This window comes from Marinomonas ushuaiensis DSM 15871, assembly GCF_000521805.1.
Classification (GTDB): Bacteria; Pseudomonadota; Gammaproteobacteria; order Pseudomonadales; family Marinomonadaceae; genus Marinomonas; species Marinomonas ushuaiensis.
Map to the genome: position 1 here is coordinate 1 of NZ_JAMB01000006.1, position 115,343 is coordinate 115,343.

Genomic DNA, 115,343 nt, shown 5'->3' on the forward strand with positions numbered 1-115,343 from the left:
TTCAGCGATTGCATTAACTCTTATTGAACGACCGCTTCTTTTATCACGTCAAATTTCAGTTCGTCACTTTTTTCATCTAAAGACACTTTTACATGCCCACCATCATGCAGGTCACCAAACAGTATTTGGTCTGCTAACGGCTTTTTAAGATGCTCCTGAATTACTCGAGCCATTGGACGAGCGCCCATCTGACGGTCATAACCTTTGTTAGCCAACCAACCTCTTGCGGTATCAGACACTTCCAGCATGACGCCTTTAGGGTCTAATTGAACCTGCAATTCGACCAAGAACTTATCCACCACATTGAAAATAATTTTCTCATCAAGTTGCTGGAATTGAATCACAGCATCAAGACGGTTTCTAAATTCTGGCGTAAAGGTACGATTAATCGCTTCCATACCGTCTGTTGAATTATCCTGACTTGAGAAACCAATTGAACGACGCGCTAAGTCTTCTGCGCCGGCATTTGATGTCATGACTAAAATCACATTACGGAAGTCCGCTTTGCGACCGTTGTTATCGGTCAAAGTACCGTGATCCATCACTTGCAATAACAAGTTAAAGACTTCTGGATGGGCTTTTTCGATTTCATCAAGTAAAACCACACTATGAGGGTTCTTAGTAACCGCCTCTGTTAGCAAGCCACCTTGATCAAAACCCACATAACCTGGTGGCGCACCAATTAAGCGAGAAACGGCATGGCGCTCCATGTATTCAGACATATCAAAGCGAATAAGCTCTAACCCTAACTGCTTGGCCAGCTGTTTCGTAATTTCGGTTTTACCAACACCGGTTGGTCCAGCCATTAGGAAAGAGCCAATCGGTTTTTGCTCGGCTTTCAATCCAGCACGAGACAATTTAATCGCCGCTGACAAAGAATCAATAGCATTATCTTGTCCAAACACCACCATTTTCAGGTTGCGCTCTAGATTAGACAGTACTTTTCTATCATCTGAATTCACCGCTCTTACAGGCACTCTAGCGATCTTAGAGACAATGTCTTCAATATCAGACACGGTAATTACTGATTTGCGTTTACCTTCAGGCTGAAGCCGCTGAAACGCACCCGCTTCATCGATCACATCAATTGCTTTATCTGGCATATGGCGGTCTGTCACATAACGCTGCGCAAGTTCTGCAGCCGCTAACAAAGCCGGTTCTTCATATTTGATTTGATGATGCTCTTCAAACGCCCCTATGATGCCTTTCAAGATTTGATAAGTGTCATCAACGCTCGGTTCGTTCACATCAATTTTTTGGAAACGACGAGCCAAGGCATGATCTTTTTCAAAGACACCACGAAATTCTTGGAATGTTGTTGATCCGATACAACGCAATCCACCAGAACTTAATACTGGCTTCAATAGGTTAGAAGCATCCATCACGCCGCCTGATGCCGCACCCGCACCGATAATGGTATGAATTTCATCGATAAACAAAATAGCATTCGGCAGCTTTTTCAATTCGCCAAGCAATTGCTTAAGGCGTTTTTCAAAGTCACCACGGTATTTCGTGCCCGCCAATAAAGCACCAAGATCCAACGAGTAAACGACGCCATCGGCGATAACATCAGGCACTTGTCCATCAACGATGCGCTTAGCCAAACCTTCAGCGATGGCCGTTTTACCCACGCCAGACTCACCAACCAATAATGGATTGTTTTTACGACGACGAGAGAGCGTTTGTATTACTCGCTCCACTTCGTATTCACGACCAATCAATTTGTCGATTTTTCCAGCTTTGGCTTCTTCGTTAAGATTCGTTGCAAACTTTTGCAAAGGCGCGGTTGTTGTGTCTTCCGCCTCTTCGTCTTGATCCATCTCTTGAGACGAATCACCTGTTTTAGAAATGCCATGAGCAACGAAATTAACAACATCAATACGAGCAACACCATGACGTTTCAAAAGATAAACAGTCTGGCTTTCTTGTTCGCTAAAAATGGCCACAAGCACGTTGGCGCCAGTTACTTCGCGTTTTCCAGAAGATTGCACATGAAACACAGCTCGCTGTAATACACGCTGAAAACCTAACGTTGGCTGCACTTCTCGCTCTTCATCATCTTCAGGAAGCAAAGGGGTTGTACTATCAACAAACTCTTCCAGCTCCTTACTTAAGACATCTAAACTCACACCACAGGCAGTTAAGACATTTGATGCAGCATCATTTTCGATAAGCGCCAACAACAAGTGCTCTACTGTCATGAATTCATGGCGTTTATCACGTGCCGCTTTGAACGCGGCATTTAGGGTTTGCTCTAGTTCTTTATCTAACATTGCTATGCCCTCACTCTGAATCAGTCAACCTTTTGTAGGTCGCACATTAAGGGGTGCTCATTTTGTTCTACGAACTGTTGTACCATTGCTACTTTCGTTTCCGCAATATCAAAAGGATAAATACCACAAACTCCTTTACCTTTTTGATGCACTTCCAACATAACTTGGTTAGCCTTTTCTCCATCCATTGAGAAAAAACGCTGAAGAATAAATACGACAAAATCCATTGGCGTATAGTCATCATTAAACAATACTACTTGATACATAGAAGGCGGTTGTAACTCGGTTTCTTGTGGCGCAATCGCGATACTAGAATGCCCTTGTTGCTCGTCTTCTGATACTAATCTAATTTTCTGATCTACAATCATCCCATGCCTCTGAGGCTTCACTTTTCACGTAATTTGCCCAATTCAGCACATTACCACTATTAGATACGTTCAACTCTGCGTTCTAGATTACCACTTGGATTTTACAAATAGCAAAACGCCTTCTACGCTTTTATTGAGGCGATTAAGTGTGTAATCAAGATTATAGGTAAGATTCTAACATTGATTCGTAACAAAAATTTCGCACCTATGCTTATCACCGCTTATTTTTAGCCTCGTAGAAAAACAATAACGAAACGTTTTAGAGCGATTTAGAGTAAATAAGGAGTAACTCATGCATCTCGGATTAGTTAAGTGGTTCAATAATGCCAAAGGTTATGGATTTATAGTGTCGGAGGATTTTGAGGAAGATTTGTTTATTCATTATTCTGCGATTAATGTCGAAGGCTACAAAACGCTCAAGGCAGGACAGACGGTGACTTTTAGTACTGAGCCTGGAGATAGAGGCATGCATGCGATTGATATTAACCCAATTTCGTCTGAACAAGAGGAAGTACAGGAAATCACCGATGAAGAAACTCTACCCACATCAAATTAATCCGCTCAACAAGCATACGACGTAAGCACAGCAACATCGTAATCCAAGAATGAATTTGTTACCTTACTCCTCATAATGAGGGGTAAGGTTTATATGACTAAACAAATACTTTCTGTCACACCTTCACTCAGCAATCTAATCACACACTATAACGACACAATGAGCACATGCCTTCTAATTTAATTTTGTTCAACAAACCCTTTCGAGTACTTAGTCAATTTTCTCAAGAAGGCGAAAAATCCACACTGGCTGATTTCATTCATGTTCCTGAATTTTACCCTGCTGGCCGATTAGATTTTGATTCAGAAGGTTTATTGCTGTTAACCAACCAAGGTGCTCTACAACACATCATCGCTTCTCCTGATTTCAAGATGCCAAAGACTTACTGGGTTCAAGTGGAAGGCAACATATCTGAAGAAGCTTTAGATCAACTCAGGCAAGGTGTCGAACTGAAAGACGGTTTAACCAAACCGGCTCAGGCAGAACGCATAGAAGAACCGAATATTTGGGCGAGAACACCACCAGTCAGACACAGAGAAAACATTCCCACAAGCTGGATATCACTGCAAATTCGTGAAGGCAAAAATCGCCAAGTACGCCGAATGACGGCCGCTGTTGGTTTTCCTACACTTAGATTAATACGTTACGCCATTGGCCCATACTCACTAGACAACACCCAACTTGGACATTGGAGTTACACCGAACCAACCGATGAGCTATCAAAAGAGGTAATGAATTTTGAAGCGCAAAGAAAGAGAAAAACTGCCTCATCTAACCGTCGCCGCTCTGGTGAAAACAGACAACTCGGATTCCAAAGAAACAAAATACCTGATGGTGAAGGAGTGGCAGAACGACCAACTCGTACTAAACCAACCCGCCGGACACATAGAAAATAATGAAAGTGCTATTGATGCCGTCATTAGAGAAACCCTAGAAGAATCTGGCTGGCTCGTTAAACCAGTCGGCTTACTTGGCATGTACTCCTTTACCCCTTTCAAAGGTGCAGACACCTACCATCGACTTTGTTTTTTATGTGAACCGATAAAACAGGCCACTCTTGAACTTGACCCTGATATAGAATCCAGTCACTGGCTGACCTATGATGAAATTCTTGCACTACCTCATCGAAGCCCATTAATTAGGGCCTGCATTGAAGATTCACTTCGCAACCCCATTATACCTTTATGCTTTATATCTGATCACTTTCTCTCTATCGATAGTTCGCCCTATCGGTAAAAAGAAAGTGATACAATATTGGCGATTGAAAATATCTGATAAATGTATTTGAGGCCTCGCCTCTTCGTTTTAACAATCTATTTAAAAACTGCCTTATGAGTACCCATTGGTCATGAAAGAAAGCACTGCTGCAAATAGCACAAAAAAAGTCATCGTAGGAATGTCAGGTGGCGTTGATTCCTCTGTATCGGCCCTTATTCTGATGCAGCAGGGCTATCAGGTCGAAGGCTTGTTCATGAAGAACTGGGACGAAGACGACGGCACCGAATACTGCACAGCCAAAGATGACCTTGCGGATGCTCAAGCCGTATCTGACAAGCTAGGCATCACACTTCATACGGCTAACTTTGCCGCTGAATATTGGGATAATGTATTCGAACATTTTTTAGAAGAATACAAAGCGGGTCGAACACCGAATCCAGACATCCTTTGCAATAAAGAAATCAAATTCAAAGCCTTTTTAGAATACGCTTTGGCCCTTGGTGCTGATTATATTGCTACAGGTCATTACGTACGCCGAGGCGAAAAAGACGGTGAACCTCTTTTATTAAAAGGCCTTGATGGCAATAAAGATCAAAGTTACTTCCTTTATGCAGTAGGTAAAGACGAAATAGCCAAAACACTATTCCCTGTGGGCGAACTGGAAAAACCAGAAGTACGTCGTTTAGCCGAAGAATTTGGTCTCGTCACGCACAACAAAAAAGACAGCACAGGCATTTGTTTCATTGGCGAACGCCGCTTCAAAGACTTTTTAGAACAATACTTGCCAGCCCAACCAGGTAATATTGAAACACTTGAAGGCGATATTATCGCACGCCACCATGGCTTGATGTATCACACCATAGGCCAACGCCAAGGTTTAGGCATTGGCGGTTTGGCTAAGTATTCAGATGACCCATGGTACGTAGTTGAAAAAGACTTAACGCGCAACGTGCTGGTAGTAACACAAGGCGGTCAGCATGAATCTTTATTCAAGACTCATTTAATTGCGGATAATTTTGACTGGGTTGCTCGTCAAACGCCAAACTTGCCTATGACCTGCACTGCAAAATGTCGCTATCGCCAGCCGGATCAAGAGTGCACTGTGTATCTGAATGAAAAAGGCCAAATTGAAGTGTCTTTTGTTGAACCTCAACGAGCCATTACACCTGGGCAATCTGTTGTTTTTTATGTTGGTGAACACTGCCTTGGTGGCGGTATCATCAATGAAGCGTTTAATAAGTAGAGAGTTTATAACGTGAGTAGTAGAGAAAAAGAACAATCTATCGCGCTATCTGCTGTGTTTCAAGCGGCAGAATTGGTCGCTATTTTAGCCAAAACAGGAAAAGTCGATAACACAGCGTTACAGCCTATGATTGACAGTGTTTTACTCATCAACGCCTCTTCTACTGAAGATATTTATGGCGGACAATGGGATTATCAAAGCAACTTATCTCTTGGCCGAAATGTCGCTAAAAAAGCATTAGGAAAAGAGCGTAGCAGCGTTAATCCAGATACATTGCGCTACGCACTTAGTTTAGTCCATCTTGAAAACAAACTGGCTAAAACACCACAAATGCTTTCGACTATTGGTCAGAAAATCTCCCAAATTGAACAAAAGAAAGCGCATTACGATAGCGTACTGCACGAGAACATCATCGCCTCTATTTCGGGCATGTATCAGGACACGTTAAGCACTTTGCCTTTTCGTATTCAAGTGCAAGGCGATAGCCGCTTCTTGCAGCAGCCGTATATTGCCAATCAGGTTAGAGCCATTCTAATGTCAGGCATCCGGGCAGCCATGTTATGGCGACAACTCGGCGGCAAACGCTGGCATTTGATTTTTAAAAGAAAGGCATTATTAAGCGCCTTAGAATCTCGTAGTTAGTTTTGTGTTTCTTTCTAAAAGCCCTTTGGGGCTTTTTTATTCTTAAAAATAAGTAAGAAAATACGAACCGTAAACACAACAATAACTGAAATCAATTTTGAGTATATCTTGGAGCCGATATCTCTACCTTGGTTTTTTAGGTAGTATATCGACCAAAATTTGAACCTGCGCAAATTATGCGCAACCAGTTAAAACCTAGGGAATGGCGGCTAAAAGTCATCTTCGATTCAATGGGCAACACAGCCTGAAATGTTAGGGGAATTACATGTCGAAACAAACCATCTATTATACGTTGACCGATGAAGCACCAGCACTGGCTACTTCATCTTTGCTTCCTATCTTTGGCGCTTTTGCAAAAGAAGCAGATATCGAACTAAAACTTACCGATATTTCTTTAGCAAGTCGTATCCTTGCAGGCTTTTCTGATCTTCTTCCTGCTGATAAACAAGTAGAAGATGGCCTTCAATTCTTAGGCGACCTAACCGCTTCGCCAGAAGCAAACATTGTAAAATTGCCTAATATCAGTGCTTCATTGCCACAGCTTAATGCTGTGATTAAAGAACTTAATGCACAAGGCTACGGACTACCTGACTACCCAGAAAACGCACAAACTGATGAAGAAAAAGACATTTTAGCTCGCTACTCTAAAGTGTTGGGCAGCGCAGTAAACCCTGTTTTACGTCAAGGTAACTCTGACCGTCGCGCGCCAGCTGCAGTAAAAGGCTTCGCTCGCAAGAATCCACATTCAATGGGCAAATGGAAAAAGACCTCTGTTTCTCACGCTGACTACATGCGCGATGGCGATTTCTATTCTTCTGAGCAATCTACAACTATGGATTCTGCTCAAACCGTTAACATCGAATTTGTTAAAAAAGACGGTTCTGTTGAATTGAAAAAGTCTCTTCCTCTTTTAGAAGGCGAAATTTTAGACAGCATGAACATCAGCTGCGCTAAACTTCGTGCATTCTTCGAAGCGACGCTACAAGAAGCGAAAGAAGACAACATCATGTGGTCTGTGCACTTAAAAGCAACCATGATGAAAGTCTCTCATCCAATCGTATTTGGTCACGCGGTAACGGTTTTCTACAAAGACGTATTCGAAAAATACGGTGAATTGTTTAAAGAAATCGGCGTTAACCCAAACAATGGTTTAGGCAGCGTATACGATAAAATCAAAACGCTTCCAGAAACAAAACAGACAGAAATTAAGCAAGCTATTGAAGATGTTTATAACTCTCGCCCAGAATTGGCAATGGTTGATTCAGACAAAGGCATTACCAATCTACACGTACCAAGTGACGTCATCGTTGATGCTTCTATGCCGGCGATGATTCGAGGTTCTGGTAAAATGTGGGGCCGTGATGGTAAAGCACATGATGCTAAAGCAGTTATCCCTGATAGCACTTACGCACGCATTTACCAAGAAACAATTAACTTCTGTAAAACCAATGGCGCATTTGACCCAGTCACAATGGGTACGGTTCCAAACGTTGGTTTGATGGCGCAAAAAGCCGAAGAATACGGCTCTCATGACAAAACCTTTGAAATCACTGAAGCCGGCACTATGCGTATAGTGGACGCTCAAGGTAACGTTTTAATGCAGCACGCTGTAGAGAAAGGTGATATCTGGCGCGCATGCCAAACAAAAGACGCTCCTATTCGCGACTGGGTAAAACTAGGCGTTACTCGTGCTCGTCAATCTGACACACCTGCTGTGTTCTGGTTAGAAGAAGAACGCGCACACGACAACGAACTTCGCAAAAAAGTTGAGCTTTACCTAAAAGATCATGATACTAACGGTCTAGATATTCGCCTTATGACTTACAACGAAGCGATCCGTTTCTCTATGGAACGCATCATTCGTGGCCAAGACACCATTTCAGTAACAGGTAACATTCTTCGAGATTATCTAACGGATTTATTCCCAATCTTGGAATTAGGTACATCTGCGAAAATGCTGTCTATCGTTCCAATGCTGAACGGCGGCGGAATGTACGAAACGGGCGCTGGTGGTTCTGCTCCTAAGCATGTTCAACAGCTAATGGAAGAAAACCACCTTCGTTGGGATTCTCTTGGTGAGTTCTTGGCGGTGGCCGTATCTTTCGAAGAGTTAGGCATTAAGCATAACAACGAGAAAGCAAAAATTCTTGCTAAGTGTCTAGATAAAGCAACAGGTAAATTGCTAGACACAAACAAATCTCCTTCTCGTAAGGCTGGTGAATTGGATAACCGTGGTAGCCATTTCTACCTAGCACTTTATTGGTCTCAAGAGTTGGCAGCGCAAAGTGAAAACGCAGAATTAGCGGCTAAGTTCACGCCATTGTCGAAAGTACTGGCGGCGAAAGAAGACACAATCATTGCTGAGCTTGCTGCAGTACAAGGCAAACCTGCTGGTCTATCTGGTTACTATAATGTTGACCTTGATGCGGTAGAAAAAGTCATGCGCCCAAGCGCGACGTTCAACCAAGCATTGGCAACACTATAAGCTGAGATATGTTCTCAATATAAATATGTTTGAGTAACACCAAGCCCAGATGCCGTTTAGATATCTATATTTAAGCGACATCTGGGCTTTTTTATGGTGATACTCTCATCTACTCCCTGTATTACCTTCCCTCTTTTGCCTATAATAGCGACTCCCTGAAAACCATGTTCGAGGCGTTATCTCAATGGAATTAACTAGCTTAAATGCAATTTCCCCTATCGACGGTCGTTACGGATCGAAAACAAACGTATTGCGTCGCTCAGTAAGCGAGTACGGTTTGCTACGTATGCGAGTCATAGTTGAAGTTCGCTGGCTACAGGCTCTTGCCAGTCACCCACAAATTATTGAAGTTCCTGCTCTTAGTGCTCAAGCCAGCACTTTCTTAGACCAACTAGCAGACAACTTCAGTGAAGCCGATGCTCAAGCCATTAAAGACATTGAGAAAACCACAAACCACGATGTCAAGGCAGTTGAATACTTCATTAAAAATAAAATGGCAGACAATGCGGAATTAGCCGCTGTTTCTGAGTTTGTTCATTTTGCTTGTACATCGGAAGACATTAACAACTTGTCCCACGCATTGATGCTTCGCGAAGCACTGGAAGAAGGCATTACTCCAGAGCTAAACAATATCATTACAGCGATTCAAGATTTAGCCATCGAACACGCCGAGCAACCAATGTTGTCTCGTACTCATGGTCAAACAGCCTCGCCTTCGACGGTTGGTAAAGAAATGGCGAACGTAGCTGCACGCCTTAGCCGTCAGCTTAAACAAATCCAAAGCGTTGAGTTTTTAGGCAAAATAAACGGCGCTGTTGGTAACTACAATGCTCACCTTTCTGCTTACCCAGATGTTGATTGGCAAGCTCACGCAGAATCATTTGTGACGTCTTTGGGTTTAACTTGGAACCCTTACACGACTCAAATCGAGCCACACGATTACATCGCTGAATTGTTCGACGCTATTTGTCGTTTCAATACAATATTGCTTGATTTTGACCGTGATGTTTGGGGCTACATTTCTATGGGCTTTTTCAAACAAAAAACCATTGCTGGCGAAATTGGCTCATCAACTATGCCACACAAAGTAAACCCAATTGACTTCGAAAACTCTGAAGGTAACTTGGGCATTGCCAATGCCATCATGGGTCACTTAAGTGCGAAACTACCAATTTCTCGCTGGCAGCGAGACTTAACAGATTCAACTGTATTACGTAACCTAGGCGTTGGTTTAGCTCACAGCTTAATTGCTTACCAATCAACCCTGAAAGGCATCAGCAAATTGGAAATCAATGCACCTCGCCTAGATGCTGACTTGGACGCTGCATGGGAAGTGCTGGCTGAACCAATTCAAACAGTAATGCGTCGTTACGGCATTGAGTCTCCATACGAGAAACTAAAAGAGTTAACTCGTGGTCGCACGATTGACCAAGCAACAATTGAAGCCTTTGTTGAGACATTAGAAATGCCTGAACAAGCAAAAGCAGAACTAAAAGCATTAACACCAGGTACTTATATTGGTAATGCCGTTGCTCAAGCGAAAGCTATCCGCAACTAAACTTTGCTTTACATAACGATGTAAAAAGCAAAAAAAAGAGCCGATTTATCGGCTCTTTTTTGTCTTTGTATTCCAACTGACTCTTTTTTATTTTTCACGAGAAACCTATGACAGACCTAAATACGCCGTTAACCATTCTTGGTGGAATGACAGCACACACTTTTTTGAATGAATATTGGCAAAAAAAGCCACTCCTTATTCGTGCTGGCCTGTCAGATTTTGAAGTGCCATTGGAAGCCGATGAACTTGCTGGTATGGCAATGGAAGAAGAAGTCGAGTCACGTATTGTGATCGAAAATGGCAAGACGCCATGGGAGACACAGCAAGGACCTTTTGATGAAAACACCTTTGCTTCATTGCCAGAAAAAGAATGGACTCTTCTCGTTCAAGCAGTCGATCATTGGGTTCCTGAAGTTCAAGCCCTAAAAGAACAATTCCAGTTTTTGCCAAGCTCGCGCTTAGACGACGTGATGATCAGCTACGCGACAGAAGGCGGCAGTGTTGGCCCACACTATGATCAATACGATGTCTTCTTAATTCAAGTAGCAGGTAAACGCCGTTGGCAAGTATTAGCACCGGGTGAATATCAAGACTCAGGTATTGCTGATATCGCTCTGCATATCCTAGATAACTTTCCTGTTAATCCTGAAATGGACTGGGAATTAGACGCTGGTGATATTTTATATTTACCACCAAACTTTGCTCATAATGGCCGTTCTTTAGATGATGATTGCATGACCTACTCAGTCGGCTTTCGTGCGCCAAGCATACAAGATGCTCTTACAGGTATTCGAGATAAATTGTGTGAAACGCCGGATGCTAAACATCGCTTTGCTGCACCAGAAACAGGCAACCGAGAACACAGCGCCCAGATCCATAAAGATGACATTGCGCATCTACAGGCGGAGTTAGCTCGATTAATAAGCCAACCCGATGTATTAGCCAACTGGTTAGGCGAAACCATGAGTGACAGCAAATACCCAGAATATTTAACGCCTCTTAACACTAAAGACCTAGACTTAGCGTTTCAAAATGCCACTCAAGGGCAAACCTTTATTCGTCCTGGTGATGCGCGAATTTGCTACTATCAAGACGACAACACGAGCAGCATGACGGTTTTCTGTAATGGCGACAGTATCAACCTTGATGCTGAATTGGTTTCATTTGTACAAGCAATTACTGATCAAGTTGAATTTGATTTCTCTGGTTTAGATTTCAGTCAAAATGCTGACTTAGAACCTCTTGTGCGATTCTTCATTCGTCAACAAGGTCTAATCGAACTGGTTGCACCAGAAGAATAGGATAAAGAAAGTGAAAGTATTAACGTCAGATTGGAACAGCAGCAAAGACCAACTCGTTTTTGTGCGCAAACAAGTCTTTATTATCGAGCAAGGTATCGACCCAAAAGACGAATGGGATGAACACGACGAAAATGCGGTTCACTTTGTGACTTTTGGCACCACTGCCGTTCCAACTGGCACCTGTCGATTAACAGAAGAAGGCCAATTGGGTCGTTTATCGGTACTGCCAGCTTATCGCCATCAAGGTTATGGGGAAATGCTATTAACGAGAGCCGTCAAAGTGGCCAGAGAAATGGGCATCCAAAAAGTCTTCTTACACGCACAAGTAGACGTTCAACAGTTTTATGAAAAGCAAAATTTCCATTCAGATGGCAAAATATTTCTAGAAGCTGGAAAAATGCATGTCCGAATGGAAAGAGACATCTAATTTTTCGCTATATTTGAACTCAACAGTTTATCGTAGACATAAAAAAACGAGCCTTTCATTAGAAGAAGCTCGTTTTTTTTCGTTCTAAATTGCTAATTAAACAACAGCAATTAGTTCAACATCGAACTGTAAAACAGAGAAAGGTTGAATCATTGCACCAGCGCCTTGTGCGCCGTAAGCCAATTCAGCAGGAATCGTTAGACGGTATTTCGCGCCCTCTTTCATCAACTGAAGACCTTCAGTCCAACCAGCAATAACGCCAGTTAGTGGGAATTCAATTGGCTCGCCACGGGCGATTGAGCTATCAAATACTTGACCGTCAAGTAAACGACCTTCGTAATGAACACGAACTGTTGATTCACGGCTAGGAGTTGCACCAGTACCTTCTTCAAGTACTTCGAACTGCAAACCACTCTCTGTTGTTTGAACACCAGATTTTGCTTTATTTTCAGCAAGGAAGGCTTCGCCCGCTTTCACTGTTTCTTCAGATCCTGCACGTGATTTTTCTTCCATTTTTTGCTGAAGTTCTGCAAAAGCGGCTTCCAATTCTTCACCTGGAACGCGCATTTCAGCTTGATTTAAAGAATCTTCAATCGCAGCAAAAAGATGCGTTAGAGATAATTCTCCAAGATCACTACCACGTAGTTGATCACCAATTTGACGGCCAATACCGTATGCGATTTTTGCTTCATTCGAATCGAACGACAGTTCTGACATGGTTACACTCTCTTATTCATTACACATAAAATTGAACGCATATCATAACATAGGCAAATCTCGCGGGCTTGTTTTTCAAAGTCACCATCAATGAAAATCGACCATTAAAACTTTATCTATTAAAGCGATAGATTTATTAAATGATATCAATTATCATTTACTTTATTGTGTTAAATCGTTGATAAGGGAGTGAATCATGAAAACTGAAAGCTTTATTCCGTCCACGGAAAAAAACAAAAGCAGCAAAAAAGCGACAGATTATTGGTCGATGCTTTTTGTTAGTTTGATTTTTCTATCATCGATAAGCTGTTTTTTATTCGCTAACCATACTGATAGAGCACAAGCTAATACGTTGTCAGATACCACAGGTAAAATAAGCATGATGAAGATTGATATAGATCACAGCAGTAAAAGTTGAAAGAGTTAAGCTTATAGGTATACATCAAAAGAGGATCTTGTCATGTTACCTAAAATCAAAACTATTATTTATGCATGTGATTTAGAAAACCAGACGCAATCAGCAGTAGAGCTTGTTTTGAATCTTGCGAATCTTCACCAAGCCAAAGTTATTTTCTTGCACGTAATCGAGCCTATCAACTCTCAGACAGCTAATATGATTAGCGGCTATGTTGCTGAAGAAGTTATGGCAACCATGCGCGAAAATGGCAAAAAAGAAATGAAAATACGCATGGAAACAATGTTAGCTGACTTAATGGAAAAACATGCTGACGAACTTGCCAATTTAGCAACGAAGCCTGAAATACTCATCGAAAGTGGCATTCCAACGGACTCTATTCATCACGTCGCAAAAGAAAAAGAGGCTGATTTGATTGTTATGAACAGTCGTACTCACAGCCTTTTAGGACAGATGATGCTTGGCTCTACTGCCAACAGGGTAATTCACTCTAGCGACACTCCTGTATTGGTTGTACCAATCAAGTAACCAGTCAAAAGCCTCGAATAAAATAAAAAGAGACCTAGCCAGATCTCTTTCTCTTGGATACACTTACTGTATATATAAACAGTAAGTGTATCTATGATTCTTTATATTGCAGAGAAACCAAGTCTTGCTCGCGCTATCGCAGCCGCCCTTCCAACACCTCAAAAAAAGGAAGATGGCTGTATCTGGTTACCCAATGGCGATTGTATTAGTTGGTGTATCGGTCATCTATTAGAGCAAGCAGAACCTCACCAATACGATCCTCTTTATAAATCGTGGAATTTAGATCATCTACCGATTATTCCAACAGACTGGCAATGGCAAGAAAAAGCCAACACAAAAAAGCAACTTGGTGTTTTAAAAAAACTCATTAAAAAAGCCTCTCATCTTGTAAATGCCGGCGACCCGGACCGTGAAGGCCAGTTACTAGTCGATGAAGTTATTCATTTCACAAAAGTATCGAAAGAAAAGCTTCAAAATACTCAACGCCTACTGATTAATGATTTAACGCCTGCCGCTGTCAAAAAAGCATTAAACCATTTACGACCGAACAGTGAGTTCGCAGCGCTTTCTCGCTCTGCTTTAGCAAGAGCCAGAGCAGACTGGCTGTTTGGACTCAATCTCACCCGGGCTTACACCATTAGAGGCCGCGAAGCTGGCTATCAGGGAGTTTTGTCTATTGGCCGAGTACAAACTCCAGTGCTAGGGCTTGTCGCTGCGAGAGACAAAGAGCGGGAGCATTTTATCCCTAAAGATTACTTTCAGGTGTGGGCTCAATTAGAAACAAATCAAAATATAAGGTTTCAGGCAAAATGGTTACCGAGTGACGCCTGCAAACCCTATATGGACGAAGAGAATCGTGTATTAAACCGAGCATTAGCTGTCAATGTCGCGACTCGTATAGCGAATCAAACAGCCAATGTAATTGAAGCCAGTTACAAGCAAAAAAAACAGGCTCCACCTTTGCCTTATAACCTGTCCAGCCTACAGATCGATGCAGCAAAAATATTTTCACTGACAGCACAGCAGGTTCTAGATACCTGTCAGAGTTTGTACGAACGCCATCAAATGATCACCTACCCAAGATCCGATTGTCGCTATTTACCAAGTCTTCAACATAAAGACGCAAAAAGTATTTTGAATGCTTTAAGTAAGGCAACAACTGATCTCGAACAAGGTGCTAACAACGCTAATCCAGCAATACGCAGCAAAGCATGGAACGATAAACAAGTTACGGCACATCATGCGATCATCCCTACCAGCCAAGCCCACAAAGCCGCCGCTCTTGGAAAAATGGAATCTCAGATATTTGGACTTATCGCTCGACAATATTTGATGCAGTTCTACCCTGATTACGATTTTTTGGCCTCTTATATCAAACTTGATATTGCAGGCGGACAATTTGAATCCAGGGGAAATACGCCTATGTCACTAGGCTGGCGAGCACTACTCCCACAAAAATCAAGGCAAGACAATAAAGGAGAACAAAACAACGAGGAACAAAATGAATTACCTAAACTCCAAAAAGGCGATTCACTTTGGTGCCATGAAGGCATTATTCATGACAAGGTAACGACACCGCCAGCAGCCTTTACGGACGCCAGTTTACTGGCTGCAATGACAGGGATTAGCCGTTTTGTCACAGACAAAAACATTAAAGCCATTTTGAAAGACACTGATGGCTTAGGAACGGACGCAACAAGAGCCAGTATAATTGAACTGTTATTTATGCGAGGTTTTCTAATCAGAAAGGGGAAACAGATACACGCCAGCGAAACAGGACGTGCTTTTGCAGATTGCTTACCTAGTCAATTGGTAACCCCAGATATGACAGCTCAGTGGGAATCGACACTCAATGCAATCAGTATTGGGGAAACGAGTTATCAAAGTTTTATGACTCATTTAGAAAGTAATTTAATAGAACTGCTAGATGCCTCGAAGAGCTTGTCTTCAACCTCATTAAAACATTTGCCTGCGCCCGCTAAAAAAGCGTTTTCAAAACGCACAACAGGCAAAAGAAAATCAACATCTAAACCTTCAACGTCAACAACCAAAACAAGAGTAAAACGACCAACGGCGAAAAGTTAGCCATAGTTTGTATTTAGGAATAACTAACCTATTGCTAACCAAGCCCCGACACCAATCATTAAAGAACCAGCGATACGGTTCATAATACGAACATTACCACTGTGCATAAGTATCGATTTAAGTGTCCGACCGCCTGTTGCGTAAATCAGTAAGCAGGTAAATTCGAGGGTTAAAATGATGGCTATTAATACCACTAATTGATTTGCCAGTGGCTGACTTGCATCTAAGAAAGGAGGCAGTAAAGCAACAAAAAATGCCCAGCCTTTAGGATTAGCGATTGCTGTAATAAAACCTTGAGAGATTAAATCGACTCGTGAAGCAGGTTTTCCATCAGGCTCCATTTTAATCGCCATCTTACCTTTAGACAGCCACATCTGAACACCGATGTAAGCTAAATAAGCACCACCAAGATATTTCAAAACAAGAAAAACACTAGGATAATTCAACAGCAAAGCCGCAACACCAATGGCAGACAAGGTTGCTACAGTCGCAACGCCAGCCAATTCCCCTAACATCATCCAAAGCGCACGCTTAACACCAATCGTCATGCCCAGCGTCATGGCTAATGTCATACACATACCAGGCGTAATAGAAACAAAGAAAAAAGTAGGAATAAACGCAGAAAGCAAGGCAACGTTCACAGAAAATCCTTATTCATAATAATGAAAAAAAGTAGGCACTAAACGTCTCATGACCTTGCATAAGTATCAAGAAAAAACATAAGTGAAATAGAAAAAGACTTGAATAGAAAGCGAATTAAAAGCGTTTTTTCTCTTTGAATGAAGAGTCTTCAATAAAGTTACTCCACTCATTTTCTAACTCTTCACTGGAAGATTTTACTTCCACCGACTTAACTTTATCTTCCTCTTCTTTTTTCAAGGCAAGATCGTCTTCGATATCTTGGATTACGTCTTTGTATTTAAGAATAGTAGACTTAGCTTCAACCGTGTCCTTAATGGGACTCAATTGAGATAATGCTTCTTTATACATTTCTACTGCCGTTTCCATTTGACCGCTTAAAAATGCTTTACGAGCAAGATAAGCATGATAATCAGCATTTACTTTGTAAAAAAAGAAATCAATCATTTTATTGTAGCGATGAGCAAGATCGGAATTGATACTATTATCTTTTGTAGAAGCAATAAGAAATGATTGAAAAGACTCAAACATGCGCTTCACTTCCACGATTAAGATTTCGTCATTTATAGGTTTAAATCGGCGTTTTTGCTTGTTCGTTTGAAACGCCAACATCTCTTCAGCCAAATTAGTACGACGACGAGTTAAAGTAGCATCTGGTTGAAGTTGTAACAATTCATCATAAATAGCGATCATTCGAGAAAACAACCATAAACGCATATCTTTTGGTTGATACTGAGGTGGCATTTCATCAAGGTATCGATTCACTTGACGTAATCGATTATTGAGCATGGCAATTTTACGCAATTTGGCCAATCGCGCTTGCTCTTTCAGCTGTAGAAAAATCGCAAAGCCGATAAAGCCGCCAATAATAAGCAAAAGTACAATAATTGAAACAGCGGTCATATGATGCGTAATTTACCTTGGTATAATTTATAGTCGAATATCACTGTAACTCTTAAAAACGATATTATGATACTTACTAATTTTCATTGAATTCCAATTTGATCTAGTAATAAGTAAATTTAGCTGATCATGTTAGCTCTTTTTTCAATTCATTCACAGAAATCCCGTATTTAGAGTTTGGTTTCTGTTTCATATAATTAAACTCTAGAAATCAAAAAAGACCAGATTTACTGGTCTTTTAAAATTTTCTCTATCGCTATATTAGGTTTAACGAGAAACAGAAAAACCAAGTAGCATGTAGAAAATTATTGCAGAAAGTAAGGCTGAAGCTGGTACTGTTATTATCCATGCTGCGGCGATACGTAATAATGCAGATCTCTTAACAAGCTCTTTTTTCGTCGCTTTCTTCAGCCCTTTACGTTCAGCAGAAGAAATTGGCGAAGAAGCTTGCGCTGCTTTTAATTCTTTCAAAATAGCACGTTTTTCTTCTACATCAGCAGACTTAAAGCGTTTCACAAATTCTTGAGTTTGTTGACCATTGTACCCAGCTGATTCGGAGTGAGATGCAATGGATTTTAATTTCTTCTCATAAGACTGTTTTAAATATTCACGTAAGAAACCCACACCGAAGATTCCGCCCACCGCAATGTGAGTTGAACTCACAGGTAAACCAAGCTGAGAAGCAATAATAACAGTAATTGCTGCCGCCATGGCGACACAAAATGCTCTGGTTTTATCTAACTCAGTAATTTCTGACCCGACGGTTTTGATTAATTTTGGCCCATATAAGGCAAGACCCACTGCGATACCAACACCACCAATCATCATAACCCAAATAGGAATAGCCGCTTTACCAGACACAGCACCAGTCATGAGCGCATCATTAATTGCAGCTAAAGGTCCAATCGCATTCGCAACATCGTTTGCGCCATGAGCAAAACTCAATAAAGCCGCAGACACGATAAGAGGAATAGTAAACAAGCTATTCACTGCATCTTTATCATTTTTCAAAGTAGATGCTGCTTTATCAACCATAGGGCGAACAATAAAATACACCGTTAAAGCAATAGCAAAAGCAAACATTCCAGCTGTAATGAAATCCAGCTCCCAAATCTTCTTCAACCCCTTAAGAATAAGGTAAGTTGAAAACGCCCAAACCATTAAGCCAACAAGAAGAGGAACGGCCTTTTTAGCCGCTTCAATCATGTCATTTTTGTATGTAATAGAACGCTTAATGTACATTAAAAATAAAGCCGCAATCACACCACCTAAAACAGGTGAAATAACCCAACTGGCGACAATAGCAATCAGTTTATCCCAATTAGCAATATCCCAACCACCGGCCGCAATACCAGCACCTAATACACCACCAACAATAGAATGTGTTGTCGATACTGGCGCACCAAGGTAAGTGGCTAAATTAAGCCAAATCGCACCAGCTAACAAAGCGGCCATCATCACCCAAATAAAAGTTGATGCGTCACCAATGGCATTAGGATTAATTATGCCATTTTTAATAGTTCCGACAACCGTACCACCAGCGATCAAAGCACCAGCTGCTTCAAATATAGCAGCAATAAGAATGGCGCCAGTCATTGATAAAGCTTTCGAGCCAACCGCTGGGCCAACATTATTAGCTACATCATTAGCACCGATATTGATGGCCATATAAGCACCAATGGCTGCGGCAATCGCTAGGATAGATAAATTAGAAACGCCCATACCATTGTATGTAGCATAAAAGCCTGCGGCTAAAACGAACGCTAAAGCAATAAGCACACGAATAAACTCATGACCATCTAATAAAGTAGGTTGTTCTTTCGGGGTATTTGTAAGATCCATAAGGGCTCTTCTTTCAATAAATTAATCTATGCCAAACCATTGTTTATAAATAATGTTATGAAACAACGATCTACCTAACTCTTGTATTCCAAATCAATTTGGCTTCAATTCGTCCCGTCATATTTTTGTAAAATATAAATTTGGCGCCATTCTACACTGGGTCTATCTAGATAAAAACCCCTAAACTTTTTGAGTAGCGGTCCAAAAATATAGACAAAAAAAGTGCCTTAGAAAGGCACTGATTGCAAATATACTACAGAAATATGACTGTTTTGTTACAGGTAAAAATAACGAGTAATTTATCTCACATTTTTTCAAACCATAGGAACATTTTTCAGCATTCAATAACATTAACCGCTAGCCCACCACGGGAGGTTTCTTTGTATTTATCATTCATGTCTTTTCCTGTATCTCGCATAGTACGAATCACTTTATCCAAAGAAACATAATGGCTACCATCACCTCGAAGAGCCATAGACGCTGAATTAATCGCTTTCATTGCCCCCATTGCATTGCGCTCAATACAAGGAACCTGCACTAAGCCACCAATAGGATCACAGGTTAAACCTAAGTTATGTTCCATACCAATTTCGGCTGCATTCTCTATTTGTTCTGGAGTACCACCTGTAGCGGCCGCTAATCCTGCAGCGGCCATAGCGCAAGCTGAACCGACTTCGCCTTGGCAACCGACTTCCGCGCCTGAAATAGAGGCATTTTCTTTAAAGAGAAAGCCAATGGCTGCTGCCGTAAGAAAGAATTCGATAATACCTTCTTCGCTAGAACGAGGGCAAAAATCCCAATAATAATGGAGAACAGCTGGAATAATACCGGCAGCCCCATTCGTTGGGGCTGTCACAACTTTGCCGCCTGCTGCATTTTCTTCATTCACAGCCAGTGCATAAAGGTTTACCCAATCCATAGCACCTAAAGAAGGCGTGATCATGTCCATTCGAGTTTTACTGACTAGGTCTTTATGTAGACTGGAAGCTCGGCGCTTTACTTTTAACCCACCAGGTAAAATGCCTTCATTCTTGATGCCTTGTTGAACACATAATTTCATCACTGACCAAATAGAAAGAACCCCTTGTTTGATCTCTTCTTCCGTTCTCCAAGTCTTCTCGTTTTCCATAACAATTTGAGCAATGCTTTTGTTTTCTTGTCGGCAAAGCTTAATGAGAGTCTCGGCATTATGAAAAACGTGAGGGAGTTCCGTTGTGTCTTCAACCAGAACGACTTTGCCTTGTTCATCTTCTTCAACAATAAAACCACCACCAACGGAATAAAATGTGGCACTGTGAATTTCTTTATCGTTCTCATCAAAAGCGACTAGCACCATACCATTAGCATGAAAATCAAGACGATCAACTCGATGGTAAATAAGGTCTGTGGCGACATCTATCTTAACTAAATGTTGAGACAACAAACTCAGTTGTGAGGTTCTTTCTATCTTTTCAATGCGCTTATTTATTAGGCTAGGATCAATAAATTCTGGTAACTCACCTTCCAGTCCCATCAAAACGGCAGTACCTGTTCCGTGCCCTTTCCCTGTGGCACCTAGAGAACCGTATAAATCTATTTTCAGTCGATTCACACTAGAGAACAAATTCCGTTCCTGCAATTGATGAGCGAACTGGTTTGCAGCAACCATTGGGCCAACCGTATGAGAACTAGAAGGACCAATTCCAACTTTGAAAAGATCGAATAAACTGATTGCCATACAAAACCCTCTGTCACTTAGTTTAGTTCAATGCAACATTTAAAAAATACATTACATAAAATCATACCTTGAAAAGTATCACTTACGACACAAAGTTTCCAATAGGAAACATAATTTCAGTATTTATTCAAAGAAAAAGCCAAGAGGTAAACACCTCTTGGCTTTAAGCCGCCAAATCATCTAGGACGGAAATACACTATGGAATGGTACCAATTTTAGGTTTTTACGCTAAATTAAAAGAACCCCATTGGATTGATATTATAACTAACTAGCATATTCTTAGTTTGTTGATAATGCTCTAACGCCATTTTATGGGTTTCACGACCGATACCTGACTTCTTATAACCACCAAAGGCGGCATGCGCTGGATAATGGTGATAGCAATTCATCCATACTCGACCTGCTTCTAAGTTTCTTCCCATACGATAGGCAAGATTTGTATCACGAGTCCAAACACCGGCACCTAGACCAAATTCACTGTCATTGGCAATGGCTAACGCTTCAGCTTCGTCTTTAAACGTTGTCACACTGACTACTGGACCAAAGATTTCTTCTTGAAAAATACGCATCGTATTTGACCCTTTAAACAAGGTCGGTTGTACATAATAGCCCTTATTAAAACCATCAATAGGTGCAATACCACCACCAATCAGAAGTTCTGCTCCCTCTTCTTTACCAATATCAATATATTTCAATATTTTATCAAACTGCTCTTTAGAGGCCTGCGCCCCCACTTGAGTCTCTGTATCTAGAGGGTTACCTCGTTTGATGATTTTCGTACGTTCGATCACTAACGCCATAAATTCATCGTAGATGTCTTCTTGAATTAGAACGCGTGAAGGACAGGTACAAACTTCGCCTTGGTTAAAGAAAGCCAACACAAGCCCTTCAACACATTTACTGATAAACGATTCTTCCTGCTTCATGATGTCGGCAAAATAGATGTTTGGGGATTTCCCTCCTAACTCAACAGAAGACGGAATGATATTTTCTGCTGCGCATTTTAAAATGCCAGCGCCTACTGGCGTAGAACCCGTAAAAGCGATTTTGGCAATACGTTTGCTTGATGCCAAAGCTTGACCCGCTTCTTTACCGAAGCCATTAACAATATTTAATACGCCCGGTGGCAGTAGGTCTTGAATGACTTTAACCAATTCAAGAATAGAGACAGGTGTTTGCTCAGCCGGTTTAAGAACCACACAGTTGCCTGCAGCCAGTGCTGGAGCAAGTTTCCACGCGGCCATTAGGATCGGAAAGTTCCAAGGAATAATCTGACCAACAACCCCAAGCGGCTCATGGAAATGGTACGCCACTGTGTGCTCATCAATTTCAGCCGCGCTGCCTTCTTGCGAACGTAAACAACCTGCAAAATAACGGAAGTGATCAGCCGCTAAAGGAATGTCAGCGTTTAATGTTTCACGTATGGCTTTACCATTGTCCCAAGTCTCAGCCACAGCAATTGCTTCTAAATGCTGCTCAATTCGATCGGCTATTTTTAATAGGATACCCGAACGATTCGCTACTGATGTTTTCCCCCAAGCGACACGAGCCGCGTGAGCTGCATCTAGTGCAAGGTTAATATCTTCTTCTGTAGAACGAGGAATTCGGCAAAATACTTCCCCATCTACTGGGCTAACTTTATCAAAATATTGGCCTTTAACAGGTGCTACCCATTCACCGCCAATAAAGTTTCCATACTCGGTTTGAAATGTAATAAGGCTACCAGTAGTACCAGGTTTGGCATAAATCATAGTAATTTTCTCCACTTTTTATTTTTTTTATAAGTTCAATTCAACAAAGGATTTATCTGAACCTTCACTCTAGAAACAATTCGCAAAGAAAACTTGTCTCTCAGTCCATGATACTTGTCTACTGATCCATTTCTCTTTGTGTTTTAGTATTGACCAAAAGACAGGCAAGAGTGATGATGGAAAGAGTGAAAATGATCCACGCCAACTATAAATATAAAAGAGGTGTGTTAATGAACCGTTCTTTCTCTACAGAAAAAACTCGACTTGAGCAGAAACGCTCACCCGTTCAGCTGGTCGAAAATCGTGTGTGTTTTGCAGGGCCGCATTCCGAACTGAGTATCTACGATACTTATGAACAAGCCCAACAAGTCAGCTTAAAAGCCGACTCTTTGCTTTATTGCGGTATGGTGACCGGCGCAAAAGTCATGCACACACAACACAATGGTCATGTCCCCTTTCTTCCCCACGAGTCTTTTATATTGGCGCCAGAAGAAGAGGTCTTTATTGATTTCCCAGAAGCCAGACTCGAACAGCCAACGACGTGTCTCACCATCGCAATTTCAAAAGAAAGAGTCGCACAGATCTGTGATCGCATGAATGACATCATGTTCAAATCTATGCCTTACGATACTGTCATTGACCCAAACCAACATTTACACACAATCCATACTCAAGCCACCCAGCAAGTACTTGATCGCTTAACCAGCGACTTTGTTCAAAATGACCCAGATCGAGATCTGTTAGTGGATTTTGGTGTCAGTGAATTGGTAACTCGCATATTGAGACATCATGGCAGAGACGCGTTATTACGATTTACTCAAAACTCACCTGATGCAAACGGGCTTACTTGTGTCATTTATTGGATTGAACAGAACCTTGCTGAGCCGCTAGATATCAATCTATTGGCAAAAATGGCTTGCATGAGTCGTAGCCGATTTTATGAAAGTTTTAAACGCCAACTGGCTTGCACCCCATTGGAGTACCAGCATCAACGTAGGATGAATCGAGCCCATCAGCGCTTACAAGAAAAGTGTTCTGTGACAGAAGTGAGTTATGAATTAGGTTATCAGAGCTTGAGTCACTTCAGTCGACGCTTCCACCAGCATTTTGGTGTTTCTCCACGTCAAGTCACTCAAACCCATAAGATTAATTAGTCATTATTTATTACATTAACAGGACGTTAAAATGTATAACCTAGCTTAGATTTACAATAACTAAAAATAGCCAATATAAGCAGTAATCCAGACATCAAAGCAAGGAAGGGAACTAACTGCCCTATTTGGTAAAAAGAGGCCAAAACAACAGGGCCTAACGCCGCACCCAAGCCCTGCATCGATGCATTCATGCTTGCTAAGCGGCTTTGCTGATCGTCTTTTACTAATAAGGTTTGCGCTGTCACGATACCTGGAAACAAGAAGCCCACGCCTGTACCAAACAACGCCATGGCGAATAAAACACCGGCATAAGAGTCTAAGAACATAAACGCCAACTGCGCTGATACGCCAATGCTCGTGCCTGCAACCACCAGTGTAATTACACCTAATTGAAACCTCGGCACTAAAATCATTTGCACTAAAATACTAAAGCAAGACATGGTCATCATGGCATACCCTACCTGTTTCGTCGTTTCGGACACATCCAAATGAAATCTGTCCTGGATCAAAAATGCCATGATCTGCTGAACACCCGTAATAGACAGTATGACCAGAGTCGACATACCCAAGAAAGGCATAACTGGCTCTTTAAACCAATTAGTGGCTGGTGGTTTCTCAAATTGACGAACATGTTTTTTATCCTTGACAAAAAACATGACTAATACGGCAGCACAACCTGCAAGAAAAGCGATAATGTAAAACGGTGCCGTTAACCCTAATCCACTCAATAGTGATGCACATGCAGGACCTAAAATCATACCAATACTAAAAGAGGCGCCAATTTTAGCAATCGTTGCACTACGGTGCTTAATATCTGTATGAGCAATCAGAAAAGTTTGAACTGAAGGTAAAATGCCGGCGATTCCAAGAGCAAATACCACACGCAAAACAAACACTAGATAGTAAGTCTGTTCTGCTGACAAATCACGTTCTAAGGCACCCTGTAATACAAACCCTGTCATGCCAATAGTGACCGCATAACAGCTCATACCGATAATCACAGAGCGGACGCGACCAATTCGATTGATAATGCCTCCCCAAAAGAAAGCAGCAACAACAAACGTCGCAGCACCTGCAGTAATCAAGGTACTAATACGCACATCAGCCAAACCAATTTCACGACCAATGGGCGGTAAAGAGGTAAAAATAAAAGACTGCCCGATGCCTACTGCTGCCAAGCAGAAGAGCAATAATCCACGAGAAAGGCGTTCAGGAAAAGAAATAAAGTTGTCAGGAGTAGTCAATGTAAGTCCTTGATAGAGGCGAGCTAAAAAATCAGGCGCTGTGCTTTATCGTGCTGATTTTAATAAGTCGTTAAAATAACATATTTTACGCCTCACCTCTGGCGCTAATTTCGCTTGAAAGCGGTTATGAAAGATAGGCAGAAAACGTTATATCTTTTCAAAATCCCTCTCAAAAAATTAAACCGTTCGTTTTGAAATAAGGTGAAAGAGCCAAAATAAGCCTAATGCATAAATTAGAAAAGTGACGCTCAACCAATGCAAACCAAAATACTCCCCCACTAACCCACTGATCACAGGTAACGTCATTCCGCCCATTACTGCGGCACTGACTTGAAAACCAATGGCATGAGTAGAGTAAGATTTTCCAACGCGAATAACCGTCTGAGAAATCATGCAAGGAAAAATAGGTGCGGCACAAAACCCCACTAACGCCAAACCAAGATAGCTCGTATAAGTCGTAATATTTATATTAAAAAGTACCACACCGAACACGACACCGATCAAACAAAGGCGCAATAACACATCAACCAAAAAACGCTCGACTAGAAAACCAAAAACAGCCCTCCCAAATGCCAAAGATCCCCAATAAATAGCAACCCAAGTTCCTGCGCTTGCTAATGAAATACCTCGGGATTCAGTCATCACGGTAAAAGCCCACTGCCCGATACCAAACTCAACGCCTGTGTATAAAAAGAAGAAAGCAATTTGATATTGGATAAGAGGATGTTTTAACGCCTGAATCTGTGTAATTTTTTGAGGTAAATCTATAGAGAGATTTGACGTCTCATCTGTTGTATTTTCTACCTTCTGAGTAAGGTGCTTATCACTTTCCCACAGGTTACGACTAAAAATAAAGACCACTGTGATTGTGAATAAAATAACAGCAAGAACCGCGTAACCTAGACGCCAATTCTGAGAGAAATTCACCAGCACGGTGGTAATGATGATGGGGCCTGTTGTTGCGCCAACACCAAAGGCAGCATGGAGCCAGTTCATGTGTCGGGTTGAAAAATGTTCCGCTGCATAAGCATTCAATCCAGCATCAATCGCACCAGACCCCATGCCAATCAAAATCGCAAACAGAACAAAAACAATGAAGCTAGAACTAGAGTAGAAACCGAATAAACCAAGGCTGACAAAAAAACTGCTTAGTATCAATAAACGCCCAACACCGAGGCGAGACAGTAAATAACCGACAGAAAAACTCGAAATGAGATAACCGATACCACTGCTGAGAATGACTAGACCAAGCCATCCTATTGGGACACCAAATTCAATACGAACAAATGGCCAATTAATACCATGTGCCGCATCAGGCAAACCTAAACTGATAAAGCCTAAATAGGCAATAAATAACAACACGCCCGATGTGCGCATGAAAACACCCTTATTGACGTTGTTTTGTATTTCAGCGCACTTTCCATATAAATGAAATTTTCAAATGGACTTAAATGGATAAAAAAACGATTATTTGAATAACCTACGCTTTTCTTTTTCTATCGGTTTCCACTTCCAATTAGGCGCTTCACCTTTTACAAAATAAACAGCGAGTAAAGCCAATGTACTAACAGAAACCAATAAAATCCATTTGAAAAGTTCTTCTTTAGGGTCTATCCAAAAGCTAATAAAGCCGACAGCAAACAAATAAAACATCTGTACGAACCAGCCTTGCCAAGCCGTTGGACGACCCCAGCCCCAACCATTCTTTTTTGCTGGAAACCAAACTGCTTTTTTCTCTGTCATCTTGTTCGCCTTATTCTATTTGCCTTTATGGCTCAATAATTCGCTTTACGCAGCCACTTTGTCTGAGTTTCAACTATCAAAAAAACCTTTGTTGAAAGGCCTTCTTGTTTGATTCTTGTGACAAATCTATTACCGAGCAAGGAACTCACTGCGGGTTTTGTCGCTGCGTTTGAATAAACCACCTAACGCGGTTGTTTGCGTTGAAGAACTCGCATCCATAACACCACGTGATTTCACACAGTAATGAACCGCATCCATACTGACGGCTACGTTATCCGTTTCAAGCAAAACTTGTAGAGTGACTAACACTTGTTGGGTAAGACGTTCCTGAACTTGAGGTCGCTGAGCAAAAAAACGAACGATACGGTTAATCTTTGATAAGCCGATGATCTTCGTCTTAGGTAAATAAGCGACTTTAGCTAAACCATCAATGGTGACGAAATGATGTTCGCAGGTGCTGGTAAAGCTAATATCGCTTACCTTAACCATTTCATCGACTTTCATCTTATTTTCAATCACGGTGATTTTTGGAAAGTGAGCGTAATCCAATCCAGAGAAAATTTCCTTCACGTACATTTTAGCAATGCGGTGAGGTGTTTCCGTTAAGCTATCATCAGTAAGGTCTAAACCTAATGTCGTCACAACATCTTCAAATGCGCTTTTAATACGCTGATATTTTTCTTCAGTCGTTAAACCTGTATCAATCATAGGGGTTTCTAAGCCCTTACTGATTAAGGCGTCACGCACTCGCATTGCCTCATCAGACAACTCAAGGCGACTTACATTCGTTTGTTCAGCTGTATTGTTCATATTCTTGTCCTATTCGCTTAACCTTGTCATTCAACATGGAGCTTTTTAAAAAATTACATTTGGCGGGTTATGCCAAGTGTCGTCCTCCATCAAGTGACAAGGTTCGGCCTGTCATATAACGGCTCTCTAAAATGTATTTTACCGCTAACACGGACTCTTGGTCTCCTGCTTCAATACGCAGTAAAGACTTGCTGAGTGCTTTTTTTCTGTATTCCTCATCATCACCTTCATTAAACATCAAAAGAGAAGGTGCGATCGCATTTACTTTAACCTTTGGAGCAAATCGTTTGGCAAATGAAACGGTTAAATTAGCCAAACCAGCCTTACTTGAAGCGTAAGCAATGTGTTTATCGCTTCCCTTTTCAGCGACATAGTCCGTCATGTGGATAATGTCAGCCATACCATGTTGCTCAAAGCCTGCACATAATAATCCTTCAAAGGCCAGATTTATACGGTAAGGTGCAAATACATGCACTTGCCACATTTTTTCCATCAATATGGCAGTATCTGAGTGTGCCTCTTCAGATTCCCACTCGGATGCATTATGAATAACACCTCTTAATGACTGATACTCTTTTTGAATGAGAGCAATAAAATCATCCACACCCGCCTGGTTGGAAAAGTCAGCTTGAATACAGCGAATACCTTGCTCCTCCAATGTTTTAAGCTGCTCTCTGTTCTTACGATAGGTAATAATGACTTCGTAGCCTTGCTCGGCCAACGCTTGTGCGCATGCCAAACCAAGACGTTGTGCGCCGCCAGTAATAATAATTGGCATTCTAGTTGTCATTCGTCCATCCCTACTCGATTTTTAAATGAGCTTGATAGGAGCCATCATACAGACACAAATTCTATTAATGAACTAATCTAAACTATGTTACAAAAGACATAATCCAATATTCGATTTGTATCGTATAAATTGAACTTATCTTTTAAAACAAAATCTAAAAAATCAGTATCAAGAAACTTGTTTAATTTACCCACCTTAAATTTGAAGTTAAAAAGGGAGTTGAAATGAGCTTACAAACAGAGAAAAAAGATCTCGCCTTATCGGCAAAAGACATTCCTCAAGAAGCGTTTGATTGGTACGACGAATATGCCCATGGCGATATCGACCGACGCACTTTTTTATCTCGCCTTGGAACCCTTAGCATCACGGGACTAACACTTTCTGTCGTCGCTGGTGCGCTGACACCAAACTACGCACTAGCTGATCAGGTTTCTTTTAATGATTCTGATATCACAGCAAGCTATGTGGAATTTGACTCCCCAAATGGTCACGGTAAAGCGCGTGGCTACTTAGTTGTTCCAAAAGGCGTCGATGCAAACAATAAAGCCGCAACTGTTTTAGTTGCTCATGAAAACCGCGGCTTGAACCCATACATTGAAGACGTTGCTCGTCGTTTAGCAAAAGCTGGCTTTATCGCTCTTGCTCCTGATGCATTGTTCCCTTTAGGTGGTTACCCTGGCAATGATGACGAAGGTCGTGCTATGCAAAGAACGCTAGACGGCAGCAAGATCACGGGTGATTTCATGGATGCGGCAACGCTTTTAAAGAATCATGACTTTAGTACAGGCAAAGTCGGTATGGTAGGTTTCTGCTTTGGTGGGTACCTGACCAATGCTCTGGTTGCTAATATGCCTGATACCATTAATGCAGGCGCGCCTTATTACGGTACACCAGCAAAATCAAACATCGACAAAATCAAAGCACCATTGCAAATTCATTTTGCTGAGCTAGATACGCGAGTGAATGCCACTTGGCCAGATTATGAAAAAGCCTTAAAAGCCAACAAAGTAGATTACACAGCGTACGTGTATCCGAAAGCAAATCATGGCTTCCATAATGACTCAACGGCGCGTTATCAAGAAAATAATGCAGAATTAGCTTGGGAAAGAACTGTGAGCTTCTTTAAGAAAACATTAAATAGCTAACGAAATTACCTAACGAAATGAAATATGAAAGCGTTGTGGCAGAAGCTATGCCGTAACGTTTTTCGTATTTAATGACGATGATTTTGAGTTATATTTGAAATCAATACCACGTACATTCGGTGTTTTCCGCCACAAAGACTCACACAAGTCCGACACACTGATATCATTGTCAGATTGCAACCAAGCAACCACAGCACGGGCAACATTCGGATAAGAAATTTGTACAACACGGCTTGTTTCCAGCCACTCTAAAATCACATCTGCATTTAATACATCCGTTGTTTTCGCAATACCTAATGCTTCTAGAGCAATAGCATTCGAATGCTGTTCTATTTGTCCTTTCAGCGGTTTTGCTAAAATACGACGACCTAACTGAAGCGCCTCTGAATTCAATTCAAAACCGGCATTACACAATACAGACTCACACTCAGATAAATTTTGTTGGAATTGTTGACGACTAAAAGCAAACACTTCTACGTTGCCGTACACGCCGGGCTCGATATCCTTGCAATGCAGTCTAAAGCGATAGCCAGGAACGCCTTCTAACCATTCCAATACAGCTTCACTGTTTTCAAACGGTAAATACACTAAAACCAACTCAGCATTAGGCGCATTTTTCATTTCTTGGGCATGAATAAGTGGCGGCAATATTGGATGACCAAAATGATGCCAATGCGCACCTAATTGCGTCGCAGCAGGAGCAAAATTCGACATTACCCATTGCGCAAGAATGTTTTTCTTATAGCGAGGAATATCATGTTTAAAAGCATATTGATGACCAAAACCAATACATGGAACATTTTGAGTCTTTGCGGCCCAAGCAACAATAGGCTCAAAGTCCGTAATAACCAAATCATAGCCACGCGTATCTAAGGAGCGAATATCTTGGATCAACTTTATAAAATTAGCTTTTCGACAGGTCGCTAGTAAATCCAATTTACCATTACGAGCAACAAAGCTAAGACCTAGAAAAGTACGATAATCACCAAATACCGCCATATCAAAATAGTCTTCTGGCGCGCGACCAGAAAAAACAAAATCCACTTCAAAACCAGCCACTTTCATTTCTGCTGCCATGGCTCTTGCTCGAGTTATATGGCCGTTGCCTGTACCTTGAACCCCATAGAGTATTTTCATACTAACAATCCGATCATAAACGCTGCACAGGCAATACCAAGCAAAGCCCCTATGACGGTATCTGTTGGAAAATGCACACCAAGGAAAATACGAGACAAACCAACATTTGCGGCCCAAAAATACAACATCATATTTACACTTGGAAACCACTCACTTAGACAATACGCAATAAAAAATGCGCCTGATGTATGACCTGACGGAAACGAAAACTGGTCAGATGGAATAATAAAGCTACAAAAATCATCAAGCGCATCCGCAGGACGATTACGCTTAAAACCTCGCTTTAAAACAAAATACACAATACGTTCAAGCAAGAAACCAAAAACCAAAACCGCAACCAAAGTGTCGTAGCCAGCAATCCAAAAAATAATTGCCGCTGCCACATAGAGAGGACCATCGGCTGTAAATGATATAGCTCGCCCAATGCGAGTTAATCTGGCTCTGTGCTTACGAGCCATAAACCAATAGAAAGTCTGGACATCAAAGGTATGGATGTTTTGAAGTATATTCATTTTGTCACCTTATTAATTTTGTCTTACTCTCAACATAGACGAGTAAAATGTCATTTAGGTGACAGAGATATGACAACTTGGAGACATACTTTATTGGAGAAAAATATTCCTAAAAACACAGACAAAAATGCCTCGTTATAGCGAGGCATTTTAAACATGAGACAATCATCACTTAGATTTTACTTACCGATAAAACTACAACCAGTTCGTTAACATAACGCCAATACCAAGCGATTGAGTTCTGTGATTATAATCCAATAAAGATTGCCCATAACCGTTAAAGTATTGAATGTAACCTCGCGTTTTCCCCCATAAAGGAAAATTAAAACCAACTTGAATTGCGCCCTTATTATCAGAAGCTTTCAGGTTATTTCTCAGCATAAAATCGATGCTGTAATCATCAATAATATGAATTAAATTGAACTCACCATAACCAAAGTAGTTTTCAATATTTGGGTTATCATCATTGCTTGAACTCTCAGGAATCCGGTACCAAGGTTTAAATGAAAAGGCGGTATCCCCTTTTTCAAACACAAAATCCATGTAAATTCGGTTCCATGAACGAGACAAATCAGCTGACTGTCCATTCGATTGATGATTGATACCATAGGATATGTAATTAGGTTTAATACCTAAAAAACCATGTTTTGGCTTGGTAATGACAAAAGCTTCAGGCTCATGGTTTGTATCTCGAAATGGTGCAGAAATATCACTGTTATAGGCCTGCCAATAAGCTTGTTGCGTGTAGGCAAACCAAAGGCTTGTATCGCGCCCTACTACTTCATAAGCCACAGGAAACTTAATACTTAATTGAAATTTGAACTCAACACTTTGTAAACTTTCAGGATCGTTACTGCCTAAAAAAGCACGATCGTTAGGATTTGACGTGTATGACAAAGGTAAAAAATAATTTGGTTTATGAGGCGTTAATACAAAGGGATTATTCACTGTATCAAGTTCTCTATTTTCTCGCTGCTGAAGAAAACCATTTGCCTCTTTCGCGCGCTTAGCAATAGAGTCTGGAACCGTAGGCTCTACTGGTGTAAAAAATGCTTCATCGTCGCTAACCTCTTCCTCGCCTGTTGCATCGCCGCTCATCGCATCTTCATGCACTTCTTCTACAACATAAGAGGTTGTTGTACTTTCTGATTCTTTCGATTCAGTTTGAGCCCAAAGCAGACTAGGGAGCAGTATGATTGAGCACATAATAGTTTTCATTATTTAAAACCTTTTTAAGCGAAGCAAGTCACTTTATATTATTGAGATAGCACCACTTTTTTAGCGTAGGTTTCACGATCCATGTCACACATTTCAACAGAAAAGCTAACATCTTTTAATGAAAATTTTGTTAAAGCATCCAAGATCAATTGAGAAAGTTTCTTTTTCTCTTCTGGCGTACGCCCAGATAACAATCTAACCATGACATGAACAAAGGCATCTTCTTGTCCACATGTCATGAAGCTTTTATAAGGAAGGCTGCGCAATTTAATATCTTCGGAGGCAAAAACATTTGACTCGATACAAGCCTCTTTGATCGCTTCGAGCATATCAACGGGCGGCACTTCTTGTTCTAAATTCTGACTGTATTCGAGAATACAATGTGGCATATCAGACTCCTATTTTAAGTTTACTCAATACAGTTTTTTACTTTGATTTGGTTATACGATTAATAACCTTGGACTGGATCTACTGTGACAGGCATTTCACCAGTTAATCGATAGTGACTTATATTCTTCGCGACTATTTCGCAAGCACTTATAGGGTGTGTCGGTGCAGAAATATGCGGTAAAACAGTCACTCTATCATTAACCCAATACGGATGATTTTCTGCTAATGGTTCCTGCGTAAAGACATCTAAAACGGCATGAGATATAAGCTGTTCATCAAGCTTTTTCAATAACGCATCATCGTCAATAATAGGACCGCGAGCAAAATTAATCAGGCTTGCACCAGTTGGTAAATAAGATAAAGTCTGGTGGTTCAATAGCCCTTTTGTTTGAGGCGTCAAAGGTAAAAGGCAAACGAGTATATCACTTTGTTTCAATAATGAAGCTAAGCCTTCATCGCCATGAAAACAATGAATTCCCTCTATGTGTTTTTCTCTCCGACTCCAACCTGCAACAGGGAAACCATTATCAACTAAACGTTTTGCACTTAACTTTCCTAACGCACCTAAACCCAATACACCAATACGACGCTCTTGAGCTCGAATCATAGGTTGTTGCAACCAAGTTCGCTTGGATTGCTGCTTAGCATACACAGGCATATCTCGATGTAAGTAGAGCGTCCACGACAAGACGGCTTCAGACATAGTTTGTGCCAATTCTGGATCGACTAATCGAACAATAGAAAAAGAAGGAAAAGTCAATTCGTTCATTATGCGTTCTACGCCAGCCCATAAACTATGAATCCACTTTAGATTAGGCAGCGCTAATAAATCCTGAGGGTCTGGATTTGCAACAATGGCAATATCACAATGCTGCTTTTGCTCTTCAGTTAAATCTGCAAAAGGCAAAATAGTTTCATCCGGTATAGCTGAAGAAAAAAGACGAATCCAATTTTCTTGTTCTGACGCTTCAACACGCCCAATAAAAACAATCATTTTTCATACACCTTAGCCAGGTCTCTAAAGCCTTTTAACTCTATCGCGTTACCACTTGGATCTTTGAAAAACATAGTCCACTGTTCACCTGGCAAACCTTCAAATCGAACATTTGGCGCTAAGTCAAAAGCAACCTTTGCATCTGTTAATCGTTTGGCCACTTTTTGCCATTCAGGCAAGGGTAAAATTAGTCCAAAGTGCGGCATAGGTACAAGATGATCTCCCACCCTACCCGTGTTCGTCGTTGGAGATGGCTCCCCTAAATGCAATGAAAGCTGATGACCATAAAAATCGAAGTCGACCCAAGTTTCAGCGCTTCGACCTTCAATACAGCCTAAGACATTTGTATAAAATTCACGTGTTTTATCTAAACAGGTAACATGAAAGGCGTAATGGAATAAGGCTGACATTGCAGACTCCTAACAACAAAATGAAGTTAGAAAAATACAGCACCCAGTTCAAAAGTAAATACGAACTCTTTAGTAAAGATGAGATAGTTAGCATCAGACAAAAAAATAGCGGCAAGCCGCTATTTCTAAATCCGTTTTCTAAACCCATTGAATTTACATCAATTCAATGACTGCAAACGATCTTCGGTTACTGAAGCCTTGCCTTGGAAACCCACCATATTGATATATTCAGTCTGTACGTCTGGTATTGGATTACTTTCTGCAAATACCTGAGAACGGCTTTGGTTCTCAATAATACGAACATGTGAACGATTCAATTCTCTTGGCTCTTTTACACCACAAGAGTGAGCAATCATACCAATACCATGTAACAATTCAGCGGCATAGTTCGCCACTCGTTCTGCTTTTTCTACTGCCACCAAACCACGCTGTAAATCTGTATTGTGCGTCGTAATCCCTGTTGGACAGGTGTTTTTATTGCACTGCAAAGCTTGAATACAGCCAAGAGAAAATAAGAAGCCTCGTGCACTTACCACAAAATCTGCGCCAGCACTTAACGCCCAGGCCGCTTTGCCAGGCACAATCAGTTTACCTGAAGCAATTACCTTAATATAACGACGTAAACCATAAGACGTTATTGTGTTAACCACCAAAGGTAAGCTTTCACGCAAGTGCATCCCAACATAATCCATTAAAGGCTGAGGTGCCGCGCCTGTACCACCATCTGAACTATCAATGGTAATAAAGTCAGGACAGTAATCAATCCCCTTTTTATGGATTAGCTCACACATGATTTTAAAGAAACTCATGTCGCCTACTACCATTTTGAATCCAACCGGCTTAGAGGTAACCTGACGTACACGATGAACCATATCCAATAAATCATCGATGGACTTTATGTCTGTATGGCCATTCGGGCTATTGGAATCTTGCCCAACAGGAATACCACGAGTATGTGAAATTTCTTCTGTCACCTTGGCACCAGGCAACATACCGCCTTTACCTGGTTTTGCGCCTTGGCTCATTTTAATTTCAAACATCCGAACGTTTTCATGTGCAGCAATACCGGCTAATTTCTCATCGTCTAGCTTGCCTTCATGATTACGAACGCCATATTTAGCCGTACCAATTTGAAACACAAGATCACAACCGCCCTCCAGATGATAAGGCGATAAGCCACCCTCTCCGGTGTTTAACCAAATACCAGCTTTGCTCGCGCCTTTAGATAAAGCTTGAACAGCAGGTTTAGACAAGGCACCAAAGCTCATACCTGAAATATTTACAACGGAACTGGTTCGATAAGGTGTTTTCGCCGTATATTGGCCGATACAGACTTCTTTCGGTTGTGCCGCATCCTCCTCTAAGGTTGGAAATGCGCAATTGAGGAAGAAAATATCGCCCGGTGTTTCAAGCGAACGCGTAGACCCAAAGGCAATAGTTGTATCTACTTTTTTCGCAGCGCGATAAGCCCAAGAACGCTCAGCCCGATCAAACGGACGCTCTTCCCGGTCCATCGCAAAAAAGTACTGTCGAAAGAACTCCCCCATATGTTCAAACATATAGCGGAATCGACCAACAACAGGGTAGTTACGCCTGATAGTTTGAGTGGTTTGATGAGTATCAACCCAATACATTATGCCAACGCAAATCAGAGCAACAAGTAACAAAAAAGCGAATAACAATGCGCCCCATTGAATGACTGATGTTGCCAATGAAGATAAAAAATCCATAACTAGCCCTTACTATCAAATAAAGTGAATTAAGCCATATTACACTACAGAGTAGATTTCAACGTCGATGAATCGTGAACAAATAAGTCAATAAATTCTTTTGCAGGTACAGGGTGACCAAAATAGTATCCTTGATAATAAAAACAATCTATTTCTCGCAATCGATTGTAATGCTCAAGTGTTTCAACACCTTCTGCAATGACACTCATACCTAATACTTTTGCCATAGCAATAACAGCACGAACAATGGCTTCGTCACTTTTATCGGTTAACAAGTCACGCACAAAAGATTGATCTATTTTCAATCTATCAACCGGTAGTAATTTTAAATATTTAAGCGAGGAATAACCTGTACCGAAGTCATCAATAGAAAGATGAGCTCCTAACGCTTTTATTGCATTCATTTTTTCTAAACAAGATGACAAATCACTGAGCAACATGTTTTCCGTAATTTCAAGATCCACACAACAAGCTGGTACATCATGCTTTTCCAATTGGTTTTGCAACATAGGTAAAAAGTTTGCCTGTTGAAATTGAATCGGACTGACATTGATAGACATACGCCATGACAAATCCCACTCACCGCTTTTTAGCCAAGCAGCAACTTGCGACAATGCCTCATTTAAAACCCAATGCCCGATATCGACAATGAGGCCGATTTCTTCTGCAATAGGAATAAACTCAGCAGGTGAAATAAACCCTTTATCTTTGTCTTTCCAGCGAATTAAAGCCTCTGCACCAATCACACCCTCTTTATCATTAATTTGAGGTTGGTAATACAATTCAAATAATTTGAATTCAGTTGCATGATGAAGGGCTTTTTCCATTTCTAGACGACGATCAGACACAGCTTGCATCGCTGTTTTATACAAAGCAAAAGTATTACGCCCAGATTCTTTTGCTCGATATAAAGCGGTATCAGCTTGCTTAAAAATTATTTCTGCAGATCCACAGGTATTATCAAAGATAGATGCACCTAAACTTGCAGTGACATGCACTTCATGACGACCGGCTCTCTTGACCTGTTGGCAAGCGTACAAAACACTTTCAGAAAACGCACAAACCATTTTCTCAACATGCTCTTTATCCTCACCTAATCCTCTTAATAAGAAAGCAAATTCATCTCCGCCTAAGCGTGAGAAAATAATATTATCTTCTTGAAGGTGGGCAAGTTGGGCAGCAACGCAACAAAGTAGCTCATCCCCTACATTGTGTCCAAGTGAGTCATTGATGGTTTTAAAACGATCCAAGTCCATAAAAACAACGGCAGAATAGCTTTCTTTATATTGCTCGTGTTCCCAAACTTCATTGAGTTTATCAGTTAAATATTGGCGATTAGGTAAACCCGTAACAGCATCATAATAGGCTAAACGGTGAATATGTGCTTCTGCAGCTTTTCGCTCTGAAATATCCCTAATGAGCAGCAAGGTTTCTTGTTTGTCTTGAATGACATACTTTGCTAAACGTATTTCAACCGGAAACTCGACACCGTGCCTTTGAAATTTAGTTTCAATCGTTAAGGGCGAATTAAGCGGAAAAGTATCCAGTACATCGGAAAAGAAAGTCCATGATGAGGGAGCATATAACTCTTCTAAAGTGCATTCTTTAATCTCTGCACATTTTATTTTCAACATTTTTTCGATAGCAGTATTAGCTAAAATGATTTTGCGATTTTCATCAAGCAACAATATCCCATCGGCAGCATGCTCTATCATTGCTCGAGTATGTTTGTCGCTTCGCTCGAGGTCATGCAATGCCATGTTTAATTTGTTTAATAATTGCGAAAAAGTAGAGTGTAAGTGGCCTAATTCGTCTGATCGATGATGTCGATAGAAGGATTTAGGTAAAGTCAGTTTTTTCTTACGTTCAAGTGTCGACAAAGACTCAGTCAAACGTTTTAAAGGATGGGTAACCAGAAAGTAGAAAACCAGTGAAATTAAGGTTGCTAATAAAATATCTTTAAATAAGTTGTAGATCAGAGTAGATAAATGTTTAGAAAATATATTATCAAGTATATAGCGTTTTTCAGGAGTAACGGACAGTGAACCAGCAATAAATACTGGGGCATCCATGTGCAATTGACGTTCGTAATTTTGCACATCAGATAAAAAATAGTCTGCCAACGATTGAGAAACAGAAAAAACATGTAAAGAGGTGCTTGCTGCAACAAACAACTTACCCGTCTCATCCTGAACTTCCACTTTCGCAATAGAAGGACTTAATAACAAACTATCGATTTGCTGCTGCGCAAAGCTTTGATCTAACCGAAATAGTGCTCCCGCTAATGGCTGTTCAACAACAGCAAGTAATTCGTCGAAATCTTGATCAATTTGTTTTTTTTGAGAACGGATGCCTTCGGCCACTTGAACAGCGCTGCTTATTAAACTTAAGACAATAGCCAGCACCAGGGTCAAAATCGCCTGTTTAACAAATAAAGATCTTGAAAATATAACGCCCATTATTTTCCTTAAAACCTTACATTCCCTGCCAAAAGAAACCGACAGCTCTATTCTTATAAAGTAACCCCATAAAATTCATGTGGAAACTTCATATCTCTCTGTAGGGAATATACTCGACAAAATTTATATTAACAGTAATACCAGCTGAACATATGTATCGTTAGGTAAAACTTGTCGATTTTTTTGCGTCTTTTTTTTAACCAATTAAAGGTCGCAGAGACAGATAGTTGATCGATGAAGTATAAGATATTTTAATACTTGAATGCGTTCTATTGTATCAATCTAGTGATCTAGATCATGATCGGGCATTTTTTTGACAAAAAAAAGCCAGCATGGAATTCATACTGGCTTTTCGCTAAGAATATTCTTTCTAACGTAGAGGTTTAGCCAATAACAGCGCCGTCTTCTCTATAAATAGCGACAACACTAGAGCGAGGCACAGATTGACCACCATCAGGCCAATGGGAGTTTCCTTTTTCACCTGGATGCTGCACACTAATAAACATAGTCGTACGTTCGGTGTTCCAAGCAGCGCCGGTAATTTCACATTCTTTTGGTCCAACTAGAAAACGACGAATTTCACCGGTTTCAGGATCCCCCACCAACATCTGATTATTACCTTGACCTTGGAAGCCTTTCTCATTTGAGTAGTTACCATCGGTTTGAATCCACAACAAGCCTTTAGAATCAAATATCAAACCATCTGGAGAGTTAAACATATTATCTTGGTTAACATTTTGAGAGCCCGCATTAGCGTCGTCATACACGGCAGGGTTACCTGCTAATACAAACAAGTTCCATTTAAATTCACTGCTGGTGTGATCTTCGTTCATAGGAACCCAACGAACGATCTGACCAAAGTTATTTTCCACTCGTGGATTTGGGCCTGTTGCAGGTGTTGCATCACCACCCGCATTCGGTTTAACACCACGGTTTTTGTTATTCGTTAAAGCACAAAACACTTCTACTTTATTTGGATTTGAAGCAACCCATTCTGGGCGATCCATTGTCGTCGCGCCGACTTTAGAAGCCGCTATACGAGTGTAAATCGAAATCTCAGCGTCTGTCATTCCTGTCGTTTTTGGTGTCATTGCTAGCCATTCACCACGGTTATTGTCATGGAATTTTGCAACGTATAAGGTTCCCTCTTCAAGTAAGTTACGGTTATTCCCGCCCGCCAAATACTTATGCTTAGAAACAAAGCGATATAAAAATTCGCCACGCTCGTCATCACCAAGATACACAACAACATGACCATTTGATGCAATGGTTAATTCTGCATTTTCATGTTTAAAACGACCAAGTGCTGTGCGTTTTTTTGGTCGCGATGTTGGATCCAATGGATCGATCTCAACAATGTATCCTGCACGATTTGGTTCTTGGGGCTCTTTTGATAAATCAAACCGAGAATCCGCCATCGACCACTTATATCCCCAATCTTTATGACTAATACCATAACGCTTCATTTCAGGTGTTAATGAAAAACTTTCATCACTTGAAGAAAAGTAACCGTTAAAATTTTCTTCACACGTTAGATAAGTACCCCAAGGTGTTTGTCCGTTACCACAGTTGTTCCACGTTCCTTTAGCGACCACTCCTTTTGGATCTGCTTTTGTTTTAAGAAGATCATGACCACGTGCAGGGCCTGTTATATCCATCTCTGTATCAACTGTAATACGGCGGTTGAATTCAGAATCTTTCACTATGCCCCATTGGTTATTTTGACGTGAAACCTCAACAATACTAACACCATGCGCCGCTTTACTTTTAAGGACATCATCGGCTGTTGTCGGTACACCATCAGCACGATTCGCATGTAAGGTATTTAGATTTGTGTATTCATTGTTTACACAAAGGATCTGGCGCCCATTATGAGAAAACATGGCCATGCCATCATTGTGATCACCAAAAGACAGTTCCTGAGAAGCACCAGTGCCACCTGTCGCGCCATTAAATGCAGGTGCATTTGAGAACATAGGTTCGCCCCAAGAAGTAAGCACTTCCCATTTGTAACCTTCTGGAACGGTTATCGTATCAAGGGTATTCGCTTTTACCATACTAAACGCAAGACGTGACTCTTTTTCGCCTGCTGCAAATGCCTTTCCTGCCGCTAAAGTAGTAGACCCCATAACAAATGCGCTTGCGCCTACGGCCGCACCACCACCAAGAAAACCACGACGAGAAACCATCGATTTTGCTACTTCTTCAAACTCAACGACTTCTGGCGCTGGTCGTACAAGTTCATCTAATTCATCAAAACTTAAGCTCTGTGTTTGTTCGATTTTCATCATACTGCCCTATCTCATTTTAATAGATGGTCGTCGCTGAGTAATGCTGCTACTTCACGCTCAAACCCAATAAAACTCATTTTTCAAACTGATCGTTGAAAATAGCCTCCTCCTGAAAAAGGAAGTTACTCTTAAATCTATAGTGAAAACGTGGCATTAAAATGACAGCGAGATGGCATTATGGTTATATGAAATAATCACATCAGGAATAGATAACAATTTAGATTTATAAAAGGCTTAATACCTAAAAAAGATATCTGCATCATAAAAATAATAATGCTTATGAGGATAATTTAATGATCAAAACTCTACGTAAATTCCCGATCAACTTGCGCTTAATCTGTTTGGTTTTATTTTTTTCCTTAGGACTCCTCTTCGTCGTTTACTCAAGCCTGACCTCCAGCAAACACTCTTTATTGAATGAAAAATACACACAAACCAAGAATGTTGTTGAAACGGCTACGGGAGTTTTTGAACAATTCTACAAACTAGAGCAATCTGGTGACCTTAGTAAAGAAGATGCTCAACGTTATGCAATGGAAATGATTAAAGGTACTCGTTATTCAGAAGTCGAATATTTCTGGATAAATGACTACTCAGCAACAGTAATAATGCACAGTACTAACGCGTCATTGGATGGCCAAGACTTATCAAATTTAGAGGATCCAAACGGGAAAAAACTTTTTTCTGAATTTGTCAGAGTAGTCAAAGCACAAAATGCAGGTTTTGTAGACTACTTGTGGCCTAAACCGGGTAAAGAAAAACCAATCGAAAAAATCTCCTATGTACAAGGTTTTGAACCTTGGGGATGGATTATTGGTTCTGGCATTTATTTAGATGATGTTGATACTCAATTTCAAAAAGAAGCGATTAAACTTGGTGTCATCAGTAGTGTGATCATTTTAATTGCGCTATTAATTTCTGTCCTAATCATGCGCTCTATCTTAATGCCTATTAGTCAAATAAGACTTGCGATGGAAAACATTTCACATGGTGATGGTGATTTAACTGCTCGCTTACCAGAAGCAGGGAATGACCAATTAACTAAAATTGCATCCTACTACAATTCTTTCATAGACCGACTTTCAGAGACTTTAAGCAAAGCCGTTATTCTTAATCAAGAAGTCGAAAATAAAAGCCAGGAATTAAAATTGGTATCATCAAGAACGAAAGCCATCACACAAGAACGTGAAGGCATGTTTGCTCAAATGACAGATACCATCAAAGAAGTTGACGGCTTTAAAGACGAAGTAATTGAAACAACGCAATCCACTATTACATCAGCGCAAACTACAGCGAATAAAACGCAAACAGGTCAAGATTCAATCAAAAAAACCGTTGAGTCATTGGATAAACTGTCCAACGAGCTAGAACTAGGTCTTCAAACTGTTATTCAGCTAGCAGAACAATCACAAACCATTGGTTCAGTATTAGATGTAATCAGCGCAATCTCCGAACAAACAAACTTATTAGCGCTTAACGCTGCGATTGAAGCTGCTCGTGCGGGTGAGCAAGGTCGTGGTTTTGCTGTCGTTGCAGATGAAGTACGTGGTTTAGCAAGTCGTACACAAGCATCTACAGACGAAATTCAAACTATGATTAATAAGTTACAAAGTGGGGCGAAAGAGGCTGAGTCACGTATTACGGAAAGCCATCAGCAGTCTAAAAAAACCACTGAAGAAATGTCACATACAGCGCAATATCTAGAAGAAATTGCTCACTCAGTTAACGACATAAATATTGCAAGCAACACGGTAATACAAAGTGTTTCAATGCAAAGTGATGCGGTGCAAAGATTGAATGAATTGAACTCGAAAGTCTCTGAACTTTCCGCTCAAGCCAGCTTACAAGTTCAACAAAACAACCTTACCAGCGAAACCTTAGCAGAAACGTCAAAAGAAACTCGTAAAGTGATGTCGGCATTCAAACTTTAGAAAACATATTGAATCAATAACATTGATCTAATAAACAAAAATAGCCTACTCGTTTTCTAGTAGGCTATTTTTTTGCTTTACCTAATCACTTTAATCATTAACGCTTACTTTTCACGCCTTGAGCTGCTTTAAAACGAGGGTTTGATTTACAGATAACAAACACACGCCCTTTCCTTTTCACGACTTTACACTCTTTATGACGATGCTTAGCACTTTTCAAAGAACTGAGAATTTTCATGTCTACTTGCTCTTGCGGTAGCGACGTTTAAATTGGGCAATACGACCTTCATTACCATGTGACCTCTGCTCACCAGTATAAAAAGGGTGAGAAGAACTCGACACATCAATCGCCATATAAGGGTACTCTGTGCCATCACGTACAATGGTTTGTTGCGTACCTACGGTAGAACCAATAAAAAAATACTGATCTATCTGCGTATCATGAAAAGCAACTGTTCGATAATTAGGGTGGATGTTTTTGCGCATTGGATACTCCTTATTAAGTGTTATGATATAACATACCACAACAAATAAACAATAACCAATACAACTGATTCTCATTTATTCATATTCACACTGGAGCTTAAGAATCAGCCGCTATTCGAGGTCTTTGCACGAAACAACCAGCGAAAGGCAAGATAAGGAAAGGCAAAAATAAACGAGAAAACGGAGTTTATGTTTTCTGGATTACAATCGTAAATGAGTATTTTTACTCCATAAAAAATGCCGCTTATTAGAAGCGGCATTTGATAAAATTTTTGAGCATCAAGTAAAGTCTTTGATCAGACCTTATGAGATATGTGTTAAATATTCATCATAGGTGCCTTGGAAATCAATGATCTGCTTGTCTTTGATTTCAATCACACGGTTCGCCAAAGAAGAAACAAACGCACGGTCATGACTGACAAAAATCAGTGTGCCGTCAAAGTCGATCAAGGCATTATTCAACGCCTCAATGGCTTCCATATCCATGTGGTTTGTTGGCTCATCCATGATAAGAACATTTAGATCCATCATCATTAACTTACCAAATAATAGGCGGTTTTTTTCGCCACCAGAACAGACACGGACTTTCTTATTGAAGTCGTCTGCGGTAAACAATAAACGGCCTAACATAGCACGAACTTTCAAATCGTCATGTTTAACGGTACGCCATTTAGACATCCAATCAAACAAGGTCAAATCAGAATTAAAATCTTCTGTACTGTCCTGAGCGCAATAACCAATGACCGCATTCTCCGCCCATTTGATCTCGCCCTGCTTGGCTTTTAATTCATCCATCAAGCAACGAAGGAAAGTCGTTTTACCGGCACCATTTTCACCGATAATGGCCAATCGCGCACCTGCATCAAGAATGATACTGCCATCTGTAAACAACATTTCATCTTCAAAACCATGCCCAAGTTCTTCTAAAATCAAGGCTTGGCGATGCAGTTTTTTATCTTGCTTGAAGTTCAACGAAGGTGTCATTCGGCTCGACTGCTTCACTTCGGACAATTCAATTTTATCAAGTTTCTTAGCACGAGAGCTGGCTTGTTTCGCTTTCGATGCATTAGCAGAGAAACGGTTTACAAAGGCTTGTAAGTCGTCCATTTCTGCACTCTTTTTCGCATTTTCTGTGAGTAGCTGTTCACGAATCAGCGAAGAAGCTTCCATGAAATACTCATAGTTACCTGGGTAAATTCTCAACTCGCCAAAGTCGATGTCTGCCATGTGAGTACACACAGAGTTTAAGAAGTGCCGGTCATGGGAAATAATGATCATGGTGCATTTACGTTGGTTCAATACACCCGCTAGCCAGTTAATCGTATGAATGTCCAAGTTGTTGGTTGGCTCATCCAGCAGCAAAATATCAGGATTAGCGAATAAAGCCTGCGCTAATAACACACGTAACTTCCAACCCGGCGCCACTTGGCTCATTAAACCAAAGTGATATTCTTCTTCAATACCCGCTTCAAGCAAAATATCGCCAGCACGACTTTCTGCACTGTAGCCATCCATCTCTGCAAATTCAGCTTCGAGTTCACCTGCACGCATGCCGTCTTCTTCGCTCATTTCTGGCTTAGAATAAATTGCGTCACGCTCTTGTTTTACTTTCCAAAGTTCTACATCACCCATAATCACGGCGTCGACAACAGAGTATTCTTCGAAAGCAAATTGATCCTGACTCAAAGTACCGACTTTTTCACCCGGTGTAATGGAGACATTACCTGACGTTGGAACCAGGGCCCCACTCAGAATTTTCATGAAAGTAGACTTGCCACAACCATTCGCACCAATCAAACCGTAGCGATTGCCGTTACCAAATTTAGCGGAGATGTTTTCGAACAATGGCGTTGCGCCAAATTGCATGGTGATATTAGCTGTGGAAATCAAAAGAAAGCCCTGAGAGTAAATAATAGAAAGCCGTTTATGATTGCCGCTTTAAAATAAGCGTACAAAAGATAAACACAAAGGGGTGCGAATATAGAGAGTTAAGGCGGTAAAGTCGAGAGCTAAGGGATGCTTTTTAAATAAACAGTCATGCTAAGAAAGAAATATGACTCGATAACGTTATATTATAAGCAGGTATACGCTATAAAATTTAAATATTAAGATGTTGTTACAGAATATTTAAAAGGACTTATTGGCTCTTTCAAAGAGTTATTTGGCATTTTCAGTTGTCTGTCTTGAATGCTGATCAACAGACGGTTGCCCTTCCTCTAACGCTACTTGCGAATCAGGTGTCATCACATAAGACATCATTTGGGTCGATAAAAAACTCAACACATCACGACTTGCGCCATCCAACAAGTTCTTTTTGACTTTTTTGGTGACATCTAATTGCGTGCTCGCTCCCAATACAAAACTGGTAATCAAGCCTGTTGGAGTAATCGCTTTATCTAAAACAGCGCCAATGGCTTTCTCACGAGATTTCTTAGCGCATTTCTCTAGATTCTGAGTACGTTCATATAAAAGTTTTCGTCGCTTATGCATGCGTTTAAGACCAAACATAATCTACTCCTCTTCTGCTGAAATAATTGCGTCTAACGTTCGAGTGAAATCCATTCTTTTTAATGTATTTTTTACAAAATAAAGCATAATTAACGCACTAAGAAAGGTGATTAACGTGGCACTAAATAAAATCCCCAGCAGAGAAAAGCCATAACTCCAAGCAAGTACTGACACTAAGGCAATTACTAATAGCCAAGTTGTAAGCAATAAAAAAATAACACCGCACATTAAGGCAAGAAGCTGGGCACTAGAAGTAACCCACATTTTAGCCTCTAAAGCTCCTAGCCCTAACACACTTTTCAACCAATGCTTGTGTGATGTAACAACATCATCAAAAGCTGACAGTTCATCTTTTGAATTGGATTCTGGCTGTGAACCTAAATGTGGTTGTGAATCTGAATGCGGTGGTATTTCCATGATGTCTATTTGCGCTTAGACAATAAGCTAGTCGCTAAAGCGCCGGCTAAAAAAGCGATCCCGATGGTTTTGATCGGATTTTCTTTAGCGTATGAACCAACAGCAGAAGTCACTTGTTCAGATTGGTTTTTGGCTGTTGCAGCAATATTATGGGCTTGCTCACTAATCTCATGAGCCACTTTTTCAATACGCTCTTGGCTTTGTTTTTTCATTTCTGCTGCATTATCAACACCGTTATGGGTCTCCTCCGCAACATTATCTACTTTTTCATGTGCTTTTGATTGGGTTGTACTTTTGGTACCGGTAGCCATGTTTATTCTCCTTGTGAAAAAATAATATTTCTAACCGTAAGTTTTTTAATGGAAGCAATAATATTAAGTCTATAAAAAATTATAATATACTTAATAAAATACAATTCCGATAAAGGCAATTCTAGGATAACAATTACTAAAATATTTCCTATAAACTTTCATCTAACTTTGAATTTCGATTATTAATAATAAAACCTAAAAAAAGATAATTCATAAAATTATAAACAACCTTCACAATTACCCTACCCAGTTAAATTAAAATCGTCAAACCCACAAGTAAAAATTGGCTCAGTATCCTTATTATCTGGTTAATCTTTAAAAATAAGAACTCGTTTATAATAAAGTATACAAAGTGATAGTAGATCAACATCATTGATTTCCTATAGTCATTCATTTTATTTTAAGCGAGTCACTAAAAGTTGCTCTACCCGAACACCTTCAAGATCAAGTACTTCAAACTTGTACCCTTCATAAATATAAAAATCAGTTCGCTTTGGCAAGCGTTTCAAACTGTAGGTTATAAAACCGCCTAAGGTTTCATATTGAGTACGATCGGGAAAGTCTTCTATATTCAAACTGCGCATAACATCGCTAATCGGTGTTAGGCCTTCAATCAACCATGAGTCCTTGTCTCGCTGAACTATCTGCTCTTCATCTTCTGGCGTTAATAAACCGCCCATGAACCCACCTAACAAATCTTTTACTGTGACGATACCAACAATCGTTGCATATTCATTTACAATTACAGCAAAGGCTTGAGGCGCCACACGAAAGGCATTCAAGGCTTCAGAAAGTGTTAGTGTTTCAGGTAAGTAGAAAACGTCCTTGTCTACTTTATCGGGCTTAATCTGTGCGGGTTCACCTTTCAGCACTAATCGCAAAATCTCTTTCGATTCAATAATGCCTTCAATTTTATCCAAACTGCCATTACAGACTAAAAAGTCATTATGAGGATGATCAATTATTTTCTGGCTAATCACTTCGCTGCTGTCATCTATATCAAAATAGATAATTTGATCACGAGGAGTCATGGTGCTGGAAATATTACGTGTTTCTAGTTCAAACACATTGCCAATAAGCTGATATTCCTGCTTTTGTAAGCTACCGTCTTCAGCACCGGCATCCATCATGGCAACAATATCTTCGGTAGTAACGACTTCTTGTCGTTCGATAGGCACATTAAACAAACGCAAAATAATGTTGGTCAAACCGTTAAACAAAAACACCACTGGCGTTAACAAAAATGTTACCCAAAGCATTGGCGTTACCATACGAATCGCCACGGCTTCCGGCATAATGATCGCAAGGCGTTTTGGTAGTAGATCAGCGAATAAAATAAACAATGACGTCAGGGCCAAAAATGACAATACGAAACTAATTTGAGCCAATAACGGCCCAGTATAAAAAAGACTAACGACGTTTGTAATATAAGGCGTGAGCGCTTGCTCACCAATAATACCGCCCAAAATGGCAATCGCATTTAATGCGATTTGTATCATCGCAAAAAAAGCACCGGGTTTTTGTTGAAGCTTAATCACTGCTTGTGCTTTCAAATTTCCTTCATCAGCCAATACACGCAGTTTAATTTTCCTTGCCGCAGCCATACCTATCTCAGACATAGCAAATAAGGCACCGGCAATAATCAATAAGCCAATACTCAACACATCGTTCATTTTATTTCTCACTTCTTACCAAAAATCCCACCCAAATATGAGCGCATTATAGAAGGAAGTTGAGCGGACACAATGTATATTTTTTATACTTTTGAGGAAGTCTGAAGGTAGCGTTAATTAAAATTCAAGAAGCGTATAAAAAGAAGCATTTTCATCAAAACACACCCTTATTAACTCATTCTTTATAAGTCTTTTAACACTTGAACATTAAAACCCTTTAGTGACGAGGACGCGGAATAGTGGGAAAAATAATCGACAAAGTTTTCATCTACCACTTTTTGATGGAGCACACTGGCATGACGAAGAAACAATTGCCCATCTTTGCGTATCGCAAAACCTTGGTGGGAAACATTCATATTAGTGCCAATCCATTTTTTCAGTACCCAATCTGGACGCACCATGGTAATCACACTACCAGAAGGGATTCGATCTAAAAGAGACCGGTTTATCTCTTTTTCTTTATCTGAGTTCTTAGCATTAAGACCTTCAGCATCAAAATTTTCTGCCATGGAATAAAGCGCGGTGATAGGGACATAATCTATCGTGGCAATTTCTGGCGAAAAGACGTCACCTTCTTTATGAAATTGAACTAACAAGACATCACAATAAGTGGATGAATCATCATCACAATGAAGGTTTTTCTTCTCCATTTTCTGATACCAAGGCGCTTTATCAATAGTCGTTTTTGCCGTCATCAACGAACCATGAGCCACAGTCTTAGTAATGTCTTCTAGTTTATCTTGGTTATTCGGAACCCAATCCAAACTGGGAAAATGATTACGTGCAGTAAAAGCCACATTGCCGTCTTTATAACGTAGACTCATTAAGTTCGGCATAAAATCACCAACAGACTGAGACATAGCACCCGCTAAAATAGTTTCCACATAGGTTGTACAATCAAACTCACCAAACCGAACCAGAGGGTCTTTATCGTATTTCCCTTGCTCCCCTTCTCCCAAACTCCCAGCAACATAAGGCGCTCCAACAAACACTTGACTCAAAGCATCGATTTGCTCTTCTAGTGACACGACTTGTTGGTTAGCGTCAATTACTTGATAAAAAAGAAACTGATAGGATGGGTCAGAAGGTTCTAGCTTAATGTTTGCCATTACAGGTGAAATAGTGAAAAGAGCCAAAGTTAGAAAGGATATGAAGTTCAACATGAAAACCTTGTTCTATCTTTTATAAAAATGACGACGAAGATGATAGTAATTGACGGACGTCATCTACCGAAGTAAAACGAACAATTCGTTCCACTTCTTCGCCGTCACGCAGCAGGATTAACGTCGGCCAAAGCTTTACACCAAACTGTCGACCTAAGCGTTTTCCTTTGCCATCAAAGACCTTGATATGAACCAAATCAGAATGCTCATAGATGCCTTCGCTCACTGCCTCACGAGCGGCCTGACAATGACCACACCACGGTGCACCAAACTCCAATAAAGCAATGCCTGACAAACCATTAATATCATCAAGACTTGGTGCTTCTTCAGAATATTCAGTATTAAATCCAACTGTCGTTGCTTGCATTGCCTCTACCTTTTTAACTTAGGCCTTTTCAAATTCGTCTTGGCATTCATAAGAACCCATTTCAAACTCTCGACAAATCCAAGGGCGATTCTCATAAATAGTACAAAAATAGGTTTCTCTGTCCACCGCGGAACACCAACCATCTTCAAGTCTCAACATGGTTTCCCCGCCCCATTCATCCACTTTGATGTGTTTCTCTGGCACACCCGTATCACTGATGATCATCACTTCCATACGGCAACAAGAAGCTTGGCAATTAGAGCAAGCGACTTCGGATTCCAAGATATCGTTTAATTTAATATTCATGAGCAGCAGGATACCTTATAAACAAACCGCTGGCGCCTGATAATCTAGATTCAACAGTTTAAAATAGTTTTCACCCAACACAATATTACGAAAAGCATTGTCATCAAGATATTGATGTATACGACCGGTGGCATTTAATTCCCGTTGATACACCTCGTAACTATTTCCTCGAAACGCCACAAAATCAGAACCTGGTAAAATACGCTCTGAGTACTGGTTCATAAACGCCACGTACAGTGGCTGATTCTCTTTTTTACTAAAGTAATAATCGTCTAAGACTCGCCATGAAATATCTAACATCAGATTAGGATGTTGATCCAATAAAGCAGACAAAATAGCAATGTGCTCAGAGGCTTTCATTTTAGTTTGCTGATATGACATTCCCATATGTGCCCAAACAATTTTATTATCAGGATAACGAGCCAGCGCCTTCTCCATTAAATGCAAATAATAGGTTGGATTTGCATCGTTACCAATATCAGAATGAATGGTGATTGGGTAATTTCTTACTCGTAACTCGACCATAAAATCCGCCCATTGTTCGATATTCTGAGGACTGGCAGGAACATGGTGGTTATTAAACTGAGCCTGTTTAACCAGGTTCACCTCTCCCATCCAATGAAACATCCCTGGGTATTCTTTTTCATACAGGGCCATTAAGGCAATAGTAGATTCAGGGTTTGATAAATCCGTAAAAGTCATAGACAAGGTCAAATGCAAGTCATCAGGCGCAGATGCCAACATATTTTCTGCATTAACAAAGTCATTCCGTGTTGTTGGTAAAACAGGAATACCTGGGCATTTTGAATAATCAGAACAAGACGAATTTGCAGGCAACATTTGCCCAATACCGTAAACATTAACGAAGCGTACGCTGGTTCGGGATAGATACGTATTCATCTCGTCAAAAGGAATGGCCTTGCCGTCAAAAGGCCGGTAATGCAAATGGGTATCAACCACTGCGGTATAAGGTTCTGTTTCTCTATTGTAGCAAGCGGATTCACCTCTAAAAGAATCAAGTGAGCGATTCATTGTGCCATCACTTGAAGAAACACACCCAGCTAGTAAAACCGTTTGTAAAATAAAATACACACAACGCCGCATCAATCTCGTTCCTAAATAAAAAAATAGTCTAATCAACTATTACAAAGCATCCTTTTGCCACTGTAAACCTATTTAAAGACAAGTCCGTCTAAGACGGTCTCTAAGAATAAATAAAAGTGGTCCTTAAGAATAAATATATCTACGCTTGACCTGTGACTTAGGTCGAAGGTTTATACTAAGTCTTATTTACACTTGAATTCAGAGATAACAACCAATCAAGAGATTAAAAATGTACAAAATCGGCGAACTTGCAAAAGCATGTGATATCAACAACGACACCTTACGTTTTTATGAAAAAAACGCACTGCTCTGCCCCTCTACTCGTTCAGAATCTGGTTATCGCCTCTACACTGAAAAAGACAAAGAAACTCTACAATTTATTCTTCGGGCCAAAGGCGTTGGATTCACGCTAGCAGAAATCAGAGAACTGCTTTCCATTGAAGTTAACAAAGCCGACAGCGCCTGTGCTGATGTCAAAACACTGGTTGATTCAAAACTCAATGACGTGGAGACAAAATTGGCCGAATTAATACGTTTTCAAACATCTCTAAAACGTTTATCCAATGCCTGTTGTGGCGGAGCTGAAAGCGCAGAACATTGCACCATACTCGAAGCATTAGAATCCGACACGAACGATGTTCGCCATGAGCACAAGCTCAACGATAAGGAGTCATAAGGTGAGTTTTTTAACGCATTTCTATACTCTCTTTTTAGAGTCAGCCCCTTGGTTGTTGCTTGGTCTAGTGCTTGCAGGCTTATTAAAAGTGTTTATTCCAGCAGCTTGGATGAACGCTCAGCTCGGCGGGCATGGCATAAAAGCCACAATAAAAGCGGCCTTGATTGGAGCACCTCTCCCTTTATGCTCTTGTGGCGTCATCCCTGCCGCTATCGGCTTACGTCGTGCTGGTGCATCAAAAGCTGCAACAACGTCTTTCCTTGTTTCAACACCAGAAACAGGCATCGATTCTATTTCTGTATCCTATGTGTTGCTTGGGCCATTCATGACCATAGTTCGTCCTATCGCAGCTGTATTCAGCGCCATTTTAGCTGGGTTGCTTGTTGGTAAGGATGAGGAAGAAAAGACAACGACATCTTGCCCTACGCCAACCCCTATTTCTTGTTGTTCACCTAAAGTAGTACAACCAATTGAATCATGTTTCACGCCAAAAGAAGCCACATCCGTTTCATCATCTTGCAGTAGTAATCGCAGCAAAAAATCTGAAAATACCATAAGTAAAGTTCGAACAGGATTAACCTTTTCGGCAACCGACCTAGTTGATGATATCGCGCTTTGGTTGCTGGTTGGGTTGGGCTTCGCTGCTTTAGTACAAACCTATATATCTAATGACTTTTTACTTCAATGGGGGAACGGCATCATTGCAATGCTCGTCATGGTGCTGGTCTCTATTCCTATGTACATCTGTGCAACCGCATCAACGCCAATTGCCGCTGGGTTATTGCTTGCAGGTATTTCTCCCGGAGCCGTCTTAGTATTCATGCTAGCGGGCCCTGCAACTAATATTGCAACCTTGGGAGTTGTCAGAAAAGAACTGGGTAAAAAAGCCCTTCTGAGCTACTTAACTGGCGTAGTTGGTGGCGCTCTATTATTTGGTTACTTGGTAGACTTTCTTGTTGTGCAGTTCAATATTCAGGTCATGCCGCAAATAGGCCATCAGCATGAATTTTTACCAAGCTGGTTAACACTTTCAACAGCCGCCATTTTGGCTGCTTTAATGATATTTTCAATGACCAAAAGTATTATTAAATTGAAAGATAAACCTCTGACTGATTTAAGAAAAAAAACACACACAGCCTGATTATTTTAAACAAAAAAAGAGCGCCAAATGCGCTCTTTTTTATCAGTGTAATGAACAATGATTAACTCTTTATTTACCCATCAAATCCGCTTTAATGATATAAAGCTGGTTTGAATCAACTGTGTTGGCATCAAGGTATTTTTGTTCCAGCTTGCCTTTTGTCGACCAAGTTGCAAAATCATCATCGTTCAAAACACCCAAATGATGTTCATCAATGATCCACAAACCTTCCATTTTATCGTGCGGATAAGCAACCTCTTCCACCATGTCGATGACTAAGGTTTTATCAACCGGTTGAATGTCTTTTTGCGCTAACGCATCCCAACCATTTTTTACGACATATTGTTCTAGCGTCAGACCTTCTATCATCAAACCGTGGCTTTCATCTCGGCTCACTGAAGAAGAGCTAGCAATTTTTGATAGTGGCGTACCTGTTGTCAAGTCAATACGATAAACTTGTTTTTGCGCATTCGGATTGGCTTTGGCTGGTCCACCTAATAAAAAGCTACCATCGCGCTCTATTACTAAAAACTTATTCGCAGTTAAAGTAGAAATTTCAGAGTTTGCATTCTCAGCTTTCTCTTGACGATACAAATACTGCTCTGTTTCACCACTGTTCAAATTCACTGTCACGATGCGAGTGATATCACTTTTTTGTGCCGCTTTGTTTGGGTTCGCCATAGTAGACTGCATGATGCCAACTAAGGTAGTTTCGTCTGGTGTAACCGCTAGACCTTCCATTCCTCGGTTCGCTCGTCGGTGTTGGTAAACAGCGGGAAGATGAAAGATAGTACGCTCGTCATTTTTGAACGAATTAATACGACCTATCTCAACGCCATTAGCATCAAAATGAACAATATGCGGGCCATACTCATCACTCACCCAAAAAGTACCGTCTTTTAGCGCGACTAAACCTTCACCGTCTAAACCATAATCGTCTAACTTGATTGGGTTTGTCGTTTTATCATAAGGCTGACTGTCATTAACTAGTACAGGTTTGCCGTTCGAGTGGTAAGGCGTTTCTCCCGTTCCACCTAAGGCAGACGTATTTGGCAAACCTGAAATAACACTGCCGTCAGGGCGCTTCAATAAAATGTTTTCTACTAAACTGATTGAGCCGTCAGTCGCCACTTCAAACAAACCAATACGTGGTGTGTAAGACGCAACAGGGAAACTTTTTCCTTTGCCATAATCGCCCGTGTAATTCGCGTTTGGACCGCGGTCTGTTAATGCATAGAATTGATTTACCTTACTTGGATGAGATGTCATCGCAGACCCAAAACCACCATTACGAATCTCAAATGTTTGATTAGTTTTTGCGTCAACCAAATCATCACGCAATACTGAATAAGGCAATTCACTGCCCTGCTTTGGAAAATGGTCTAAAAAGGTCAAACTACCTTTATTGTCTGTACCGACATTACTTGCGCAACCAGCTAAAACACTGACAGAAACCAAACTTATCAATAAAATTTTATTCATCATATTTGCCTTTAACCTTCATGCACTCTCGTGCGTTTATCAATTTCACATCAGGTTAACGGTTAGTTATGACGGTTTAATGAACTCAATCTCAAAAGTCTAAAAAAAAGAGGCCAACCGGCCTCTTCCTTTTATTACAACTTAAAAATCACAAATTACACTTTGTATTATTTCAAATCTTTCGCGTATTCAACAGCAATGTCTTTTTGTGCTTGAGCAGCAGATTCAGACAATAGATTGAACCATTTCTCGCCGTCTTTGATGTTGCCTTTAAACCAGCTATAAACAGGTTCTGCAGATTCCTTAAAACCAGCTTTTTCTTCTGGTGTTGGTACGTAAAGCGTACCACCTGATTTTGCGAAATCTTGATATGCTTTTATTGACTTACGCTTAGGTGAAGCAAATGTCGCTTGCTGCAGAGCACTAAAACCATCAACCATTACTTTACGTAGATCTTCAGGCATATCCATGAACATCTCGTTATTCATGTACCAAAGTGCTGACATGTATGCGTGTCCATCAAGCGTCAAATACTTTAGACCTGCTTCGGTAAACTTCATTCCCATAATATCAGTAATGCCGTTTTTAGAACCTTCTACAACACCTGTTTGGAAAGAGGTAAACAAATCACCCCAAGGAATGGGTGTTGGGCTTGCTCCCATTGCACGGACTAACTCTTGTGGTAAATCTGCAACAACAGTACGGATTTTCAAACCTTCCAAATCATCTGCTGTTTTTACTGTGCGTTTGGTATTCGCAAAGTTACGCCAGCCGCCCGTATTACCGATTGTCATCAGACGAACACTATCACCAGAGTCTTCTAAAATTTGCTTACGCAGTTCACGGGTAAAATCCCCTTCCAGTACTTTTTCTGCAACACGGTCATCTGGTAGCAAGTACGGTAAATCCAATACTTGTACGTAAGGATACATAGATGCAGCGCCGCCAGTCGTTGAGATATAGACATCAATAGAACCATATTCTAACGCTTCAAGACATTCCACACCGTTACCGCAAAGTTGTGTACCCATGTAGATATCCATCGCGATACGACCGTTTGAATGAGACTCGATGAAGTCTTTAAAAACAACCAAACCATCGTAGTCTTCGTCATTTTCATTCGAGTTAGCCACGGCGCGAAGATTAAAATCTGCTGCTTGAGCAGCACCACTAAGCAATACACCAGCACCGATTAACCCAGCGGCAATCACGTTATTTATTTTTGTTTTCATGAACATTGAATTGTCCTCTTTTAAATTTTTATTTTATGGTTTTATTTTACATTTTTACGATAATCACTATCCCGCGACCAAACCGAGTAACCTAGGAACGGTCATGGATATAGCGGGGAAAAAGGTGATTAAAAAGATCACTACAACCTCAACCGCAAGGAAAGGCAGTATGGCTTTTGAAATAGATTCGATTCGTTCTCCCGACACACTGGAGGCGACAAACAGCACCAGCCCCATTGGTGGTGTTGCTAGACCAACGGTTAAGTTAACACTCATGATAATAGCGAAGTGAATTGGATCGATGCCTAAATTGATAAAGATAGGACCTAAAATTGGTCCTAAAATAATAATCGCAGGACCCGCATCAAGAAACATACCGACAATAAACAATAGGATGTTAATTAAGAATAAAAGAATCAGTGGGTTTTCGCTGATAGTTAACACCCAGTTAGCAAGAATCTCTGCACTGTGTGACAAGCTCACCACCGTTTTGAAAGCAATGGCAGAACCAACCAACAGAAGCACTACAGCAGATGCTTTAGCGCCTTTAATAAAGATGTCTGGCAAATCTTTCAAGGTAACGGTTTTCATTACCCAAACACTGATAATCAATGCATAAGCCGTCGCCACAGCAGAGGCTTCTGTTGGCGTAAAGATACCACCAATAATGCCACCCAAAATAATAACCGGTGCAAACAAAGGCAATATTGCATTTCGTGTTGCATGACCTCGTTCTGTCCAGCTTGATTTTGGACCTGCAACGGGAAAATCGTATTTTTTCGCCATCAATGCAACAAGAATCATCAACGAAACACCGACCAAAATACCTGGCACAATACCCGCAGCAAACAAAGCAGCCACAGACACTTCCATGGTATAAGCATAAATAATCATGATGCCAGAAGGCGGAATAATCGGACCGATAACCGAAGAGGCTGCCGTAATAGCCGCGGCAAATTTTCGGCTATAGCCATTCTTTTCCATCGCTGGAATCATCATCGAACCAATCGCAGAGGTATCCGCGACCGCAGAACCAGATAAACCCGCGAACAACATACTCGACAAGATATTAACGTGAGCCAAACCGCCTCGAACATGACCAATAAAAGATTGGGAAAACTGCACCAAGTTCATGGTGATCCCGCCCCTATTCATCAACTCACCAGCCAACATAAAGAATGGAATAGCCATCAAAGGAAAGGAATCAATACCGTTGTAGATGTTTCGAAACAAAAGGGAAATATCACGCTCCATGCCAGTAGCAAAAAGCATCATTCCAGGTGCCGCCAGCATAGCGAAAAACACCGGCATACCAATCAATAACAGAATTAAAAATAAAGGTAAAAACAACGCTAGCATAATATGTGTCTCTTATTATTGTTTTAAGCTATATATCACATGAAATTGAGTCACTTATTCAGCACCGCTAGACGATGCAGAATTACTGGGAAGCTCAAGTTCAAATATTTTTTTGTCACCAAACAGACAGCCGATCTCACGTAAACAAAGCTCGATATTGGCTAACAACATAGTGAAAAAACAGACAGGCATAGCAAGGTAAATCCACGCTCTAGAAATATGCATAGACGCGGCTCTAGAACGAAAACCACGTTCGAAAAAATCGATACCCAGTGTCACGAGTTTAAAAAGTACAATGCCAGCACACACTAGCAATGTCAGTTTCAAAATACGTGAAGCACGCTCAGGAAGGGCAAACAAAAGCATATCAATAGCGACAAAACCGCCCTTTCGATACGCTTCTCCAGAAACAACGGCCATCATCCAAATCATCAAAGCACGAGCGGCTTCTTCTGGCCAAGGTAAGGCGCTGTTCAAAACATAACGGCAAAAGACCTGCAATAAAATAACGCTGATCATAGCCGTAACCAACACCCAAGCGATATTACGCCCGATGAAACCAATCGCTTCATTTAGCTTTGCTAAATAATCAACTAATCTTTGCAAAATGATCATTTTTTGCTCCACGAAAATCTTATTTTTATTATATAAAAAACCTTATCTCAATGTCGTGAGTAAAGGTTTTTTTTTTACAATCTTTGTTCTTTTCCAAACTACTATTTAGCCAATCACTATCTTGGCAGAAAGTGGCTGGCCAAATAGTATAAAAACAGAACTATGGAACTTCGTGTCCAGCAGCAGCGGTTAACATTTCAAACCACGTTTCTCTGTCTATTTGAACATCCATTGCTTTCGACAACGTCTTAATACGTTCAGGATGATTAGTGCCAACAATAGGCAAAATGTTAGCAGGATGAGCTAATAACCAAGCAACAGCAGCTTGATCTATAGAACAGTTTTGTTGTTGACAAATACGCTCAAAAATTGGCGCTAGTCTTGCTGTCGCGACAGAATCTTGGAACAAAGCGCCACCAGCCAAAGGAGACCAAGCCATCGGCGTTAATCCGTCTAGCTGTATCGCTGACAATGTGCCATTGGTAAACACATCACGGTTTAACAAGCTCATTTCAACTTGGTTAACTACCAAAGGATGTTTCATGTGAGATTGCAACAAGCGCCAGTCCCATACTTCAAAATTTGAAATACCAACAGCGCGGACTTTGCCTGAATCGATTAAGGCATCAAGAGTTTTACCTGTTTCAGCGGCATTCATGAAAGGGTCAGGACGGTGAATCAGAAGCAAATCTAAATAATCTGTGTGTAGATTTTTTAAGCTATTTTCAACGCTCATTTGTATGTAGGCCGCACTCGTATCGTAATACTTAACTTGGCGTTGCGGGTATTTATCAGATGGAATGGCAATATCACACTTAGAGATTAACTGTATTTTAGAACGAAGGCTTGGATCCTGCGCTAATGCTTGGCCGAAAAGGCGCTCGCATTCGTAATCGCCATAAATATCTGCGTGGTCAAAACTTGTAATACCTTGATCTAGGCAAAGATCAATTTTTTCTCTGACATGAGCAGTAGACGTATTTTCTGCATCTGCTAAACGCCATACGCCATAAACAAGACGACTCAATTGAACATCTGATTTACCAAGTTGAATCAGTTTCATTATTCAGTAACTCCAAATTTTTGATATCTAAGCCGCGCATTTCATACAGAAAACGTCAGCGTTTATTTTTATAATAACTTAGTTGCTCAGTCTCCATTCTCTCAAATGCATATCTTTAAAAAAGTGCATCAAGAACAAATCCTGAGATCTTGTATATTGACATTATCAGTGTATTCTATTGATGTAAATCAATAGTGAATGAATTTTGTTCGATTTGGTTCATTAGAGCTTAATTAAATGATTTCACCTAAGAAAAGCACAAAAAATGAACGCCATTCAACATGATAAATAAGAAATGACAGCCGCTCTTTCCTTAACCGTTTCCCTCGATTTAAAACTCAAAGGTAAGCTATTTAAGTTGTAGAATGACCCAATATCTTACAAAACGGAGATAAGTTAAGTGACGGATAAAAAAACAAAACAGCTGCCACTTTATATTCAAATTGGCGAGTTATTACACAGAGAAATAGCAGCAGGTCATTGGCTTCCTGGGGAACGTTTGCCAGTGGAGTCCACTTTGGCTGCAACCTTAGGTGTGGCCATTGGCACCTTAAGAAAATCGTTAGCTAAGTTAGAAGAAGACGGACTATTAGAGCGACGACAAGGTTCTGGCACCTACATAAAAAGAGTGTCTGGAAGTCGTGCCATCTATCAATTTTTCCATCTTGAATTGCTTGGCGGAGGTGGTGTTCCAACAGCTGATACTCTCTCATTAGAAGTCGATGAAGATCCTTTTGTATTAGACCAGCTGCAAATCAGCGACAAAACTGAAAAACTGTGGTGTATTCGCCGGTCTCGCTATCTGAATCGCCAATTAGTCGCGGTAGAACAAATATGGTTTCGCCATTCCCATGGCACAGCATTAAAACTAAAAGACTTACACGAATCGCTTTATCTCCACTACCGTGAAAACTTTTCCTTTTGGATTAGCCGAGTAGAAGACGAAATTGATTGCGCAGCGGCACCCGATTGGGTCACTGAAAAACTAGGATTAGCATCTCAATCTATGCTGCCAAAAGTATTGCGTCGTAGCTGGTCGAATGAAGGAAAAATCGAAGAATTCTCTTTCACTTGGTACGACCCAACCAAATGCCGCTACTTTGCGCGCTGGCATTAAAAAAACTAACAATTCACTCAGATACAAAAATAATAAAGGATAATAACAATGAAAAAAACAGTTCGATATGGCGTACTAGGCTGCGGCATGATGGGCCAAGAACACTTGCGAAACATTGCCCTTATCGAAGGCGCACAAGTAGTTGCCATCACAGAACCAGATGAGCATATGCGCGAACGCTGTTCTGCATTGGTTCCAGATGTACAATTCTTCGATACAATTGAAGAAATGCTTGCCGCCGATGCCATTGATGCGCTTGTCATTGCAACGCCGAACTACCAACATGCAGACCAACTACTCCAACTGTTTGAACAAACAACACTGCCTATTTTGGTTGAAAAACCCGTTGTTAGTCATTTAGACCAAGTTGTAAAAATCCGCCAAGCTGCAGCCAATCACCCTGCGCCAGTTTGGGTTGCGATGGAATACCGTTACATGCCACCCGTGGCTCAATTTCGCAAACAAATTCAATCCGGCGATATTGGCCCGATGAAAATGCTTAATATTCGTGAGCATCGTTTTCCATTCCTAGAAAAAATCCAAGATTGGAACCGCTTCAATGAAAAAACAGGCGGAACCTTGGTGGAAAAATGCTGCCATTTCTTCGATTTGATGCGCTTGCTTACTCAGTCTGAAGTGACTCGTGTTTACGCTTCCACAGGACAAGACTGCAATCACCTTGATGAAAGTTATGACGGCCAAGCTCCCGACATCATAGACAACGCTTTTGTGGTTGTTGACTTCAACAGTGGTCAACGCGCCAGCCTTGACCTCAATATGTTTGCCGAAGGTTCTCGTTATCAAGAAGAAATCTGTGCTATTGGTCCAGAAGCTAAAATAGAATGTTTTGTACCGGGACCAGGTCGTTTTTGGCCAGAAAAAACCTTAGGACCAGCACCTATTCCTAAAGTTGTTCTAAGCCCTCGCCACCCTAAAGGCCCAATCGAAGCGGATATTCCAGTTGATGAAGCTTTGCTAGAAGCTGGCGATCATAACGGTTCAACCTTCTATCAACATCTAGGTTTCTTCAACGCGATTACTCAAGGAACACCTGTAGATGTGTCTATTGAAGACGGCTTAAAAGCGGTTGTTATTGGTCTTGCTGCACAGCATTCTGCTCAAACAGGACAAGCAGTAACCTTATTGGAGGATGGTTTTTCGTTTTAATCTCTCTTTGAAATATCTTTTTAAAAACTATTTTGAAATATTTTTAATTAAATAAAATCAATAGTTTATGTGATTTATAGAGATTTTTTAATGTAAATTCATTCACTATTGATTTACTTATTAGATGATTCTGATTAGAGTAATTTATAGATTCTTCCTAGTCTCGTTTAAACGGACTAGGAATTTACCAATAAACCATGATTACAATCGGGGAAAATATGAGCGTTATCATTTCCAAACTAGAAGAACAAAAACAAGTAAATGGGTTGGATTTTCCGTTATTAGTGACACCAGATAACGCAGACACAGCAGAAAATGAATCCAATTTTTTACAATGGGTCGAGAAAAATAAAACAGAGTTGCAAGGACTATTGATAAAACATGGCGCCGTTTTATTCCGCGGATTCCCTGTTGGCACGTCTGATCTTTTCGAGCAGATGTTGGATCATACTGATTACAAAAACATGCCTTATGTGGGCGGTGCAGCACCAAGAACACAAGTGACCGCGTCACGTATTGTGACTGCAAATGAATCTCCAGCGACTGAAACCATTCCGTTTCATCACGAAATGGCGCAAGTCCCTACACCTCCAGGCTACATTTTCTTTTACTGTGACATTGCCTCTCCTGTTGGCGGCGCTACCTCTATTTTGCATTCAGGCGAAATTTGCGAAAAATTCTTCGACTTAAATCCTAGCTTTGCTAAAAAGGTCGAAGAACAAGGCGTTCGCTATATTCGAGTCATGCCAGAAGAAACAGACACCAGTTCAGCCATAGGTCGTTCTTGGAAAGAAACCTTTAATGTTAAAACCAGAGAAGAAGCAGAAGAGCGAATGAAAGACGCTGGCATGCGCTGGGAATGGCTAGAAGATGGGGACTTAAAAACAGAAACTAGCATTCTAGAAGCCATCCGCTATGACGAAGAAACAAAACAAAAAGTCTTCTTCAACTCTATGGTTGCAGTTTATTCAGGATGGAATGATAGCCGTAACGAAGGCAAAAAAGCCGTTGCAACAGCCGATGGTGAACCAATGGACGACGCGACCATGAATGCCCTGATTGAAGAAATGAACAAAAGTTGTGTCAACTTCAAATGGCAAGCTGGCGATGTACTTTGGATTAACAACCACACCACCCTACATGCACGTCAACCATTTGAAGGTGATCGACGCATACTCGCGTCCATTTCTTTTAAATAGTTAGTAATAAGAGAATCTCCCAACCATAAAAAGTGTCATCAAAAAAGAGTAACCATGATTTCTTGGTTGCTCTTTTTTATTTGGTTTCAACAAACAATCAACAAATGAAATATTAACCTCTTCTTCTTTCCCTCATAGATTATTGTTCTGATATAATTTTTTTCCTTTACAGATTTCATACAATTGCTTCAGTGAGTAATGAATTAGATGCTTAACACTACCTCTCGACTATTTACCTTTACCTTCATAAGTTCTTTATTTTTGTTACTCAGTGGCTGCCAATCACTTTTATCATTTGACTCGGTCGATTCCGTTAAGCAACTATCAACACAAATAAAAAATGCAAACAATAAAGAAGATGTGAAAGCCATCGCAGAACAGGCAAAAATCACACACAACCTTATCAGCTCGGATATCAAAGCCATTAAAGCCTTATATGAAAATCTTGACCAAGAAGTAAACAAGAAATGGGGTAAAGACAATACGGCACTACCTGATAAGAAAACCTACGTAAAATACGTTAACAATTACCAAGCAAGAACCGTTGTGGATTTCGATAAAGGCTCAGTTCAAGTTGAAAGTTTAGCAACGAGCGACCCTCTAGCCGCTCTCAAAGACGCGGTAACAACCACGCTACTGACTACAGCAGACCCAACCAAAACGGATATATTCTCCAGCTCCGCACCGAATACAGAAGGCGTTCCGTTCCTATACCCACAAGTTATCGACCATGACGGAAAAGTCGTTCAATACGCCTGGCGAGCGAGCCGCTATGCGGAATATTTGGTGAATAACAAACTAAAGAAAAGCCAAGAAAATGGCCAAACCGTCTATGCCGTTGAATTTGACCTTGTTGAGCAACACCAGCACCTTCGCCAAGAAAAATACAGCGAATACGTCATCGCGGCGGCGAACCGTTACAACCTAGAACCAGCACTGATTTATGGCATCATTGAAACCGAAAGCTCATTTAATCCTTATGCCGTCAGCCCAGCCAATGCCTATGGTTTGATGCAAGTTGTACCAGCCACAGCAGGCAAAGACGTGTATAACCTAGTAAAGAAACGATCTGACGAACCGACCAAAGAAACCCTTTTCCAACCTGAAAGTAACATTGATATCGGTAGCGCTTATTTGTACATATTACAAACTCGCTACCTTGTTGCCGTCAAAAATGAATTAAGCCAAGAATACTCCATGATCTCCGCTTACAATGGCGGTACAGGCAACGTACTGAAAACCTTTGATGCCGACAAAACTGTCGCCATGGAAAAGCTCAACCAGAACTCCGCCAGCAGCGTGTACCAAAAATTACGATACGATCATCCTAAAGCAGAATCTCAGTATTATTTAGAGAAAGTGACTAAGGCGAAGAAGAACTACGAATAACAAGAACCATAAATTTCCACTGACGATACTTATCCAAACTCTCTCGCCAAAGCACAGGTCGCTTTGGCGTTTTTAATTTTATTCAGTATCAATTCTGGTTCTGAACCTGCTTCATTTTGTGCTGCAATTTTCGAAGACAACAGCGCGGCGGATTCAGCGACGCCGTAGACGCCCACTGTGTTGAAGATGTAGTCAGATTTAGTACTGAGCAGCGGTTCCATCGATGCAAGTTCTTCTGCGTTGTAAGTATTAAATGGCCAGTTGTATTTCTCAGCTAGGACAATCAAGTTGGTTTCATCAGCTTTGATGTCGATGCTATTCAATGAGTGAATATCTTTTGGGGTTAAGCCTTTCTGAGCCAAGGCATCGAGCATTAAGGATTCAAGAAATTCAAGCGGACAATTCCGCTCGCATCCCATTCCCAAAGTATAAACAGGGTTCAAATACGGTTTTGCGGTGGTCATCACAAGTTGCGCACCAAGACGACCTGCCACTTGCGCGCCCCACTCGTTCGCACCACCTTCATGACCTGATAAAAGCGGAATAACAAATTTACCAGCTTCGTCTAAGACCAACACGGGTGGGTCTTTATATTTATCCTGTAACACGGGCGCCAGCGTTCGCATAACAATACCTGTGGCACAAATGAAGACTAACCAATCACCTTGTTGAAAGGCTGTTTGTACATATTCAGCAAAAGGCTGAGGCTTATACTGTAAATCCGCTTCAGGCCATTCAACTTGTAAACGCTCACCCAGTTTTGTTCCGGCTGGCGTCAGCGCAATAATGCGTATCAACGTGTGCCTCGCTCGCTTTTCGTTACCACAAACAAAGAAAAATACGGGCCGGCTTTGTCCTCTAAAGTCGATACATCTTTTACGATACGTTCGTTTTCACGGCCAATGTATTCAAGGTATTGGGCGTCTTGCATTCGATTGGTTTTACGCAGTGCCATGAGAATTCTAGGACGTGCGCGCCCTGCTTTCATAATCACCACACTATCGTGATGCTCTAACGCGGTATCAATTTGCGCCGCAGAATGGCGACCGCTGACCACGGCGAATGATTCTTTCAATACGGTTAACGGATGATTCAAGGCCGATGACGCCGCATTAATAGACGACACACCGGGAACCACTTGGCATTTGAATTCTTCTTCTAAACGCTCTAATAAATACGCGAATGAGCCAAAGAACAACGGATCACCTTCACACAAAAACACCACATCTTTGCCTTGGCGTAATTCATCCGCAATAGAGTTTGCACCAGCATCATAGGCTTCGTTAGCTAACGTGCGATCGGTCGACATTGGCATCACAATCGCGATTTCATTTTGTCCATGGGTCACACCTGAGAACGCTTCGCTAGCGATGGTTTTCGCTTGCGAGCCACCTTCCGCATTCGCTAGATAGCTCACCACTTCTGCGCGCTGAATCAGTCTTAAAGCTTTTAATGTGATTAGTTCTGGATCGCCCGGACCAACGCCTACGCCAATGAATCGACCAGTTGAAACAATATTATCTAGCAGGCTCATAGTGCGCTGTCCTTTGTTGTAATTTTTATTTGGTGGAGAGAATTAGCTGACGCTTTCGTAAAATGGAAAAGCGTGACGGGAAGGTTTGGACGATACACACGCTGCCCAGCAAGGCGCTCACCTTTTGCCACAGCAAGTTGAATACTTTGTTCTTCCGCGTCTTGCTCGGTTTCTCGCTGTTGTGCGAACTGGATAATTTGGTACTTGGTGTCTTCGGTAACAGCGCTCACCATCAAGCTTCCACCGATGGGTAATAAACTCCAAACCTGCGCCATTAAAGCGACTAACTCGCCATCGCTGCCACCAATAAAGACCTTGTTTGGAGCTTTGTGTTTCAACAAGATATTTTCTAGAACTTCTGGCGCGCGCCCTTCTACAATCGACAAGTTTTGCACGACGCCAAAACGTTCTTGGTTGGCTTTCAAACACGCAAGGCGATCTGGGTGATGTTCCACTGACACAATCTGGCTATTCGGATGCCAATAGGCTAATTCCACACTAACACCTCCACAGCCGGCGCCAATGTCCCAAACCACATCACCGTTTTGGATATTCATATAAGACAAGATCGCCAAGCGTACTTCTCGCTTCGTTATCATGCCTTTGCCATCGCCTTTGTCAGTGATGAAAGACGTATCAGGAATGCCCGGCGCAAGTGGATAAAATCCATTATTCGCAGGGATTTTCAACACAATGACATTCAATGGGTCGAATGTTATATCGGCTTTTAATAAGTCATTAACAGAAAAAGTACGTACCTTTTCTGCCCCATAACCCAAGGCTTCACAGACAGTAATTTCAGCATTCTGCAATCCAGCCAACACACATTCTTGGGCGATGTTTTTGGGTTGGCTATGCTTATCCGTCAACAACACCAGTGTGTTATTTCCGTGTAAATAACGACGTAACGACACCAAAGGTCGACCGTGTAAACTGACTGTTTGGACATTTTGCAAAGATAAACCAAGGCGATGGCACGCCACTTGTAGACTAGATACATTCGGATAAAACTCAACATCATTGAGTGAAAAATGACGCATTAACCAAGCACCAATACCGAAATACAAAGGGTCACCAGACGCCAAGACAACGACTTGCTTCGCTCCTTGTTTTTGCCAATTATCAAACTCGCTTTCAAGCTGTTTTAACTTAGGTAAATCAAAATATTGTGCTTTGTGTGTATAAAGCGAAATGGTCTCGTGCTGACGTGGCGCACCCAACACAATATCTTGCTCAGACAAATTAGCCAAAGTCACCTGAGCAGATGCATCAAGGTTTGCTTGTTCGTTAACACCAAGGCCGATCACATGAATTTTCATCCTTTTACCTTCTGAAAAATCATTAATAATACTCGCCAAGATTACAACGCAATAATGCATTACAACTGGCAGAAGTTACGGCGCTGCCGCCCATTCTGCCCAACAAGGTAATGCATTCAATGCCAAGCTTTTCATGAGCGTCCCACAAGGCGTCTTTCGATTCCGCCGCGCCTACAAAACCCACCGGCATGCCAATAATCAAAGCTGGTTTTGGCGCGCCTTGTTCTATCATTTCAAGCAATCGAAACAAGGCGGTTGGTGCATTGGCGATGAGCACGACACTGCCTGATAAATCCTCTCCCCACAAACTTAGCGCCGCCATAGATCGAGTTTCGCCTTGCTCTTTAGCAAGATTCGCCGTTCGTGGGTCATTCAAAAAGCACAAAGGCTCTTTGTTGATCATACGTTTTGTCACGCCTTGTTTTACCATTTCCACGTCACACAAGATCGCACAGTTGTTCGCTAGTGCATCTCGGCCAGCTTGTGTTGCATTCGCACTGAATCGAACTTGCTCGGCGACTTCTGGCAAACCTAAGCTATGAACTACGCGCATAACAACTTGCTGTTGATCTCGGTTCAAGCTAGATAAATCGGTCAGCTCACGAATTTGGCGAAAGCTGTCTTGCTCAATCGCTTGAGGTCTTTTTTCGAAAACTGGTTTCTCAGCAACATGAGAAATAGCAGTAGACGTATTTGATGAAATATCTTGAGTCACTGTTGGCTGTCTTTTTTATGAAGGTTTTTTCTTGTTCCAAAGGTTTTTAAAAACGCCTCAAAACACATTTGTGTATCACTAAATTCTCGATCAGCATCAGGCAATTCTGGCCGTTGATGCAATAATACAGGAAGCGCAAGTTCACGCGCAGCTTCCAGTTTTGAATAGGTCGCGGATCCGCCGCTATTTTTACTGACGATGATATCAATGCTTTCTTCGATTAATAACTTTCGCTCGTCTTCTAAGGCAAATGGCCCAATGGCTTTTATCCACTCTATTCCTTCTGGCATGGTGAACTTCGGAGCCACAGCCGTTCGCCATACAACTCGTTTAACATTCGGTAATTGGATAATTTTTTTAAGTAAGTCTTCACTCATTTGCCCTGCGCTTAATAATGGCACACGATAGTGAGAAAGCTGTGTTAATAAATCTTCATCGGTTTGGTATTCTATCCAATTATCTTGCGCTTCTTTTATCCAAGCAGGACGATGAAAACGCCAACAAGGAATGCCCACTTCTTTACTGGCGGCAACCGCTTTTGTACTCATGGTTTGTGCATAAGGGTGAGTCACATCGAGAATCATGCCTATGTTTTGATCTCGTAAATACTTCGCTAAACCACCAAATTGAGTGAAGCCGCCAACCACCAGCTCGCAGTCGACTTTTGGCACTCGAACTAAACCTGCCAAGCTGTAGATGACTTGTATGTTTTTATGAAGATCACTGGCTTTATGAAGAACACTTGCCTGATGAAGTGAGTCAGCTAATCGACGAGCGTCGGCGGTTCCCCCTAATAAGAGTATTTTCATAAGGCACTTCCTACAAAATGCCCTTTTCGATCAATCGCCCAGACTTCCAGTTCCATGTGATTTGGAATGTATTTTCGAGCAAACTCTGAGGCTTGCTGGCAAACCGCGTCTGCCAGCTCAATATTTTGCTCTTGAGCAAACGACAAAGCCTCAACACTGGTGTTGGCGTTTGCCATTTTTGTTTGTAATGTTTCATCCGCGCCTAATGTCGCCGCAAGTTTCGCCAAGGCGTTTAAGTCAATGCTCGACGCTCGGCTGTTTAAATCCATATTACCTTGAGCCAATTTACTGATCTTACCGAAGCCGCCACAAATACTGAGTTTTATAAGTTGTTTCGAATCGGTTCGCTCTACTTTTTTAACGTGTTTTAACACAGCACCAACAAAGTCACCCATTTCTATCAGCGCCATGTCGTCCAGCTGATAATGACTTTTTATAGCGTCTTCGCTGCTGTTTCCTGTGGTCGCGGCAATGTGTGTAATTGAATTAGCTCGCGCAACATCAATACCTTGATGAATCGAGGCGATATACGCCGCACAAGAAAACGGACGAACAATGCCCGTTGTTCCTAATATGGACAAACCACCCAAAATACCCAAACGTGGGTTCATGGTTTTTTGTGCGATTTGTTCGCCGTTTATCACACCAACCGACACATCAAAACCACCTTGATAATCATAAGTTTCCGCAAAACCTAACAAGTGCTCAGACATCATTTTTCGCGGCACAGGGTTAATTGCTGGCTCACCGACATCAAGCAGCAAACCTGTTCGCGTTACGGTTCCAACACCCTGTGCCGCATGAAAACGCACGCCTTTCTCTGGCGCTAAACGCAGTTCAACAAACAAGGTCGCGCCATGTGTCGCATCAGGATCATCCCCTGCGTCTTTTATGGTCGCGGTTTTCATCCCGTTAAGAAGTTCTGAATATTCAATAATAGGTAAATTGACGACTTTGCCTTTTGGCAAGGTCACACTGACTGAGTCGTCTTGTTTTTGAGCAAAAAGTGCTTGAGCCGCCGCCACGCAACAGGCCGTCGCGCAGGTTCCGGTGGTTAAACCGGTGCGTAATGGTGTGGGTGATTCAGCACTTTCTGGCCACATCGCGTTAGTGACCTTTCCCTAGCTCTTTTTCCGCAAGAAATAACTTGGCGGTCGCTTCAAGGTTAGAAGGAAAGAACAAATGTAGATAACTCGCGGTTAATCCTTTGCTTTGATAAATCGCTTCGCCCGGTGCGTGATGTCGCTGACGACGACCAAAGCCAACGGGATCTGGTGTGTTAGCGCTACGTGATCTGTGATGTGCATGACCACGAATTTCCCCTTGAGGAACCACAGCCGTTTGCATACCTTGGCAACCGCGTTTGCCACGCATCGCGCCTTGTCCTTCTAAAATACCTAACATGGGATAACAATCGTCATTCAAATCCGTCAGATCATTTAAGCTGTACAGCATGCCGCCACATTCCGCGAGAATTGCTTTGCCTGTTTGAAAGAATGCTTGAATAGCCTGTTGCATATCTGTGTTTTCAGACAAGGCTTTGGCATGTAATTCGGGATAACCACCCGGTAACCAAAGCGCGTCCGCGGCAGGTAAAATTTTGTCTTTTAATGGTGAGAAAAATACCACCTTTGCGCCCATTTTCGTTAAGGCTTTTATATTGGCATCGTAGATAAAACTGAACGCGGCATCTTGTGCAATGGCGATAGTTTTACCTTCCAACAGTAATTCTGTATTTTGACTGTCAGATTGATTATCAGCTTGAATAAGCAATGACTCAACAGGATAAAACGGCACGGCTGCTGGCAAGCTCAATAAGCCTTTATCATTGGTTTCTTTAAGCCATTCTACTGCGGCTTCAAAACGCTCTTCTAATTCATCCTTCACTTCATTGGCTTGTACCAAGCCTAAATGACGCTCTGGCAAGGTAATGTCTTCATCTCGCTTTAATGTCGCTAATAATGGCAAGTTTTCTGGCAAGGCATCACGAATCAATTCTGCATGACGCTCGCTGCCACAACGATTGGCGATCAAACCTGACACAGTCACGTCGTCACGGAAGTTAGCCAAGCCTGTTGCCAAGGCCGCGGCGGTTTGCGCCATGCCTTTTACGTCCATAACAATCGCCATGGGAATGCCAAAACGTGCGGCTAAATCTGCACTGGAAGGATCGCCATCGAACATGCCCATTGCGCCTTCGACCAAAATTAAATCCGCTTCTTTTGCGGCTTGATAGAGTTTGTCTTGGCAATAGTCTTCGCCTGCCATCCAAATATCCAGCTGTTCTACTGGCTGTTTCGACGCTTGCGCTAGAATTTGAGGGTCAAGATAATCTGGCCCTGTTTTAAACACGCGAACGCATTTACCTTGATTCGTAAAGTAACGCGCCAACGCGGCGGTAATGGTTGTTTTTCCTTGATTTGACGCAGGAGCCGTCAAAAATAAAGCGGGACAGCTAACAGGGCTATAAGTAACAGGAGCCGTCATAAATGAGTCTCTAAAAGCGAATTTAATGGAATATATTGTGCGCCCAAATGTTGAGCAATGTCTTGGCCTCGGCCTCGTTTAACTGGCGCGTTTTCTATATCGATTAATACCGTATGACCCGATAATTCGAGATCTGAAACGTCGGCCTGCGTTCGTCCATCCGTCAATATATAGGTTTGGCTATGCAAGCCAGCATTGCTTTTGTGTTGTTGCGCCAAATAGTCACTGGCATTTTCAATCGCAATACGAAAGGGTGTTCCGCCACCCGCACCAAGGTTATCGAGTAACTCTGAGATTACTTTTGGCGCTCGTACTCTTGGTAAAATCGAAGACACACCATCTTGTCCAAAGCCTAAAATAGCAATTTGTTCACGAGCAACATAAGCTCGATCAGCAATGTCTAAAATCACCCCTTTGGCTTTGGCAAAAACGCCTTGGCTTAATGTCGAGGCTGACGTGTCTAACAGGACTAAATGCAATATAGCTTGGCCTGTTTTCGCCGCTTTATGAGCAAGTTTTTTTGGCGGCCATTCCTGTGGTTGATTGATAATACTGCGAAACCAATCAACACCACTTCCTGATTTAGTAATATCAGGACGATAACCACCCTGCTGCTTGCCTTTAGACTTTCCCGGCGTCACCTCTCTCAAACGATTTACGGTTGAAGTGGCCTTTTTTTCATCTTGTGATGTGATTCGGATAGGCTCGGAAGATTTTTGCAATTGTGGCGTCATACTCCCCCAATCCCCTTCTCTTCCCTCAGATTCGCCCGTCTCTTTATTATCAATGTCTTGGCTGTCTCTTTGTTGATCTTGCTGATGGTTTTCAGAGCGAGACTGATCAGGGCGGCGAGAAGGTGGCGGCGTTGATGATGAAGGTGGTTGTGTTTTGGCTTGTCGACGATGAGCCAGTACAAGCTCTTCAACTGTTTTAATATCGTCTATTGTGACCTGCTTAGCACCACGCCACGCAGCGTATGTCATGGCAGCACGAATCCAAACAATATCACCACGCACACCATCGATGTTCGCCGCCTGGCAACGTGTCGCAACTTCCATTCGTAAGGCGTCTGAACAGTTAATGTCATTTAAAGCGTTACGAGCTAACCGAATGCTATTTTTCAAATTCCGTTGTTTGTATTTAAAGGCTTCGCTGAAGGACTCTGGATCTTGATCGAATTCATCTCGAAGTCGAACAATTTGTACCCGCTCCTCAAGACTGTATTGATTGCTAAGTTGAACCATCAATCCGAACCGATCTTGTAGCTGTGGACGCAACTCTCCTTCATCAGGATTCATGGTACCAATCAGTAAAAAACGAGCTTGATGTTCGTGGCTGATACCGTCTCGTTCAACACGATTTACGCCGCTCGCCGCAACATCTAGAAGCTGATCAACAAGATGATCAGCGAGCAAATTCACTTCATCAACATACAAAACACCGCCATGAGCTTTGCTTAACAAGCCTGGTTTAAACGCAACTTGTTTGTCTTGTAAGACTTGCTCAAGATCCAAAGCGCCTAGTAAGCGATCTTCGCTGGTGCCAAGCGGTAATGTGGCGAAAGGAGCGAGCTCTTCATCATTAAGTAAGGCAGGCATAACGCCAGACAAACCGCGAGCTAGAGTCGATTTAGCAGACCCACGAGGACCACTAATCAACACGCCATCAATTTGTGGGTTAATTGCGCAAAGAATCAACGCCAGCTTAAGTGGCTCTTGCCCAGCGACTGCAGTAAAAGGAAAATTGCTATGGGCGAGGCTGGTCATGAAATTACCTGTTTAATGGTTAAAGTCTAAAAACAAGATCGGAAAACGATATCAGAAAAACGCCCCTATTGTAGGCGTTTTATCTGAATTTTGTCTGCGTTTTATCTTGTCTGACCTTATCTTTGCGTCTTAACCATGTCAAACGCAAAACCTTCAGGCAATGTTGAATAAAATAAGTATTAACGCTTTATTTCAATAACAGGTATTTGCGCCCATTTTGGTGGACGATGATAACGTCCAACCACTGAACTTAAGAATAAAAAGGCAATCAGTGAATACATCAAACTACTCAGATCAAGAAAAACGACAGCGGCAATTAATACACAGATATCCGCAATTAATGTGGTTTTACCCGCATGAATCTCAAATCGACGTTCTAAATAAACCGCCAAAATATTTACGCCACCCAGAGAAGAGTTATGACGAAACAAGATAATCAATCCAAAACCAACCAACAAACCGCCTAATGTGGCAGCTAAAATAGGATTAATAGACAAGGATACATAATGGTTCATCAACTCAGACAGTGCCGACAATAAACTGATGCTGAAAAATGTACGGAAGGTAAAATCTCGACCTAGTGTGTACCAAGCCAATATATAAAAGGGAATATTTAATATAAAAAACAGCTGACCGAAAGATAAGTCTGTGACTCTAAGAAGAATCATACCAACCCCTGCGGTTCCACTAATGAGCAGTCCAGCAGAATTCAAGATATGCAATCCTAATGCAACGAGCAAGCAACCCTCTACGATAGAGAGCCAACGATGAGTAATGTTCATAACAAGATCCTTAACAAGAGCTGTATTAACTTTTGGTTAATAACAGAAATTTGTAACCTACGTTTCTTGTGGAAACGCATCACTTACATCAAACTCAATATTGAGTCTATAAGTAGAAAACAAAGCATATTTCGTACCATAACATGATAGAAAGTCATCTCTTAAGATCTTTTTCACATATCTGTGATTCATTTCCATTTCTAAATACATTAGCGCTATTCATAAAAACAGAAACAGAGCTACAATACTCGAATGAGAATAACACTTAGACAACTACAAATATTTGAAGCCGTTGTTCATACGGGTTCCGTCACCGCTGCGGCAGAGTTGGTTTCTATTAGCCAACCTGCAGCAAGTCAAGCACTCAGGGAGCTAGAAGCACTTCTTGGACGCCCTCTTTTTCGTCGGCACGGTAAACGCTTACAAATAACACCTCAAGCGCGGCACCTTTTGCCCCAAGCTCGTGCAGTCCTCAGTCAAATTGAACAAATAGAAAGCATGGGGAACGAAGACGAACTAAGTGGCTCTTTGCATTTAGCAGGCAGCGTGAGTGTCGGCAACTATCTTCTTCCGAAACAAATGTCAGCGTTTAAACGCCAGCATCCTAATATTCGTTTCAATTTGGACATAGGCAATACACAAAGTGTGATTCAGCAATTATTAACCGGTAAAGCTGAAGTTGGCTTTATTGAAGGTTATTGCCAGAACGCCGAGTTAATGACTCAAGTGTGGTTGAAGGATGAACTGGTTGTATTTGGTTCAGCTCAAGAAGAACGCCAAGAAGATTTGTCATGGGACGATTTAAAACAAGCAAATTGGGTAATGCGAGAAGCAGGTTCAGGCACTCGAAATATCTTAGAGCAAGCAACTGCGACACACATATCACAACTTAATGTTGTGCTTTCTTTGGCGCACATGGAAGCAGTAAAACAAGCCGTCATCCATCAAATGGGATTAGGCTGTTTATCTCGCATGGCGATTTCTCAAGAGCTCAACTCAGGGTTAATTCGTCTTTATAAAACACCGCTTCAATTGAGTCGGAATTTATTAATCGTCACACCGAAAAACACGGCGTTAACTCAAAATGCAGAACGCTTTATCGAACTCTGCCGTGCAGCGCCAATATTGCCTAATCTCTAGACAGTCTTGATAGCAGAATGATTTCTACGTATTCACCATGTCGCGTTTTTTTATGATTGTACTTTATAGCAAGATGCCTACAATCATTTCATAACGAATATAAATTATGTGAAACTCATAAAAATTATGAATATCAACAAAATTGACCTCAACCTTCTTATTTATCTCGATGTTCTCCTCAGAGAATGCAATGTAACGCGTTCGGCAAATAAACTCAGCATCACTCAACCGGCGATGAGTAATGGCTTAAAAAGATTACGGGACTTATTAAACGACCCTTTGCTGGTTAGAACCAGTGAAGGTATGAAGCCGACTGAAAAAGCCCTTCGCTTGCAACCTATTGTCCGCAAAGTATTGCTTGAACTAGAAGAAGCATTACAACCTGAATCAGACTTCAACGAAACCACCAGTACACGTGTATTTCGAATCATGGCAAGTGATTACGCCACATCCACCGTCATTCCACGTCTGCTGACTCGCCTACGAGAACAAGCTCCAGGCATTACGCTGGATATTATGACGCCAAGTGATGTTACATTTCATGATGTTGAAGCCGGCAAAATAGATATGGCGATCAACCGCTTTGAAGAATTACCTCAGTCGTTCCATCAGAAAAGCGTTTGGTTTGATACTTTTGTCTGCATGATGAGCTCGAACAATCCGATCAAAAATTACTTTGATATTGAAGCCTACCTAAAAGCTCAACATATTTGGGTAAGTAAAACCGGGTTTGGCATTGGGGTGGGCATGGACCCAACCGATGTCCAAAAATTGGGCTGGGTGGATGAGGCGTTGCAAGCTCTGGATCACAAACGCAGTATTCGAGTCTTCACTCGAAGCTATCACACTGCAATGCACCTTGCTCTTGAGCAAGATTTGATTGCAACTTTGCCGAAAAAAGTCGCCATGATAAACAAGAAAAATCCTGATCTTGTTATTTTAGATCCTCCGTTTGATATTCCAGAGATCGAGCTAAAAATGATTTGGAGTCCACTACTCCATCATGATGCGAGTCATATTTGGTTTAGACGACAGGTCATTGATGTGGCGAACGAACTGCAAGCGCAAACAAAGTAAGCGTAAACCAAATAAACCTTATATACAGACAACAAATTAATTAGAAGTAGAGCTATGTTTTCCGTTTCCCATATTCACCACATCGCTATCATTTGCTCTGATTATGGCGTTTCGAAGCATTTTTACAGTGAACTTCTTGGTTTCGAGATTATTAAAGAAACTTATCGCGAAACACGCCAGTCTTATAAATTGGATCTTGCTATCAATGAGACACAACAGATTGAGCTGTTTTCTTTTCCGTCAGCACCCGCAAGACCGTCCTACCCAGAAGCCCAAGGCTTAAGACATTTAGCTTTTGCGGCTCAAGACTTAGAAGCTTGCATAAAACATCTAAATCAACATGGCGTCATAACAGAGGCCATCAGAGTCGATGAATTAACAGGGAAGAAATTCACCTTCTTCGCCGATCCAGATAACTTACCTATTGAGCTTTACGAAGCATAAAAAAACGCCCATCATTTTTCATAATGGGCGTTTTTATTAACGATTAGAAAGTTATAAAGATTTAGCACTTTCCGCCAGGTAGGACGCAACACCTTCTGGTGAAGTATCCATGCCTTTATCGCCTTTGTTCCAGCCTGCTGGGCAAACTTGACCATTTTCTTCAAAGAACTGAAGCGCATCAACAACACGAACCAATTCATCCATGTTACGGCCGATTGGCTCATCGTTTACCACTTGTGAACGAACGATGCCTTTTTGGTCAATAACGAAAGACGCACGCATTGCAACGCCAGCTGGGTAGTAAGAATCGCCACCTTCAGATTCAATGCCGTATGCTTTCGCAATCGCATGATCCATATCTGCCGCCAACGTATATTCTACTGCGCCGATGCCGCCTTGCTCTACTGGCGTGTTACGCCAAGCGTTGTGAGTAAAGTGTGAATCGATAGAAACACCAATAACTTCTACGCCCATTTCACGGAATTTATCCATACGGTGAGACATAGCAATGATTTCAGAAGGACATACGAAAGTGAAATCTAAAGGATAGAAAAATACGATTGCGTACTTACCTTTAATGGTTTCAGACAAGCTAAAAGAATCCACTATTTGGCCATCAGCCAATACCGCTGGAACTGTAAAATCAGGTGCTTTTTTACCAACTAAAATAGACATTTTTGACATCTCCTTTTATTAAAAATTTAACTCTTAATGATTTACCCATTAAGTATTTGACTGAATGATGTTACTTATTCTTCTGATGAAGCAACCGCTTCTGTGATCAACGTTTGTAATTCGCCGTTACCCGCCATTTCAACAATAATATCGCAACCACCAACTAACTCGCCTTTAATCCAAAGCTGAGGAAACGTCGGCCAGTTAGCAAATTTTGGAAGCTCTGCACGAATATCTGGATTGTCTAGAATATTAACGAAAGCAAAACGCTCGCCACAAGCCATAAGCGCTTGAACTGCCTGAGATGAAAAACCACACTGAGGTGCACGAGGGTTACCTTTCATGTACAACAAAATATCGTTGCTGCTAATTTGCTCTTTTATTGTGTCGATTGTATTACTCATAATAGAAACCTCGTTTTTTAAAACTGCATTTAGTATTCGCTACTTCTTACGACAAAAAACAGCGATAAGATGTGCGATAAAGATCACTACAAAATGAACAGTCATTAATTTCATTGGAAAGTTGTCTCAGTTTATTGGGTCTGTGGGGGGATTTACAACCCCATAAAGGCGCTTTCCTTTGTACTTTCTCTTGTTAATTAGCCTTTACTCACTTGCCTGAGTGTATTAAATTGGTCGATTCCCTTTTCAAAAGATAATTAAGGAGTCCTAGCGTGTCGCCTAGACATTTTCTTACTCTGAAGGATTTATCCTCCGACGAGTTAAAACAATTATTAGTACGAGCTTCTGAGCTTAAGAAAATCCATCATGAAGGCACTCTATTTCAACCGCTAAAAGGCCGTGTATTAGCGATGATTTTTGAAAAGTCATCGACTCGAACTCGAGTCTCTTTTGAAGCAGGTATGGCACAATTTGGCGGCCACGCTTTATTTCTTTCTTCTCGCGATACTCAACTCGGACGTGGCGAACCAGTCGAAGACAGCGCTCGAGTTATTTCGAGTATGGTTGATGCCGTGATGATCAGAACCTTTGACCATGAAACCGTTGAAACCTTTGCTAAGTATTCCTCTGTGCCTGTTATCAATGCACTAACAGACGATTACCACCCTTGCCAGCTATTAGCCGACATGCAAACCTACCAAGAACATCGTGGCTCTATTGAAGGTAAAAAAGTCGTTTGGGTTGGCGATGGCAATAACATGTGCAATTCCTACATCAACGCAGCTGCATTGCTCGATTTCCAACTTGTCGTAGCATGCCCTGTCGGTTATGAACCCAATGCGGAACTCGTCTCTGAACACAAAGACCGCGTCACGGTTTTACACGACGCTCATGAAGCGGCGAAAAACGCAGATCTGATTGTGACCGATGTATTTGCCTCAATGGGACAAGAAGACGAACAGGAACAACGCGTAAAAGATTTCGATGGCTTCCAAGTAAATTCAGCATTAATGGCAAAAGCCAATTCTGATGCGCTATTTATGCATTGCCTTCCAGCTCATCGCGGTGAAGAAGTCTCCGCTAACGTTATTGATCAAGTCGACTCTGTTGTTTGGGATGAAGCCGAAAATCGTTTACATGCCCAAAAAGCATTACTTGAATTTTTACTCTGTAACTAGCAAAGTACTTATGAAAGAAGAAAGCAAGTTCTCTAGGCTCGTTTAGATGTATCTTAACGGGTCTTTTTATTTTTTAAGAGGCTTTTTCACGAAGCATCGAGAAAAACTCATCAACAGCGAATTATCATGAGCATCATTGAAGTTAGGCATTTAAAAACACTGTCAGCCCTAAGAGAAACAGGCAGCTTAGTCGAAGCTGCCGAGCGAGTTCATTTAACTCAATCTGCACTTTCTCACCAGCTGAAAGACCTTGAAGAAAAGCTAGGATGCCTTCTTTTTATTCGAAAAACCAAACCTGTCCGTTTCACCAGCGCAGGCTTGCGTTTATTACAACTCGCAGATGATGTGCTTCTTTCATTTCGATCAGCACAAAGAGATATACAACGATTTGCTGAAGGTGAAAGTGGTCGATTACACATCGCCATCGAATGCCATAGCTGCTATGAATGGCTAATGCCAACCATTGACCATTTCCGTGAACATTGGCCGGACGTTGAATTAGATCTTTCTACTGCTTTTGGTTTTATGCCTTTACCAGCATTAGCGCGTGGGGACTTAGATCTTGTTGTTACGTCAGACCCTCAAGACATTCCAAATATCGAATACATTCCTTTGTTTCAATACGAATCTCAAGTGGCTTTGTCTCGTCATCATCACTTGGCGAAAAAAGAGTTTTTGACACCGGACGATTTTAAGAAAGAAACACTCATTACTTATCCTGTTGAAGCCGAGCGCTTGGATATCTTTAAGCACTTCTTAAACCCTGCCGATGTGTCGCCAGCTAAGGTACGTCATAGTGAATTGACACTGATGATGATGCAGTTGGTTGCGAGTGGCCGCGGTGTGTGCTGCTTGCCTAACTGGGCTCTAACGGAATACACCAATCGACAATATGTGATTACTAAATCATTAGGAGAAGAAGGGATTTGGTGCAAATTGTATTTGGCAATCCGTACAGATCAGCGAAATAATGCTTATATGGAAGACCTTATTTCTACCGCTTCAAAAACCTGTTTTAAAAACCTAAAAGGAATTTTGGCGCCGGAACTCTAACGTTATAAACGCAAAATAATCGTCATCACCAGCATCAAGATAACGTTTTCTGATGCTGGTCGCGAGACCAAATCAAACTAAACTTAGCGCCACCAGACTCACTTGAATCAATCAACACTGCTCCGCCATGCCAGAAGGCAATCCGCTGAACAATAGCCAAACCCAAACCATAGCCACCTGACGCACGTGCCCGACTGTTATCTAAACGCTGGAACGGAACAAAAACCTTGTCTCTATCTTCGAATGCAATGCCAGGCCCATCATCTTCCACATCTAACTGCCAACGGTTTGAATTGTCATAGAATGAGATTGTAATGTTACTTGTTGCATACTTTGATGCGTTTAAAATAAGGTTCTGTAATGCTCGGATTAAATGATGCTCGTCCGCTAGAACAATACTGGTTTCACTAATATTCACATCAACAGTCAGGTGCTGCAGTAACAAGTGATTGTTCTCTAAAATGCTATTAACTAACTCATAAATAGACAATTTACTGAAGTTGAGTTCCATCGAACCGCTTTCTAATTTACCGTAAGTTAATACTTCGTCAACCAGTGTATTAAGTTCTTCGACATCGCCTTCTAATGCTTCTATGGTTGGTCCAACTGAATCATCTACTTCGTCTTTCATAACCTCAAGACCAAAACGCAAACGTGCAATTGGTGTTCTCAGCTCATGAGAAATAGCATTTGTCATTTCTCGCTGAACTTTTAATAAGCGTTCAATATGAGAGGACATGGAATCAAAAGAATAGGCTAACTCTTTTAACGTACCGCTGCTGTCAGGAATATTTTCTGATAAACCGCTACCGCTTCGTCCCTGTGCGATTTGACGCATAATACTTTCAAAAGTTTGCCGCTTGAAATCAAGTGAAATCAGTTCTCGCCAAATAAGTAAAAGCATGACGATAATGCCAAAACTAACAATAAGCGCAACAACCACAGACAAAGATATACCGTTTTTCTGAACAACAGACAGATGAATAACGTCATCGTGGCTTTCGTCTTTCCATAAAAAACCATATTGACCATAAGCACTGTAAACTAGGCCTACGTCGGTTAACGGTTGTGATTCTTTGAAAGAGAGAAACTCAATAGAAATACATGACATATTTTCAAGTAAGGACAACTTATCTTGATATGTAATTTTGTCTGTTAGTAATAAACGTTCTAATAAGGGTCCAAATTGAAACAATCGATCCTGTCGATCAACAACGCCAGTTAATAGCGGTTTATCAGATGAACCAAATACCAAACGATAACTATGACTTGGAAGTTCAAACCAGCTTTTTTGCGCTATCAAAGGAGAAATAAGAGAGGCCGGTAGAGATTTTTTAGAATGGAGGGTCCAATCAAACTCAGACCCTGAAAGTTCTTGATTTACACCAGACAGTAAAAGAGCAGAACTAATTTCAGCGTCAGCACAAAGTAATTGTTCAGCATGTGATGCACTAAACTTAATTTGGGCGATTTCCATGATGGCGTAACAACACGCCACAATGATCACACCACCAATAATAAGGTGGCGATATAAACGCAGTATTTCTACTCTCACGATCTTGCTATACTTCTTTAACGAATAAGTAGCCTTTACTGCGAATCGTTTTAATACGACGAGGATGTATTGGATCATCGCCTATTTTTGAACGAATACGTGAGACCCTAACATCGACAGAACGATCCTGACCATCGTATTCAATGCCACGTAATTCACCAAAAATTTCTTCTCGGCTCAAAATACGGCCAGCATTGCTTGATAGCAACCATAACAAATCAAATTCGGCGCTCGTCAATTCAACCTCTTCATCAAGCAACCAAGCTTCACGACGAGAGTTATCAATTTTTAACGGTCCGAAAGTTAAGTTCTGCTCTTTCTTAACAGAACTAAGTGATGGGCCGGCATCTTGTGAACTGCGACGTAACAACGACTGAATTCTTGCTAACAATACACGAGGTTTAGCTGGTTTAGAGACATAGTCATCAGCACCTATTTCTAAACCTAAAATCTGATCCACATCGTCACTACGAGCCGTTAACATTAAAATCGGCCCTTTGTATTCGCTACGAACACTACGACAAACCGTAAAACCATCAGCACCAGGTAACATAAGATCAAGAATCACAATGGACGGCTGCTCAGCAACAATACGAGAAATCGCCTTACGCCCATCTGATTCAATATCAACGTTAAAGCCATTCTTTTGCAAGTATTCTTGAGTAAGCAAAGCTAATCGCTCATCGTCTTCAACAATCAAAATTGTTTGCTTGTCATTTACGCTCATGAACAATCCCCGTTCAGTTATTACGTTTAAAGTTAATACTCTAAAAACTATCTTATAAGAAAGTTGTTAATTTGATTAAACCTTTCTCGATTGGCGCCAAGATCAGAGTACCCAGCACGAGAAGCAGAACGAAAATGCACAACACTGTCCGCTTCTGGTAAATAGAATTCGACATCATCAATATAGCCAATCAATTTACTTTTCACTTCAAAATGAACATAACCCAGCTCGCTACTTACAATTCGCACATTACTACTGGTTAGTAAAAGAGATTCAATTTGAAGTTGTGTTTCTTTTCGATCACCGCGGTAAACAATAGGCTCAACGTAATGAGTCGCATCTTCAGGATCAGCTTGAGTTGATACGCAATTTGGCGATATAGGACATGAGCTAAATTGACCATCAACAACACCAAGCCCTTCAGGCAATCGATTACTCATAACCACATAAACACAAAACCCTACAACTAAGGCAACAATCAAGGCAAATATCCAGCGAACCATGCTTCTACGACTCCTAACCGTTTTTTACATTAACGAAATGATCTTTTACCTGGTTTTTTAGGTTTAAACTCAGGTTTGTCACTACTTTGCCAATCAAAGCCTTTATTAGAAGAGCGACGTGCTCCGCCTGCTGTGGCTTTGTTTTTGTGACGTTTAAGCTCAAGCTTTTGCTGCTGCGTTTTCGGTTTCAATTCCGCAACTTTAAGATCCACCATAGAACACAATGAACTTACTTCGGAGTCTTCCATTTCAACCCAACGACCTACTTTCGCCTTAGAAGGCAAGAAGATCGGTCCAAAACGCACACGTTTCAAGCGGTTAACTTTAACACCTTGAGATTCCCATAAACGGCGAACTTCTCGGTTACGGCCTTCCATCAAACACACATAGAACCAACGGTTGATACCTTCACCACCGCCATCAACAATGTCAGTGAATTTAGCTATACCATCATCCATCATCACGCCTTTTTTCAAGGCTGCTGTATTTTCTTCGGTCACTTCACCCATTACACGGACAAGGTATTCACGATCGATCTCTGTTGATGGGTGCATTAATCTATTTGCTAATTCACCATCCGTAGTAAAAAGTAATAGCCCAGATGTATTAATGTCCAAACGGCCTACTGCAATCCAACGCTCACCCCGTAATTTAGGCAATTTGTCAAATACCGTTGGTCGTCCTTCTGGGTCTTTTCGAGTACAAACTTCACCTTCCGGTTTGTTATAAATAATGACTCGACGATTTTCACCTGCTTCTGCCGCAATAATAGAATAACCATCTATTGTAATTGCGTCGGTCAAGCTAACACGGTCACCCAATGTTGCTACTTCGCCATTTACTGTCACTCTTCCTTCGCGGATACGAGTTTCCATTTCACGACGTGAACCTTGACCAGCTCTGGCTAATACTTTTTGTAACTTTTCGTCCATTACGAACCTCTTAGAGGGAATGCTTCTCAGCAACCCAGTTTGAATAAAATTTTGTTAATTATCTACATTATAGGCCACAGACAGTGGGCCTTGACAGCTGAATATGAAACATTTTACGAAAATGGTGCTGGATCACCTGCGCCAACACGAATGACTTCTATTTTATCAGCATCCATTTGCACAACAGTCGTTGGTTGCAAGCCACAAAACCCACCATCAATGACTAAATCGAGTGCATGCTCTAAAGTGTCTCGAATATCATAAGGATCTGTCATTGGGTCTGTGTCACCAGGCAATATTAGAGAGGCACTCATTATCGGCTCACCTAATTCCTCTAATAATGCAGAAACAATTTTATTATTTGGAATCCGAATGCCTATAGTTTTTCTTTTGGGATGCAATAATCGCCTTGGCACTTCTGATGTTGCGCTAAAAATAAAAGTATAAGGGCCCGGAGTATTATGCTTTAGCAATCGATACAGGCGATTATCAAAACGCGCGTAAGTCGATATTTCAGACAAATCACGACATACCAAAGTAAAATTGTGTTTATCATCTAAACGACGAATGGCCCTGATTCGATCCAATGCTGATTTATCACCAAGATGGCAACCAAAGGAATACCCGCAGTCTGTTGGATAAGCAATGACGCCGCCATTACGAATCACTTCTGCCGCTTGTTTCACCAAACGAGACTGAGGGTTTTCTGAATGTATTTGAAAAAACTGACTCAAGGCAATCTCCGCTTACAAAAAACTGATTAAAACACTAATTAAAACCAAATAACCTACCGACAACAACGGCCTAAATAAAACATTAGCCCCAAGTTTGCCAAACTAAATCCACTTTAGTTTCATGTATTTGGGTGTATTTACCAACCTGCATCCAAGGCCCAAACGGACCATGATAATCACTTCCAACGGACGCTTTTAGATCAAATTCAGCAGACAATCGCTCTAATAATCGCACGCTATCTGGTCGCTCATTTCCTGATGCGACCTCCATTCCTGTGCCTCCCCATTTTTTAAAATCAGTTAACAAGCGTTTTAATTTCGTCACTGTCAGTGGATAGCGTTTAGGGTGAGCTAAAATCAATTCTATATTTTGACCAGACAAAGAGTTCAAAACACCTTCAAGCTCAGGCCAAACATCCCGAAGCTGTCCTAAATGCTTATTCCCTAAATAACGATCGAAGGCTTTATTGCCATCTTTCACAAAACCTTTTTCCACCAGTAAACTTGCGAAGTGCGGTCGACCAAGCTGGCTTTTACCAGCCAATGCAACCGCTTCATCGTATAAGTCAGGCAAGCCTTGCTTTACTAAGAGGTCAGCAATACGACGTGCTCTATCAAGACGTATCATCTGATTTTTTTCAACAATTGATAACAAAGCTGAATTATCTGAAGTGAAATTCAATGCCACCATATGCAAGGGAATACCATTCCATTGTGTCGATAATTCAACGCCATTAATAAAACTCAACCCATGCTCTGCCGCTCTTTGGCTCGCTTCAACGAGTCCATCTAACGTGTCATGATCAGTAAGGGCAAACAAAGAAACATCTTGCTCTACTGCAAGATCAACCAGTTCAGTTGGCGAAAGACGACCATCTGAGCGAGTAGAATGTGTGTGTAAATCGACTTTTCTGTAACTCGCAGTTTCAGGCATAGATTGATTGTTCTTTAAAAGGAATGATGTTTATCATTAGAACAGCATACATAAATTGGTTTTTATATGAAAATACTATTCGATATGACCGTTCTTTTTATTCTGCTACAAGATATTCATCTTTCATCACACTTACAAAATAAGGAATAGACATGCTGTACTCCATTATTGGCACAGATGTAACAAATAGCCTAGCCGCTCGTCAAAAAGCACGTCCTGAACATTTAGCTCGTTTAACCACATTACAAAATGAAGGCCGCTTAGTATTAGCTGGACCAAACCCAGCCATTGATTCCGACAACCCGGGCGACACAGGCTTTACTGGTAGTGTAGTTGTGGCTGAATTCCCTAGCCTTGAAGCAGCAAAAACTTGGGCAGACAGTGACCCTTATGTAGCAGCTGGAGTTTATGAGAGTGTCTCAGTAAAACCATTCAAACAAGTTTTTCCGAACTAGTTCATTATTGATAAAACAAAAAATGCCGCAAAGAACACATTGTTTCTTTACGGCATTTTTATTAGATACTTAGTGAGCGACTAATAAGAAGCTAAGCTTTTACATCTGAATGCCCAAGATCTCTTTCTGGATCAATCTCATCACGCATTCTTTGTTTTAATACTTTGGCTTCTGGAAATCCCTCTTCTGCTTTTCGACACCAAATTTCTTTGCCATTTACGCGCACTTTAAAAATCCCACCTTGAGTTGGCAATAAAGTGACACTTTTTATGTCATCGTCAAAAGTGGTTAACAGCTCTTGAGCCAACCAAGCTGCGCGCAACATCCAACGACATAACGTACAATACTCAATTTCTACAGCAGCAGTTCGCATTTGCTTTCTCTCCAGTAAATTAACAAAACTCTCTTTTTACTATGTGGTGATTAAAACACCACAATGTAAAAGAACTTAAAAACGTCTTGGCATGTTATGACACGCCTCCTATTATTGGCGTATATATTAATAAGGAAACCAACCTATGTATAAATCTATCATTACTGGACTTGCTCTACTCGCTTTTTGCACTCAAGCACAAGCGGTTGAAGTAGACATTCTAACAAGCCAAGGCACAATTCGCATCGATTTAAACGAAGAAGCTGCACCGAAAACAGTTGAAAATTTCTTACGCTATGTCGATGAAGGCTTCTACGACGACACTATTTTCCATCGTGTGATTCGTGGCTTCATGGTACAAGGTGGTGGTTTTACCGAAGACCTAGAACGCAAAAACACACATAAAGCCGTGGCTTATGAAGGTGACAACCAACTCAGCAATAACCGTGGCACCATCGCCATGGCTCGCACTCAAGATCCAAACAGCGCGACATCACAATTCTTCATCAACCAAGTCGATAACAACTTCCTGAATCACGGCGCTCGTGGCGGGGCTGGTTACACAGTATTTGGTCAGGTCGTATCTGGCATGGGTATTATGGACACCATTTCTGCTTTACCAACGGGCTCAGTGGGCCCATATCAAAACGTACCCAATACGCCTGTTATCATTAAGAGCGTCACGCGTGTTAACTAGTTACCGATTACAACAACCTACATTAAGCTGGGGCGAAGATGGCGCACCTCATTCTACCCAGTTTGATGATGTGTATTTTGATAAAGAATCTGGATTAGAAGAAACGCGTTATGTTTTTTTAAAGCACAACAATCTTGCTGAGCGCTGGGCAGAGTTAAAACAAAACGCTTTTGTGATTGCGGAAACGGGGTTTGGTACAGGGTTAAATTTCTTATGCGCATGGCAAGCATTTTTAAACGATGCACCAAGAGATAAACAACTGCACTTTATTTCCGTTGAGAAATATCCTCTTACTAAAGAAACACTAAAAGCGTCCTTAAAAATGTGGCCGTCTATTGATGTTTTTAGCCAACAATTAATCGAAGCTTATCCAGAAGTCTGTCATGGTTTTCATCGTATTGAGCTTGAACAAGGTCGTGTTCAACTCACACTCTGGTTCGGTGAAGCAGAGGAAGGTTTTGCCGCTCTAAATGCCGATGTGGATGCCTGGTTTCTCGATGGTTTTGCACCAAGCAAAAATCCGGAAATGTGGACAGATAAGCTCTTCCAACACATTCATAGATTAAGTCACCAAGGAACAACCTGCTCAACATTCACCGCAGCAGGTATTGTACGACGAGGCTTAAGAGACGTTGGTTTTGAAGTTAAAAAAGTAAAAGGCTTTGGTCAAAAAAGAGAAATGGTCATTGGTGAGTTAACTCAAGCCAGCCGACCTTTGACAGAGCGAATGTCACAAGACCAAGCTTGGTTCAATGTACGACAAGAAGCTTCCACCCAAACCACGAAAGTCTTAGTTATTGGTTCAGGTTTAGCCGGTGCAAATACGGCTTACGCATTGGCTCAGCAAGGCGTTAGTGTCGTCGTTTGGGAGAAAGGCGATCATATTGCTTGCGCGGCATCTGGCAACCCTCAAGGCATGCTTTACCCAAAGCTCACTGCACAAGACTCTTTTATTAATCGTTTTTACTTATCTGCATACTTACACGCGACACGCCTTTACGCTAAGCTTGATAAAAATAAAACATTTTGGGATCAATGTGGTCTTATTCAAATTCCAAAAAATGATAAAGAGCACGAGCGATTTCAAAAACTCTTACAAACAAAACTCTACCCTAAGAGTATTTTGCAAGCTTCAGAAGAAAAGTCAGGAAGCCTACTGTTACAATTGTCTGGTTGGGTGGCTCCCGCCGAATTATGTCGCGCCCTTCTAGATCATGACAATATTGAAGTAAAACTCAATACAGCTTTAGAGCAACTCAAACAGATCAAGCCGACACAAAATAACTCTCAAGAAGACAACCAAACTCATATTCAATGGCAAGCAACATCCGGCGCCCAAGAACAGCGCTTTTCCCATATCGTATTTTGCACAGCAAACGATACGAACGATTTAAATATCATTGATAAAGCACCAACCATATCTGTTCGCGGGCAAGTCTCCAGCTTAACCGTAGAAAGTGCCATTCAAGCTTGCTCAGAAAAAGACGAACCAGTCAGTAAACTGTCTATTCAAAAGGTGTTGTGTGAATTTGGTTATGTATCACCGCCGATGGACGGACTAATACATTTTGGCTCAACTTATGATCTGGAAGATAACAACACCAAAATACACGATGAAGATCACAAGAAAAATCTAACGATTTTAGAGAATCTTCTCGAAATACCAAATAATACCTTCATGACCAAAGATTGTAAGGGAAGAGTGTCATTTCGTTGCGCGGTATCCGATCACACCCCTATCGTTGGCCCAGCACAATCAGAAAACGCCTATCGACAGGCTTATATTAATTTAACCAAAAACGCGAAATGGAAATCAGACAAGGTAGAAGAGTTCATAAGTCAGCTCTACATTAATATTGGACACGGTTCGAGAGGATTAATTTCCACCCCATTAAGCGGGAATTACATAGCCAGTTTAATAACCAATACTCCTTCACCGTTAGAGCAGGAAATCATCTATAAATTGCACCCTAGTCGATTTATCATCCGTGAATTAAAACGAAGCCAAGGCAGTTAATCATTTCCAAAAGTAACCATATGAGTCCTATCGACTCATATGGTTACTTTTGGCATTTCAAGCCTGGTACATTCAACTCTAGTACATTCAAATCAATCCTATGACTCAAACAATTCACAAACACCTGGAATAATCTCAGCAAACTGATTGGCTGTCTGTTGACGATATATATATTTATTCAGTTCAGGCAACAATGCACGTAGCTTATCACTTAGTTGCAACAAGCTTGGATTCATTGGCTCATAAGGATAAATATGATCTTGCAAACTCAGTTTATGCAATTCATCTAGTTCATCTTGCAAAATACTTTTCATCGCGAAAAAACGGTCTTTCTGATTAATATCATTGGTTTCCCAATATGCGTCAGAGAAAGCAGCATTTAATTCATAAAAGATATGCAGTGCATCAGTAACATTTTTTTTAGACATATTATCCTCATCTTTTTGAGCAATCTTCACATTGCCCCTTGTAATGTTTAACCCTAACCCTATAACCTATATTCTAAACATGAATGGATATAGGTGAATACCCCTTGAGTACAACAATGAGTCATGCCGTGACCTCGGACAATCTATGGCAATCCTTACAAGCCGAAGCTGAAAAGCTAGCAAAAGACGAACCCATTTTAGCCAGCTATTTTAACACTACCATCTTACGCCATGACTCATTATGTTCAGCATTAAGCTTTTTACTTGCCAGTAAATTAGACAGCATCTCAATTCCTGCCATGGTATTACGAGAAGTCTTCGAAGAAGCTATGGCAGATACTAACTCTGGCATTGTCAGATGTATCGAGCAAGATATTTTAGCGATAAAAGAAAGGGATGCCGCTTGCGACACCCTGACAACGCCTTTGTTGTTTTTTAAAGGCTTCCATGCTTTGCAAACTTATCGTGTTGCAAACTGGTTATGGAAACATAATAGAAAAAGTTTAGCCCTGTATCTACAAGGTCAAATGTCGATGGTGTTTAGTATCGACATTCACCCAGCGGCAACTATCGGATCAGGCATCATGCTTGACCACGCCACAGGGCTTGTCGTCGGTGAAACCTGCATTATTGAAGACAATGTATCGATTCTGCAATCTGTAACACTTGGCGGTACAGGTAAAGAACACGGTGATCGTCATCCTAAGATTCGTTCTGGTGTATTAATTGGCGCTGGGGCGAAAATTTTGGGTAATATCGAAATTGGTGTCGGCGCGAAAATTGGCGCCGGTAGCGTTGTGTTAGAAGCCGTGGAACACCACACCACGGTAGCTGGCGTACCAGCTAAAGTGGTTGGACGTAACACAGAAGGAGAGCCAGCCTTGGAAATGGACCACAACATCAACCATTGCCTTCGAGATTGTGCAGAATAGTACTTACCATCCGCCAATAAAACGAATCAATGATTACGATCTCAAATGAGGTCGTAATTGCTTAACGCATCCTTCGGTACCATCTTGATCGTTTCACTTTCCGTGTCAAACAACAAAAACGCTTCACCAGATTTAAGGTAGCGCAACGCTTGCTCTCGTTTCTGAGCAACTGACAAATCATAATCGCCATAGTCTGTACCATCTCGCGAAACAATATCATCTAAAATTTGCTCTAACGTGTCAGGCGATAATGAATCGTGTGGAATTAATGTATCCAATTAAAGTGCTCCATATTAATTAAAGAAAATGTTACACATCTAGCCTTTCGCTATTATGTCGGTGCAATAACACTGGATTTGTTCTAATGAGATCATGACAAAATAAACATGAATTAAATTCAATAAAGCATAATATTAAATCATTTTATTCATAATAACACTTCAGCATACACTATACCTACAGTTGATTATTCATTAAGCCGCTCACCATAAATCACAAAAGACAATGGGAGCCGCTTGATACCACTTTAGAAAATAGGATGCCAGATCACCATGAGTAACGATTTTACATTTAGCATCAAAAGTATTTGCCTCGATGAAAACTATCGTCCGGCAGACAATACACGCATCACGACGAATTTTGCTAATTTGGCACGAGGCCGTTATCGCCAAGCAAATTTACGTAACGCTTTAACCATGATTGATAACAGTTTTAATACTTTGGCTCATTGGGATAATCCAAAAGGAGATCGTTATTCTGTCGAACTTGAAATCATTTCCGTTCATGTGGGCATTGAAAACGGCGGTCAAGCTTTCCCTTCAATCGAGGTGTTGAAAAGCAATATTGTCGATCATAAAACCAATAAACGCATTGAAGGCATTGTAGGAAATAACTTTTCTTCTTATGTTCGTGATTATGATTTTAGCGTCTTACTGCAAGAACATAATAAAAACCAAAGCCAATTTAGTGTTCCTGATGACTTTGGCGTTTTACATGGAAAGCTATTTCAATCTTTTTTGAACTCAACGACTTATAAAGAAAATTTCCATAAAAAGCCTGTTATATGCATTAGTGTTTCGGATAACAAAATCTATCATCAAACTGAAAATCAGCACCCTATATTAGGGGTTGAATACCAACCTAATGAAACATCATTAACTGAACAATACTTTAAAGAGATGGGCTTACAGGTTCGTTACTTCATGCCGTCAAACAGTGTTGCTCCTTTGGCCTTTTATTTCTTTGGTGATTTGCTGAATGATTACACTAGCCTTGAGCTTATCAGCACTATTAGCACCATGGGAACCTTTCAAAAGATTTATCGACCAGAGATTTATAACGCCAATGTGGCGGCAGGAAAGTCTTATCAACCTGATTTAAAAAACCAAGATCATTCCGTGACGAAAATTATTTATGACCGGGAAGAACGAGACCAATTAGCCAGTAAGCAAGGAAAATTTGCTGAAGAGTACTTTATCAAGCCATATAAAACAGCTCTTAAACAGGTGGCCAGTCGTTCCTCTTAGCCCTTATTTTATATCGTTTACTTTTTATCGCATATTTTAAAACTAGTTCACCATACGGCAGCATGTATTATGAAGACATTGATTAACAAAAGATTATTACCCACGTCAACGGCAGGGAGTTTACCGAAACCCGCTTGGCTTGCAGAACCCGAAAAACTTTGGTCACCTTGGAAGTTAGAAGGCAACGAGCTAACTGAGGGTAAACAAGACGCTTTGCGCATTTCATTACAAGAGCAAAAATTGGCTGGCATTGATATTGTCAGTGACGGTGAGCAAACTCGCCAGCACTTTGTAACCACCTTTATTGAACATCTTAATGGTGTTGATTTTGAAAATCGTAAAACGGTTAAAATTCGTGATCGCTATGATGCGAGCGTGCCTACGGTTGTAGGACCGGTTTCTCGCCAAAAGTCTGTGTTTGTTGAAGATGCTAAGTTTTTACGCCAGCAAACCACACAACCTATTAAATGGGCCCTACCAGGTCCCATGACAATGATAGATACGCTTTATGATGACCATTATAAAAGTCGCGAGAAGCTCGCGTGGGAATTTGCCAAAATTCTTAATCAAGAAGCCAAAGAATTAGAAGCCGTTGGTGTGGATATTATCCAATTTGATGAACCCGCATTTAATGTCTTTTTTGATGACGTAAATGAATGGGGAATTGCTTGTTTAGAAAGGGCCATCGAAGGACTTAAATGCGAAACCGCCGTGCATATTTGTTATGGTTATGGCATCAAGGCCAATACAGATTGGAAAAAAACACTGGGAACCGAGTGGCGACAATATGAAGAAGCGTTTCCTAAGTTGCAAAAATCCAACATTGATATCATCTCATTAGAGTGTCACAACTCTCATGTTCCAATGGAGCTACTTGAACTCATTCGAGGCAAAAAAGTAATGGTTGGCGCCATTGATGTGGCAACTAATAAGATTGAAACGCCAGAAGAAGTCGCTGATACCCTACGAAAAGCACTTCAGTTTGTGGATGCTGATAAGCTTTACCCTTGTACTAACTGTGGTATGACGCCATTATCTCGGCAAGTAGCCAGAGGAAAACTGAGTGCCTTGAGTGCAGGTGCAGACATAATTCGAAAAGAATTAGCGGCAAAATAGTCTGTCTACACAATACTGTTTATACGCTACCCACCATTTCCCCTTTTTAAGAGGGGAAATGGTGGGTTAGTACTAGCCGATCAATTCTAGGTACTCTTGCTCTGAAAGCACGTTAACGCCTTTGTCTTTAGCCGCGTTAATTTTTGTCTCGCCAACTTTTTCACCTGTTACTAAGTAAGTAGTGTTCCCAGTCACAGATTTAGCCACTTTTGCTCCTAAAGATTTGGCTTGTTTTTCCATATTTCCTCGGGAGCCTAGCTGCATAGAACCAGTAAAAACAATCACAGTTCCTGCAATTGGCGAATCTAAATTTTCATTCTCTGATTCTTTTGGAGTGATAGCCAGATTAAAACCGAGTTCATACACTTTGAAAAACTCTTCTTTGATATTTGCTAATCCTTCCACAATAGCGTCTGCACTCACCTGAGCGAAACCATCAATCTTGATCATCTCTTCAGCGGATAAGTCAAACAGTTCAACAAGAGTGTGATGCTGAAGTAATTTTTCGCAATTTCCGCCACCTAAGCGACTTACGCCAAAAGCCGAAAGAAAACGCCAATCTTCCACTTCAATCTCTCGACTGGCCTGCAATTGGTCAGATAAGTTCTGGGCCGTTTTATCGCCAAATCCATAAATAACAAACTGATGAACTTTAATGCTATATATCTCATGTATGCGTTTCATACCAAAGTTACTGAGTTTTTCAATTACCTTTGGACCGAACCCATCATTATTTCCTAAGATTTTAAAGAAATGGATTAAGGTGTTTTCTGTTTGTGCAGGGCAATCTGTTTTATTTGGACAAATTAAATGGTCTGATTCCCATAAGAGAGGCGTCTGACAGCTCGGACATAATTCAGGTAATGCCACCTCTACTGGCTTTAAGACTTTTTCAATTTTTGGTATCACCAAGCCACTTCTCACGATTTGAACAATCGCCCCAGGCCCAACCCCATTGGTTTTCACCATATTGTAATGATGCACTGTCACTCTACTGATGGTGGCGCCACTTATTTTTGTTGGAACCAACTCGGCTACAGGCGTAATTCGCCCTGTTCTTGACGTTTGGGGGGTGACTTTAATCACCTTTACTTCAACAGATTCTTCATTTATTTTGAAGGCGATTTGCCATCTATGATTACGTCGTGTTGCCCCCATATATTCTTTAATTGCTTCATGGGTTGTTTCAAAAATAACCCCATCAATATCAAAATCAACAGCATTCCAAATTTCTTCAACTATGGCGTCAAAATTTGAAATAACGTCCGCAAAAATAATGGTTTTGTTCGGAAGTAATGCGAACGGATAGAACACACAAGCACCTTCATTAATGGCCTTCTGTACGTTTTCATCTACTTTTTTTTCTGCAATTATCGCGGCTTGAAGGTTTCTTGAGTTCTCAAATATGTCGCTAAGCTCTTCATCAAAGTAACTCTTTTTAATGACGATTTCCCCTGGACCTAAACCACGACCACCAGATGCAGCGACTTTTAAACCACGCTTAAAAGCTCTAGTAATGTCTTGCCCTCTAAAACCGTCACCTCTAGTGTAAAGCGTCTCCCCATCATCGTATGCTGCATATCCATCTAACTTAGGAGTGACACGTATTTGGATATCCTGTTCAGACACTCCAATCTCTTGAGCTGCTTTTGAAATTCGTTTGAGCCACTTTTCAATATCTTTAATGGAATACGCTTTTTCTGTCGACAGCATTCGTTGTGGCAATTCAACCGTTTTTGACTCAGCCAATACTTCTGGCTCTACTGTATTTAAATACGGATGGAGATGATTAATACTTCTCAACATGGAGATATGAAAGTCATATTGCTCATCATTGATAATAGGTTTTCCCGCTCTATAAAGCGCATTGCTTGCCGACAATAATGTAACCAGCTCATCAGAATTTAACTCAGCTTTATTCAGCCATTGAGTTAATTCATTTGAATCGATTGTATTATCTAATTTTTCCAAAATGGCTATCTGCTCATCTGTAAAATTGATTTCTAACATTTACCTTATCCTCAACAAGCTAAGGAGCTGTCTTAAAGTACTGTCTTAAAGTACTGCTTTGAAGCACTACCTTAGCTAAAATTCGCTTTTATTTTTTCGATTAAGTGTCTGTAGATTATAAAAATCGATGTGAGAGTATTGCTAATACAGTAGTGGATTCCGTATGTATCAGGAAACTCAAGTTTTCTACAGGTTTGCATCGTATATAAACAATCAAGGCCCCTTAGGGCCCTGATTTCTTTTCTTAGGTCTAGCTTTTTATTGTTTAGTTCGCATTAAGCGTCGGCGTTCAAAATCACGTATTCGCTGACGGCAATGGGCAATTGTTTGATCGCTCATTAGTGTACGGCGCTCATCACGTAATTCGCCACCTAAATTGCGCACCAAGGTTTGTGCCGTTTCAAGCATAAAATCAAAGGCTTTCATGCTGTTCTTTGGGCCCGGTAACCCCATAAAGAAGCTTACGCCTGGGCAATCGTTTTCACCCATAGTTTCTAAATCAAAGGTTCCAGGTTCAATGGCATTTGCCATGCTAAATTGCACTCGACCTCGATCAAAACCATCTTCGTGACGATGGAAAATATCCATTTCTCCGTAACGCATCCCGCAATTCAAAATGAGCTGTAATAGCTCCATTCCAGAGAAATTCTGATCTTCAGGTGCAAGAATATTAATAACGATGACCTCTTCAATTTCTGTAAGATCATCATTGTTATCATATTCATCTTCGATATTTTCGATTAAGCCTTGAGGTGTGACTTGAGCAATATCTACTTCCGAGTAATGACGCTCGTAATCTTCATTAGATTGAGTCTCTCCCTCTGTTTGACTATCTGCTTCTACCTCAAAGCCAAGATCAAGCTCATCTTGCTCATAAAAGCCATCATCAGAATAATTTTGCTCAGAAATAGCTGAATCACCAAAATCCCTATCAGGAACCAACCCAGCTAATTCATCAAGGTGCATTTCTTCACCTCGATCTAATGTTGGCCCAGAATCTACTTTATGAGGCACTTCAGCCAAAGGGGCTTTTACTGTATTTCTGGCATTTTCAAATGCGTTTGCCATCGGGTTCTGTGGGACTTTGTTCCCTCCATCAAATGTCTTTTCATTATAGGCTGACATTTTCTTTTGAGGGGCTAAAGCATTCTCGACAGAGTCTTCAAGATCACCATCTGCTTGAGCAAATTCTTGCCCTTTTTTATATCGACGAAATCCATCTATGAGGATTACGACAATGATGACGACCCCAATCAAAATTAGCCATTCACGTAAGGTAAATTCCATTACTCATTCCGATTACTTGAATTAAAGTTGACGTATTATCAAACGAAGCGCCTTAGGATTCAATTACAAGGCCACTTTGATTACGATAATCTCTTTACTATTTACAAGAGAACTCTCTTTTATACCGATAATTCGTCCTTTTGTCAGATCATTGTCATTAATATTAGACAATTTCACCATCAAATCGACCTTCTTAAGGTCTACAAGTGTCCCAGTTGGCATTGGCGAATCTAGGTTCGTTAACAAAATAGGCTGACCAAGTTCTTCCGGTAACACTCTTTGTATTGCGACTGGCATCTTCTGCCCTTCTACTAAAGCGTAAACTAATAAAATGTCATCTGAATGCCATTGTAAACGATTTGGTTCCCATTCAATTTTTACCGCAACTTGATGCGTAATGATGGGAGCAACTTGTTCATAATTAATAGCGCCTGCTTCACGAGCTTTACCAATCGCAGATAATAAAGCGATACGTTCCGCCGAACGAGGGTTATAACGAATGGCTTCCTGCCAAGCCAATACTGCGCCTAAATAGTGTTTCTGATCAAATTCAGACACACCTTTTAAACCTAACGCGATTGCTTCTGTCGGTACCTCTTTCAGTATTTGATCTACCACTCGACGCATTTTTTCTGAACTTTGATTACCGTTTGCATAAAAAACAGTCTGAGCGTATTCCACTAACAAGGTCGTTCGGTTTTCTGCATTCTCTGGCAATCTATCCAATGCTTTTTCAAACGCGATAATAGCCTCAGTATATTTTCCAGTGCTGACAAAATCAGTGGCTTCATAATACCAGTCTTCAACCCTGTCATAACGTCGACTACGATATTGCAGAAAAGCACTTATTTTTTGAGGTGTTAGCTGTTGGTTTTGCAAATCTTGTGTAAAAAAAACATCTTTTGAATAACCCATCGATTGATAAAGGCTAACGCTACCAAGAACCGCAACGGCAACAATCGCCAACATAACCCAACGAGCTAATTCAACGTCAGTATGAAAAAAATGCGATTTCTTAATGGGCTGCAAACGTGATTCATGTTCAATATCAAGTAAAAGCTGCGCTGACTCCTGCGATGTTAATCGACCAGCTTCCACTTCTTCTGTAATTTCAGCTCTTCGCACATTAGAGAAAACTTGCTGGTTCGCATCAATACGTTTACCTGAACGTACAGCCACTGAATAATAGAGGTACAAAATACTCAACACTATCATGGCGCACATAATCAAATAGGCAATGATCATAAAAGTGCCTCTCGTTTTTTACGGTTTGCTATTAACACCACTGCAAAGGTAAAAAAGCCCAATCCAAGTAAAATAAAAGGTCCGTACCAAAGCAAAATAGTCGCAGACGATTGCTGTGGTCGATACAGCACAAACTCGCCATAACGAGCGACCATATAATCAATGACTTCTTGGTCAGTTTTACGGTCTTCAATCATTTGATGAACCTGCTCCCGTAAATCAACGGAAATACCTGACGCCGAATCGGCTAAATTCTGATTCTGACATTTCGGGCAGCGTAATTCTTCAATTAGGCTTTGATAGCGTGTTTTATTTAAAGCAGAACTAAATTGCATAAGCTCATCCGCCACACTGCTAACAGAGAACGTCAGTACAAACCATGCAACAAACACTTTTAATACAATCATTGTAAATACCCTTTTATCTCAGACCAGTTATCTGCATTTATCGGGCCTTGATGACGATACACGATCTGACCAGAAGCATTCACCACAAAGGTTTCTGGTGCGCCTGTTACGCCTAAATCAACACCAAAACGCCCTAATTCGTCCATCAATATCATTGTATAAGGATTGCCTTTTTGAGCTAGCCATTGCTCTGCGAGAGATTTCTCATCTTTATAATCTACGCCTACCAAAGTCACACCTTGTTCAGCAAGCTCTACCAAAAATGGATGCTCTATATGACAAGCAGGACACCAAGTTCCCCAAAAATTAATCAAATATGGCTGCTTAGGTAAATCGTCTTGAGTTAGCACTTGATCAGTTTTCAATGACACCATTTTGAAACTTGGTACATTTTTCCCAATCAATGCCGAAGGCATGTATTGCGTATCTTTACCTAGCTGGAGATAAAAGAAGGTACCTAATATCAAAAAAATAACGAGAGGAACAAAAAGTAAAAACTTACGCATGGTCATTTACTCGTCTTTTATACCGTTTATCTAATGCGGCTAATAAACCACCAGCCATCATCATTAAACCGCCTAACCATATCCAACGCACAAAAGACTTAACATAAATCCTCACGCCCCAAGCGGAACCGTCTAACTTTTCACCTAAAGAGATGTATAAGTCTCGTGTGAAACCAGCATCTAATGCCGCTTCTGTCATAACTTGTTGTCTGGTCGTAAATAAACGTTTTTCGGGATGAAGCTCAGCAACAGGCAAGCCGTTTTTATACGCCGTAAAATGCCCTTTATCTGCAACGTAGTTTGGCCCTTTAACTTGTTCTAAAGCATCAAACCTAAATTCATAACCTGCAACACTGGCTTGGTCACCCGGTGATAATCGTAGCAAGGATTCGCTGCTATTTAGGCTCACTAAAACAATGCCAACTAAGGTCACAACAATCCCAAGATGCGCCAACAGCATGCCGTAATAATTTCTCGGTAATTGACGTGCCCTCGGGATAATGCCTTTTGTACCTGCTGACACCTTGATAAACCAATCACCAAAAGACAAACACACAACCCAAAGCGCAACGGACAAACTTAACCACGCAATCAGATTGAATTCATAAATAAAAGTAATCACCCCAGAAATCAGTATCGACAAAACAGCTGATACCAAACAAGGCCAAAGAAAAACACTTGGTTTGGTGTTATGCCATTTCGAAAGTGGACCAACCGCCATAAAGACAATCAGTAATAACGCAATAGGAGTAAAAACCGTATTAAAATAAGGCGCGCCTACTGAGATTTTGCCTAAATCTAAAGCATCGAAAATCAATGGATATAAAGTGCCAAGTAACACCGTCAGTGTCAGTACCGTGAGTAAAATATTATTTAGTAACAACCACGCTTCTCGCCCAGTTACGCCAAATGACACACTCGATCTGACTTGAGCCGCTCGAACGGCATACAAGAGCAAACTTCCACCAACGAGTATTAATAATAGAGTCAGAATAAACACGCCACGAGTCGGGTCTGCAGCAAAGGAATGAACAGAGGTTAATACGCCGGAACGAACTAAAAAGGTGCCCAGTAACGACAGACTAAAAGTGAAGATCGCCAACAAAACTGTCCAACTTTTAAACACACCACGTTTTTCCGTTACCGCTAATGAGTGCAGTAAAGCGGTTCCAGCTAACCAAGGCATAAATGAAGCGTTTTCAACTGGATCCCAAAACCACCAACCACCCCAACCAAGTTCATAATAAGCCCACCAACTCCCCAAGGTAATACCAAGCGTCAGAAACGCCCAAGAAGCGGCCGTCCAAGGTCTCGCCCAACGAGCCCAAGATGAGTTCAAGCTCCCAGTAATAAGTGCTGCAACTGCAAAAGCAAAGGCCACAGAAAATCCGACGTATCCCATGTACAACAATGGCGGATGAACAATTAAACCTATGTCTTGCAAGAGTGGGTTTAAATCACCACCGTCAGCAGGCGCATTCGGCAATAAGCGAACAAACGGAGAAGACGTGAAAAGAAGAAATGCCAAAAAACCTAAACTCACCATGCCTAAGATAGACAACACAATAGGTCCGATATCTTTTGGTAGGGTTTTGATTTTTAACGCAACAGCTGAACACCAACCAACTAAAATCAACACCCAAAGTAACAACGACCCTTCATGACCCCCCCACAAAGCACTCAGTTTGTACCAAATTGGTAATTGACTGTTTGAGTTCTGGCTAACATACAGCACAGAAAAATCATCGACTGCAAAAGACCAACCTAATATGACAAAGCTCACTAGAACCAAGAATGACATTATAAACGTCAGGGGTCTGGCCGTTTCTAATAACAATCGATTCCCTGTCCAATAGCCGATCAATGGAACAAAAGCCAAAGAAAGAGCGAAAAATAATGACAATATCAGTGAAAACTGACCAATTTCAGGAAGCATAAAAAGCCTAAATCAATAAGTAGGTTGTATGTTTGAAGTATTATTCAATGATGTGTTTTGGGCATTTTCTAATGCTTCCGTCACTTCAGGTGGCATGTACTTTTCATCGTGTTTCGCCAGTACTTGAGTCGCGACAAACACGCCGTTACTATTCAATTTCCCTTGTGCCACAATGCCCTGACCTTCCCTAAATAAATCTGGCAAGATGCCATTAAACTCAATTTTCACTTTATGTCGAAAATCAGTCACTTCAAAAGACACAGCTAGGGTTTCTGGATCACGTGCAACACTCCCTTCAACAACCATTCCACCAGCACGGATGTTTGCATTATAGGGAGCCTCGCCTGTTACGATCTGGGAAGGTGAATAAAAAAGATTAATATTCTGCTGAAGGGCATACATAATCAAACTAACCACGCTCCCCAAAAGCACAAGAATAATCATAATAACGAACAGTCGTTTCTTTCTGACAGGATGCATTAGATTGTTTTATCTCTTAAAAAACGTTTGCGTAATGTCTCTTGTATCTGATGGCGTTTAGATAAGGTCGACCAAGTTATCAGGGCTAACGATACTGTACTAAAACCATAAACAGACCACACATAAACACCGTGCCGTCCCATTTCAAAAAAATCAGTTAGATTATCAAAGGCCATCTTTCATTACCTCTTGTTTCACCCAGTTCGACCTGTGTTCACGAATCAAAATTTCGGTCTGCATTCGCCATAAAGCCAACCCAGCGACTAAGCAGTACAAACCTATTGTTGAAATCAATAAAGGCACCCACATTTCAGCTGGCATTGCGGGTTTTTCGGTCAATGTGAACGTTGCGCCTTGGTGTAACGTGTTCCACCATTCCACAGAATATTTAATGATAGGCAAATTAATCAACCCAACAACACTAATGACAGCGACGGCTTTATTGGCTAACGTCACATCATTCAATGAATTCTGCAGAGCTATAATTCCCATATACAATAAAAAAAGCACCAGTACAGACGTTAATCTTGCGTCCCAAACCCACCAAGTTCCCCAAGTAGGCTTTCCCCAGATCGCGCCAGATACTAACGCCATCAACGCCATAACGGCTCCAACTGGAGCAACGGCTTTAATAAAAATCGGTGCTATCTTCATTTGCCAAACGAGAAAAACGAGTCCAGACAATCCTAAAGCGAGATAGCAGGATTGCGCTAATATGGCAGCGGGGACATGAATATAGATAATCCGAAAGCTATTGCCTTGCTGGTAATCTTCAGGTGCAAAAGCCACCCCCCAGACAAGCCCAAAAAGCAAACATATACAGCCAAAACCAAATAGAGGTAACGCCAAAGATTTAGACCAATGAAAGAACCATTTTGGCGATCCTAATTTATGAAACCAAGTCCAACTCATTAATTTGTACTCGCTTTTATAGCAATCGCTGTCATAAAAGGCGCAATCACCAGAGACAAAAGGAAAACCGCTAGCAACATCGCCAACAACCCTAAATAAGGCAATCCTAATTGTGCAGCACGAACAGCGGATGTAGCAAAAATAATAACGGGTAAATAAAACGGCAACATCAAAAGCATAACCAACATGGCGCCTTGTTTTAATGAAACTGTCAAAGCAGCGCCAATTGATCCAATTAAAAATAAACTCGGTGTACCAATCACCAAGGTTACGATTAGCACCCAAAAACTGCCATCTGGTAAATAAAGCATTTCAGCTAATAAAGGCATCATTAACAACAATGGCAAAAGAACAGCAAGCCATTGCGCTGTTGTTTTTAACAACATTAATAAAGACAAAGACAGTCCGCTGATAACTAACTGCTCTAATGAACCATCTGTATAGTCTTCTTTGAACATGCCTTCTATCGCCATTAAAATAGCCAATACTGTTGCACACCAGATAATACCATCGGCGGCTGGCGCTAAAAAATCAGATGAAGGATTCACCCCCAATGGAAACAACACCACAACGATAATAAAAAATAGAAGCGCATTAAATACATCTTGTTTACGTCGCCACAAGACTAAAAATTCTGTTTTTATAAAGGATAAATACGTCATAGGGACAGACTGATATCTCGTGAATGAAGAGACAATAAATCTTGATGTGTTGTTAAAATAACCGCACCACCCGATGCTGTATGCTGCATTATACGTTTTTCTAAAATACCTACACCTTCGGCATCTAAAGAGGAAAAAGGTTCATCAAGCAACCATAACTTTTGCTTACTTAGCCATAAACGAGACAAGGCCACACGCCTAATTTGACCTGCTGATAATGTATTTACAGAGGAATCCAACAAGGAAAGAAGACCCAACGCCTCTAACGCAGAATGTAACTCACTTGATGAAACTGAAGGGCAATACCAACGAAGATTTTCCTCAACCGTTAGCACTTTTTTCACACCCGCCGAATGACCGAGATATAAGATACTTTCCTGCAAAGAATGACGATCATTTGTCACTTCTTGACCGCCATAGAACACCTTTCCTTCTAATGGCGATATAGCACCTGAAATCACCTTCAGAAGGGAACTCTTCCCTGCACCATTTTCGCCTAAGATACGCAGCACATCACCAGAGAAAACATCAAAAGAGAGCCTTTTACAAAGATCTCTTTCTCCACGTTCAATCCAAAGGTCTGATATTGTTAAAAAAGCAGAAGATTGCAAAAGATTTATCCATTCAGGCCGATATATTAGTCAGCATCATTATTGAATATTAAAGCTCTCGTATTATATGAGATTCTTTCTTAAATAACGAACCGATAGGCAAGCGATATGATCTCTGACATCCTCTCGATGTTGAATCCTTCACAGAGTAAACAGAATGCCAGTAACATGACACTAGGCAATACTGGTACGTTGGCCAAATTAAGTAATGAAATTAAACTCATAGAAAACATGAGCTTAATTAAGTTTCAAGGAAGTGAAACGCTTCAATTTCAAGGCAAAGCTATTCAGTTACTTCATGCCACAGGAAGCCAACAGCCTTTCACCTTAATCAATACTGGATTACCTATTGATGTCAGCGATTTAAAAAGTGCTCAGCTAAATAAAACCAATGCTTTTCAAGGAGCTCTCACACTTACTAAAGAAGCTTTACCAAGCCAAGCACAGCAAACGCCTAACACACCACAAACCAAACAAGTCGATAACCTAATACTTGCTTCTCGCGTTGTTAATCTAACCGTTTTATCAACAACCGCCAATCAAGCTGCTACACCACAAACGAATGTTACACCAAGCAATTCAAAAACAGAAAGTGCACCACAAGCGCCACAGAATACATCAGCTAAAACAAATGCTCTGCAAAGTAGCACTACACCAACTAATATCAATACATCGTCAACAAACATACCGACGTCTTCACAAAGCAATATCCAACAAAACACTCTTATTTCAAACGGCCTATCGAACACAGCCCAAACACAGACTTCAATGAATACAAACCAAACTCACCTTATTACCGTAACAGATGGAAAAAATGAATTTCCTATCATCAGTCAAACAGAACTTAAACGAGGCGATACTATTCGCGTTCTTGTTGATGCCAATAACAACATGCAAGTACTACCAGCAAAAGTAGATCATGCAGCAGCCTCACTGCAAATAGAAACATTGAAACTGAGCCTACCAAAGCAACTTCAACTTAATGATATGTCTCAACTCATAAAACAATTACAAACACTTAGTGAAGCATCATCTAGCGCGCCCCCTCAAACACAACAAGCTCTCAAACAACTCATTCAAGGTCTCCCAAGTCTAGCCAATTTAACAGCATCACCTGAAACAATGAAACAAGCCATGCAAACTAGTGGCGTTTTTTCGGAATCTTTATTAACTAACAATAAAGCTGAACTACTGCCTGCAGACTTGAAACTTAATCTAAGTCGACTAAAAGAAGCCCAAGAAAGCATAGGTGCGTTACGTTTAGGTAGCGTTCCAACTGAGCAAATTGCCAACGCTATTGAACGCATTACCACCACGCAATTACGACATTTTTCAGATCCTAATCAAATCAACAATCAGATTTATCCATTACACATAGAGCTCCCAGTCAGAAATGGACAAACTTACAATTTTGTACGCATAGAAATTGATAAAGATTCAGAAAAACAACAAAGTGATAAACAAGATAGGCGATGGTTGGTTAAATTGAAATTTGATTTTGAAGAAACCGGACGGTTCGAGGCTAGAACCAGTATCCAAGGAAAAAAAGTAAGTATTATCTTCATAGCAGAAGAGAAAGAAACTCTCCAAAAACTACAACAAAATATGCCAATCTTAAAAGAGCAGTTACGCGAAAAAAATATCGAAGTCGAGCAGCTTGATACGTTTCAATCAAAATTAGCGAACGAAGAAAATACACTTAGTAAAAATCAATCCTTGATTGATGTGAGGACATAATGCAAAAAGCCATTGCTCTAAAATATGACTATGACACAGCACCTAAAATAGTGGCAAAAGGCAGCGGTGCACTGGCTGAGAAGATAATGGAAGTAGCAAAGGAAAATGATGTCATGTTGCACCAAAGTCCTGAACTTGTAGAAATGCTCAGCACTTTGGAGCTAGGGGAAGAAATTCCTGAATCTTTATATTTAGCGGTTGCTGAAATTATCGCATTCGCACATCAAATCAAAAATCATCGATGGTAATCAGAGCTCTTACGAGATTCTTTTTTTAACAAACTAATCAATTCTGCTTCTGCTCGAATCAAACCGCATTTAGATACTAAATCATCAATAGTTGCTCCCATTTCTAGAAGCTCCATAGCACGGTTATAAGAAACATTACCTTCTTTAGATAAAATTTCAGTTTGCTTTTCAACCGCAAGATTTAGTTTTTTCTCAATAGCCACCAACCGTCGCCCCATCCCTATTGATCCAGAGGCAAGTACTTGAACTTGTTTCTTCTGACTAATCTCAGTGTCAGTATGTTGAAGCTTCATTCGATCTAATCGCTTTGATAAACGAAAAGCCCACACAACAACACCAATTAAAATGAAAAACTGGAGAGTGAGTAAAAGGTTAAATAACCATTGAGATTCCATCTAGAACAACTACCTTACGACTTATATACCGCCGACTTCAGATAACTCATCTTCAGACAACAATTTATCAAGATCAACAAGAATCAACAAAATATCATTCTTATGGCAAACGCCTTGAATAAACTTAGAAGATTCATCATTACCAACATTTGGTGTTACTTCAATTTCTGATTGACGAAGATAAACCACTTCAGAAACAGCATCCACAAGAAGACCAATCACATAACCTTCAACTTCTAGAATCATGATACGACTCGCATCACTAATTTGACCAGAAGGTAAGCCAAAGCGCTGACAAGTATCAAGAACAGTAACGACTGTACCACGTAAATGAATAATACCAAGAACGTAAGCTGGTGCACCAGGTACAGGCGCAATTTCAGAGTAACGTAAAACCTCTTTTACTTGCATAACATTGACACCATAGATTTCATTTTCTAAGCGGAATGTTACCCATTGCAGCATTGGGTCTTCAGAATTACTGGCGGTTTTCAATGCGATACTCGTTGACATGATTACTCTCCCAAGATCATAAAATGATCATAACAATTATTTGAGCGAATTCTTAAAACCATTTTTTGGATCATCTAACAACTCTACAAAACCTTGGACATCTAGTATGGCACACATATGCTCAATGACTGTACCTGCTAACCAAGGCCTTTTACTTCTATCACTTCGCCATTTAACTTGCGACGGTTCTAAGGTAATAGCCTCTGCAACTTCCTCACAAGCTACTCCCCAGTCTGAACGATCAAGCTGAATCACAAATTTGAAATTTTCTTTCAAATCACCATCATAGTGGTTGGGCATTACCCAACGAGCAGTATCAACTGTTCGAAGATTAAACTCCCCGACATTAGCAATCCCCATAAACCAATCCGGTTGACCGAAAAGTGAGGTTAGCTTGTCTTGATCACTTTGAAATATTCCACCTAGCTCAATTAGTGGAACCGCCATTTTTAAACCACCTACTCGGAAAAGTAAACATTCAAAACGGCCCACAGCCCATGGTAAAGGGTCTGTTTTCGCAACTCGGGCCACTGGCTCTGGCTCTGGCTCTGGCTCTGGCTCTGGCTCTGGCTCTGGCTCTGGCTCTGGCTCTGGCTCTGGCTCAATAGTATTCACTTTCTCCGAATCATTAGAAATCTCTGATTCGTTTACCGAGATAGCATTTTCAAAGTTTTTAAAAGACGAGTCTAAAGCAGACAGTTCTTCTTCATTAAAATCTATGTCATTTGAGCTAGTTCCAGGCTTCTCTTCAAGATCAAAAGTATCTTGCGTACTTTCAGCTTGAAACTCCTCAGTTGCCTCCTGCAATAAGTCATCTAGGTAGCGTTGAACAGCAGCCTGAGGAGCGATTAATTCTTGTTCTTTATTCTTTGTATCTTTCATAAATCGTTACTATCCCGCTGGGTTCAACAAAGAATCCATCAGACTTGTATAAGCTTTAACCCCACGTGCATTTGGGTCTAACGCTGAAGGAGCAATACCTGCGGTACTTGCGTCTCTTAATTTTGTATCTACTGGAATGACGGAGTGCCACACCAATTCTTCATAAGTATCTTTTAAACTTCGTAAGCTTTTATTTGATGCTTGGGTACGTCTATCAAAAAGTGTTGGCACAATTAAAAATGGAACTGGGCGTTTTCTCGCTCGGTTTATCATGGTTAATGTTCTCACCATTCGTTCCAAACCTTTAATCGCTAAAAATTCTGTCTGCACCGGTATAACAAGCTGCTGACAAGCCGCTAATGCATTAATCATCAAAACACCAAGCACAGGTGGGCTATCAATCAAGACGTAATCATAATCATCCCATAAAACAGCAAGTGTTTTAGATATAACAAGACCCATACCACCTTGCGCCTGAGCATGACGCTCTAATGTGGCCAAAGCTGTGGACGCAGGCAATAAAGACAAATTAGGATGCCCAGTTTCTAAAATCAAAGAAGCTGGAAGGTCTTCGGGTATTTTACCCGGCACTTGAAATAGGTTATATGCACTTTTTTCGATTGAGTCTGGGTCAAACCGAAAATAGCTAGTCAATGATCCATGAGGATCAAGATCTATCATTAATACTCGATGTCCAGCATCAGCCAACAGACCTGCCAAGGAGACAACTGTTGTCGTTTTACCTACACCGCCTTTCTGATTCGCCACTGCCCAAATGTGCACTCTGACTCCCTTGATATCCTATGCCATTATTTTTCTTACGAATTCCTTGCAATCATATACAGTAATACGTTATTTAAACAAGTAATCATGTAGATTATCCGCGTTACGCTTACTAATTTGCAAGATTACACGTCGATTTTGCTGACGAGCATATTCATTTGTATTTCTAACCCTGGGATGTTCACTCGAAAACCCAATTGGTGCAATCATTTGAGGATTAACGCCTCTATACACAAGCTCATCCACAACCGCTGAAGATCGAAGACTAGATAGATGCCAATTCGACACAAGTCGGTTTGAATTCACAGGTAAATCATCCGTATTACCTTCTACTAAAACAGCGGACGGATATTGATTCAAAACATTAGCAACCAATATAAGCAATGCAACAGCTTCATTTGTTAGGTCGTATTCACCCTGACCAAATAACAAACCAGAATTAAGCTCTAAGCTTACCCATTGAGCAGATTCAGACACAGAAATTTGACCTGACGCATGTAAACCAGAAAATTGATTTTCAACAATGTGACTTAACAATGAATAAACAGCAGATGATTTATCTTCTTCAATCGTAGGAATAGCGGCTGGAATAGGCTTTACTTCGACGACCTCAACATCTTTTGGCTCACCAACAATAGGCTCCCCAATATTAATAGGCTTAACCGATTTTTGAACTGCATCAAAAACACCATTAAGGGATTCTTTTAACTGAGTTTCGTTTCCCGAATTTTTTAGTGACAATGCATAAAGGGCGACAAAAAAAGCGAATAATAGAGTCATAAAATCAGCATAAGACAACAACCAACGATCTCGTCCTTGCACTCTCTGAGTAAGAGGCTTATTAGCCACTCGTCGGCGTTTTGAAGGTCGAGGCGAGGTTTCATCACTCATAAGTATTCAGCTCTAATTCCAATCGATAAGGGTGCTTGCCAACAGCAATCCCGCAAATTCCATCAATTAGCATTTGATGATAAAGAAGCTCTCTATCGACATAGCCAGAAAGTTTTTTAACAATTGGAAAAACAATTAAATTAGCAAAACCTTGCCCATAAAGTGTAGAGACAAATGCAACGGCAATACCTTGGCCGAGAGCTTCTGGACTGTCTAAATTTGCCATCGCCTGAATAAGACCAAGAACAGACCCCATAATCCCCAATGTTGGTGCATAACCTCCTATTGATTCGATGAAGGCAACACTTTTCATTTTCTTATCATATATACGAACGGCATCATCATTAAGTCGATCGACTAATAAATCTGGATCAACTCCATCAACAACCATTTGCAACGCTCTGCTAGAAAACGGGTTGTCAAACGATCGGACATCAGACTCTAGAGCAAACAAAGACAAACGTCTGGATTTATGTGCAAGGTTATTTAGGAGAGCTCGGGCAGAATTGAAATCATATACAGGTGGGAATAAGCTCCATTTCAGCAATACAAATGCACGAACAGCATCTTTAATATTACTTTGAATTAATGTAGCACCTAAACTACCTGCTATAACGATAATAGCGGAAGGGAGGTTTAGGAGGAGAACAACGTCACCTCCACCCAACCAATTAGCAAAGAATACAGAACTAAACGCAATTAAAAGTCCTGCTAAGGTAACAAAATCCATTAGCTCACCTCACGTGCGATACGTTCACCAATATGTTCTAAATCAATAGTTTCATCAGCCAAATTGGCTTTTTCTACAGCCATTGGCATGCCATAAATAACACAAGACTCTTCGCTTTGAATCCAGACCTTGGAACCTGAGCTCTTAAGCATACGAGCACCTTCACGTCCATCTGCTCCCATTCCGGTCATAACAATAGACAGAACTTTACCTGGGTAACATTTTGACGCTGAACCAAAAGTCACATCAACTGATGGCTTATAGTTCAATCTTTCATCACCATCAAGAATACGAACACAACCACCGTTACGAGGGTCAATCATCATCTGCTTTCCACCTGGCGCTAATAAAGCAACGCCTGGTGTTAAGCGATCTCCGTCTTGCGCTTCTTTCACAGTGATCTGACAAATATTGTTTAATCTATCTGCAAAAGCACCAGTAAATGCCGCTGGCATATGTTGCACAACAACAAGTGGTGCTGCAAAGTCTTTTGGTAACTTACTAAGCACTGACTGAAGAGCCATAGGCCCACCAGTAGAAGTACCAATAGCAACAAGACTAACCCGTTTCCTAGCTCGTGGAATAATGACACCACGCTCTGTTACAATTGGTTTAGGCGCTACTCGTGGTGCAAGTGCTTCAATTGGACCACGGCGACCCGTAAGACGGGTTCTAGCAACCGCTAATACACGATCAACCAGAGCTCGCTTAACTACCGCAGAATCTCGAGAAATGTCCTCAAAATTCTTCGGCATAAAGTCAACTGCACCAGCCTCCAGTGCATCTAGAGTAACTTTAGCTCCCTCATGGGTTAATGAAGAAAACATAAGAACTGGAGTTGGCTTAAGCTTCATGATACTAACTACGGCGGCGATACCATCTAAAACAGGCATCTCATAATCCATAGTCACAACATCAGGAGATAGAGACTGAACCTTATCTATTGCTTCTTGACCGTTATTAGCAGTACCAATTACAGTTAGCCGAGGATCTGCTTCAAATATTTCAACTAGACGACGTCGAAAAAAACCTGAGTCATCTACAACCAATACCTTTACAGGCATATCAAATCCCCTGAATGAAAAGCGTATTACCTTGATGCATAAGTTTTAAGCATACTAGGTACATCAAGAATTAATGCAATACGTCCATCACCTGTAATCGTTGCACCAGCTATACCAGCAGTACCTTGCAACATTTTACCTAACGGCTTGATAACGACTTCTTCTTGACCTACTAATTGATCAACCACAAAACCAACTTCACTCATTCCAACCTGTACAACAACCACATGGGCTTCTTCAGGTATATCATTGGTATCCGATTTTTTAACCAACCAATGTTTAAGATGGAATATTGGTAAGGTTTTCCCTCGAATTACAACAACTCGTTGGCCATCAACAATATTGGTTTTTTTCAAATTAAGATGAAATATTTCATTAACACTCACTAATGGGAAAGCAAATGCTTGATCTGACAAGGTCACCATCAATGTCGGCATAATCGCAAGAGTCAAAGGTACCTTGATGATAAAACGAGACCCTTGACCAAGCACTGACTTAATATCCAAAGTACCGTTTAATTGAGATATTTTGGTTTTCACCACATCCATCCCAACACCACGGCCAGATACATCTGTAATCTCTACTTTTGTTGAGAAACCTGGAGCGAAGATCAAATTAAACGCTTCGTTATCAGACAAACGCTCAGCCGCATCCGTATCCATCAAACCTTTTTTAACTGCGATTCCTCGGAGTACGTTAGCATCCATACCTGCACCGTCATCTTCAATAGATAACAAGATATGATCACCTTCTTGCTCAGCAGATAAGATAACTGTACCTACACGAGGCTTACCATTTGCCTCCCGTACGTCTGGATCTTCAACACCATGATCCACAGAGTTTCTCACCAAGTGAACCAGTGGATCGGCTAACGCTTCTACTAGATTTTTATCTAGGTCTGTATCTTCACCACGAAGCACAAGATTAACTTCTTTTTTCATGGTTCTAGCTAGATCTCGAACGACTCGTGGGAACCGTCCAAAAACCTTTTTAATAGGCTGCATACGCGTTTTCATTACCGCATTTTGCAAATCACCTGTAACGACATCTAAATTCGATACTGCTTTACCCATCGACTCATCTTCACTCTGAAGACCTAAACGAACAAGACGATTTCGAACTAGTACAAGTTCGCCAACCATGTTCATTATGTCATCTAGACGCTTCGTATCGACTCGAACAGTTGTTTCCTGTGTTACTGGAACATTTGCAGCTTTTTCTTTTTCAGGCTCAGCAGCTTTGACTGCTGGCTTAGGTGCCGATTTAGGCGTTGCTTTTGGTTTAGCCGATGCAGCCTTTACTTCAACTTTTGCAGCAGGCTCTGTAGCATTTTTATCGCTACCTTTTTCTTGTAAACTATCTAAAAGTGACTCAAATTCATCTTCTGTGATTAAATCAGAGTCAGCACCTGGCATCGGAGATTCTGCCTTAGATGATTTTTCCTCTTTCTTATTTGAATCAAGCTTATCAAGCAGAGCCTCAAATTCATCTTCAGTTATTTCGTCTGAAGAAGCAGGAGATGGTGTAGCGTTATCATCAGAATCATTACTAAGCCCTGGTGCGCTACCGCCGTGAAGCTGGTTCAACAAAGCATCAAATTCTTCTTCTGTAATATCATCATCAGATTTCGGAGCTTCACTGATTTTTTTCGAATCATCTTCAGCAGAAGAATCGCCTAATGCATCAAGTAATGATTCAAATTCATCATCAGAGATATCTACAGGTTCATCGGATGGAGGTGTAGAAGAGGTATCATCCTGAAGCTCAACCGTCTCTTCGCTTGCATAAACAGATTCGCCCGCAAGTTCTTCAGCCGTTGGAGCTGTTGCGTAAGCACTAAGTGCTGCTATTAATTCAGGATCCGCACGTTCAGGTACACCACCAGCACGTACTGCGTCGAACATCTCGTTAACAGCGTCAAGCGCCTGCAAAACGATATCCATTAAGTCTGAATCAATTTTACGCTGACCATTTCTTAGAATATCGAAAACGTTTTCAGCATAATGACAACAATCAACAAGTGCTGTTAATTGTAAAAAGCCGGCACCGCCTTTAACTGTATGAAAACCACGAAATATCGCGTTAAGCAATGGTTTATCATCTGGATTCTGTTCCAGATCCACTAGCTGTTCAGAAAGCTGCTCTAAAATTTCGCCAGCTTCTACTAAAAAATCTTGTAATATTTCTTCATCAAGTTCGAAACTCATACCCTGCCCCTTTTAGAAACCAAGACTTGATAGCAAGTCATCTACTTCATCTTGACTACCCAGAACTTCAGGGTTGCTTTGTTTATTAATAGCTGGACCATGACCGCGAGTATCATCATGTTCAAATTCGCTTTCTTTATGCTCAATTCCAGAAATACTATCAACGCGTCCAGCAACAGCTACAAGATGAACAAGCTTGACCTCTACATCTCGAATTAAATCATTCACTCTAGCAATTACTTGACCGGTAAGATCTTGATAACCTTGCTCTAGAAGAATTGTGTTGAGGTTTGAATGCAAGGTAGTGGCACTTTCATCCGCATACCCTAAAAATAGGTCAATACGCTTATACAGATCTCGAAATTCTTGTGGAGTCAAATCTCTCTGAATCAAACGACTCCAATCTTTTCGCAGACCTCTAGCTTGAGTTTGCAACTCACTCGCAACAGGAACACTACTATCTACCATATCCATGGTTTTATTGGCAGCTGCACTAGTCGTTTCAATAACATAATTCAGTCGATCTGAAGCATCTGTGATTTTACTCGTATCAGCTCCACCTTCACCAACAACCAAATCTATTGAGTCAACTTGAAAATCGCGAATTGCATCATGTAAGCTTCTCGTCAAAAGACCCACTTCATTGTAGAAACTACTGTGGCGAGCTTCACTTAACTCTTGAATTTTTTGAATTGCACCACTGAAGTCACCAACTTCAATATGATTCAAAAGCTCTACTGCACCATCTTTAACTAGTTGCTCAAATTCCACGAACCCAGATCCCAATTTATTTGACATCTACATTCCCTATTTAGCGGCATCTATTCGTTCGAATATTTTCTCAATTTTTTCCTTGAGAGCAACAGCAGTAAACGGCTTAACAACATAACCATTTACCCCTGCTTGTGCAGCGGCAATAATTTGGTCACGCTTAGCTTCAGCGGTCACCATAAGAACAGGAGTAGTTTTTAATTTTTCATCGGCACGAACAGCTCGCAGCAGTTCGATTCCAGTCATTCCAGGCATATTCCAATCAGTAACAAGGAAATCAATTGTTCCGCCTTGAAGTATAGGTAATGCTGTCGTTCCATCATCTGCTTCGACTGTATTGGTAAACCCCAAATCCCGCAGCAAATTTTTAATGATTCGTCTCATTGTCGAGAAATCATCAACAATCAGGATTTTCATATTTTTATCCAATGCAACCTCCACACCCAAAAGGTAATATTCCAAAACTCATAGTTTAATCTCGCCAATTACTTAATCGAGCCCTTAAACGCATAGCCGCCTGACTATGAATTTGACTAACTCTTGATTCACTGACGCCGAGTACAGCACCAATTTCTTTTAAATTTAACTCTTCATTGTAGTAAAGAGATAATACTAACTTTTCTCTTTCTGGCAGGTTATCTATTTCTTTTACCAATTCATTTTGAAAACCACTTTCCTCAACCAAAGAATAAGGTGAGTTTTCAAACTCTGACTCCGAACTTTCTAAATTATTAGTATCAGAATCTAGCATTTCTTCATAACTAAATAATTGAGTCGACATGGAAGAATGTATTATCTCATGGTATTCATTTACACCAATTTCCATATGAGCCGCGATTTCTACGTCAGAAACGTTACGACCTAACTTCGCCTCTAATTCTTTAATTGCATTATTAACCGCCCTACCATTTCGTCGAACCGAACGTGGCGCCCAATCCGTTTTTCGTACTTCATCCATCATGGATCCACGAATACGAATGCCGGCATAGGTTTCAAAACTGGCACCTTTTGTTGATTCGAAGCGCTTATACGCCTCAATCAAGCCCATCATGCCTGCTTGCGTCAAGTCATCAACATCAACACTATCTGGTAGACGCGCCAATAAATGATAAGCAATTTTTTTCACTAAATACCCATACTGCTCAACAATCGAATCTATCGAGAGTGCTGCTTTTTTAGAGTATGTGTTATATCCATTCTTGGTCTGCATAAAATATTCTAAGCAACCTTTACTATTTAAGTTAGTTGCGCCAAGTAACTGTACTGCATAGTTTGGCGTAACGCTTTCAGTAATAACATATTTTCACTAACTACCATACTTTAATGAACCATATAACTGACTGTAATGTTCTGCTGTATAAACAGCTCTACTAATTAAGTTATGCGCTCGCGCTGGTTCAATATCATCAGGTATACGCTGTCCATCTGCTATATATACAACAGGCAGACCTTCTTCAATAACTACACTAATTGCTTCACCAAGTGAAGCAGATTCATCAAGCTTACTCAAAACACAACCATCAAGCTGTACTTGAGAATAAACATCAATAACTGTTTTTAATACCTGTCGCTGACTCGTGCAAGGTAATACTAAAAGTTTTTTCAAACCCGACCGAGCTCTTTTCATCATTAATAATTGTCGCTCCAAGTTTGAATCCCTTGGGTTCATCCCGGCAGTATCAACAAGAACTAATGAATAATCTGAATACTTAGCCAAAACTTCATTTAAATCTGAATATTCATTAACCACTTCAACAGGAACATTTAAAATACGACCAAATGTTCTCAACTGCTCGTGAGCCGCAATACGATAAGTGTCAGTTGTAATTAATACCACCCCATCAGCACCATGTTTTAAAACATGCTGCGCAGCAATTTTACCAATGGATGTAGTCTTACCAACACCTGTAGGCCCCATAAAGGCAATACAACCACGAAGCTCTGATGTATTTGAGCGAACTGGTATATAATCAGCTAAATGCGCCAACAATCGATTCCAGTCGTCTTCACGGTCTTTTAAATCAATATCATCGATTAATCTCGATATCACAAAATCCGATAAGCCAAGCCCCTTTAGCTTTCCTCGCACCCGAGACTCAACCGCTGTAATTTTAGAAGATACGCTATTTTCATTCTGCTGACGCTGCTCAAGGATTGCTCGCACGCTTTGAAGCTCTAACTCCATATCCCGTAACTGCTTAGCACTTTCTGTATTTCGTATCGATAAAGCCTCTTCTAAACGAGGATCTTCTTTATCATCAGACAAGGGTGGCATTTCAAATTTTGAAGAAGACATTTTCTGCTGTGGAGTGGCAGTATTAGATTCAATAGACGCATGCTTTTTGGCTTTCTCTATACGCTCCAAATATTCTGAACTAGGCTCTGAATATTGGCTAGGTCTAGGCTCAGAATATTGGCTAGGTCTAGGCTCAGAAGAGCGCTTAGATGTCATATTTGAAGGCAATGAACCATCGTAATCCAAAGCGGCTACAATCTCTATCTCACCAGTAGGAAGACGTTGATTTGATAAAATAACAGCATCAGGACCTACAGCATCACGAACCTTTCGTATCGCTTGCCGCATGTCAGGAGCTCGAAACCGCCTAATTTGCATGAATAACTCAATCCTTCCAGTATATTTTTCTTACAAATCCATAGCTTACCCGAAAGAATCAAATAAATATAGATACGATTAATTACATTAATCCTTAAATCTATTGACCAATCACACCAACAACAGTAATACGTTTATGATCTGGAACTTCTTGATAAGAAAGAACAGACATATTCACCATACCATAACGCATAAATCGAGCCAACATAGGGCGTATAGGAGCAGAGACAATTAAAATAGGTGTATTACCCATAGCTTCTTGTTGCTCTGCTGATTGACGCAATGAATTTTGCAACTCTTCCGCCATTTGAGGCTCAAGTATAAGCGCCTCTTCATTCTTAATGCCTGACTGCTGACTCTGCTGAACAGTCTGCATCAGCATTTTTTCCAATTGAGGCTCCAACGTCAGCACTGGAATCTCCTCAACACCATCTGCCAAGGTTTGGATAATCAATCGAGACAACGAAGTTCGGACGGCTGCAGTCAATATCATAGGGTCTTGAGTTTTAGGCTGCACCCCCATAATTGATTCTGCAATCGTACGCATATCTCGAAGAGGAACACCTTCAATCAATAAGTTTTGTAGGATTTTCAAAAGCACACTTAAAGGAACCGTATTTGGAACAAGCTCTTCCGCCAACTTAGGATTATATTGCTTCAACAAACTTAATAATTGCTGAACTTCATCATGACCAATTAACTCATAGGCATGTTTGTGCATAATCTGATTAATGTGCGT

General features: G+C 40.9%; 116 protein-coding genes (1 of these 116 running past the window's edge). 34 read left to right on the plus strand and 82 right to left on the minus strand.

Annotated features, from left to right (window positions below; genetic code table 11):
• Positions 1-20: 20 nt before the first annotated feature.
• The gene (gene clpA, locus MUS1_RS07860; RefSeq protein ID WP_036160975.1) at positions 21-2,273 is read right to left on the minus strand and encodes an ATP-dependent Clp protease ATP-binding subunit ClpA; all 2,253 of its coding nucleotides are present in this window, start codon (positions 2,271-2,273) and stop codon (positions 21-23) included.
• 20 nt (positions 2,274-2,293) lie between these two features.
• On the minus strand, positions 2,294-2,641 hold the full coding sequence (gene clpS / locus MUS1_RS07865; protein ID WP_211236445.1) for an ATP-dependent Clp protease adapter ClpS: 348 nt from the start codon (positions 2,639-2,641) through the stop codon (positions 2,294-2,296).
• A gap of 292 nt (positions 2,642-2,933) precedes the next feature.
• On the opposite strand from clpS, the gene MUS1_RS07870 reads away from it, so the two are divergent.
• From MUS1_RS07870 to MUS1_RS07905, 9 genes are all read left to right on the plus strand, one after another.
• Positions 2,934-3,197 carry a cold shock domain-containing protein gene (locus MUS1_RS07870; protein WP_036160978.1) on the plus strand — a complete coding sequence of 88 codons (264 nt, stop codon included), beginning with the start codon at positions 2,934-2,936 and terminating at the stop codon, positions 3,195-3,197.
• 167 nt (positions 3,198-3,364) lie between these two features.
• Positions 3,365-4,093, plus strand: a complete 729-nt coding sequence (locus MUS1_RS07875) for a pseudouridine synthase (RefSeq protein ID WP_036160979.1) — start codon at positions 3,365-3,367, stop codon at positions 4,091-4,093.
• Positions 4,029-4,433, plus strand: coding sequence for an NUDIX domain-containing protein (locus MUS1_RS15920; protein ID WP_084035588.1), 405 nt, complete (start codon positions 4,029-4,031; stop codon positions 4,431-4,433). The genes MUS1_RS07875 and MUS1_RS15920 overlap by 65 nt, the downstream gene beginning before the upstream one ends.
• Positions 4,434-4,545: 112 nt before the next feature.
• The gene (gene mnmA / locus MUS1_RS07880; protein ID WP_036160982.1) at positions 4,546-5,658 is read left to right on the plus strand and encodes a tRNA 2-thiouridine(34) synthase MnmA; all 1,113 of its coding nucleotides are present in this window, start codon (positions 4,546-4,548) and stop codon (positions 5,656-5,658) included.
• Positions 5,659-5,670: 12 nt separating this feature from the next.
• Complete coding sequence (hflD, locus tag MUS1_RS07885; RefSeq protein WP_036160984.1) at positions 5,671-6,300, plus strand: high frequency lysogenization protein HflD; 630 nt, start codon at positions 5,671-5,673, stop codon at positions 6,298-6,300.
• Positions 6,301-6,565: 265 nt separating this feature from the next.
• A complete protein-coding gene (locus MUS1_RS07890) occupies positions 6,566-8,785 on the plus strand; it encodes an NADP-dependent isocitrate dehydrogenase (RefSeq protein ID WP_036160988.1) in 2,220 nt (739 codons plus the stop codon).
• Positions 8,786-8,969: 184 nt separating this feature from the next.
• Entirely contained in the window at positions 8,970-10,343 is a 1,374-nt protein-coding gene (purB, locus tag MUS1_RS07895) for an adenylosuccinate lyase (protein ID WP_036160991.1), read from the plus strand.
• Positions 10,344-10,450: 107 nt separating this feature from the next.
• Positions 10,451-11,644, plus strand: coding sequence for a cupin domain-containing protein (locus MUS1_RS07900; protein ID WP_036160993.1), 1,194 nt, complete (start codon positions 10,451-10,453; stop codon positions 11,642-11,644).
• Between the two features lie 10 nt (positions 11,645-11,654).
• Positions 11,655-12,071, plus strand: a complete 417-nt coding sequence (locus tag MUS1_RS07905; protein WP_036160996.1) for a GNAT family N-acetyltransferase — start codon at positions 11,655-11,657, stop codon at positions 12,069-12,071.
• Positions 12,072-12,167: 96 nt separating this feature from the next.
• On the opposite strand, the gene bamJ is transcribed toward MUS1_RS07905, so the two are convergent.
• Complete coding sequence (gene bamJ / locus MUS1_RS07910; RefSeq protein ID WP_036160998.1) at positions 12,168-12,788, minus strand: BamJ family beta-barrel-assembly machinery protein; 621 nt, start codon at positions 12,786-12,788, stop codon at positions 12,168-12,170.
• Positions 12,789-12,984: 196 nt separating this feature from the next.
• On the opposite strand from bamJ, the gene MUS1_RS07915 reads away from it, so the two are divergent.
• The 3 genes from MUS1_RS07915 (at position 12,985) to MUS1_RS07925 (ending at position 15,816) form a co-directional block, all read left to right on the plus strand.
• On the plus strand, positions 12,985-13,206 hold the full coding sequence (locus MUS1_RS07915; RefSeq protein WP_036161000.1) for a hypothetical protein: 222 nt from the start codon (positions 12,985-12,987) through the stop codon (positions 13,204-13,206).
• A 42-nt stretch (positions 13,207-13,248) separates the two neighbouring features.
• Positions 13,249-13,731 carry a universal stress protein gene (locus MUS1_RS07920; protein WP_036161003.1) on the plus strand — a complete coding sequence of 161 codons (483 nt, stop codon included), beginning with the start codon at positions 13,249-13,251 and terminating at the stop codon, positions 13,729-13,731.
• A 93-nt stretch (positions 13,732-13,824) separates the two neighbouring features.
• On the plus strand, positions 13,825-15,816 hold the full coding sequence (locus MUS1_RS07925; RefSeq protein ID WP_036161006.1) for a DNA topoisomerase III: 1,992 nt from the start codon (positions 13,825-13,827) through the stop codon (positions 15,814-15,816).
• Between the two features lie 23 nt (positions 15,817-15,839).
• On the opposite strand, the gene MUS1_RS07930 is transcribed toward MUS1_RS07925, so the two are convergent.
• The 5 genes from MUS1_RS07930 to exaC all read right to left on the minus strand — a co-directional run bounded on the left by MUS1_RS07930 (position 15,840) and on the right by exaC (position 22,668).
• Positions 15,840-16,457, minus strand: coding sequence for a LysE family translocator (locus MUS1_RS07930; RefSeq protein WP_036161009.1), 618 nt, complete (start codon positions 16,455-16,457; stop codon positions 15,840-15,842).
• Between the two features lie 115 nt (positions 16,458-16,572).
• Positions 16,573-17,358, minus strand: coding sequence for a hypothetical protein (locus MUS1_RS07935; protein WP_036161011.1), 786 nt, complete (start codon positions 17,356-17,358; stop codon positions 16,573-16,575).
• A 267-nt stretch (positions 17,359-17,625) separates the two neighbouring features.
• Complete coding sequence (locus MUS1_RS07940) at positions 17,626-19,200, minus strand: inorganic phosphate transporter (protein WP_036161014.1); 1,575 nt, start codon at positions 19,198-19,200, stop codon at positions 17,626-17,628.
• Positions 19,201-19,534: 334 nt separating this feature from the next.
• Entirely contained in the window at positions 19,535-20,917 is a 1,383-nt protein-coding gene (locus tag MUS1_RS07945) for an L-serine ammonia-lyase (protein WP_036161016.1), read from the minus strand.
• 233 nt (positions 20,918-21,150) lie between these two features.
• Positions 21,151-22,668, minus strand: a complete 1,518-nt coding sequence (gene exaC, locus MUS1_RS07950; protein ID WP_036161019.1) for an acetaldehyde dehydrogenase ExaC — start codon at positions 22,666-22,668, stop codon at positions 21,151-21,153.
• A gap of 230 nt (positions 22,669-22,898) precedes the next feature.
• On the opposite strand from exaC, the gene MUS1_RS07955 reads away from it, so the two are divergent.
• Complete coding sequence (locus MUS1_RS07955; protein WP_036161434.1) at positions 22,899-23,822, plus strand: helix-turn-helix domain-containing protein; 924 nt, start codon at positions 22,899-22,901, stop codon at positions 23,820-23,822.
• 26 nt (positions 23,823-23,848) lie between these two features.
• On the opposite strand, the gene MUS1_RS07960 is transcribed toward MUS1_RS07955, so the two are convergent.
• The 5 genes from MUS1_RS07960 to folM all read right to left on the minus strand — a co-directional run bounded on the left by MUS1_RS07960 (position 23,849) and on the right by folM (position 28,409).
• Positions 23,849-25,066: an MFS transporter gene (locus tag MUS1_RS07960; protein WP_036161022.1), complete on the minus strand. Its 1,218-nt coding sequence runs from the start codon at positions 25,064-25,066 to the stop codon at positions 23,849-23,851.
• Positions 25,067-25,243: 177 nt separating this feature from the next.
• Positions 25,244-26,443: an MFS transporter gene (locus tag MUS1_RS07965; protein WP_036161025.1), complete on the minus strand. Its 1,200-nt coding sequence runs from the start codon at positions 26,441-26,443 to the stop codon at positions 25,244-25,246.
• A gap of 90 nt (positions 26,444-26,533) precedes the next feature.
• Positions 26,534-26,809, minus strand: a complete 276-nt coding sequence (locus MUS1_RS07970) for a hypothetical protein (RefSeq protein ID WP_036161028.1) — start codon at positions 26,807-26,809, stop codon at positions 26,534-26,536.
• Between the two features lie 129 nt (positions 26,810-26,938).
• The gene (gene folE / locus MUS1_RS07975; protein ID WP_051436176.1) at positions 26,939-27,619 is read right to left on the minus strand and encodes a GTP cyclohydrolase I FolE; all 681 of its coding nucleotides are present in this window, start codon (positions 27,617-27,619) and stop codon (positions 26,939-26,941) included.
• A gap of 67 nt (positions 27,620-27,686) precedes the next feature.
• Complete coding sequence (folM, locus tag MUS1_RS07980) at positions 27,687-28,409, minus strand: dihydromonapterin reductase (RefSeq protein ID WP_036161031.1); 723 nt, start codon at positions 28,407-28,409, stop codon at positions 27,687-27,689.
• Positions 28,410-28,633: 224 nt separating this feature from the next.
• Here folM and MUS1_RS07985 point away from each other — a divergent pair, with 224 nt between their 5' ends.
• On the plus strand, positions 28,634-29,554 hold the full coding sequence (locus tag MUS1_RS07985) for a dienelactone hydrolase family protein (RefSeq protein WP_036161033.1): 921 nt from the start codon (positions 28,634-28,636) through the stop codon (positions 29,552-29,554).
• A gap of 45 nt (positions 29,555-29,599) precedes the next feature.
• Here MUS1_RS07985 and MUS1_RS07990 read toward each other — a convergent pair whose 3' ends face one another.
• From MUS1_RS07990 to MUS1_RS08030, 9 genes are all read right to left on the minus strand, one after another.
• Positions 29,600-30,691 carry an MJ1255/VC2487 family glycosyltransferase gene (locus tag MUS1_RS07990; RefSeq protein ID WP_036161036.1) on the minus strand — a complete coding sequence of 364 codons (1,092 nt, stop codon included), beginning with the start codon at positions 30,689-30,691 and terminating at the stop codon, positions 29,600-29,602.
• Positions 30,688-31,203, minus strand: a complete 516-nt coding sequence (locus tag MUS1_RS07995) for a phosphatase PAP2 family protein (RefSeq protein WP_036161039.1) — start codon at positions 31,201-31,203, stop codon at positions 30,688-30,690. Before MUS1_RS07995 ends, MUS1_RS07990 begins: the two co-directional genes overlap by 4 nt.
• Positions 31,204-31,398: 195 nt before the next feature.
• Positions 31,399-32,421, minus strand: a complete 1,023-nt coding sequence (locus MUS1_RS08000; protein WP_036161042.1) for a phospholipase A — start codon at positions 32,419-32,421, stop codon at positions 31,399-31,401.
• A 38-nt stretch (positions 32,422-32,459) separates the two neighbouring features.
• Complete coding sequence (locus MUS1_RS08005; protein WP_036161046.1) at positions 32,460-32,810, minus strand: 5-carboxymethyl-2-hydroxymuconate Delta-isomerase; 351 nt, start codon at positions 32,808-32,810, stop codon at positions 32,460-32,462.
• A gap of 59 nt (positions 32,811-32,869) precedes the next feature.
• Entirely contained in the window at positions 32,870-33,805 is a 936-nt protein-coding gene (locus MUS1_RS08010) for a 2-hydroxyacid dehydrogenase (RefSeq protein WP_036161049.1), read from the minus strand.
• Complete coding sequence (locus MUS1_RS08015; protein WP_036161052.1) at positions 33,802-34,215, minus strand: VOC family protein; 414 nt, start codon at positions 34,213-34,215, stop codon at positions 33,802-33,804. The genes MUS1_RS08010 and MUS1_RS08015 overlap by 4 nt, the downstream gene beginning before the upstream one ends.
• Positions 34,216-34,373: 158 nt before the next feature.
• Entirely contained in the window at positions 34,374-35,945 is a 1,572-nt protein-coding gene (locus MUS1_RS08020; RefSeq protein WP_036161055.1) for an FMN-binding glutamate synthase family protein, read from the minus strand.
• A gap of 44 nt (positions 35,946-35,989) precedes the next feature.
• Complete coding sequence (locus MUS1_RS08025) at positions 35,990-38,404, minus strand: putative bifunctional diguanylate cyclase/phosphodiesterase (RefSeq protein ID WP_036161058.1); 2,415 nt, start codon at positions 38,402-38,404, stop codon at positions 35,990-35,992.
• 383 nt (positions 38,405-38,787) lie between these two features.
• Positions 38,788-40,695: a PhoX family protein gene (locus MUS1_RS08030; RefSeq protein ID WP_245595777.1), complete on the minus strand. Its 1,908-nt coding sequence runs from the start codon at positions 40,693-40,695 to the stop codon at positions 38,788-38,790.
• Between the two features lie 293 nt (positions 40,696-40,988).
• On the opposite strand from MUS1_RS08030, the gene MUS1_RS08035 reads away from it, so the two are divergent.
• Complete coding sequence (locus MUS1_RS08035; RefSeq protein ID WP_036161061.1) at positions 40,989-42,626, plus strand: methyl-accepting chemotaxis protein; 1,638 nt, start codon at positions 40,989-40,991, stop codon at positions 42,624-42,626.
• Between the two features lie 97 nt (positions 42,627-42,723).
• On the opposite strand, the gene ykgO is transcribed toward MUS1_RS08035, so the two are convergent.
• From ykgO to MUS1_RS08090, 11 genes are all read right to left on the minus strand, one after another.
• Positions 42,724-42,864, minus strand: a complete 141-nt coding sequence (gene ykgO, locus MUS1_RS08040) for a type B 50S ribosomal protein L36 (protein ID WP_036161064.1) — start codon at positions 42,862-42,864, stop codon at positions 42,724-42,726.
• A 2-nt stretch (positions 42,865-42,866) separates the two neighbouring features.
• The gene (locus MUS1_RS08045; protein ID WP_036161067.1) at positions 42,867-43,112 is read right to left on the minus strand and encodes a type B 50S ribosomal protein L31; all 246 of its coding nucleotides are present in this window, start codon (positions 43,110-43,112) and stop codon (positions 42,867-42,869) included.
• Positions 43,113-43,415: 303 nt separating this feature from the next.
• The gene (locus MUS1_RS08050; protein ID WP_084035589.1) at positions 43,416-45,002 is read right to left on the minus strand and encodes an ABC-F family ATPase; all 1,587 of its coding nucleotides are present in this window, start codon (positions 45,000-45,002) and stop codon (positions 43,416-43,418) included.
• A gap of 267 nt (positions 45,003-45,269) precedes the next feature.
• Positions 45,270-45,620: a hypothetical protein gene (locus MUS1_RS08055; protein ID WP_036161072.1), complete on the minus strand. Its 351-nt coding sequence runs from the start codon at positions 45,618-45,620 to the stop codon at positions 45,270-45,272.
• A 3-nt stretch (positions 45,621-45,623) separates the two neighbouring features.
• Complete coding sequence (locus MUS1_RS08060; protein ID WP_036161076.1) at positions 45,624-46,037, minus strand: hypothetical protein; 414 nt, start codon at positions 46,035-46,037, stop codon at positions 45,624-45,626.
• Between the two features lie 5 nt (positions 46,038-46,042).
• On the minus strand, positions 46,043-46,348 hold the full coding sequence (locus tag MUS1_RS08065) for a DUF883 family protein (protein ID WP_051436177.1): 306 nt from the start codon (positions 46,346-46,348) through the stop codon (positions 46,043-46,045).
• A gap of 395 nt (positions 46,349-46,743) precedes the next feature.
• Positions 46,744-48,021: a polyamine export protein PaeA gene (gene paeA, locus MUS1_RS08070; protein ID WP_036161078.1), complete on the minus strand. Its 1,278-nt coding sequence runs from the start codon at positions 48,019-48,021 to the stop codon at positions 46,744-46,746.
• Between the two features lie 182 nt (positions 48,022-48,203).
• Positions 48,204-49,184 (minus strand): N-acetylmuramoyl-L-alanine amidase-like domain-containing protein, encoded by a 981-nt coding sequence (locus MUS1_RS08075; RefSeq protein ID WP_036161081.1) that lies wholly within the window; start codon positions 49,182-49,184, stop codon positions 48,204-48,206.
• 19 nt (positions 49,185-49,203) lie between these two features.
• Positions 49,204-49,551: a thioredoxin family protein gene (locus MUS1_RS08080; protein WP_036161084.1), complete on the minus strand. Its 348-nt coding sequence runs from the start codon at positions 49,549-49,551 to the stop codon at positions 49,204-49,206.
• Between the two features lie 18 nt (positions 49,552-49,569).
• Positions 49,570-49,857, minus strand: coding sequence for a YkgJ family cysteine cluster protein (locus tag MUS1_RS08085; RefSeq protein ID WP_036161087.1), 288 nt, complete (start codon positions 49,855-49,857; stop codon positions 49,570-49,572).
• Positions 49,858-49,872: 15 nt separating this feature from the next.
• On the minus strand, positions 49,873-50,961 hold the full coding sequence (locus MUS1_RS08090) for an amidohydrolase family protein (protein WP_036161089.1): 1,089 nt from the start codon (positions 50,959-50,961) through the stop codon (positions 49,873-49,875).
• Between the two features lie 229 nt (positions 50,962-51,190).
• On the opposite strand from MUS1_RS08090, the gene zntR reads away from it, so the two are divergent.
• Both zntR and MUS1_RS08100 read left to right on the plus strand, forming a co-directional pair.
• Complete coding sequence (gene zntR, locus MUS1_RS08095; protein ID WP_036161092.1) at positions 51,191-51,637, plus strand: Zn(2+)-responsive transcriptional regulator; 447 nt, start codon at positions 51,191-51,193, stop codon at positions 51,635-51,637.
• A gap of 1 nt (position 51,638) precedes the next feature.
• Positions 51,639-52,778: an SO_0444 family Cu/Zn efflux transporter gene (locus MUS1_RS08100; protein ID WP_036161095.1), complete on the plus strand. Its 1,140-nt coding sequence runs from the start codon at positions 51,639-51,641 to the stop codon at positions 52,776-52,778.
• A 69-nt stretch (positions 52,779-52,847) separates the two neighbouring features.
• On the opposite strand, the gene MUS1_RS08105 is transcribed toward MUS1_RS08100, so the two are convergent.
• The 5 genes from MUS1_RS08105 to MUS1_RS08125 all read right to left on the minus strand — a co-directional run bounded on the left by MUS1_RS08105 (position 52,848) and on the right by MUS1_RS08125 (position 58,529).
• The gene (locus MUS1_RS08105) at positions 52,848-54,263 is read right to left on the minus strand and encodes an esterase-like activity of phytase family protein (RefSeq protein WP_036161099.1); all 1,416 of its coding nucleotides are present in this window, start codon (positions 54,261-54,263) and stop codon (positions 52,848-52,850) included.
• Positions 54,264-54,427: 164 nt separating this feature from the next.
• Positions 54,428-55,498 (minus strand): TRAP transporter substrate-binding protein, encoded by a 1,071-nt coding sequence (locus tag MUS1_RS08110; RefSeq protein ID WP_156924875.1) that lies wholly within the window; start codon positions 55,496-55,498, stop codon positions 54,428-54,430.
• Between the two features lie 60 nt (positions 55,499-55,558).
• Positions 55,559-56,851 (minus strand): TRAP transporter large permease, encoded by a 1,293-nt coding sequence (locus MUS1_RS08115; protein WP_036161102.1) that lies wholly within the window; start codon positions 56,849-56,851, stop codon positions 55,559-55,561.
• Between the two features lie 54 nt (positions 56,852-56,905).
• On the minus strand, positions 56,906-57,466 hold the full coding sequence (locus MUS1_RS08120) for a TRAP transporter small permease (RefSeq protein WP_036161105.1): 561 nt from the start codon (positions 57,464-57,466) through the stop codon (positions 56,906-56,908).
• A 160-nt stretch (positions 57,467-57,626) separates the two neighbouring features.
• The gene (locus tag MUS1_RS08125) at positions 57,627-58,529 is read right to left on the minus strand and encodes an aldo/keto reductase (protein ID WP_036161108.1); all 903 of its coding nucleotides are present in this window, start codon (positions 58,527-58,529) and stop codon (positions 57,627-57,629) included.
• Positions 58,530-58,929: 400 nt separating this feature from the next.
• Here MUS1_RS08125 and MUS1_RS08130 point away from each other — a divergent pair, with 400 nt between their 5' ends.
• The 4 genes from MUS1_RS08130 to MUS1_RS08145 all read left to right on the plus strand — a co-directional run bounded on the left by MUS1_RS08130 (position 58,930) and on the right by MUS1_RS08145 (position 63,401).
• The gene (locus MUS1_RS08130) at positions 58,930-59,646 is read left to right on the plus strand and encodes a GntR family transcriptional regulator (protein WP_036161111.1); all 717 of its coding nucleotides are present in this window, start codon (positions 58,930-58,932) and stop codon (positions 59,644-59,646) included.
• 48 nt (positions 59,647-59,694) lie between these two features.
• Positions 59,695-60,813 carry a Gfo/Idh/MocA family protein gene (locus tag MUS1_RS08135; protein ID WP_211236446.1) on the plus strand — a complete coding sequence of 373 codons (1,119 nt, stop codon included), beginning with the start codon at positions 59,695-59,697 and terminating at the stop codon, positions 60,811-60,813.
• Positions 60,814-61,031: 218 nt separating this feature from the next.
• Positions 61,032-62,012, plus strand: a complete 981-nt coding sequence (locus MUS1_RS08140) for a TauD/TfdA family dioxygenase (RefSeq protein WP_036161445.1) — start codon at positions 61,032-61,034, stop codon at positions 62,010-62,012.
• A 207-nt stretch (positions 62,013-62,219) separates the two neighbouring features.
• A complete protein-coding gene (locus MUS1_RS08145) occupies positions 62,220-63,401 on the plus strand; it encodes a murein transglycosylase domain-containing protein (protein WP_051436178.1) in 1,182 nt (393 codons plus the stop codon).
• Between the two features lie 29 nt (positions 63,402-63,430).
• Here MUS1_RS08145 and MUS1_RS08150 read toward each other — a convergent pair whose 3' ends face one another.
• From MUS1_RS08150 to MUS1_RS08190, 9 genes are all read right to left on the minus strand, one after another.
• A complete protein-coding gene (locus MUS1_RS08150; RefSeq protein WP_036161115.1) occupies positions 63,431-64,198 on the minus strand; it encodes a cobalt-precorrin 5A hydrolase in 768 nt (255 codons plus the stop codon).
• A complete protein-coding gene (gene cobI, locus MUS1_RS08155) occupies positions 64,195-64,935 on the minus strand; it encodes a precorrin-2 C(20)-methyltransferase (RefSeq protein ID WP_036161118.1) in 741 nt (246 codons plus the stop codon). Before cobI ends, MUS1_RS08150 begins: the two co-directional genes overlap by 4 nt.
• Complete coding sequence (locus tag MUS1_RS08160; RefSeq protein ID WP_036161121.1) at positions 64,932-66,254, minus strand: bifunctional cobalt-precorrin-7 (C(5))-methyltransferase/cobalt-precorrin-6B (C(15))-methyltransferase; 1,323 nt, start codon at positions 66,252-66,254, stop codon at positions 64,932-64,934. The genes cobI and MUS1_RS08160 overlap by 4 nt, the downstream gene beginning before the upstream one ends.
• A 22-nt stretch (positions 66,255-66,276) precedes the next feature.
• Complete coding sequence (locus MUS1_RS08165) at positions 66,277-66,933, minus strand: precorrin-8X methylmutase (RefSeq protein WP_036161451.1); 657 nt, start codon at positions 66,931-66,933, stop codon at positions 66,277-66,279.
• 32 nt (positions 66,934-66,965) lie between these two features.
• Entirely contained in the window at positions 66,966-67,778 is an 813-nt protein-coding gene (locus MUS1_RS08170) for a precorrin-6A/cobalt-precorrin-6A reductase (RefSeq protein ID WP_036161125.1), read from the minus strand.
• Positions 67,775-68,881, minus strand: a complete 1,107-nt coding sequence (locus tag MUS1_RS08175) for a cobalt-precorrin-5B (C(1))-methyltransferase (protein WP_036161128.1) — start codon at positions 68,879-68,881, stop codon at positions 67,775-67,777. The genes MUS1_RS08170 and MUS1_RS08175 overlap by 4 nt, the downstream gene beginning before the upstream one ends.
• Before the next feature lie 4 nt (positions 68,882-68,885).
• On the minus strand, positions 68,886-70,265 hold the full coding sequence (locus MUS1_RS08180; RefSeq protein WP_036161131.1) for a cobyrinic acid a,c-diamide synthase CobB: 1,380 nt from the start codon (positions 70,263-70,265) through the stop codon (positions 68,886-68,888).
• Positions 70,262-72,031 carry an ATP-binding protein gene (locus tag MUS1_RS08185; RefSeq protein ID WP_036161134.1) on the minus strand — a complete coding sequence of 590 codons (1,770 nt, stop codon included), beginning with the start codon at positions 72,029-72,031 and terminating at the stop codon, positions 70,262-70,264. Before MUS1_RS08185 ends, MUS1_RS08180 begins: the two co-directional genes overlap by 4 nt.
• A 179-nt stretch (positions 72,032-72,210) precedes the next feature.
• Positions 72,211-72,813: a YitT family protein gene (locus MUS1_RS08190; protein WP_036161137.1), complete on the minus strand. Its 603-nt coding sequence runs from the start codon at positions 72,811-72,813 to the stop codon at positions 72,211-72,213.
• A gap of 252 nt (positions 72,814-73,065) precedes the next feature.
• Here MUS1_RS08190 and MUS1_RS08195 point away from each other — a divergent pair, with 252 nt between their 5' ends.
• The 3 genes from MUS1_RS08195 to gloA2 all read left to right on the plus strand — a co-directional run bounded on the left by MUS1_RS08195 (position 73,066) and on the right by gloA2 (position 75,474).
• On the plus strand, positions 73,066-73,953 hold the full coding sequence (locus MUS1_RS08195; protein WP_036161140.1) for a LysR substrate-binding domain-containing protein: 888 nt from the start codon (positions 73,066-73,068) through the stop codon (positions 73,951-73,953).
• Positions 73,954-74,079: 126 nt separating this feature from the next.
• Positions 74,080-75,030, plus strand: a complete 951-nt coding sequence (locus MUS1_RS08200; protein WP_036161143.1) for a LysR family transcriptional regulator — start codon at positions 74,080-74,082, stop codon at positions 75,028-75,030.
• A gap of 54 nt (positions 75,031-75,084) precedes the next feature.
• Positions 75,085-75,474, plus strand: a complete 390-nt coding sequence (gene gloA2, locus MUS1_RS08205; protein WP_036161146.1) for an SMU1112c/YaeR family gloxylase I-like metalloprotein — start codon at positions 75,085-75,087, stop codon at positions 75,472-75,474.
• A gap of 51 nt (positions 75,475-75,525) precedes the next feature.
• On the opposite strand, the gene MUS1_RS08210 is transcribed toward gloA2, so the two are convergent.
• Positions 75,526-76,149, minus strand: a complete 624-nt coding sequence (locus tag MUS1_RS08210; RefSeq protein ID WP_036161148.1) for a peroxiredoxin — start codon at positions 76,147-76,149, stop codon at positions 75,526-75,528.
• Between the two features lie 74 nt (positions 76,150-76,223).
• Positions 76,224-76,553, minus strand: a complete 330-nt coding sequence (grxD, locus tag MUS1_RS08215) for a Grx4 family monothiol glutaredoxin (protein ID WP_036161151.1) — start codon at positions 76,551-76,553, stop codon at positions 76,224-76,226.
• 272 nt (positions 76,554-76,825) lie between these two features.
• Between grxD and argF the strand changes: the two genes are divergently transcribed.
• Together argF and MUS1_RS08225 are read left to right on the plus strand one after the other, a co-directional pair.
• Positions 76,826-77,731 carry an ornithine carbamoyltransferase gene (argF, locus tag MUS1_RS08220; RefSeq protein WP_036161154.1) on the plus strand — a complete coding sequence of 302 codons (906 nt, stop codon included), beginning with the start codon at positions 76,826-76,828 and terminating at the stop codon, positions 77,729-77,731.
• A 126-nt stretch (positions 77,732-77,857) separates the two neighbouring features.
• On the plus strand, positions 77,858-78,784 hold the full coding sequence (locus MUS1_RS08225) for a LysR family transcriptional regulator (RefSeq protein ID WP_156924876.1): 927 nt from the start codon (positions 77,858-77,860) through the stop codon (positions 78,782-78,784).
• 34 nt (positions 78,785-78,818) lie between these two features.
• On the opposite strand, the gene MUS1_RS08230 is transcribed toward MUS1_RS08225, so the two are convergent.
• The 6 genes from MUS1_RS08230 to MUS1_RS08255 form a co-directional block, all read right to left on the minus strand.
• Positions 78,819-80,339, minus strand: coding sequence for an ATP-binding protein (locus MUS1_RS08230; RefSeq protein ID WP_036161156.1), 1,521 nt, complete (start codon positions 80,337-80,339; stop codon positions 78,819-78,821).
• A gap of 7 nt (positions 80,340-80,346) precedes the next feature.
• Positions 80,347-81,066 carry a response regulator gene (locus MUS1_RS08235; protein ID WP_036161159.1) on the minus strand — a complete coding sequence of 240 codons (720 nt, stop codon included), beginning with the start codon at positions 81,064-81,066 and terminating at the stop codon, positions 80,347-80,349.
• A gap of 47 nt (positions 81,067-81,113) precedes the next feature.
• Positions 81,114-81,569 (minus strand): DUF1499 domain-containing protein, encoded by a 456-nt coding sequence (locus tag MUS1_RS08240; RefSeq protein ID WP_036161161.1) that lies wholly within the window; start codon positions 81,567-81,569, stop codon positions 81,114-81,116.
• A gap of 29 nt (positions 81,570-81,598) precedes the next feature.
• Positions 81,599-82,501, minus strand: a complete 903-nt coding sequence (gene rluB, locus MUS1_RS08245; protein ID WP_036161164.1) for a 23S rRNA pseudouridine(2605) synthase RluB — start codon at positions 82,499-82,501, stop codon at positions 81,599-81,601.
• Positions 82,502-82,614: 113 nt separating this feature from the next.
• Complete coding sequence (locus tag MUS1_RS08250) at positions 82,615-83,235, minus strand: L-threonylcarbamoyladenylate synthase (protein ID WP_036161167.1); 621 nt, start codon at positions 83,233-83,235, stop codon at positions 82,615-82,617.
• 82 nt (positions 83,236-83,317) lie between these two features.
• Entirely contained in the window at positions 83,318-84,169 is an 852-nt protein-coding gene (locus MUS1_RS08255) for a PHP domain-containing protein (protein ID WP_036161170.1), read from the minus strand.
• Positions 84,170-84,321: 152 nt separating this feature from the next.
• Here MUS1_RS08255 and MUS1_RS08260 point away from each other — a divergent pair, with 152 nt between their 5' ends.
• The gene (locus MUS1_RS08260; protein WP_036161173.1) at positions 84,322-84,624 is read left to right on the plus strand and encodes a YciI family protein; all 303 of its coding nucleotides are present in this window, start codon (positions 84,322-84,324) and stop codon (positions 84,622-84,624) included.
• 91 nt (positions 84,625-84,715) lie between these two features.
• Here the strand turns inward: MUS1_RS08260 and MUS1_RS08265 are convergent, their stop codons facing one another.
• Complete coding sequence (locus MUS1_RS08265; protein WP_036161177.1) at positions 84,716-84,997, minus strand: Rdx family protein; 282 nt, start codon at positions 84,995-84,997, stop codon at positions 84,716-84,718.
• Between the two features lie 145 nt (positions 84,998-85,142).
• Between MUS1_RS08265 and MUS1_RS08270 the strand changes: the two genes are divergently transcribed.
• Positions 85,143-85,694: a peptidylprolyl isomerase gene (locus MUS1_RS08270; RefSeq protein ID WP_036161179.1), complete on the plus strand. Its 552-nt coding sequence runs from the start codon at positions 85,143-85,145 to the stop codon at positions 85,692-85,694.
• A complete protein-coding gene (mnmC, locus tag MUS1_RS08275; protein WP_036161184.1) occupies positions 85,684-87,711 on the plus strand; it encodes a bifunctional tRNA (5-methylaminomethyl-2-thiouridine)(34)-methyltransferase MnmC2/FAD-dependent 5-carboxymethylaminomethyl-2-thiouridine(34) oxidoreductase MnmC1 in 2,028 nt (675 codons plus the stop codon). The genes MUS1_RS08270 and mnmC overlap by 11 nt, the downstream gene beginning before the upstream one ends.
• Positions 87,712-87,809: 98 nt before the next feature.
• Here the strand turns inward: mnmC and MUS1_RS08280 are convergent, their stop codons facing one another.
• A complete protein-coding gene (locus MUS1_RS08280) occupies positions 87,810-88,139 on the minus strand; it encodes a hypothetical protein (RefSeq protein ID WP_036161456.1) in 330 nt (109 codons plus the stop codon).
• Positions 88,140-88,255: 116 nt separating this feature from the next.
• On the opposite strand from MUS1_RS08280, the gene cysE reads away from it, so the two are divergent.
• Positions 88,256-89,071 (plus strand): serine O-acetyltransferase, encoded by an 816-nt coding sequence (gene cysE, locus MUS1_RS08285; RefSeq protein ID WP_036161187.1) that lies wholly within the window; start codon positions 88,256-88,258, stop codon positions 89,069-89,071.
• A gap of 41 nt (positions 89,072-89,112) precedes the next feature.
• Here the strand turns inward: cysE and MUS1_RS08290 are convergent, their stop codons facing one another.
• Complete coding sequence (locus tag MUS1_RS08290; RefSeq protein WP_036161189.1) at positions 89,113-89,349, minus strand: YheU family protein; 237 nt, start codon at positions 89,347-89,349, stop codon at positions 89,113-89,115.
• A 273-nt stretch (positions 89,350-89,622) separates the two neighbouring features.
• On the opposite strand from MUS1_RS08290, the gene MUS1_RS08295 reads away from it, so the two are divergent.
• Both MUS1_RS08295 and MUS1_RS08300 read left to right on the plus strand, forming a co-directional pair.
• Complete coding sequence (locus MUS1_RS08295) at positions 89,623-90,597, plus strand: DUF1852 domain-containing protein (protein WP_036161192.1); 975 nt, start codon at positions 89,623-89,625, stop codon at positions 90,595-90,597.
• 69 nt (positions 90,598-90,666) lie between these two features.
• A complete protein-coding gene (locus MUS1_RS08300; RefSeq protein ID WP_036161196.1) occupies positions 90,667-91,713 on the plus strand; it encodes a methionine synthase in 1,047 nt (348 codons plus the stop codon).
• A 72-nt stretch (positions 91,714-91,785) separates the two neighbouring features.
• Here MUS1_RS08300 and MUS1_RS08305 read toward each other — a convergent pair whose 3' ends face one another.
• The 11 genes from MUS1_RS08305 to ccmA all read right to left on the minus strand — a co-directional run bounded on the left by MUS1_RS08305 (position 91,786) and on the right by ccmA (position 101,769).
• Entirely contained in the window at positions 91,786-93,723 is a 1,938-nt protein-coding gene (locus MUS1_RS08305; RefSeq protein ID WP_036161199.1) for a BRCT domain-containing protein, read from the minus strand.
• Positions 93,724-93,981: 258 nt separating this feature from the next.
• Positions 93,982-95,010: a cell division protein ZipA gene (gene zipA / locus MUS1_RS08310; RefSeq protein WP_036161202.1), complete on the minus strand. Its 1,029-nt coding sequence runs from the start codon at positions 95,008-95,010 to the stop codon at positions 93,982-93,984.
• A gap of 63 nt (positions 95,011-95,073) precedes the next feature.
• Positions 95,074-96,255 carry a tetratricopeptide repeat protein gene (locus tag MUS1_RS08315; RefSeq protein WP_245595778.1) on the minus strand — a complete coding sequence of 394 codons (1,182 nt, stop codon included), beginning with the start codon at positions 96,253-96,255 and terminating at the stop codon, positions 95,074-95,076.
• Positions 96,252-96,662 carry a cytochrome c-type biogenesis protein gene (locus tag MUS1_RS08320; protein WP_051436179.1) on the minus strand — a complete coding sequence of 137 codons (411 nt, stop codon included), beginning with the start codon at positions 96,660-96,662 and terminating at the stop codon, positions 96,252-96,254. Before MUS1_RS08320 ends, MUS1_RS08315 begins: the two co-directional genes overlap by 4 nt.
• The gene (locus MUS1_RS08325; protein ID WP_036161462.1) at positions 96,659-97,168 is read right to left on the minus strand and encodes a DsbE family thiol:disulfide interchange protein; all 510 of its coding nucleotides are present in this window, start codon (positions 97,166-97,168) and stop codon (positions 96,659-96,661) included. Before MUS1_RS08325 ends, MUS1_RS08320 begins: the two co-directional genes overlap by 4 nt.
• Complete coding sequence (locus MUS1_RS08330) at positions 97,161-99,104, minus strand: heme lyase CcmF/NrfE family subunit (RefSeq protein WP_036161205.1); 1,944 nt, start codon at positions 99,102-99,104, stop codon at positions 97,161-97,163. The genes MUS1_RS08325 and MUS1_RS08330 overlap by 8 nt, the downstream gene beginning before the upstream one ends.
• A 12-nt stretch (positions 99,105-99,116) precedes the next feature.
• Complete coding sequence (gene ccmE / locus MUS1_RS08335; protein WP_036161209.1) at positions 99,117-99,584, minus strand: cytochrome c maturation protein CcmE; 468 nt, start codon at positions 99,582-99,584, stop codon at positions 99,117-99,119.
• Positions 99,584-99,760 carry a heme exporter protein CcmD gene (ccmD, locus tag MUS1_RS08340; protein ID WP_036161211.1) on the minus strand — a complete coding sequence of 59 codons (177 nt, stop codon included), beginning with the start codon at positions 99,758-99,760 and terminating at the stop codon, positions 99,584-99,586. Before ccmD ends, ccmE begins: the two co-directional genes overlap by 1 nt.
• Entirely contained in the window at positions 99,750-100,496 is a 747-nt protein-coding gene (locus MUS1_RS08345; RefSeq protein WP_036161213.1) for a heme ABC transporter permease, read from the minus strand. The genes ccmD and MUS1_RS08345 overlap by 11 nt, the downstream gene beginning before the upstream one ends.
• On the minus strand, positions 100,496-101,158 hold the full coding sequence (gene ccmB, locus MUS1_RS08350) for a heme exporter protein CcmB (RefSeq protein ID WP_036161215.1): 663 nt from the start codon (positions 101,156-101,158) through the stop codon (positions 100,496-100,498). The genes MUS1_RS08345 and ccmB overlap by 1 nt, the downstream gene beginning before the upstream one ends.
• The gene (ccmA, locus tag MUS1_RS08355; protein WP_051436180.1) at positions 101,155-101,769 is read right to left on the minus strand and encodes a cytochrome c biogenesis heme-transporting ATPase CcmA; all 615 of its coding nucleotides are present in this window, start codon (positions 101,767-101,769) and stop codon (positions 101,155-101,157) included. Before ccmA ends, ccmB begins: the two co-directional genes overlap by 4 nt.
• Before the next feature lie 108 nt (positions 101,770-101,877).
• On the opposite strand from ccmA, the gene fliK reads away from it, so the two are divergent.
• The gene (gene fliK / locus MUS1_RS08360) at positions 101,878-103,506 is read left to right on the plus strand and encodes a flagellar hook-length control protein FliK (protein ID WP_036161219.1); all 1,629 of its coding nucleotides are present in this window, start codon (positions 101,878-101,880) and stop codon (positions 103,504-103,506) included.
• Positions 103,506-103,754, plus strand: coding sequence for an EscU/YscU/HrcU family type III secretion system export apparatus switch protein (locus tag MUS1_RS08365; protein ID WP_036161221.1), 249 nt, complete (start codon positions 103,506-103,508; stop codon positions 103,752-103,754). The genes fliK and MUS1_RS08365 overlap by 1 nt, the downstream gene beginning before the upstream one ends.
• On the opposite strand, the gene MUS1_RS08370 is transcribed toward MUS1_RS08365, so the two are convergent.
• From MUS1_RS08370 to flhA, 13 genes are all read right to left on the minus strand, one after another.
• On the minus strand, positions 103,742-104,149 hold the full coding sequence (locus MUS1_RS08370) for a DUF2802 domain-containing protein (RefSeq protein WP_036161222.1): 408 nt from the start codon (positions 104,147-104,149) through the stop codon (positions 103,742-103,744). The genes MUS1_RS08365 and MUS1_RS08370 overlap by 13 nt on opposite strands.
• Before the next feature lie 21 nt (positions 104,150-104,170).
• On the minus strand, positions 104,171-104,662 hold the full coding sequence (locus MUS1_RS08375) for a chemotaxis protein CheW (RefSeq protein ID WP_036161225.1): 492 nt from the start codon (positions 104,660-104,662) through the stop codon (positions 104,171-104,173).
• Between the two features lie 36 nt (positions 104,663-104,698).
• Positions 104,699-105,544: a chemotaxis protein CheW gene (locus tag MUS1_RS08380; protein WP_051436181.1), complete on the minus strand. Its 846-nt coding sequence runs from the start codon at positions 105,542-105,544 to the stop codon at positions 104,699-104,701.
• A 9-nt stretch (positions 105,545-105,553) separates the two neighbouring features.
• Entirely contained in the window at positions 105,554-106,327 is a 774-nt protein-coding gene (locus tag MUS1_RS08385; RefSeq protein WP_036161226.1) for a ParA family protein, read from the minus strand.
• Between the two features lie 69 nt (positions 106,328-106,396).
• Positions 106,397-107,218 (minus strand): flagellar motor protein MotB, encoded by an 822-nt coding sequence (locus MUS1_RS08390; protein ID WP_036161230.1) that lies wholly within the window; start codon positions 107,216-107,218, stop codon positions 106,397-106,399.
• Entirely contained in the window at positions 107,211-107,948 is a 738-nt protein-coding gene (locus MUS1_RS08395) for a flagellar motor protein (RefSeq protein ID WP_036161232.1), read from the minus strand. The genes MUS1_RS08390 and MUS1_RS08395 overlap by 8 nt, the downstream gene beginning before the upstream one ends.
• Positions 107,948-109,012, minus strand: a complete 1,065-nt coding sequence (locus MUS1_RS08400) for a protein-glutamate methylesterase/protein-glutamine glutaminase (protein ID WP_036161236.1) — start codon at positions 109,010-109,012, stop codon at positions 107,948-107,950. The genes MUS1_RS08395 and MUS1_RS08400 overlap by 1 nt, the downstream gene beginning before the upstream one ends.
• A 26-nt stretch (positions 109,013-109,038) precedes the next feature.
• Positions 109,039-111,219: a chemotaxis protein CheA gene (locus MUS1_RS08405; RefSeq protein ID WP_036161238.1), complete on the minus strand. Its 2,181-nt coding sequence runs from the start codon at positions 111,217-111,219 to the stop codon at positions 109,039-109,041.
• Between the two features lie 12 nt (positions 111,220-111,231).
• Positions 111,232-112,017 carry a protein phosphatase CheZ gene (locus tag MUS1_RS08410; protein ID WP_036161241.1) on the minus strand — a complete coding sequence of 262 codons (786 nt, stop codon included), beginning with the start codon at positions 112,015-112,017 and terminating at the stop codon, positions 111,232-111,234.
• 9 nt (positions 112,018-112,026) lie between these two features.
• Positions 112,027-112,407 (minus strand): chemotaxis response regulator CheY, encoded by a 381-nt coding sequence (locus MUS1_RS08415; RefSeq protein ID WP_425411740.1) that lies wholly within the window; start codon positions 112,405-112,407, stop codon positions 112,027-112,029.
• Between the two features lie 55 nt (positions 112,408-112,462).
• Entirely contained in the window at positions 112,463-113,200 is a 738-nt protein-coding gene (locus MUS1_RS08420; protein ID WP_036161242.1) for an RNA polymerase sigma factor FliA, read from the minus strand.
• 96 nt (positions 113,201-113,296) lie between these two features.
• Positions 113,297-114,604 carry a flagellar biosynthesis GTPase FlhF gene (gene flhF / locus MUS1_RS08425; protein ID WP_036161250.1) on the minus strand — a complete coding sequence of 436 codons (1,308 nt, stop codon included), beginning with the start codon at positions 114,602-114,604 and terminating at the stop codon, positions 113,297-113,299.
• A 100-nt stretch (positions 114,605-114,704) separates the two neighbouring features.
• A protein-coding gene (gene flhA / locus MUS1_RS08430) for a flagellar biosynthesis protein FlhA (protein ID WP_036161252.1) crosses the window boundary here: on the minus strand, positions 114,705-115,343 show its 3' end. Its footprint extends 1,479 nt past the window's final position; the window shows 639 of its 2,118 coding nt (coding positions 1,480-2,118); the start codon falls outside the window, past its right edge; the stop codon is at positions 114,705-114,707.

What these genes read in the sequence shown, in the direction of transcription:
- clpA (WP_036160975.1), bottom strand. Translation starts at nt 2,273, where the DNA reads ATGTTAGATAAAGAACTAGAGCAAACCCTAAATGCCGCGTTCAAAGCG.
- clpS (WP_211236445.1), bottom strand. Translation starts at nt 2,641, where the DNA reads ATGATTGTAGATCAGAAAATTAGATTAGTATCAGAAGACGAGCAACAA.
- MUS1_RS07870 (WP_036160978.1), top strand. Translation starts at nt 2,934, where the DNA reads ATGCATCTCGGATTAGTTAAGTGGTTCAATAATGCCAAAGGTTATGGA.
- MUS1_RS07875 (WP_036160979.1), top strand. Translation starts at nt 3,365, where the DNA reads ATGCCTTCTAATTTAATTTTGTTCAACAAACCCTTTCGAGTACTTAGT.
- MUS1_RS15920 (WP_084035588.1), top strand. Translation starts at nt 4,029, where the DNA reads ATGGTGAAGGAGTGGCAGAACGACCAACTCGTACTAAACCAACCCGCC.
- mnmA (WP_036160982.1), top strand. Translation starts at nt 4,546, where the DNA reads ATGAAAGAAAGCACTGCTGCAAATAGCACAAAAAAAGTCATCGTAGGA.
- MUS1_RS07890 (WP_036160988.1), top strand. Translation starts at nt 6,566, where the DNA reads ATGTCGAAACAAACCATCTATTATACGTTGACCGATGAAGCACCAGCA.
- purB (WP_036160991.1), top strand. Translation starts at nt 8,970, where the DNA reads ATGGAATTAACTAGCTTAAATGCAATTTCCCCTATCGACGGTCGTTAC.
- MUS1_RS07900 (WP_036160993.1), top strand. Translation starts at nt 10,451, where the DNA reads ATGACAGACCTAAATACGCCGTTAACCATTCTTGGTGGAATGACAGCA.
- bamJ (WP_036160998.1), bottom strand. Translation starts at nt 12,788, where the DNA reads ATGTCAGAACTGTCGTTCGATTCGAATGAAGCAAAAATCGCATACGGT.
- MUS1_RS07915 (WP_036161000.1), top strand. Translation starts at nt 12,985, where the DNA reads ATGAAAACTGAAAGCTTTATTCCGTCCACGGAAAAAAACAAAAGCAGC.
- MUS1_RS07920 (WP_036161003.1), top strand. Translation starts at nt 13,249, where the DNA reads ATGTTACCTAAAATCAAAACTATTATTTATGCATGTGATTTAGAAAAC.
- MUS1_RS07925 (WP_036161006.1), top strand. Translation starts at nt 13,825, where the DNA reads ATGATTCTTTATATTGCAGAGAAACCAAGTCTTGCTCGCGCTATCGCA.
- MUS1_RS07935 (WP_036161011.1), bottom strand. Translation starts at nt 17,358, where the DNA reads ATGACCGCTGTTTCAATTATTGTACTTTTGCTTATTATTGGCGGCTTT.
- MUS1_RS07940 (WP_036161014.1), bottom strand. Translation starts at nt 19,200, where the DNA reads ATGGATCTTACAAATACCCCGAAAGAACAACCTACTTTATTAGATGGT.
- MUS1_RS07945 (WP_036161016.1), bottom strand. Translation starts at nt 20,917, where the DNA reads ATGGCAATCAGTTTATTCGATCTTTTCAAAGTTGGAATTGGTCCTTCT.
- exaC (WP_036161019.1), bottom strand. Translation starts at nt 22,668, where the DNA reads ATGATTTATGCCAAACCTGGTACTACTGGTAGCCTTATTACATTTCAA.
- MUS1_RS07955 (WP_036161434.1), top strand. Translation starts at nt 22,899, where the DNA reads ATGAACCGTTCTTTCTCTACAGAAAAAACTCGACTTGAGCAGAAACGC.
- MUS1_RS07965 (WP_036161025.1), bottom strand. Translation starts at nt 26,443, where the DNA reads ATGCGCACATCGGGCGTGTTGTTATTTATTGCCTATTTAGGCTTTATC.
- MUS1_RS07970 (WP_036161028.1), bottom strand. Translation starts at nt 26,809, where the DNA reads ATGACAGAGAAAAAAGCAGTTTGGTTTCCAGCAAAAAAGAATGGTTGG.
- folE (WP_051436176.1), bottom strand. Translation starts at nt 27,619, where the DNA reads ATGAACAATACAGCTGAACAAACGAATGTAAGTCGCCTTGAGTTGTCT.
- folM (WP_036161031.1), bottom strand. Translation starts at nt 28,409, where the DNA reads ATGACAACTAGAATGCCAATTATTATTACTGGCGGCGCACAACGTCTT.
- MUS1_RS07985 (WP_036161033.1), top strand. Translation starts at nt 28,634, where the DNA reads ATGAGCTTACAAACAGAGAAAAAAGATCTCGCCTTATCGGCAAAAGAC.
- MUS1_RS07990 (WP_036161036.1), bottom strand. Translation starts at nt 30,691, where the DNA reads ATGAAAATACTCTATGGGGTTCAAGGTACAGGCAACGGCCATATAACT.
- MUS1_RS07995 (WP_036161039.1), bottom strand. Translation starts at nt 31,203, where the DNA reads ATGAATATACTTCAAAACATCCATACCTTTGATGTCCAGACTTTCTAT.
- MUS1_RS08000 (WP_036161042.1), bottom strand. Translation starts at nt 32,421, where the DNA reads ATGAAAACTATTATGTGCTCAATCATACTGCTCCCTAGTCTGCTTTGG.
- MUS1_RS08005 (WP_036161046.1), bottom strand. Translation starts at nt 32,810, where the DNA reads ATGCCACATTGTATTCTCGAATACAGTCAGAATTTAGAACAAGAAGTG.
- MUS1_RS08010 (WP_036161049.1), bottom strand. Translation starts at nt 33,805, where the DNA reads ATGATTGTTTTTATTGGGCGTGTTGAAGCGTCAGAACAAGAAAATTGG.
- MUS1_RS08015 (WP_036161052.1), bottom strand. Translation starts at nt 34,215, where the DNA reads ATGTCAGCCTTATTCCATTACGCCTTTCATGTTACCTGTTTAGATAAA.
- MUS1_RS08020 (WP_036161055.1), bottom strand. Translation starts at nt 35,945, where the DNA reads ATGGATTTTTTATCTTCATTGGCAACATCAGTCATTCAATGGGGCGCA.
- MUS1_RS08025 (WP_036161058.1), bottom strand. Translation starts at nt 38,404, where the DNA reads ATGGGCGTTATATTTTCAAGATCTTTATTTGTTAAACAGGCGATTTTG.
- MUS1_RS08030 (WP_245595777.1), bottom strand. Translation starts at nt 40,695, where the DNA reads ATGATGAAAATCGAACAAACACAGAGCTTAAGTTTTGATGAATTAGAT.
- MUS1_RS08035 (WP_036161061.1), top strand. Translation starts at nt 40,989, where the DNA reads ATGATCAAAACTCTACGTAAATTCCCGATCAACTTGCGCTTAATCTGT.
- ykgO (WP_036161064.1), bottom strand. Translation starts at nt 42,864, where the DNA reads ATGAAAATTCTCAGTTCTTTGAAAAGTGCTAAGCATCGTCATAAAGAG.
- MUS1_RS08045 (WP_036161067.1), bottom strand. Translation starts at nt 43,112, where the DNA reads ATGCGCAAAAACATCCACCCTAATTATCGAACAGTTGCTTTTCATGAT.
- MUS1_RS08055 (WP_036161072.1), bottom strand. Translation starts at nt 45,620, where the DNA reads ATGTTTGGTCTTAAACGCATGCATAAGCGACGAAAACTTTTATATGAA.
- MUS1_RS08060 (WP_036161076.1), bottom strand. Translation starts at nt 46,037, where the DNA reads ATGGAAATACCACCGCATTCAGATTCACAACCACATTTAGGTTCACAG.
- MUS1_RS08065 (WP_051436177.1), bottom strand. Translation starts at nt 46,348, where the DNA reads ATGGCTACCGGTACCAAAAGTACAACCCAATCAAAAGCACATGAAAAA.
- paeA (WP_036161078.1), bottom strand. Translation starts at nt 48,021, where the DNA reads ATGAACGATGTGTTGAGTATTGGCTTATTGATTATTGCCGGTGCCTTA.
- MUS1_RS08075 (WP_036161081.1), bottom strand. Translation starts at nt 49,184, where the DNA reads ATGTTGAACTTCATATCCTTTCTAACTTTGGCTCTTTTCACTATTTCA.
- MUS1_RS08080 (WP_036161084.1), bottom strand. Translation starts at nt 49,551, where the DNA reads ATGCAAGCAACGACAGTTGGATTTAATACTGAATATTCTGAAGAAGCA.
- MUS1_RS08085 (WP_036161087.1), bottom strand. Translation starts at nt 49,857, where the DNA reads ATGAATATTAAATTAAACGATATCTTGGAATCCGAAGTCGCTTGCTCT.
- MUS1_RS08090 (WP_036161089.1), bottom strand. Translation starts at nt 50,961, where the DNA reads ATGCGGCGTTGTGTGTATTTTATTTTACAAACGGTTTTACTAGCTGGG.
- zntR (WP_036161092.1), top strand. Translation starts at nt 51,191, where the DNA reads ATGTACAAAATCGGCGAACTTGCAAAAGCATGTGATATCAACAACGAC.
- MUS1_RS08105 (WP_036161099.1), bottom strand. Translation starts at nt 54,263, where the DNA reads ATGATGAATAAAATTTTATTGATAAGTTTGGTTTCTGTCAGTGTTTTA.
- MUS1_RS08110 (WP_156924875.1), bottom strand. Translation starts at nt 55,498, where the DNA reads ATGTTCATGAAAACAAAAATAAATAACGTGATTGCCGCTGGGTTAATC.
- MUS1_RS08115 (WP_036161102.1), bottom strand. Translation starts at nt 56,851, where the DNA reads ATGCTAGCGTTGTTTTTACCTTTATTTTTAATTCTGTTATTGATTGGT.
- MUS1_RS08120 (WP_036161105.1), bottom strand. Translation starts at nt 57,466, where the DNA reads ATGATCATTTTGCAAAGATTAGTTGATTATTTAGCAAAGCTAAATGAA.
- MUS1_RS08125 (WP_036161108.1), bottom strand. Translation starts at nt 58,529, where the DNA reads ATGAAACTGATTCAACTTGGTAAATCAGATGTTCAATTGAGTCGTCTT.
- MUS1_RS08135 (WP_211236446.1), top strand. Translation starts at nt 59,695, where the DNA reads ATGAAAAAAACAGTTCGATATGGCGTACTAGGCTGCGGCATGATGGGC.
- MUS1_RS08140 (WP_036161445.1), top strand. Translation starts at nt 61,032, where the DNA reads ATGAGCGTTATCATTTCCAAACTAGAAGAACAAAAACAAGTAAATGGG.
- MUS1_RS08145 (WP_051436178.1), top strand. Translation starts at nt 62,220, where the DNA reads ATGCTTAACACTACCTCTCGACTATTTACCTTTACCTTCATAAGTTCT.
- cobI (WP_036161118.1), bottom strand. Translation starts at nt 64,935, where the DNA reads ATGAGCCTGCTAGATAATATTGTTTCAACTGGTCGATTCATTGGCGTA.
- MUS1_RS08160 (WP_036161121.1), bottom strand. Translation starts at nt 66,254, where the DNA reads ATGAAAATTCATGTGATCGGCCTTGGTGTTAACGAACAAGCAAACCTT.
- MUS1_RS08170 (WP_036161125.1), bottom strand. Translation starts at nt 67,778, where the DNA reads ATGAAAATACTCTTATTAGGGGGAACCGCCGACGCTCGTCGATTAGCT.
- MUS1_RS08175 (WP_036161128.1), bottom strand. Translation starts at nt 68,881, where the DNA reads ATGTGGCCAGAAAGTGCTGAATCACCCACACCATTACGCACCGGTTTA.
- MUS1_RS08180 (WP_036161131.1), bottom strand. Translation starts at nt 70,265, where the DNA reads ATGACGGCTCCTGTTACTTATAGCCCTGTTAGCTGTCCCGCTTTATTT.
- MUS1_RS08185 (WP_036161134.1), bottom strand. Translation starts at nt 72,031, where the DNA reads ATGACCAGCCTCGCCCATAGCAATTTTCCTTTTACTGCAGTCGCTGGG.
- MUS1_RS08190 (WP_036161137.1), bottom strand. Translation starts at nt 72,813, where the DNA reads ATGAACATTACTCATCGTTGGCTCTCTATCGTAGAGGGTTGCTTGCTC.
- MUS1_RS08195 (WP_036161140.1), top strand. Translation starts at nt 73,066, where the DNA reads ATGAGAATAACACTTAGACAACTACAAATATTTGAAGCCGTTGTTCAT.
- MUS1_RS08200 (WP_036161143.1), top strand. Translation starts at nt 74,080, where the DNA reads ATGAATATCAACAAAATTGACCTCAACCTTCTTATTTATCTCGATGTT.
- gloA2 (WP_036161146.1), top strand. Translation starts at nt 75,085, where the DNA reads ATGTTTTCCGTTTCCCATATTCACCACATCGCTATCATTTGCTCTGAT.
- MUS1_RS08210 (WP_036161148.1), bottom strand. Translation starts at nt 76,149, where the DNA reads ATGTCTATTTTAGTTGGTAAAAAAGCACCTGATTTTACAGTTCCAGCG.
- grxD (WP_036161151.1), bottom strand. Translation starts at nt 76,553, where the DNA reads ATGAGTAATACAATCGACACAATAAAAGAGCAAATTAGCAGCAACGAT.
- MUS1_RS08225 (WP_156924876.1), top strand. Translation starts at nt 77,858, where the DNA reads ATGAGCATCATTGAAGTTAGGCATTTAAAAACACTGTCAGCCCTAAGA.
- MUS1_RS08235 (WP_036161159.1), bottom strand. Translation starts at nt 81,066, where the DNA reads ATGAGCGTAAATGACAAGCAAACAATTTTGATTGTTGAAGACGATGAG.
- MUS1_RS08240 (WP_036161161.1), bottom strand. Translation starts at nt 81,569, where the DNA reads ATGGTTCGCTGGATATTTGCCTTGATTGTTGCCTTAGTTGTAGGGTTT.
- rluB (WP_036161164.1), bottom strand. Translation starts at nt 82,501, where the DNA reads ATGGACGAAAAGTTACAAAAAGTATTAGCCAGAGCTGGTCAAGGTTCA.
- MUS1_RS08255 (WP_036161170.1), bottom strand. Translation starts at nt 84,169, where the DNA reads ATGCCTGAAACTGCGAGTTACAGAAAAGTCGATTTACACACACATTCT.
- MUS1_RS08260 (WP_036161173.1), top strand. Translation starts at nt 84,322, where the DNA reads ATGCTGTACTCCATTATTGGCACAGATGTAACAAATAGCCTAGCCGCT.
- MUS1_RS08265 (WP_036161177.1), bottom strand. Translation starts at nt 84,997, where the DNA reads ATGCGAACTGCTGCTGTAGAAATTGAGTATTGTACGTTATGTCGTTGG.
- MUS1_RS08270 (WP_036161179.1), top strand. Translation starts at nt 85,143, where the DNA reads ATGTATAAATCTATCATTACTGGACTTGCTCTACTCGCTTTTTGCACT.
- MUS1_RS08280 (WP_036161456.1), bottom strand. Translation starts at nt 88,139, where the DNA reads ATGTCTAAAAAAAATGTTACTGATGCACTGCATATCTTTTATGAATTA.
- cysE (WP_036161187.1), top strand. Translation starts at nt 88,256, where the DNA reads ATGAGTCATGCCGTGACCTCGGACAATCTATGGCAATCCTTACAAGCC.
- MUS1_RS08295 (WP_036161192.1), top strand. Translation starts at nt 89,623, where the DNA reads ATGAGTAACGATTTTACATTTAGCATCAAAAGTATTTGCCTCGATGAA.
- MUS1_RS08300 (WP_036161196.1), top strand. Translation starts at nt 90,667, where the DNA reads ATGAAGACATTGATTAACAAAAGATTATTACCCACGTCAACGGCAGGG.
- MUS1_RS08305 (WP_036161199.1), bottom strand. Translation starts at nt 93,723, where the DNA reads ATGTTAGAAATCAATTTTACAGATGAGCAGATAGCCATTTTGGAAAAA.
- zipA (WP_036161202.1), bottom strand. Translation starts at nt 95,010, where the DNA reads ATGGAATTTACCTTACGTGAATGGCTAATTTTGATTGGGGTCGTCATC.
- MUS1_RS08315 (WP_245595778.1), bottom strand. Translation starts at nt 96,255, where the DNA reads ATGATCATTGCCTATTTGATTATGTGCGCCATGATAGTGTTGAGTATT.
- MUS1_RS08320 (WP_051436179.1), bottom strand. Translation starts at nt 96,662, where the DNA reads ATGATTGTATTAAAAGTGTTTGTTGCATGGTTTGTACTGACGTTCTCT.
- MUS1_RS08325 (WP_036161462.1), bottom strand. Translation starts at nt 97,168, where the DNA reads ATGCGTAAGTTTTTACTTTTTGTTCCTCTCGTTATTTTTTTGATATTA.
- MUS1_RS08330 (WP_036161205.1), bottom strand. Translation starts at nt 99,104, where the DNA reads ATGCTTCCTGAAATTGGTCAGTTTTCACTGATATTGTCATTATTTTTC.
- ccmE (WP_036161209.1), bottom strand. Translation starts at nt 99,584, where the DNA reads ATGCATCCTGTCAGAAAGAAACGACTGTTCGTTATTATGATTATTCTT.
- ccmD (WP_036161211.1), bottom strand. Translation starts at nt 99,760, where the DNA reads ATGGCCTTTGATAATCTAACTGATTTTTTTGAAATGGGACGGCACGGT.
- MUS1_RS08345 (WP_036161213.1), bottom strand. Translation starts at nt 100,496, where the DNA reads ATGAGTTGGACTTGGTTTCATAAATTAGGATCGCCAAAATGGTTCTTT.
- ccmB (WP_036161215.1), bottom strand. Translation starts at nt 101,158, where the DNA reads ATGACGTATTTATCCTTTATAAAAACAGAATTTTTAGTCTTGTGGCGA.
- fliK (WP_036161219.1), top strand. Translation starts at nt 101,878, where the DNA reads ATGATCTCTGACATCCTCTCGATGTTGAATCCTTCACAGAGTAAACAG.
- MUS1_RS08365 (WP_036161221.1), top strand. Translation starts at nt 103,506, where the DNA reads ATGCAAAAAGCCATTGCTCTAAAATATGACTATGACACAGCACCTAAA.
- MUS1_RS08370 (WP_036161222.1), bottom strand. Translation starts at nt 104,149, where the DNA reads ATGGAATCTCAATGGTTATTTAACCTTTTACTCACTCTCCAGTTTTTC.
- MUS1_RS08375 (WP_036161225.1), bottom strand. Translation starts at nt 104,662, where the DNA reads ATGTCAACGAGTATCGCATTGAAAACCGCCAGTAATTCTGAAGACCCA.
- MUS1_RS08380 (WP_051436181.1), bottom strand. Translation starts at nt 105,544, where the DNA reads ATGAAAGATACAAAGAATAAAGAACAAGAATTAATCGCTCCTCAGGCT.
- MUS1_RS08390 (WP_036161230.1), bottom strand. Translation starts at nt 107,218, where the DNA reads ATGAGTGATGAAACCTCGCCTCGACCTTCAAAACGCCGACGAGTGGCT.
- MUS1_RS08395 (WP_036161232.1), bottom strand. Translation starts at nt 107,948, where the DNA reads ATGGATTTTGTTACCTTAGCAGGACTTTTAATTGCGTTTAGTTCTGTA.
- MUS1_RS08400 (WP_036161236.1), bottom strand. Translation starts at nt 109,012, where the DNA reads ATGCCTGTAAAGGTATTGGTTGTAGATGACTCAGGTTTTTTTCGACGT.
- MUS1_RS08405 (WP_036161238.1), bottom strand. Translation starts at nt 111,219, where the DNA reads ATGAGTTTCGAACTTGATGAAGAAATATTACAAGATTTTTTAGTAGAA.
- MUS1_RS08410 (WP_036161241.1), bottom strand. Translation starts at nt 112,017, where the DNA reads ATGTCAAATAAATTGGGATCTGGGTTCGTGGAATTTGAGCAACTAGTT.
- MUS1_RS08415 (WP_425411740.1), bottom strand. Translation starts at nt 112,407, where the DNA reads ATGAAAATCCTGATTGTTGATGATTTCTCGACAATGAGACGAATCATT.
- MUS1_RS08420 (WP_036161242.1), bottom strand. Translation starts at nt 113,200, where the DNA reads ATGCAGACCAAGAATGGATATAACACATACTCTAAAAAAGCAGCACTC.
- flhF (WP_036161250.1), bottom strand. Translation starts at nt 114,604, where the DNA reads ATGCAAATTAGGCGGTTTCGAGCTCCTGACATGCGGCAAGCGATACGA.